Origin of the sequence: Pedobacter ghigonis (assembly GCF_903166585.1) — a bacterium.
Classification (GTDB): domain Bacteria; phylum Bacteroidota; class Bacteroidia; order Sphingobacteriales; family Sphingobacteriaceae; genus Pedobacter; species Pedobacter ghigonis.
Window position 1 is genome coordinate 173,015 of sequence record NZ_CAESCM010000010.1, and the last position, 81,681, is coordinate 254,695.

Here is an 81,681-nt window from a genome sequence, read left to right on the forward strand (position 1 = left end):
CTATTGTTGTATCCGGGAACCATTAAAACGGTATTTGGCGAAGCTGTTGAAGTGAAAGGTTTGGGAACAGAAGATCTGGAAGAATTGAAGCAAAAAACGTTTAATGCGATTTTAAACTTGCTGGAAAAGTAGCACAGTACTTCTTTTGATCAGAAAATGCGTGCTCCGGTACTTTTGGCCAAATCAGTCCTGTTGTCCGTTTTATCCCGATGAAAAATCGGGGATGTCACTCCCATCACGTTTAAGAACCGATGTTCTGCAATTGTATGGAACAGGCCCGGCCAAAAGCTACAGAACCCTGTAAATAAACCCTATTGAAATGAAAAATCCACAGCGCAGCCCGGACTTGTAATGAAAAGCGGGACTGTAATTCCAATGAAATGCTTAGCGCTCGTTTTCCAAATGTAAAAGTATTTCAGCCGATCAGCTATAACTCTGGCTCCTTGCCCATTATTATTTCTCCTTTCGGCTTAAAACCCTATCTTTGCGCATGATAAAATCCATGACAGGATACGGCTTAGCAACAGCCGATTATGCAAATGCAAAGTATAGTGTCGAAATCAAATCGCTCAACAGTAAATTCCTGGAGCTCAATTTAAAATACCCTAAAGCTTTTTCTGATAAAGAGTTGATTCTGCGTAACATGTGCAGTAAAGATATCGAAAGAGGAAAAGTAAGTTTAAGCATCAATGTAGAACGCACCAATGGTGAAGTTACAGGTGCTACAATTAATACCGCACTATTAAGCCACTACTACCAACAACTTGTTGCGGTTAACAATGAATTAGGAGCCGATAGCAGTAATTTATTGCAAACTGCCTTAACTTTTCCGGATGTGATTAGTTATAAAGAAGAAAGTGTAAGCGAAGATGAGTGGAACCACTTATACCAGATTTTCACTTCTGCCTTAGCCAACTTTAATAAATTTAGAGAAGACGAAGGTGCGGTATTAAAGGCCGATTTAGAATTGAGGATCAAAAACATTCTTTCTTACTTTAAATCTGTTGAAGAACTGGAGCCAAAAAGGATTGCAGCTATCCGCGATAAGTTTAGCCAGTTTTTAGAGGATGCAGTGGGTAAGGTAAACATAGACCAGAACCGTTTTGAGCAGGAATTAATCTATTACATTGATAAGATTGATATTACCGAAGAAAAAACACGTTTGAAAAGTCACTGCGATTATTTCTTGCAAACCCTGGCAAGTAAGGAAGCAAACGGCAAAAAAATGGGCTTTATCTCGCAGGAAATAGGACGGGAAATTAACACCATGGGTGCTAAGGCAAACGATGCCCAGATGCAACAATTTGTGGTGGGAATGAAAGAAGAATTAGAAAAGATAAAAGAACAATTATTAAACGTACTATAAAAAGGTTTAAAGCATAAAGACTGAAGCATTAAGCTTTGGCCTTTCTGCTTCAAGCTTTAGGCTTATAACAATGACACAAGGTAAATTAATCATATTTTCGGCACCATCAGGAGCAGGTAAAACCACCATCGTACATCATTTATTACAGAAATTTCCTGAGCTGAGCTTTTCTATTTCTGCAACTACCCGCGAGTTAAGGGGAACAGAAAAACACGAAAACGATTACTATTTCATCAGTAAGGAAGAGTTTTTACATAAAGTGGCCCATCAGGAGTTTGTTGAGTTTGAAGAGGTTTATAACGGAACTTTTTATGGCACCTTACGTTCAGAAATAGAACGCATCTGGAATGAGGGCAAACACGTTATTTTCGATATTGATGTAGAGGGCGGTATTCGTTTGAAAAGAAAGTACGAAGAAGATGCATTGGCCATTTTTGTTCAGCCGCCATCGTTAGAGGTATTAAAAGAACGTTTAAGCGGTCGCGGAACAGATAGTCCTGAAAAACTACAGGAGCGTTTCGTTAAAGCCGAGAAAGAACTGCTTTATGCTGATAAGTTTGATGTAATTTTAAAAAACTTTGACCTGGCAACCGCCTGCGCAGAAGCAGAGCAGTTGGTTGGTGATTTCCTGAAGAAATAATCCATCATTGCATACATATGCAATAGACTTTGCAGCGTGCGAAGCAATCTTTTAATTCTGATGAGATTGCTTCGGCTCGCTCAATCCAGCCTCGCAATGACGGGTACAAACACTGAAAAACATGAAAACAGGCCTCTTCTTCGGTTCTTATAACCCCATTCATACCGGCCATTTAATTATTGCCAACTATATGGCCAATCATACTGAGCTGGATGAAGTATGGCTGGTGGTTTCTCCGCATAACCCATTAAAAGATAAAAATGGTTTAACCAACATGTACGACCGGTTGGAGATGGCCAAACTTGCCACCGAAAATGCCGAGCACATTCGGGTGAGTGATATTGAGTTTGCCCTACCACAACCTTCTTACACCATCGATACCTTAACTTATTTGCACGAAAAATATCCGGAAAAGGAATTTGTGTTAATTATGGGGGCCGATAACCTGGTTTCGTTTAAGAAATGGAAAAACTACGAGGTATTGTTAAAAAACTATCAGATTTACGTTTACCCAAGACCGGGGACTAATGTTACAGATTGGGAGAACCACCCGGCAATTACTTTTACCCAAACACCTTTAATGGAAATTTCTTCAACCTTTATCCGCAAGGCTATTAAAGCACAAAAGAATGTCCAGTTTTTCTTACCCGATAAAGTAATCGATTTTATTGAGGGCAAAGGAATGTATAAATCATAACCCCAGCACTTTTCTTAAAACCTACTGTATTAAATCGATTACTTGGACGAGTTTTTGTTTAATACGGCTTTGGTTTATTAATTTAGCTGAACTGATACAACAAAACAAGTGAAAAAAAATCTTTTTATACTCATTGCACTCTGTGGAACTGCATTTTCGGGCAGCGCACAACAAAAAACCTATTTAGAAATGTTAGCGAATCAACCTAAATGGGTCGATTCGGTTTTTAATAAGCTTAACCGCAGGGAGCGCATTGCGCAGATGTTCTTTGTACGTGCGCATACAAACCTGGGGCAAAAATATACCGATTCGGTTGGTCAGGTAATTAAGCGGGAGCAATTGGGTGGGGTTATATTTTTTCAGGGCGGTCCGGGTAGGCAGGCCATTGCCACCAATGCTTACCAGAAATTAAGCCATGTACCTTTAATTGTTGCCAATGATGGCGAATGGGGATTGGGTATGCGTTTAGACAGTACCATATCTTATCCTTACCAAATGGCCCTGGGAGCAATCCAGAATAAGGAACTTTTGTACAAAATGGGCTTAGAGGTAGCCAAAGATTATAAGCGCATGGGCATGCAGATGAATTTGGCCCCTGATGCCGACATCAACAACAACCCAAAAAACCCGGTGATTAATTACCGCTCTTTTGGCGAAAATAAATATAACGTAGCCACCAAAGTTGCAGCTTACATGAAAGGTATGCAGGATGGCGGCCTTTTAACTACGTTAAAACACTTTCCCGGTCACGGTGATACTGATGTGGATTCGCACTACGATTTACCTCAGCTTACCTTTTCGGCCACCCGGTTAGATACTTTAGAAATGTACCCTTTCAAAGAACTGATTAAGCAGGGAGCTTCGGGCGTGATGATTGCCCACATGAATATTCCCTCGTTGGATAATACACCGAATTTACCTTCTACACTTTCTAAACCTATAGTTACCGGTATTTTAAAGCAAAAACTAGGTTTTAAAGGCCTGATTATCTCCGATGCAATGGATATGAAAGGTGTGGTTAAATATTTTAAAAACGGAGAAGCTGATTTAATGGGGATTATTGCCGGAAACGATATCCTGGAACTTTCGGAAAATAGCGACAGGGCCATTAAACTGGTGCGTAAAGCCGTTAGGCAAGATCGCGTAAGTATGGCAGAAATAGACCAGAGTGTGCGCAAAATATTAACAGCAAAATACTGGGCAGGTTTATCCAGAAAAGATACCGTGGTAACACAAGGAATAGTTGCTGCAGTTAACCGAAACGCCAGCAACGCACTGGTGCAGGAACTGGCCAATGCTTCGGTTACTTTGTTAAAAGGCAAAGATTATATTAAACGGTTAATTCCGATCAGAAGAACAGCTATCATCAGTATTGGCGTACCTGCTGTTACTACTTTCCAGAAAGAAATTGCCAAAGGCTACTATAATTCGGTTTATTACGTTTTGGATAAAGATGCAAATCCTACACAAATCTCAAACATTGCCCGCGAAGTAGCTGCTTTTGATCAGGTTATCGTAGGTATTCACGATAGCCGCTCCCGTCCGGCCAACAACATGCCGCTAAATGCCGGAGTAAAAAACTTTATTAAAGAGCTATCAGCAAAAAATGCTGTTTTTGCCCTATTTGCCAATCCATATAACCTCGCAAGCCTGCCAGGCTTAGAAAATAGTAAGGGGCTTGTTGTGGCTTATCAGAAAGAAGATTATATGCAGATTTCGGCCGCAGCGGTAATTAATAACAGACTTGTGCCAACAGGTAAATTGCCGGTAAGTGTAGCGCCATTTTATAAATTTGGAGAGGGATTTTAATTTTAACCACAAAGGCACCAAGCGCACAAGGGATTGAGTTTTGAATGATTGAATGTTTTGGACATCCCCCATTCGCTCATTCAAAATTCATTCATTCGATTTTAGCCTTTCTATCTTTTCCCAAAACAATTTCTGGCTTTAAGCGATTATCTAATTATAAATCTTAATGTTATGATAGATCCAGAAAACGACAATTATTCCAGCGATCCAAACGATGCACTGCGCAGGGAGGATGAGGTAGAAAATATCAATGAAATTACCGGTGATGATACCAGTATTGAGCACGATAAAGATTTGCTGGAGCAGGCTGATGAAGCGTCAAGAGCTTCTTATGAGCTAAATCTTGATGACGAAACTAATGATTTAGAAGACTAAAAAAGCGGCAGGTCATATTGTTAAATCTGATCTGCCGTTTTTTAAGGGAAAGCTTTTGATTAAAGAAGGGATTATTTAGCGCTATTATTTAACTTAATAGAAATTTCATTCTCAATTCGAGCTATTTCAAACTCGCAAACAGTTATTTCATAATTTTTCAACCTTAAGTATTCAACAAAGTCATGATCTAAATGCATGCCTGGGTACTTCGATAAATAGTAGGGAAGATATGCAGGCCAAACCCATAAACCATCTGTAAAATAACTATCAGGTGCAATAAGCGCTTTAGTTTCAATATCAACAAAGTACCCCATCCAGGCAAAAGCTAGGATGCCATCTTTTAGGTAATTTATAATATCTAGATAATCTGGTTTCACATCATGATATTTTATTACATCCTGTAGAGGCTTAGCACTATCTATGATATTATATTCTTTAATAAAGCCGACATATTTCATTCTTAAGTTTCTTATTAAAATAAATATCGACCAGCTTTAAACTACTTTGCTTTTGGCTTATACGTTTCCGGATTAACGGCAGTAGTGGTCCATCCCTTTAAAAACGAGGTGATTTTCTTTACGTCATGACCAACTTTCTTTTTGCCATTAGCACCTACCTCTTCTGTTTCCAGGTACGACGAATTTTCGATGTGCAATACCTTTCCTTTTCCGTCCAAAACTAAAAACACCGGAAAACCGAAACGTTGCGGATAACCTAAACTAGCCAAAACACTTTCGTTTTTATTCTCAGGGCTATAATTAACCAAAACGGTTTCGAAATTATCGTTGATGTATTTTTTTAAGGTAGCTGTGCTATCAACCAAATTGTGGAAAGCAATACACCAGGTGCACCAGTTACCCCCAACCTGTAATAAAACATGTTTATTTTCTTTAGCTGCCTTGGTTACAGCTGCTGCAATATCAGCTTTGGCATCGGCCTGAGGGTTATAAATGTGAACTCCTTCCTTTTTCGCCTGGCTAAAAGCTCCTGTTGATACAAACACAGCCACCAATAGAATGATTATCTTTTTCATGATTTTTTAGAATAATAAAGTAAAAATAAGAAAGCCTACTAATGTAATAGATTATTCGCAAATTCTTTACAGAGCGGAAACATTCATTGGTCATTAACAGATTTGTTTTTACCAAAAGCTTTAATCGATCCCACACTTTCCACCATCCATCTTACATTTCCCATCTTCCATTTCTATATTATCTTTGTAGTTCAATGGATTTTTTAGACATACATAGCCACAAAACTGCTGCACAGCCAGGGGCTATCAGTATTCAAAGCTTATCGTTAACCAGCGATATCTTTCTCGCGATGCCTAAAAAAAAGCCAATTTCAGTTGGTTTACATCCCTGGTATGCCCAACTCGATGCTTTAGAAATGCAAATGCGTTATTTAGATGTTTTGGCGAGACAACCCAATGTAAAACTCATCGGCGAGTGTGGTTTAGATAAACTCAGGGGCGAAAATGTAAACAACCAGCTGGTTATTTTAACCGAACAAATCAAATTGGCTGAAGAGCTTAACAAGCCATTAATATTACACTGTGTAAAATGCTTTTCCGAGCTGATTTCACTTAAAGACAAGCTACAGGTTAAAGTTCCGATGATTATCCATGGTTTCAATAAAAACGAAGTACTGGGCAAGCAGCTGTTGGATAAAGGCTTCCTCCTTTCATTTGGAACCGCAATATTAAAAGCCGGCACAGGCGCAGCAAAACTGATAACGGAAACAGATAAGTTCTTTCTCGAAACAGATGATGCCGATATTCCAATCGCTGAAATTTATCAGGCTGCTGCCAATTTAAAAAAATGTACGGTTGATGAGCTTAAAGCTCGTATTTTTGCCAACTGGAAAAATTTGAATTTATTGTAAAATAGCCACGGAGACATTGAAACCACAGAAAAATATCAATTCTGTATTAATCGACTCTTCTTTGGTAAAATAGAAAAATTATAATGTCTGATGTAACCTGGCTTTCGCGCTCTGCCCTGCTTGTAGGAAATGATGGGATAGAAAAACTTCAAGCCAAACATGTTTTAGTAATTGGTTTAGGTGGTGTTGGCTCCTTCGCTGCAGAATTTATCTGCCGGTCGGGAGTTGGCGAAATGACTATTGTGGATGGTGATGTGGTAGATCCTACCAACAGGAACAGACAGCTGCCGGCTTTAGCTACCAACCATGGTGTATCCAAGGCCGAAATCATGCGCGAGCGTTTACAAGCTATAAATCCTGAATTAAAACTGCATGTAGTTGATACCTTTCTTACCCCTGAGAAGTGCAGGGAAATTTTAGAAAGCAAATTCGATTACATTATGGATTGCATCGATAGTGTAATGCCTAAAATTACCTTACTATCTACAGCGTTGGAGAAAAATATTCCAATTGTAAGCTCAATGGGTGCCGGTGGCAAAATGGATCCTACAAAATTAAGGATTACCATGCTTCCCGATACTTATCAATGTGTTTTTGCAAGTTACGTACGCAAACGACTAAACAAACTTGAAAACGCCGCAAAAATCAAGGCTGTTTTCTCGACCGAAGAAGTGGATAAAAACTCGATGATCATGACCGATGGCAGCAATTTTAAACGCTCGGCTTACGGAACTGTTTCTTACCTGCCTGCTGCATTTGGCGGAGCCTGTGCTTCGGTTGTAATCCGCGATTTACTTGGCTTAAAAATCGAAATGGCTGAAAGACCAGCCAGAATCAGTCATAAAACACTTAATAAAAGAAAGAAGAAAAAGGCTTAACGGAATATAATTGTTGATATCATGATTTCGCGAAGATTTTAAATTGTTGTAAGTTTAAAATCCGAGAGCAATCATATTATGCCCAAACCACTTAAAATTCTTCAGGCTTCTGCCGGTTCTGGTAAAACGTTCAGTTTAACAGCACATTACCTCACGCTACTATTTTCCGGCGAGAATAAATACCGCGAAATTTTAGCTGTTACCTTCACCAACAAGGCTACAGAGGAAATGAAAACCCGGATTCTGGAAGTGCTGCTGGGATTGGCAAAGGGTAATCCATCAAAGAAAACAGACGATTACCGGCAGCTCATTTTACAGGCTTATCCCGAAATGAGCGGTCAGGAGCTGCAATTTAAAGCAGATAAAATCTACCGTAAAATCCTGCACGATTATAGCCGCTTTTCGGTTAGTACCATTGATGGTTTCGTGCAAAAAGTAATCCGTGGTTTCGCTTTCGAGCTAGGCCTTAATGCGGATTATAATTTAGAGATGAATTATGATAAAGTTAAAGATGACCTGGTTGCCAAACTGGATGAAGCTTTAGACCATAATAAACAGCTCTTACAATGGATTATCGATCTGGCTATCGAGCGTATCAGCGACAATAAAAGCTGGAATTATAAATTCGAACTCTACAACCTGATCGGGGAAATTTTTTCTGAACGTTTCCAGATTTTTGAAGATGCGGTAACTGCTTTGGGCTTAGAGAATATCGATGAGCTTTTCAAGAAATATATCAGCATCACTAAAGCCGAGATCAAAAATTTCGAAGATGAAATTATCCGCATTGCTACCGATGCACACGAAGCCCTAGGTGTTACCGGTGTCGAGAATGAGCACCTTAAAGGGAAATCGCGTAGTGCACTGGCCAAAATCATACTCATTGCCCGTGGCGATTTCTCTAAAATAGAGCCACTCTTCAACCTGATTGATGAGCCGGATGAGTGGTTTCAAAAAAATGCGAACTTCCCAGAGGCCTACGAAATTGTAAATCCGCTGCTCAAACACCTTAAAACCCATTATTTAGCGCATTTACCCAATTACAGCCTGGCCATTGCCTTTAACAAAAACCTGTATTATTTAAGGTTAATGCAGGAAATTGCCGTGCTTTTAAAAGAATATCGCGCAGAAAACGATAACCTCCTTATTAGTGATGCACAGAAATTAATTTCGGGCATAACCGAAGATGCGGGCGATAATCCTTCGTTCATCTGGGAAAAGGTGGGCAACAGGTACCGCAATTTCCTGTTCGATGAATTTCAGGATACTTCAACCAGCCAGTGGGGAAGTTTTAAATCGCTACTCACCAATGCCATGGCCACGCCAAGCGAAACCCTGATCGATCACCTCATCGTGGGCGATACCAAACAATCTATTTACCGCTGGCGCAATGGCGATTGGAATATCCTTCATCAACATGCCAGGCGCGATGTTGGTGCAGAAAATGTAATGGAAGACAGCCTGGCTGAAAATTACAGGAGTACAGAAAACATCATCACTTTCAACAATTTTCTTTACCGGTCTGTTCCGCTTGTGCTGCAAAATGAATTAAATCAAAACCTGCTTACCAAACCCGAAAGCATTTCATCGTGGTGGGAAGCAGCACACTATACGCAGATTATAACTGATATTTACAGCACTTCGACCCAAAACTTTGCTACAAATACCCCGAAAGGCGGGACTATAAAAATTAAAAAATTTGGGAAAGAACATGCGCCTAACGAGGTCCGTTTCACCGAAACTACTTTCAGAGATATTGCTCTGGATGATATTATCAGCGAAATCAAAATACTCCGGGAGCATAACTATGCTTTAAAGGATATCGCCATTTTGGTCCGTTCCAATAGCGAAGCTATGCTCACGGTTAGAAAATTAATGGAGCATAAATTACCCGTATTATCCGGCGATGCACTATTGATATCGAACAACTCGGCCATACAACTGATTATTAATACACTAAAGGTACTTATTGGCCTCGAATCGCAAACGGCTCTGTACAAAGCCAATTGCATCGCACTTTATCGCGCTTTACAGGAAAAAGAAGTAAACGCCAACGATTACCTTAACCTTACTAACCGGCCACTAAACAGCCTTAACGAAGTTTTACCTCCTGCCCTTTGCGAAAACTGGCAGAGCTGGTTACAGCTACCATTGCCAGAACTGGTAGAAATTTTAATTGAAAGCTATGGTTTAAAAAACCTGCCTGCTAACTTACCCTATTTACTCGCTTTTAGAGATTTAACCGCTTCGGCAGGCAAACTGGGCGAAAAGGGAATTATTGCCTTTTTAACTTGGTGGGAAGAAGATGGTATTAAAAAGTCTTTACCATCTCCCGAAGGTGCAGATGCGATCCAGATCATTACCATCCACAAATCGAAAGGGCTTGCTTTTAGGGCCGTTTTTGTTCCATATTGCAACTGGGAAATCAAAGGTAAGGCAAACGGCACTTTCTGGGTTTCATCAGATGAAACTGTTTATAAAGAGTTACGTGGCATTCCGTTAAAATACAACGAAGCCCTGGCCGATTCGGCAATTGCCAAAGCTTATTACGAAGAATTGCTGTACAATAACATGGATGCGCTGAACATGCTTTATGTGGCAACTACACGCTCAAAAGATTACCTTTATATCGCTACCATGGCTAAAAAGGAACTTAAACTCTCCAATATGGGCGATGTAATCAACCTCACTTTCGAAAATGAATTTGATGAAAACGGGGTGTACGAAATTGTAGATTTTGTTTCGGCAGAGAGCAAAAATGAAGAAGCAAACTTTATCGATCTGAAAAGCTATCCAACCACTACACGCTTATCAGAATTATATATCCCCTCCGAAGATAAACACCTTAGACATTTGGTCAATATCGAAAAATCGGGGAGAAAAGGATCCCTGCTCCACGATATTTTAGCCAATGCCAGTACCCAAAAGGAAGTTGAGGCTTATATTACCAATTTGATTTTAGATGGCATTGTACAGGAAGATGAAAAGCCAAACCTGATTTCGAAAGCTTTGGAAGTGCTAGAAAATGCTGATTTAAAAGCAGTTTTAAGCAAAGCTACCGGTAGCATTACAGAAAAAAATATTATCGATGCAAAAGGCAAACTTCACCGCCCCGACCGTATTTTGTTCAATAATGATGAGGTAATTATCCTCGACTACAAGTTTACACTTACCGAAAGCGATAAACACCTGGAGCAGGTAGAAAACTATAAAAATCTGCTTTTAGAAATGGGGCATACGCAGGTTTCGGCCTATTTGTTTTACGCCATCAGTGGCAAATTAAAGTTAGTATAAATGATTAAGCCGTTTTTACAGGAAGTTGCCGAAGATCTGATTGAAAAATTTGGAGCCGATATCCAGCATTGCGCTATTGTTTTTAACAATAAACGCCCAGCTGCCTATATGCAGAAATACCTGGCCGATATAATTAAAAAGCCGTTTTTTAGTCCATCATTTTATACCATACAAGAGTTTTTTGCAGCAGCCACCAATTATAAAATTGCCGATTTTTACCTGCAGTTTTTCACCCTGCATAAAATTTACAATCAGCTTTTAGCCGAAGAGAAATTAGAACCGATTTCGAGCCATAAGTTTTTTCCGCTGGCTAAGATTATCCTGAGCGATTTTACCCAGATTGATAACGACCTTGTCGATGCCGAAAAACTTTATCGCGACCTGGAAGATATTTCAGTAATCAATAAAGATTTCGATTATTTAAGTCCCGAACAATATGAGTTTTTAGCACAATTCTGGACTTCCTACTCTGAAGGAAAACATAAAAAGCAGCAGGAACTTTTCATTAAAATGTGGCGCAGGATGCCAAAACTTTACCATAAGTTTCACGCCGCCCTTAAAGCACAGGATTATTTAACCAATGGCTATGTGTACCGCCATTTAGCGGAAGAAATAGGCCAACGAGAAAATTTGCCGGTAGATTTTGAAAAAGGAAAGATCATTTTGGTAGGTTTTAACGCGTTAACCAGGGCCGAAGCCAAAATATTTACGCAGCTACAGGAAGCAGATAAAGCGCTTTTCTATTTTGATGCAGACGAATACTACCTAAACGATCCATTGCAGGAAGCAGGCCTGTTTTTACGTAAAAACCTCAATCAGCTGGGTTTAAAAAATGTGTTCGAACACAGTACCAGTCTGATGAAAACCGAATCCCATCAGGTTAACGTTTTTAAAGTTCAGGGGCAATCGGCGCAGGCAAAAATATTAAACAACATACTGAAGGATGATTATTCAGACCTCCATGAAGTTGGCTCAACTGTTGTTGTACTGGCCGATGAAAGCCTGTTGATGCCTGCCTTGCAAACCATCCCAACCAGTTACAACCAAAAAAATATTGATTTAAACGTAACCATGGGTTTTGCCCTGGCTACCTCGAGCATATTCGGATTGGCAGATTTGTGGTTTTCCAGTCAACTGGAAATTATACACAATGGCAAAGTGAGCTACAAAAATGTAGAGGCATTTTTAACCCATCCGCTAACCGGCCTGAGTCAGAAAATGCGTGATAAAATCCTTACAGCGCTATTAACCGAAAATGAAGTAGAAATTCAGCACGAACGGCTGTTGCGCCAAAGTGGTTTGTTTGAAGTTTTCTACAAAAAAATTGATAGTCCCAAAAATGTAGTGCCGTATTTGCTGGCGGTATTAGATTTTATTTTAACCCGCTTATCGAACGCCAAAACGTTAAAGAAAATAGATGCCGAACTGTTTGTTAAAACCATACAGGAGCTTAACCGCCTCCACGATACCTTTGGCAAGCATATTGACCAAGAGGATGTAACCTTTGTAATCTATCTGGTGCAAAAATCGTTGCAGGCTATTGCCGTTCCACTTTCCGGCGACCCTTTAAACGGCATCCAGCTAATGGGTTTACTGGAAACCCGGAACCTAAATTTCGATAAAGTGGTAATTTTAGGTTTTAACGAAGGGATTATACCAAAATCATCAATTGGAAACAGTTTTATACCCGATAGCATCCGTAGAGTGTATGGCTTGCCTGTGCTCGAAAACCTTGATGCCATTTCATCCTACATGGTTTACCGGTTAATGCAACGCGCAAAGAACATCAACTTTGTGTATAACAGCCTTACCGACGAATCCACATCAGGCGAAGCCAGCAGGATTTTAAAGCAACTGGAATATGAAAGTGGTTTCAGTTTTGCTTATCATGAGCTTAATTTAGAGGTAAAAACCGAAGCCTTTAAAGAAGTAAAAATCGAAAAAACCAATAATGTTTTTATCCAGCAAACGCTGCAAAAATACCTCAATAAACAAAAAGTCCTTTCTCCATCTGCACTAACGCAATATATTTCGAATCCGATCGATTTTTTTTTCAACTACATAGCAGGCATTAAAGAACCCAAAGAAGTTAGCGCTGTGGTTGAAGCCAACGAAATTGGTTCTATTTTGCACAAGGTGATGGAATATTTCTACGAAGACTTAAGGAAAGCAGAAATCACAGCAGAAAAGATTAAGGGAAAAAGGAAGCAGATACCCGCTTTAACCCAAAAAGCTTTTAATGCGGTTATGTTCAACCATCCCGATAAGGTGATGGGGTATAAAGGCATGCAAAAGGTTATTTTATCTATTGTGGAAGCCTATGTACACATCATTTTAAATCAGGATGAAAACCAGGCTCCCTTTAACATAATTAGTTTGGAACAAAAGGTCGCGGCAGAAATTAGCTTCCCTTTAAAAAACCAGGAAGCGAGTATTAAAATTTTTGGTTTTATAGACCGTGTTGATGTGAAAGATGGCATAACCCGAATTGTAGATTATAAAACCGGAAGCGATAAACTTACTTTTAAAGATGTTGCTGAACTTTTCAACTCAGATGGAAAAAATATCAATAAAGCCTTGGTACAAACCTTACTTTACACCTACGCTTACGAACAATTTTCGGGTAAAATCGGTGTAGAACCGAATCTTTATGTGGTTAAAACCATGGCCGTAGATGGGGTTTGGTTTAAATCGGGCAGGCAAACACTTTCTGGTGAATACCTCGAAGAAATAAAACCAGAATTTCTTGCAGAGCTCAGAAAAAAACTGACTGAACTTTTTGAGGCGCCATATTTTGTAGCCAGCGCCATTGAGGATAATTACAAATACTCTATCTATAAAACTTTGTTTGGGAAATAGTTTTTAACCGCAAAGCAGGAAAAGACAAATCGCAAAGAACGCTAAGTCTTGTACTTTGCGAAAAAACTTTGCGCACTTTGCGGTTAATCCTTTAAATTTAAAAATGCTAACCTTAAACTTCACCAAATTTCCCGTATTAGAAACCGACAGGTTAATCCTTCGTGAGCATCAGTTATCAGATGCAGATAACTTATTTGCCATGCGAACCAATGAAACGGTGATGAAATACATCGATCGGGAAAGACCTAAAGATTTGTTAGAGATTAAGACCTTTATTACCACATTTAACGAAGGTTTCGAAAATGGCGATAATCTGGCCTGGGTAATCGCATTGAAAGAAAATCCAGAGCAAATGATTGGCTCTATAGGTTATTGGCGTACCGATTTCGCCAACCACAGGGCAGAGATTGGCTATATGCTGCATCCTGATTATTGGCGGAAAGGAATTATATCCGAAGCCCTGAAAAGAACCATTGATTTTGGTTTTGCGAACATGAACCTGCATACCATCAAAGCAAACATCAATATCGAAAACGATGCTTCGAGGCAAATACTGCTAAAACACGGTTTCGTAAAAGAAGCGCATTTCAGGCAGGATTATTATTTCAGGGGACAGTTTTTAGATAGTGAAATTTATGGTTTGTTGAATCCAAATCATTAAAAATCAATATTTCTAATTTTTCAGCCCTATATTTCAAAAAAAATATTTCGGGAAATAAGCAAACCAGAATGCAATCGCTGCTTTTATCAACATAAAAGCACAATAATATTTCCCTTATTCCCAATAAGTAAAAATCGCTGGCAAAAAACCTCGCAATCAACCACAATTATTACAAAACACACAGATTATTGCCTTTGGTTTCAACGCGATTAATAATTATATTTGCCACCGTTATTAAAATTTACAATGAGAGAAATCCAATTTAGAGAAGCACTACGCGAAGCCATGAGCGAAGAAATGCGTAAAGATGACCGCGTTTTTTTATTAGGTGAAGAAGTAGCAGAATATAACGGTGCATACAAAGTAAGTCAGGGTATGCTTGATGAGTTTGGTGCTAAACGTATTATCGATACACCGATTGCCGAATTAGGTTTCGCTGGTATTGCAACTGGTGCAGCAACTGCAGGCCTTATTCCAATTGTAGAGTTCATGACATTTAACTTCTCTTTAGTTGCAATCGATCAGATTATCAACGGAGCAGCTAAAATCTTATCAATGAGCGGTGGTCAGTTTTCATGCCCTATGGTTTTCCGTGGCCCAACAGGTAATGCTGGCCAATTAGGTGCACAACACTCACAAAACTTCGAAAACTGGTTTGCCAACACTCCAGGTTTAAAAGTAGTTGTTCCATCTACGCCTTATGATGCAAAAGGTTTATTAAAACAAGCTATCATTGATCCAGATCCGGTAATTTTCATGGAATCTGAGGTAATGTACGGCGATAAAGGCGATGTTCCTGCTGAAGAATATTATATCGAGTTCGGTAAAGCAAACGTAACCAAACAAGGTACTGATGTAACCATCGTAACTTTCGGTAAAATGTTAACACGTGTGGTAAACCCAGCTGTAGAAGAATTAACCAAAGAAGGAATCAATGTAGAAGTAATCGATTTACGTACTGTTCGTCCTATCGATTATGCAACCATCATCGAATCTGTTAAGAAAACAAATCGTTTAGTGGTAGTAGAAGAAGCATGGCCATTGGCTTCAATTTCTTCTGAAATTGCTTTCAACGTACAAAGAAATGCATTTGATTATTTAGATGCACCAGTTTTACGTATCACTTGTGCCGATGTTCCACTTCCATACTCACCAACTTTAATCGCAGCAAGCTTACCAAATGCTGAGCGCGTAATTAAAGCGGTAAAAGAAGTAATGTACGCAACAAAATAAATTGTCATTCTGAGCATAGCGAAGAATCTCATTAAATATACAGAATCCTCCAAAGCAATTTGGGGGATTTTTTTTACTGGTTTTTTTACACCTCTCAGATATTGAAAATCATATTTAAAATTGCATTTAAGGATAATTTTGAATAATATAGTATCCAAATGCGTGAAAAAATTAATGATTTTTTAACAATTGTAATTATCATTCCAATTGTTATGCTTTTCCTTTTGTTTTTCTTGCCCTTTATTGTGATTCATAAAATCAATTACTATTTCGAAAAAAAGAAAACTGATAAATTATATATTGATTACCTTCTAAAAATTGATGGACATAAATTCTTTTGTTACAATAACAGAAAACATACACAGGAATTTATCGAAGAACAGATTATACCAACCTTACCTAAAGATGTAAAATTGATTTTTCTCGACGGAAGGACTCCAAAATCAGAATATACTGAAAGATTTGCTTCTACAATTTTGTATCGTATCCAAAATCAGGTAGGTTTTCCTTATCTTCTAAAGATTCAAGAAGGTATTGTTCACGAAAAATCGATCAACAATGAACTTTACAATAGCTTAAACCAAGGCCACAGCACCAAGCCATTGCATGAGGCAATAAATAAATTTTATCAATAACTTCGCTCCATATCAAAATACTATGCCTGAATATATTGCCGACCAAACCTTCGAAAAAGCCGATTTCACTTTACGTGCATTGCCAAAAGCAGAATACGAAAACTGCAAATTCATCAACTGCGATTTTTCCAATTCAGATTTAAGTGGTGTCAAATTTCTGGATTGTCAGTTCACTTTTTGCAACCTAAGCCTGACAAGCATTACCAAAACAGTATTTAACGAAGTAAATTTCAGCGATTGCAAAATGTTGGGATTGAGGTTCGAAAACTGTAACGATTTCGGGCTGGCATTTAGCTTTAACAATGCAAAACTAGATCATTGCTCTTTCTACAAACTCAAATTGAAAAAAACGGCTTTTAAAAATTCACAGCTGCACGAAGTCGATTTTTCAGAAAGCGATCTTGCAGGTGCTACTTTCGAAAACTGCGATTTATTGAATGCCACGTTCGACAAAACCATGCTGGAAAAAGCAGATTTTAGAACGGCTTACAATTATTCTATAGATCCGGACAACAACAGGATCAAAAAAGCTAAATTCTCACAATCTGGTTTAGCTGGCTTGCTGCACAAATATGATATCGTAATCAGTCAGTAATTTATCTGAGATTCTTTGTAATTTCATAACAAGATAAAGTTATGGAACAACCAAAACCAGAAAACATCGATCAGTATATCGCCAATTTCCCTGCAGCAACCCAGAAACTGCTGCAACAAGTGCGCGAAACCATACAACGTGCAGTACCTGAGGCTAAAGAAGTAATTAGTTATGGCATGCCAGCCTTCAAGCAAAAGGGAATTTTAGTTTACTTTGCCGGCTATGCCAAACACATTGGCTTTTATCCTACCGGTTCTGGGATCGAAGCCTTTAAAAATGAATTTGGCAATTATAAATGGAGCAAAGGAGCTGTTCAGTTCCCGATAGATCAACCCATGCCTTTAGAGCTGATTACAAGAATTACCAAATTTAAAGCGGAAATAGATTTAGGGAAAGTAGTAAAGAAAAAAAGCTAAGCGATCCACACCTGATCTCCTCTATCAAAAACCCATTTGTCATTTATTTTTTTTGCATATATATAAGTGCCCATTCCCCATCCGCGGTATTTAGAAAACATAATTGATTGTTCGAAATAGTATTTTGCCCTATTCCCCTCCTTGTTAAAAATAACCCGGCTAAAAGTTAGATTTCCATTATAATTAAGATCTAACTTTATCGTATCTATATCTGCACTTATAATTTCAAATCCATCGCTCTTCATGCTTTTAAACGACTTGAATTGAAAAGCTACTGTACTTTTAACGTATTTTCCATGCTTTTGGTAATAGAGAGATTTAAATTTGTTCATCGAAAATAAAGAATCTGTAACCGAATATTTTCGTATTCTCTTTACTTCTTTGTGTGGAAGATTTTTCGTAAGAGCATACATATCTTTAAAATCGTTTTTTGAAACCCATACAATCCCTTTTTCAAATGTATTCAGGATCACTGTAACCTCTTCGTTTACGTTCTCTTCCTTCTTGAGCTTCCCGTTTTGGCAACCAAAGCAGAATATTAAAGTTATAATGATAAAAGCGTTCTTCATTTCTTAAAGATGACAGGTTTACTGTTTTTCCATAGAAACCCGTATAGCCAAAAACTTACTCACAAATTTCGGTGGAAAACTTGATTTTAAAAAGCCTTAATTTCTAAAAATCCTAACTAGCTTTGATCTTTTAATTTTAGATATGTTAACCCACCATAAAATAATTGCAGCCGAATTAAAAGTTGCAGAAAAGCAGGTAACTGCTACTATAAATTTGTTAGATGAAGGTGCAACTGTACCTTTTATTTCCCGTTACCGTAAAGAATTAACAGGCAGTTTGGATGAAGTTGAAGTTGCCGCAATCCGCGACCGTGTTTTGCAGTTACGCGATCTGGATAAGCGCCGCGAAGCCATCCTAAAATCCATGACCGATTTAGGAAAACTTACTCCTGAGCTCGAAAAACAGATTAACGAAGCAGAAACCATTTCGCTTTTAGAAGACATTTACCTGCCGTACAAACCTAAACGTAAAACGCGTGCATCGGTGGCTAAAGAAAAAGGACTTGAGCCATTAGCTTTACAGATTTTTGATCAAAACAGTTTCGACCTAGATACTGAAGCAGATAAATTTATAGATACCGAAAAAGGCGTAAATTCTTTGGAAGAGGCTTTGGCCGGAGCAAGGGATATTATTGCAGAGATGATTTCGGAAAATGCCGAAGCCCGTACTAAAATGCGTACTTACTTCCAAGAAAAGGCTGAATTTAAAGCTGAAGTAATTAAAGGTAAAGAAGAAGAAGGCATTAAATATAAAGATTACTTTGAGTGGAATGAGCCCGTTAAAACCGCAGCCTCGCACCGTGTACTCGCGATGCGCCGTGGTGAAAAGGAATTGATTTTACGCTTAGATGCCCTTCCTCCTGCAGAAGGTGCCATTGCATTATTGGAAAACCAGTTTGTTTTAGGTAATAATGCAGCTTCAAAACAAGTTCAGCAAGCTTTAGAAGATGGCTACAAACGCTTACTTGAACCAGCAATGGAAACGGAGTTGCGTGTTTTCACCAAACAAAAAGCCGACGAGGAAGCTATCCGTGTTTTTGCCGAAAATGCACGTCAGTTGTTACTTGCAGCACCTATGGGCCAAAAAAATGTATTGGCTATCGATCCGGGTTTCCGCACCGGTTGTAAAGTGGTTTGCCTGGATAAACAAGGTCAGTTATTGGAAAATACAGCCATTTACCCGCACACCGGACAAGGGAATGCAAAAAATGCTGAATTTACCATTCAACAGCTTTGCGAAAAATATGATATTGAAGCCATTGCCATTGGTAATGGAACAGCTGGACGGGAGACTGAAGCTTTCGTTCGGGGTTTAAATTTACCGCATATCACCATCGTTATGGTGAATGAAAGTGGTGCTTCTATTTATTCTGCATCAGAAGTTGCCCGCGAGGAGTTTCCTACACAGGATATTACCGTTCGTGGTGCGGTATCAATCGGTCGCCGCCTAATGGATCCACTGGCCGAACTGGTGAAAATCGATCCAAAATCTATTGGTGTTGGCCAGTACCAGCACGATGTGGATCAGAATAAATTACAAGCCAGTTTGGACGATACCGTAATCAGCGCGGTAAATGCCGTTGGGGTAGAACTAAATACCGCTTCGAAGCAGATCTTAGCCTATGTTTCGGGCTTAGGACCTGCTTTGGCACAAAACATTGTAGATTACAGAAATACTAATGGCGCGTTTAAAAACCGCGAAAGCCTTAAAAAAGTACCTCGCCTGGGCGATAAGGCCTACGAGCAGGCTGCAGGCTTCCTGCGCATCCGCAATGCCGAGAATGTATTGGACACCAGTGGTGTACACCCTGAACGTTACGCAGTGGTAGATAAAATGGCTAAAGACCTGGGCACAACGGTTTCTGCATTGATGAAAGATACGCAGCTGCAAAAACAGATTAAGCCACAGCAATATGTAACCGACGAAATTGGTCTGCCAACCCTTAACGATATCTTAAAAGAACTGGCAAAACCTGGCCGCGATCCACGTGAGCAATTTGAGGCATTTAGCTTCACCGATGGCGTTAACGAAATTGCCGATTTAAGAACAGGTATGAAATTGCCAGGTATTGTAACCAATATTACCAATTTTGGTGCCTTTGTTGATATTGGCGTTCACCAGGATGGATTGGTGCACACCAGCCAATTGGCAAACCGCTTCGTAGCCAACCCGAACGATGTGGTAAAAGTGCATCAGAAGGTTGAAGTTACGGTAATGGAAGTGGATGTGGCCCGTAAAAGGATTTCGCTATCGATGAAAACCGAAGCAAGTCCGAAGTCGGAAGTCCGTAGTCAGAAGCCTAGAGAGCAGAAACCAAAGCAAGATTACAAGCCGAATAATAATAAGCAAAACTTCAAACCGCGCAATGAGCCAAAAGACGCTGATGGTGATTTGCAAGAGAAACTGGCAAAACTGAAAGGTATGTTTAAATAAATTTCAAGCCGTCATTTCGATCCGTTAGCCATCGGATCGAAATGACGATAGCTTTTATATATTTTCAAATTTATCCCTAAACTCCAACCTTTTCTTCGGTAAACTCTCCGGATAATTATTTTGAATAAAAGCAATCATCGCTTCGCGGATGTTGCACCGCAAATCAAATGCTCTGGAAGAATTAGAAGCACTCATTAAGAAACGTACCTCAATTGATCCATCTTTTGTGCTATCCGTAACCTGAACAACATTTACCCGTTTATCCCAAAGTGGATTCGCAGCAAGGAGTCTGGTCATCTCTTCACGTAATGGCTCAATGGGAATAGTATAATCCAGGTAAAGAAAAACAGTACCCAGCAAATCGGCCGATACCCTCGTCCAGTTCTGAAATGGCTTTTCAATAAAATAGGTAATCGGAAGGATTAACCTCCGTTGGTCCCAAATATTAACCACTACATAAGTTAAGGTAATCTCTTCTACTTTTCCCCATTCTCCTTCAACAATCAAAACATCATCAATACGAATAGGTTGTGTAAAAGCGATCTGAAAACCTGCCAATAAATTCCCTAAAGACTTTTGGGCAGCGAAACCAATAATAATTCCACCAATCCCAACACCTGTTAGCAAGCCTGCCCCTATTTTACGCATGCTTTCGAAACTTAACAGAATAATGGCCGCTGTAATAAGAATGATTAAAGAAACGATGAACTTGCGCACAAACTGCAACTGTGTTCTGATTTTACGCTCTTTCAGGTTATTTTCCTTGTTCAAATCATATTTAAAATAAAAATAATCTTCCAGTACATTAATTGTCCGCACCAGAATTAAAGCAAAGGTGATAGTAAGTGCAATTTCTAAAGCTTTATCCACAGGAGTACGATAAACAGGTGGCATCTGCATCAGCGTTAATGAAAAATTGAGGAGCAATAATGGAATAAAAACTCCTACCGGATGGCGCAGATGCTTGATAATCGATTTGATTAGGATAAAATCCCACCAGCGCGACAACAATATAAACACTTTATGGATAACAAATTTGATGAATATGCCGAGCAAAACCGCCAGCAGGCCAATAATGATATTCTTTAAAAACAAGGGAATGGGCGAACTGAAAAAATGACCGAGGTACTGCATAGAAAATGGGATTGGTTAACAAACACAACCTGAAGGCATCAACGATTAATTAACACCTATCATTTACTTTTGTTTATAAACAGATCAGCCCAGCACATTAATAAATTATATACTTTAGGGTTTTATATTCCATAAATAAATGAGCACATGGATTTTTTCGATGCCCAAAGCATATTTTTTACCGTTCTTGGCTATAAAATGAGTTATCTCGAGTTCTTTGCGGTCGTAACCGGAATTATCTCTGTAATCCTTTCAGCAAAAGCCAGTATCTGGAGCTGGCCCGCAGGTATTGTGAATGTTTTCCTATCAGCATTCTTGTATTATCAAACCCAGCTTTACCCCGATATGTTCCTGATGGTTTTCTTTTTTATTACCAATATTATGGGTTGGTGGCGGTGGAAAAATCCAAAACCTGAAGAAGAAGACAAAAACAAAGAACTCAAAATCAGCTTTATGCCGCTAAAACAGTTTTTAATGTTACTTGTTGCAGGTAGCGTTGGCACAATATTAATGGGTACGCTGGCCAGTCAGCTCCACAATTGGCTCCCACTGTTGTTTAACCTGCCAAGTGCTTATCCGTTTGTTGATTCATTTATTTTTGTAATGAGTGTAATTACCACTTTTTTAATGATACAGAAAAGGGTTGAGTGCTGGATTATCTGGCTCATGATCGATATCGTGGCTACCTATCTTTATTTTCTAAAAGGGATCAAATTTATGGGAATCGAATATTTCGTTTTCACCATTATTGCCGGCTTTGCACTTTGGAACTGGATAAAGGAATACAGGAGTTATTCGAAAACAGCATGAAAAGGGGATTAGTTATTGGCAAGTTTATGCCGATCCATGAAGGGCATATTGCATTGATCAATTTTGCTGCTACACATTGCGATGAACTGATCGTATCGATGAGTTTTACGCCTAATGATAAAATTGATCCGTTATTGCGTTTCGATTGGATCAGAACGATTTTTAAGGATCGGCCAAACATTAAACCGGCAATCATTGCAGATGATTTTGACGATGAAAGCCTGCCTATAACCGAACGCACAAATATCTGGGCCATCAGAATGCGTGAAGTTTATCCAAAGATAGACGTCCTGTTCAGTTCCGAATTTTATGGAGCACCTTTTGCCCTTAATTTACAGGCCGAACATTTTCTATTTGATGAGCCCAGGAAATTTAAGCCTGTATCTGCTACCCTGATCAGAAATAACCCTTTTAAATATTGGGAATTTATTCCGGAGCCGGTAAGACCATATTTTGTGAAGAAAATTTGTTTCTACGGACCAGAAAGTACTGGAAAATCGACTATGGCCGAAAAAATGGCTTTGCATTACAACACGGCTTTCGTTCCCGAAGTTGCACGCGAATTCATTACATCTAATGATATTACAGTTAACGACATTATCAATATTGGGATCGCGCAAACCGCGAGGGTAAAGGAAAAGACAAGCATTGCCAATAAAGTTGTTTTTTGTGATACCGATTTAATTACCACAAAAATATATTCTCAATACTATTTAAATGTAGTCCCGGATATTTTAAACGATCTCGAAAACGAAATCAGTTACGATTTATATTTCCTGCTGGATATTGATGTAGAATGGGTGGCAGATCACCTTCGCGATTTTGGCGATCGCCGTTTAGAAATGTTCAATTTATTTAAAGCAGAACTCGAAAAGCGTAGCATTAATTATATCCTGATCAATGGAAATTACCAAGAACGTGAAGAAAAGATCAAAAAAATTATAGACTCAATATTGGTGTAAATAAATCCATTTTTGTATCTTCTATTCAAATCCAAAATGATATGACAGCTAAACATATGCTTCCTATCATCCCTGACAATATTCTGGTTAACAAAATTGATGAGCTAAGAGGCCTCAAAGTGATGCTCGATAGCGACCTGACAGAGCTATATGGTGTAGAGACTAAAGTTTTAAATCAAAGTATCCGTAGAATATGGAGCGTTTCCCAAACGATTTTATGTTCGAACTAACTGCTGAAGAGTGGGAATCTTTGAGGTCACAAATTGTGACCTCAAAAAAAGGTAGAGGAGGAAGAACCTATTTGTCTCATGTTTTTACCGAACATCGCATACTGATGCTCTCGAGTGTTTTAAACAGCAGGCAAGCCACCCAGGTGAATATCCAGATTGTTAGAATCTTCTCGCGCATACGCCAGTTTATTATTGATAGTGGCGGCCTTAAACTCGAAATCGAGGAAATCAAACAAAAAATATTCAATCAGGACAAAAACATCGAACTGTTTTTTAGCTATTTGGATAAACTGATCGATAAGAAAATCGGGCCAAGGAAAAGAATTGGCTATATGCCCGATGATCTGTGACCTTCACTGCGAATAGCACCAACTGCTTAATTTCGTAAACGGGATTGCAGCGATATCCTTTTTTGCCATTACTTCTACATATTCAGTATAACAATGGCGAAAAAGATTTAGCGTAAAGCCCGGCCGAAACAACCGAAGAACCACTGCTTATGCTTTCCACAAACCCTAAAATACTTCCATTTTAAATGCTGGTGTGAAGTGTCTGTAAGCCCCTTGTAAACATCGGAATAACTTTAGTAAGAGGAATGCTATATATAAACCAAACTTTTTTCAATCAACTATTTGATAATAAAAGTATTCTATCTATCTTTGCAGTCCCAATTTTAATGGGAATAATAAATTGTTTAATAAATTAAATACAAGCAAGTGAATACGTTAAGTTACAAAACTGTCTCGGCCAATGCTAAAACTGTAAACAAACAGTGGATTGTTGTTGATGCGGAAGGCGAGATTTTGGGGCGCTTGTCATCGAAGATCGCTATGATCATCCGTGGTAAAAACAAGCCTGAGTACACCCCACACGTAGATTGCGGAGATAACGTAATTGTTATCAATGCAGACAAGGTTAAATTGACAGGAAACAAATTCAGCGAAAAGCAATATGTTTCTTATACTGGTTATCCAGGTGGTCAACGTTTTATCTCTCCAAAAGAGTTAATGGCGAAACACCCTCAACGTGTAATCGAGAAAGCGGTACGTGGTATGTTACCGAAAACTAAATTGGGTAAAAAATTATACACCAATCTTTTTGTGTATGCTGGTGCAACTCACCCTCATGCAGCTCAATCTCCAAAAACCATTAAACTTTAAGAAATGTCAGTTACTAACACTTCAGGCAGAAGAAAAACAGCTGTTGCACGTATCTACTTAAAAGATGGTGCTGGCACAATTACCGTTAACGGTAAAGATCACAAAGAATATTTCCCAACTTTACCTTTGCAATATATCGTTAACCAAAGTTTAGAAGTTTCTGAACTTACTGGCCGTTATGATATCACTGTAAACGTTCAAGGTGGTGGAGTAAAAGGACAAGCAGAAGCTGTTCGTTTAGCTATTGCTAAAGCGATTGTTGAACTAGATGCGGAGAAAAAACCTGCATTACGTGCTAAAGGCCTAATGACGCGTGATATGCGTATGGTTGAGCGTAAGAAACCAGGACGTGCTAAAGCTCGTAAGAAATTCCAATTCAGTAAACGTTAATCACAGGAGGCAAAGACAATGGCAAGAACAACTTATCAAGACTTATTGGATGCAGGTGTACACTTTGGTCACCTTACCCGTAAATGGAATCCAAAAATGGCTCCTTACATTTTCATGGAGCGTAATGGAATTCACATTATAGATTTAAATAAAACTTTAACTAAAACTGAAGAAGCTGCGGCAGCGATTAAACAAATCGTAAAATCAGGACGTAAAGTATTATTTGTATCAACAAAAAAACAAGCTAAAGGAATCGTAGCTGAACAAGCTAAAAAAGTAAACATGCCTTTCGTAACTGAACGTTGGTTAGGTGGTATGTTAACTAACTTCGCTACTGTTCGTAAGTCAATCAAAAAGATGTCTAACATCGATAAAATGACTAAAGACGGTACTTATGCTATCCTTTCGAAAAAAGAGCGTTTAATGATCCAACGTGAGCGTATTAAATTAGAATCACTTTTAGGTGGTATTGCTGATTTAAACCGTTTACCTGCAGCTTTATTCTTAATTGATGTTAAGAAAGAGCACATCGCGGTAACTGAAGCGTTAAAATTAAACATCCCTACTTTTGCGATGGTTGATACTAACTCTGATCCTTCTAACATCGATTTCCCAATCCCTGCGAATGATGATGCTACAAAATCTATCTCTTTAATTACTGATGTAATTATCAAAGCGATTGAAGAAGGTTTAGAAGAGCGTAAACGCGAAAAAGATGATGAAGCAGAAAAAGAAGCAGTAGCTGCTAAAGCTGCAGCTGATGCGCCTGAAGCTAAAGAGCCAAGACGTAAAAAAGCTGCTGAAGCTGAGGTTGAAGCCTCTTCATCAGAAGAAACTAAAACAGAAGAATAGTAATATTTTTTAATTGCAGGTTACTGGTTTCAGGTTTTAAGTTGGCTTAACACGAGTTTAACTTAGCGCTTGTAACTTGTAACCTGTAATTGTTATAACAAGATTGTAAATTTTAAAAAAGGAAATAAAATGTCTACAGTACAAATTTCTGCAGCAGATGTAAACAAATTGCGTCAACAAACTGGCGCTGGTATGATGGATTGCAAAAAGGCTTTAGTTGAAGCTAACGGTGATTTCGAAGCAGCTGTTGATTTATTACGCAAAAAAGGTCAAAAAGTATCTGCCGCACGTTCTGGCAATGCTACTTCTGAAGGTCTGGTATCAATCGCTCTTTCAGCAGACGGTACAAATGGTAAATTAGTTGCTTTAGCTTGCGAAACTGAGCCAGTTTCTAAAGTTGAAGATTTCCGTAACCTTGCTCAGGCTGTTTTAGCTGCAGCAGTTGCCAACAATCCTGCTACTGCTGAAGAATTATCAGCAATTACTTTGGAAGACGGACGTACAGTTGCTGAAACCATCACTGAACTAACCGGTAAAATCGGCGAGAAAATCGTTATTCAGGAGTATGCAAATATCTCTGGCGAAAAAATCGTTTCTTATATCCACTCTAATGGTAAAATGGGTGTTTTAGTAGTATTTGAAGGCGCTAATGGCACTGATATTACTGAAGCTGGTAAAGATGTTGCAATGCAAATTGCTGCAATGAACCCGGTTGCTGTTGATAAAGATGGTGTTGATCCAGCTACTATTGAGCGTGAAATCGAGATTGCTAAAGATGTTATCCGTCAGGAAGGCAAACCAGAAGAAATGGTTGAAAAAATCGCTGCTGGTAAATTAAACAAATTCTACAAAGACAGTACTTTATTAAACCAGGAGTTTGTTAAAGACAGTTCAGTAGATGTTCGTAAATTCTTAGACAACACTGTTAAAGGATTAACTGTATCTGCTTTCAAACGTGTACAATTAGGTGCATAAGCACTCATAAAACATTAAAAAGCCGGTTAGCTAAACAGTTAACCGGCTTTTTTTATTTCCTTGAAGCGGTATAGGCTCCTACCTCCTTGCCCGAATCATCGAGCATACTTACCACAACCTTATTTTTATCTGCTGTTATTTTGGTAATGGTTCTGTTGCCTTTTTGTGGCCCGCCACCAATAATTAAAGGGTAATGATTTAATGCTTTATCAGGCTGGTGTACCATATATTTGTGCGTATGACCACTCAACACCAAATCTACCTTTCCCTCGTTCAATAATGGTTCAAACAATTCAGTACAATGCTTTGGGCCATGGGCATCGCCCGAATAACGTGGTGGAATGTGCATCAATACAATACGGAAAGGTGCTTTTTTAAATGCTTTCGAATTGATTTCCGTTTTAAGCCATTCTGCCTGTTGAACACGGTACTCATCGAAATTCACAATCCCTGCATAAACCGGATGTGCATCTTCCTTATCTTCTCCGGTATCGATAACTACAAAGCGAACAGGGCCTAAAGTAAAAGCGGTATGGCCAACATGCATGTAATATTGTGCAAACTCGCGTGCAAATTTACCTCGGGTTTCATGATTTCCACGCACATATATAAAAGGTGTATTTTTAGCAAAGTTATCTACACAGGGTTGCAACATGTGGTCGATAATCTGTTTTTCGTCTGTCTGATAGTCGAAAATATCACCGTTAAAGAAAACAAAATCCTGCTGCGCTGCTGGCACAAGCCCTAATAAATGCGGAATAGACTCAGGACGATCATGAATATCGTTCATCATTACAAACGATACCGCTTCTTTAGCCTGGTTGGCATTCAAAAACGACTCTACATTGCTGCTTACTGTTTCGCCGTAAGTTAATTTATAGGGTTGAAAATCTTTGATCTCCTTGGATACAATCTTATAATAATACTTAACTCCAGGTTTCAGATTATTAAGCGTTACTGCATTTAGCTTGCTGTTGGCCTGCATTAAACCCAACTCAGCCTTCCCATAAGCTTTCTGGCTTAACTGATCGGCTTGTTCACCAAATTCTACCCAACCAGCGGCATTTTTGTTGGTTAACCACAAAATGGTCATCGAGTTGTTGAAATTGGTTTGAAGGTAAGGTCCTACTGCGATTTTGAAGGCATCTTCTCTTTCTGTTACATCTGCAATAGCTGATGCAGGCGCAACCAGAGTTGCAGCACTTAAAGTGAGTCCGGCTTTTAGAAAGCTCCTTCTATTGGGCTGATTTTCATTCATTTGATTAGTTTATCTTATTAATCAAATATATCGTTACAATATTTAACTTTGATTGTGTAAGCTTAAATTTACTCAAACGTTTGATATGCCTAAGATAATTCCCAATACCTCCTACTACAATAACAATACACTTATAACCAATCAGGAAATCGAAATCAGCGGTACAGAAATTGCAGCCATCAGGCCGGCTGCTGTTACCAATAATCAGTTGGTTACTGTGCCTGGTTTTATAGATTTACAGATTTATGGATCCGGGGGCCGCCTTTTCTCCGCCGACCCAACTATCGAATCGCTAACCATTATGGAAGACGATTTGCTAAAAAAAGGGACTACTGGTTTCCTGGCTTGCCTGGCTACCAATACCCCGGAAGTGTTTAATGCCTGTATCGAAACAGTTAAAGCACATCGCCCCTCAGCAAAAAACTGCCTGGGACTTCATTTAGAAGGGCCGTTTTTAAACCCAAAACGTTTAGGAGCACATGTTCCGGCATTCGTACGCAAGGCATCTCTTGATGAAATCAAAGAGTTGCTCGATTTTGGCGATGGTGTAATTAAAATGATAACCATTGCACCCGAGCTTCAGGATGATGAGGTAATTCAGTACTTGCTCGATAATGGCGTAGTAGTTTCTTTAGGCCACAGTAACGCCACCTTTGATGAGGCCACTGCTGCCTACAATAAGGGTGTACAAACCACCACGCACCTCTTTAATGCCATGAGCCCTATCCACCACCGCGAGCCAGGCATACCAACTGCAGTTTTTAATCATAATAAAGCTATGGCCAGCATCATTGCCGATGGTCAGCACGTAGATTTCGAAGTGGTTAAATTTGCGCAAAAACTGTTGAAAGATCGTTTGTTTCTCATTACCGATGCTGTTACAGCCTGCGCTACAGGCCCATACCAGCATGTACAAAAAGGAAATAAATATGTTATGCCAGATGGAACGCTTTCAGGCTCATCGTTAACCATGTTAGAAGCGGTTAAAAACTGTGTAAGCCATTGCGATATCGATTTAAACGATGCTTTGAAAATGGCTGCACTTTATCCTGCCAAATTAATCGGTATTGAGCATTTAAAGGGAACAATAGAAACTGGAAAGACAGCCGATTTGCTGGTTCTTGATAGTGCCCTGGAGTTAAAAGAGGTAATATTTAAAGGCGAAAAAATTTCTATTTAAATATTTACATCAATTGTGAAAAAGCATAGCGAGGTATTAAAAAATTGTTAATATTTTTGGGGTCATGAAATACAAACGCATCCTACTAAAGCTTAGCGGAGAATCGCTAATGGGCGACAAACAATATGGCATTGATAATGAACGCGTTAAGCAATACGCAGAAGATATTAAAGCTGTACACGATAAAGGTTTAGAAATCGCAATCGTGATTGGTGGAGGAAACATTTTTAGAGGTTTAAGCGCCGAAAAAAGCGGGATGGACAGAGCACAGGCCGATTACATGGGCATGTTGGCTACCGTAATCAACTCTATGGCCTTGCAGGATGCCTTAGAAAAAGTGGGCATTAAAACGCGCTTACTTACAGCGATTAAAATGGAACAGATTTGCGAACCTTTTATCCGCAGAAGAGCCGTTCGTCACCTGGAAAAAGGACGCGTAGTTATTTTTGGTGCCGGTACTGGTAACCCTTATTTCACTACCGATTCTGCTGCTGCCTTACGCGCCATAGAAATTAAAGCCGATGTAGTATTAAAAGGAACCCGTGTAGATGGTATTTATACTGCAGATCCGGAGAAAGATGCCACTGCAACAAAATTTGAACAGATTTCTTTCAGAGAAGTGTACGATAAAGGGCTTAATGTTATGGACATGACTGCTTTTACACTTTGCGAGGAAAACCAGTTGCCTATTATTGTGTTTGATATGAACAAACATGGTAACTTCATGAAAATTGCCAGTGGCGAACCAATTGGTACCCTGGTTAAATAAGCATATTAAAAAAATTAATTCGTAGAAATACCCACAATTATGAACGAACTCATACAATTACAATTAATGGATGCCCAATCTTCAATGGATAAAGCCATCGATCATTGTGAAGCAGAATTAACTAAAATTAGGGCTGGTAAGGCATCGGCAGGAATGCTTGATGGCATTTTCGTTGATTATTATGGTGCTTCAACTGCTTTGGCACAGGTGGCAAGCATCAACACGCCTGATGCAAGAACTATTGTGATCCAGCCATGGGAAAAATCGCTTTTAACGGTAATCGAAAAAGCCATCCAGGTTGCAAATATCGGTATCAACCCACAAAATGATGGTATTGTAATCCGTTTGGTTGTACCACCACTAACCGAAGAACGCAGAAAGGAACTGGTTAAAAAAGTGAAAGAAGAAGCCGAAAGAGGCCGTATCACTGTACGTAACATCCGCAAAGATGCCAACGAGAAAATTAAAAAACTAAAAGGCGATGGTGTTTCTGATGACGAGATCAAAACCGGTGAAGGTGAGGTTCAGAAACTAACTGATGCGTACATCATCAAAGTAGATAAACACGCGGAGGCTAAAGAAAAAGATGTAATGACAGTTTAATCTGTTTAAACGATAATAAAAAAAGGGAACTGATTGGTTCCCTTTTTTATTGAAATTACTTTTTTGCGCTCGATGGCCTTACATTTAACGTGGTAGGCAGCGAAATTTGCGTATTTCCGACGTTCTGCCCGGCTTTTTTAAGCTTATTGAGTAAAACCTTCATGATATTCTCTGCAATGGCTTCTAAAGGCTGTGCTATCGCCGTAACAGCTGGTTCGCAGAATTCCAAAATCTCAAAGTCATCAAAAGATACCACTGCCAGATCTTTATGAATCCGGATGCCCGATTTTCTAAAAGTCCTTAAGCCATCCAGGCAAATGTAGTTGGCAGCAAAAATTACCGCATCAAGCTGTTTTTCGGCTTTAAAAAAGCTAACCATCTCCCGAATCGAATCTTCAGAGCTTGTGTATTTAATTTTCTTTACAACAGCTGGTAGTTTATGTTTTTCAATTGCGGTTTCGTAACCCGCCAGGCGGTCTACCATTTGCAACTGTTGCGTATCAATGGTAACAAAGCCAATATTTTGGTAACCATTGTTAATCAGGTGCTCTGTTGCTTCGAATGTGCTTTTCTTATTATCAATAATTACATAATCGGTTTTTACATCCTGTACATAACGGTCAAACAAAACTACAGGCGCATCCGTTTGGATCAGCTTCTTCACCTCATCTTCCAACCCTTCCGGCAAGGCCATTATGTAACCATCAACATGGCGGTCTTCAAAAATCTGCAACAGTTCTATTGCCTTTTCTGTATCGTTACGGGTACTGCTAAAAAGGATTTTATAGCCGAGGTTCGATGCAATTTCATCGATATGACGGGCTATCCCCGAAAAAAAAGGTTCTGAAATATCATCAACCAAAAAGCCGATAATTTTAGTTTTACCCGTTCTTAAACTGGTTGCCAGTGCATTTGGCTGATAGTTTAATTCTGCAACCAGATCAAGTACCTTTTTGGTAAGGGCTTCACTAATATTTTTTTCGCGCGCCTTTCCATTAATTACAAATGATACGGTGGTAATGGAAATATTTAATTGTTTGGCTATATCTTTTATTGAAACGCGTTTCTTCATCACAGTACTTAAGTCGTTTTGAATAATTTAAGCTGGTAATATAACAATAATCTGCAAAGATTGTCATCTAAACTGATTCTCTTAAACAAAAAAAGAGCAACCTATCCAGGATTGCTCGATTAACTAACTTATTATTCATAAAAAATGCTGTTGGGGAAGGAGTCGAACCTTCAAGGGGTAGTTAGCTACAGTTCAAAAAATTAATTTGTGGTCAACCCAATAAACTGCGTTTGTCCCATTATTCCCCACCACCGAGACAAGGAGGCGTGTCTGCCAATTTCACCACCCAACATTTTAAAAGTTAACAGTTTTAATTTGTAGCTTTCAGTTTTAAACTGCAAACCGTAAATTGATAACTGCAACCAGCTGTAGGGGAAGGAATCGAACCTTCAAGGAGTGGTTAGTACCGAAACCGGTATATTCCCATTATTCTCCGCCACCGAGACAAGGAGGTGTGTCTGCCTGTTTCACCACCCTACAGTATGTTTAGCAATCTTGAAAGAACGTTTCCTTTTTGTTAATTGCTTGATACAAATGTAAAGGAACAACCAATACCTTGCAAATATTTTAAACATTTAATTTTATTTTTATAATATTGATAAATATTCGTAAATTCGCTTATCATAATTCAAAAATATGCTTAAAAAAGACAATTCCAATTTAGAAATTGACAACCTCGATATCGATATATTGAAACAATTGATGCAGGATGCCACTAAACCGTATACAGAAATAGCTAAAGATCTGATCGTTTCAGGCGGTACTATACACGTGCGGATGAAGAAATTACAGGAAATGGGGATTATTAAAGGTTCTCATTTAATTATCGATCCGCAAAAAGCAGGCTATGATATTTGTGCTTTTTTGGGTATTTATCTCGAAAAGGGAATACAGTATAAAGATGCGGTTGCGCAGCTGAGTAAAATTAAGGAGGTGGTAGAGCTACACTATACTACAGGAGCCTATAGTATGTTTGCAAAAATAATCTGCAGAGACACCAACCACCTGCGTCATGTTTTAAATGAAGAAATTCAGGCAGTGAATGGCATTCAACGTACCGAAACTTTAATTTCATTAGAAGAGAGCATTAAAAGGCAAATTGAGTTGGGCTAAGTAAAGACTAAAGGGGAAAGACCAAAGTTAAAAGACGATAATCTGTGTGATCCTAAAATCTGTGAAATCATACCGCAGGCTAAAAAATTACGTATCCTGTTTGAAAATGAATGTTCATTAGGGCTTCGGGAACAGCAGTTCCGTTATTCGCTATAGCCCCGAATTGCAATCGGGCGCTGCCGCTTCTACCGGGTTTATTAACAAAGGTAAACGCAATAATAGCGATCGCTCCATAAACGATTGCACAGATTAGCCTCCCAACCATTAATAGTAGCATAATATTGGCCACATAGACCCGATAGGAGTAAGCATCCCGATTTTTCATCGGGATAAAACGGAAAGCGGGAGGAAATTTAGATAGTGATGCAGGTATTGCTCTTCAAAGAACAATAATCAACAATAGCATGCGCTTAAAATAGAAATAATAACTATTTCAATAACTGATAAGCTACCAACGCTGCAACATAAGCCATGGCCGTCATATAAGCCAATTGAATAACCGGCCATTTCCAGCCTTTGGTTTCGCGGTAAACAATGGCTACTGTACTCATGCATTGCATAGCAAAAGCATAAAAAAGCATTAATGAAATACCGGCAGCAAAAGAGTAAACCGGTAAACCGGTACGGCTGTTAACCGAAGCTGCCATACGCTCTCTAATGGTCGAGGTATCCTCATCGCCGCCGTCAACACTGTAAATGGTTGCCATAGTGCCTACAAAGGCTTCACGGGCAGCAAAAGAGGTGATTAAGCCAATACCAATCTTCCAGTCGTAACCCAGCGGACGGATTACAGGCTCAATCCAGTGGCCAAGTACACCTACATAAGAATTTTCAAGCTTTTCGGTTGCTTCCAAAACCTTAATGTGATCGGTATTTTGGGTGGTATCGGCCAGTGCCGCAGCATATTTCTTTTCTATATTTTCGAAACGGTCTCCGGGTCCGTAAGCAGCCATTACCCATAGAATAACCGAAATGGCAATAATTACTTTACCAGCTTCGAAAACAAAGGTTTTCGATTTCTCGTACATGGTAAAAAGTACATTCTTCCACCTCGGCATACGGTAAACAGGCAGCTCCATTATAAAGTATGATCTTTCTTTGGTTTTGATGATGAGTTTCATCACCCAGGCTACCAATACCGCAGCCACAATTCCTACCAGGTACATCACCATTAGCGCCAGGCCCTGCAGGTTAAAAATACCCAGCACATGTTTTTGCGGAATAATTAAGGATATGATCAGGATATATACCGGGAGCCTCGCCGAACAACTCACCAAAGGGGTTACCAAAATGGTAATCATCCGGTCTTTCCAGTTTTCGATATTCCTTGCCGCCATAATTGAAGGAACGGCGCAGGCCAAACCACCAATCATTGGCACCACCGATTTACCGTTGAGCCCAACCTTACTCATAATTTTATCCATCATAAAGGTAACACGGGCCATGTAGCCGGTATCTTCTAAGATGGAAATGAAGGCAAAAAGAATGGCAATTTGAGGGATAAATACAAAAATACCGCCCAAACCGGCAATCACGCCATCCAATAATAAATCGGTAAACATACCGGCCGGCAAATATTCGTGTCCAAGTTCGGTAATAAATCCAAAACCACTTTCAATCCAGTCCATCGGGTAAGACGACCAGGCGAATATGGCATTAAAAATTATAAACAGAATCAGCAAAAATATAGTAAAGCCCCAAATTTTATGGGTAAGTATTGCATCAAGTTTATCGCTGAAAGAGAATTTCTTTTCTGTTCCTTTATCCACCACCACATCAGCAAGAATAGTACTTAAATGCTTGTAACGTGCTATGGTTTCAGCGGCCTGTATTTTAGCCGATTCGAAATGGTTCGATTGCTCTATTTCTTCAATTTCTTCCTGCTCTTCTTTGGTGAAGAAAGTTAAATGCTCGTGCTGATGCAAAACCTGCAGGGCATAATAATCGTTGTCTGAATTTAGTTTTGCCTTAATTGCATTAATTGCTTCAGGGGCCAGAAAATTTAAATTAACTTCCTGAAACTGCGTGGCTATTTTAGTGGTATTGGCTATGGCATTTTTAAGTTTATCGATGCCAATGTTATTTCTTGCCGAGATAGAAACTACCTGAATACCTAATTTTTCGGCCAGCTTATCCAGATTAATCTCAATGCCTTGCTTGGTAGAAAGATCGATCATGTTTAAAGCCAAAATCATCGGGATGCCCAGATCGGCCACCTGCGAATACAAAAGCATATTACGCTTAAGATTGGAGGCATCGGTAACCAATACGATTACATCAGGATGGCTATTGTTCTTTTTATCGGCCAGCACCTGAAAAACAATGCTTTCATCGGCGCTTTTGGGGTAGAGACTATAAGTTCCGGGCAAATCGATAATTTCAGCATCTTTATCGCCTGCAAGTTTGGTAAAACCTGTTTTCTTATCAACTGTTATACCCGGGAAGTTACCAATTTTCTGATTTAAACCGGTTAAGCGGTTAAATAACGTAGATTTACCTGTATTGGGATTACCAACTAATGCAACTTTAATATCCAAACCCAAATATTTATTGAATGATTACCACATCAGCTTCGCTTTTACGCAAACAAAGCTGATAACCAGCAACACGAATGGCCATTGGATCGCCAAGAGGGGCAAAACGTTCAACCTCTACAACCTCGCCCGGCAAGCAGCCCATCTCCATTAACTTTACAGACATATCTAAATCTGTAAAAGCTACAATTGTTCCTTTTTCTCCAACTTTTAGGTGCGACAGTTTCATCTGTGTTTATTTATATTTTATTAGCCAGATGGAGCCTAACGGGTTCATGTGCTAAATTTGGCGCAAGTTAGCCTTTCTTTAGATTTATTCCAAATAACATGGCTTTTACATTCGGGAAATAATGCAGGGTTTTACGGTATCGTGATTAATTTCTTTGACGACCGCCGCCAAAACCACCACCGCCTCCGCGGTTTCTTCCGCCACCACCTTCTTCATTACCGCGGATCCGGTTTCTACCTCCCATCCGGTTTAGGGAATAGGTAAACGAAAACATAAAATAACGTTGCAATACATTATAGCTTTCATCGCGAATGGTATTGTTATTGGCTGTACGGCTTACACCCTGGTTTTCGTTTAGCAAATCGTTTACTGAGGCTTTAAAAGTACCACGGTTTTTGAAAAACTGCTTGCTTAAATACGAATTTACCAGCGTAAAATGGGTATCGAAAGCCTCTCCCCTCCCAGTGTTCTGGTTATAATCGGCATCGATAGACCAGCGGATATCGCCAGGGAACATATAACTTACACTAATATTTGGACTAAAGGTATAATACCGGGTGTTCGAATTGGGCTGAACGGAATAGGTTGCCCGGTTAATTGAACCACTAACCCCTGCAGTTAAATCGAGCTTCTCTAAATTGGAAACCAAGCGGTAGCCATTGGTGACAGACCAGCTGTTGGTTATATTTTTTAAGCTGTTGGTAAAGTTTACATCGCGATTATAGCTCCCACTAACATTGATGTGAAAATTAAGCTTATTATCGGCCATTACAGGCAAACTTAAAGATGAAGACAACGAACCAGAATAAACACCATTAACATTCACCGGAGTTACAGCCAGTTTGCCCTGATCTTTTCCGCTTTGAATTAAACTGGTACTGTTTGCAATCTGGTTAGCAGTTTGGGCAAGATTCAGGTTAACAAATAACGACCTGTTTTTGCCTACAGTAAATGTATTATAGGCAATACGCAGGGTATTGTTAAACTCGGGCTTTAAATCGGGGTTACCCACCGGAATACTTTGTGTATTGGTATTATTCTGGATAGGCTGCAACTGTTGTATGGTAGGTTGAGTGGTACTACCGCGGTAATTGAACACCAAACGCTTACTGTTGCTAAAATTATACCTGAAGATAGCCGAAGGCGTATAATTAAAAACATTTTGTTTTAGTGTAAAACCCTGCGTAATGTTATTGTTTTTCCGGTCGGTATTTTGAACTGCCATACCCACATTCCAGTTATATTTTTTGGCCATTTTATTAAAGCTGAATCCAGCCGCATTGGTTAAAATGGTATTCTCGTATGAGTTACTGAATGTCTGATCCAATAAATCGTATTCGAGCGTAGCCGGATTAAAATTATAGGTAAAACGGTCGGAAGTGTTGTGGTTATATCCGTTCTGATAGTGAAATTCCAAGCTTAGGGTCTTATCTAAGGGTTCTGTATACACCAAACGGGTATTCTGATTAAGCGATTCGCTTTCCTGATCGTTAAACTGGTTAATTACCTTTTGTGTGATTATCCCACCTTCATCTCTTGTTTCGGGGTTATTGTTGTAGTTATCAGCATCGTTGTTGTTAATGCTGGTGTTGAAATTCAAGGATAAGGTTCGTCCGCGGCGCATAAATTTTTTACGCAGCAAAATATTGTTACTAATTGATGGGGCGGTGTTGTGGTTGGTTAATATCTGCGATCCATTTGTTTTATAGGTACTGTAATCGCGGTTGTAAAAACTACTGTTCAGGCTCTCGTTATCTGTATAGCTTAAATTTGGCTCTATCTTTAGTGAGGTTAACGAATCGAGTTTAGTATCGACCATAAAATTTAAACGATGGTTTAAGCGGTCGGAAGTATTGGTTTGGTTATTATTAAAAACCGTGGTAACATTGCCCAAAAGATTTTGTGTAACGCTATTGCGCAGAATGAGATTGTCAGATTTATTCACAAAATAACTCAGGCTGATTTCGGTTTGATCGGCATATTCGTCAGAGAAGTTAAATCCACCGGCCTTAGTATCTGTAATCCCGCTACGGCCACCATTTCCGCCGCTGTTACCGCCACCTAAACCACCACCAAAGTTTTGCTTGTTTACATTGTTGAACTGCCCAATTACACTTAGCCGTCTGTCCTGGTTAAAATGGTTGATATTTGTGTTTATATCGTAACGGTCGTTAGATCCATAACCTCCCGAAGTGTTGCCAAAGTAACCATTCTTCCGGTCTTTTTTGGTTGTAATATTAATGATCTTAGTCCTCGAACCATCATCTATACCGGTAAACTGGGCCTGATCTGAAAGTTCGTCGATGATCTGGATTTTATCTACCATATCTGCCGGTAGGTTTTTGGTTGCCAGTAAAGGGTCGTTCCCAAAAAACAGCTTTCCATCCACCTTAACTTTTGTAATGGTTTCGCCCTGGGCTTTTACCGCACCCGATTTATCGACTTCTACTCCGGGTAGTTTTTTTAACAGATCTTCTACTACTGCGTTTTCTACCACTTTAAACGAGCCTGCATTAAATTCAAGCGTATCTTTCTTCACCACAATCGGAGGCACTTCTGCCTTGATATCAACGGTTTGAAGCTCAATTGCACCTCCTTCTAAAACAATATCGCCTAAGCTTACATCCGGTTTATCGGCTGTAATGGTAAAATCTTTCGTGATATTTTTTAATCCCAAAAATGCAGCATATACTCGGTAAGGGCCAGGTTTCAGATCTTTGAAAACAAACTTTCCGTCTTCGGTAGTACTCATTGCACCAACCATACTCGAATCGGTTAGGTTCCTTACTGCCAAAGAAGCATAATCAATTGGTTTTTTATCTTTCGATTGAAGCACCCTCCCACTCACCGAGCCGGCTTTTTGGGCATAAACAAAATAAGAACATAGTACAAGAAGCAGCGTAAAGATTGGTTTCATTCGGTTAGTTTGGTTTTTATAACATAGAGACTATCAGCATATTTAAAGGTTTATTTTAACTTAAGTAACAAATGAAATACACAATTGTCAGCTTTACATTTAATAAGCTGTTACGGCTGTAAAACAAAAAAGGCCCGAGAAACGGGCCTTTCAATTCTGGTATTGATATTTTTTACATTCTCATGCGTCGGCCTTCACCACCCTGACCCGGCATTTGCATATCGCCGCTCATGGTACGACCACCAATACGGGTTAACGAATACGTGAACGAGAACATGTAGTAACGTTTTAGCACGTTATAGTTTAAATCGGTAATTGAAGTACCTGATGTAGTTCTCGAAATACCTGTATTCTGATTCAATGCATCATTTACAGAGAATTTAAAAGTAGCTCTGTTTTTAAAGAACTGACGACTGATGTAAGGGTTAAGAATGGTATATTCCTGGTTATACAAATCGCCACCACCAAAATTTCTGAAATAATCGATGTCCATAGCCAGCCTGATATTTGCCGGGAATACATAGCTTACATTAAAGCTTGGGTTAATGGTGTAATACTGCGTATTTGCCGATTGCTGTGCCGAAAACGTAGAGTTGGTATAGCTACCGGTAATGCCACCAGTTAAATCAAACTTATCTACGTTGGTAACCAGTTTATAGCCATTAGATATGGTATAACTATTGGTCACGTTTTTAACCAGTTGAGTACTCGCGTTAGGGGCAATAAAGTTTACGTTTCTGCTATACGAACCGTTACCCGAAATATTTAAGGTAAGCTTACGCTCAGGCATTAAAGGTAAAGACCAGGTTGCATTGGCATTACCAGCATAAACGCCATTAACGTTAATATAACTAACCTGCTGAAGGCCGCCAGATATTGGAACAACGGTATTTCCAATACTGTTAAAGGTCTGTGTAAGGTTTAATCCGGCAAAGAAGAAACGACCACTTTCGATATTGAAATTATTGAAGTTAATCCTCAACTGGTTATTAAACGAAGGTTTCAACTCCGGGTTACCTACGTAACGGGTTTGCGAATTTGTATTATCTGGGATAGGCTGAATCTGATCGATGCTTGGTTGCGTAGTAGAACCACGATAATTGATAAATAATCGTTTACGGTTACTGAAATTATATCTAAACTGTGCAGATGGCGTAATGTTAATGAAGTTCTGTGTACGTTTTAAACCTGTAGTTAAATTGGTATTTACCCTATTGGTCTGCTGTGCGGCTACACCAATGTTCCAGTTGTATTTTTTCTCTGTTGTAGTAAAACTAAAACCAGCCGCATTGGTTAAAGTACGGTTATTATAAATATTCGAAAATGTATTATCTACTAAATCGAATTGCAACGTAAGGGGATTATAGTTATATACGTCTCTCTGCGAATCGCTGTTAGAATAACCGTTCTGATAATTAAATTCTACACTTAAGGTTTTATTTAAAGGCTCAGTATATACCAACCTTGTAGTGTTGTTTATAGCATGGCTACTGGTGTTGTTTAACTGGTTGGTTAACGAATCTCTTTTTACTCCACTTTCAGTAATATGATCTAAACGGTAATTCTGATTGGTACCGTTGTTGTCGTTAATACTGGTGTTTACATTAAGCGAAAGGGTACGGCCCCTACGTTTAAAACTTTTACGGACTAATAAATTATTGGTAACAGCAGGAGTAGCAGCAGTAGTTGTATTTTCCTGACTTCCATCTGTAATACTCGTTACATAATTCCTGTAATACTTGGTTATGCTACTGCCATCACTTTCTGTGTAAGTTACGTTCGGCTGGATCTTGATAGACAATGAAGGATCGATCTTCGTATCCACCATAAAATTAAAACGGTGATTGGTACGGTCGGTTGTATTGTTTAAATTCTGCGTAACATCGGTTGTAATCCCTCCAAAAAGATTTTGGATGTGTGAGTCCTGAATGATATCGGCAGTCGATTTATTGAAGAAATAACTGGCCTGAAACTGTGTACCATCTTTGTAAGTATCGGCAAAGTTTAAACCCGCAGCATTCGTTGTAGTGATACCACCGCCGCCACTGCCGGAGTTACCCCCACCGCCGCCGCCAAAACCGCCACGGCCTCCACCTCCGCCAAATCCGTTTCCTACGCCACCACCCTGACCAAAGTTTTGTTTATTTACGTTGTTAAACTGACCAATGAAACTGATCTGACGGTCATCGTCAAACTTGTTTACATTTAAACTGGCATCGTAACGGTCGTTAGAACCATAACCTACAGTACTATTACCAAAGTAGCCATGTTTCATGCCATTTTTAGTAGTAATATTCAGGATTTTATTTCTGGTTCCATCATCAATACCGGTAAACTGTGCCTGTTCAGAAAGCTCATCAATTACCTGTATTTTATCAACCATATCGGCTGGTAAGTTTTTGGTTGCCAATAAAGGATCATTACCAAAAAATTCTTTTCCATCTACCTTTACTTTGGTTACCGTTTCGCCTTGGGCTTTGATACTTCCATCTTTAGCTACCTCAACTCCGGGTACTTTCTGCAATAAGTCTTCAACTACAGCGTTTTCGCGCACTTTGATTGATTTGGCATCAAATTCTAGGGTATCCTTTTTTACTACAATCGGAATGGTAGCGGTAACATTTACGGTTTTTAAATCAACACCATCATCGCTCATGGCAATTTCGCCAGCATTTACTGCCGCTTTAGCCACTTCTACGTCTTTAGTTGCTGTTTTTAAACCCAAAAAGGCTGCATAAATCCGGTACTTGCCTGCTGCTATAGCTTTAAAGCTAAATGATCCATCCGGATTGGTTTGACCTGAGGCCACCACACTCGAATCTTTCAAACTTTTAATTGCTATGGTAGCAAAATCAACCGGTTTTTTATCTTTTGCGTTAATTACTTTACCGCTGATAGCGCCGGTATTTTGCGCCTGGGCAAGATATCCACAAAATAGGAGAACTATAAAAATTGCCCTCTGAACGTTCTTTTTCATCAAAAAAATTTAGGTATTACATACAAAACTAAGCTATCAGACTCGGCAAAAGCTTAAAGGTTTGTTAAGGTGTGTTAAAAGCTTGGTAACATTTTAAATACAGCAAGCGAGCTGCAAATCAAATCGAAAAGGGAGGGAGGGATTTGACTATGTTATTTTTGTGGTGAAGGATAACTCTTGTAATATACTTTCGGGCAGTTACAGTTTTTTTTAAAAATACTGCAGCTGCTTAAACATATGGTTACCATAACGCAGATAATACTAACTTTCGTTTTCATTGAAATTTAATTTATGGAGCAATACATAACTGAAAACAGCCATTAACGCACCTAACATATCACAGGCAAAATCCCACCATTCGGCAGAGCGGTAGGTAAAAACTTTCCACTGTAATATTTCGATTGTACCTCCAATAATGGCATTGATCAGGAGGATTTTAAAAATTGTTAATGTTCTGAAAGCGAAAGTATGCTGATACCTTATTTTACCATAAAAGAGCAGCACTGATAAAACAAAGAAAAACCCCAGATGAGTCATTTTATCAAAACCTTCGAAGAAAAAACCCGGACCAGAAGACTCAGGCATCCTCATATTACAAAGCACTAAAATAACAAGGGTCCAGATAATGGCCCAGATTTGTCTTTTTAGTGCTTTGTACAAAATATGATAAATTAAGCGCCTACCAATTCCTGGTATGCAGCAGCTGTAAGCAAACCTTCTACTTCAGTTAAATCAGCTAAAGATACTTTAACCATCCAGCCTTCTCCATAAGGATCAGAGTTAACCAATTCAGGGTTGTCGTTTAGGTCAGCATTAACTTCTAATACGGTTCCGGTAACAGGCATATATAAATCAGATACGGTTTTAACGGCCTCTACTGTACCGAAAACTTCTTCTTTAGCTACTTCGCTACCTACGGTGTTGATGTCAACATAAACGATATCACCTAACTCGCGTTGTGCAAAATCAGTTACGCCAATATAAGCTTCGTTACCTTCAACTCTAACCCACTCGTGGTCTTTAGTGTACTTTAATTCTGATGGAAAATTCATTATTTTATATGTTTTGAAAATAAGTTATTTATTTTTTACTCTCCTTAGCCAACATACCAGCTGCAAAATATTTATGCAATTGGTAGTGTTTGCGCTTCAAAAATACAATTTAGTTTATCCATTCGCAATGGCTTAAAAATTAACTTATCAGAAAAGTTGAATGTTGCGATTACCATGGCTGGTCAAGGTCAAACTCAGAAATAATATCTATATTGAAAATACAAATTAACACTCAATATGAAACCTTCCTTTGTTTATACCTTAAAAGTATGCCTGGCAACCTTAATCGCTTCTGTTCCCCTTACTATGGCGATTGGATTTGTCTATATCGGTTTAATTATGCTGATTAAACCAGCGAATTATAACTTCACTTTTAACATTCCGTTTAACCATATGTTTATTTTTGTCGGCATCGTTGCTGTATTTATTACATTTAATATATACCTGATTGAAAAAATGGGGTATAAAAGATTTATAAATGACAGGCCCATCGCGCACTCAATTGTAATCTTTCTTTTTTATCTAATTGCCAGCGGAAGCACCTATTTAATGCATTTCGACCATCTTGTATTCAGTTATGTCCCCATGTTCATCACGGCCTATTTATTTAGCAGGATATTCTCTATCGGGCGGAACAATGTTCTTTCGAACCAACCGAATGAAAGAGATAATAGTAACCTAGAGCCGTTAAGTGATCAATAACTTTTCAATATCTGTGACATTGATTTGTTCAACATTTTTTCTTCTGCATGAAAAAGCCCCATTAAAAATGAGGCTTTTCTATGATTGAAGATTCATTAATTCAACGTAAACCTTAAACTAAAGCCAAAATTACTAAATGAAGTATTAAAGGTTTGCGAGGTATAAGGCTTGGTAATGTTCGAATCGTAAAATAACTTAATATTAAACTTTTGGTTTAACACATAATCAACGCTAGGCCTTAGGGTAATGTTTTTTGCCCCTGAAGAAACCTCTGCTTCAGTAATATCAGCCCGGTAAATAACGGTTTTATTATCGCGAATGGCCACATCGAGTTTAAAGTCCATGTTGTTATCCATTTTTAAGCTTTTAAACCAGCCAAACGGGAAACGGAATTTATTGGTACGGTAACCCAGGCCTAAAACCATATTGTTTTCTGATAGTTGTGCCAGCTGGCTGTTCGATAAACTTAAGCCCAATAAACGTGATCGGTTTAACTCGAAAGAAGCCGTCAGGTTATTTTTAAACCTGGTATCTACCCCAACCAGTGGTGCAAAATATTCTGAAATCGTAACTTGTGCAAACTGGTATTCGGGTAAAAAGTTATTGTTAACATCCCTGCTACTCACTGCTCCATTGGTTTCCTGATAACGCAAAAGCGAATTAAATCCATTGATGTTATAAGCAGAACGGTAACCGTGCCTGATATCGACCGACGAAAATTTATCGGCAATAAAAGGAATGCGAGTTAAGCCACTGTAGGTTAAGTTCCAGTTTGGAAGTGGAATTTTAGGGAAAGAATTCATTTTAACCTTTCCGGCATCCTTGCCCGCATAGGCAGCCATAAAAGCTGAGATAATTACATCCTGACTTTCTTTGCTATACCCGTCGGCAAAACCTCCGGTAGCGCCCGATGAATTTGGATTTTGCGCACCCAACCTTCTCGAAATCACACTGCGGTTATTCATAAACTGCTGGAACAAGCCCGAAACCCGGGTTGCATTATTTTCTTTAAACGCAGTACCTAAAGCGATGTAAGAAATGCTGTAATCGCCCGTGGTAATGGCGCTTAGATTTTCAAATGATGATACACTGGCCACATACCTGAAATTGGTTGAGAAATTTCGTGTTTGTGCCTTGTTTGCTTTTAAAGTAATCCGCAAATCTTTAAATGGTTCTACCTGGCCAGTCAATTGTAAATCTTCGCGAAGCGTGTTTACATACAACTGGGTTTGTAAGGTATCGGTGGTTAACCAACCGTTGTTTAAAGCCATTTCGCGTATGTCGCGCTGACTACCAAAAGCAAAGCCTAAACCTGGTGCGCCTGTGGCGTTATCGATACCAAAATATTTGGTTGTTGGCAGATAACCCGGCAAGAAAATACCCTTGGTTTGTACAAAGCTGGCGTTTACATTTTTTAAACTGGTTAATATGTTGATGAAAAAGTTTTTCGCCTTATTTCCATTATCATCGTTACCGGCATTGCGTATAAAACCAAACTTATTGTATAGTGTGGTTAGATTTAAAGTCGGGTTAACCTGTACCGTCCGGCTGTTTTGTACCGTGTTACCTAAATTGATATTTGGATCGCGCAGGGTAGCCAGCGGCTCGGTTTGCCAGTTAAAGTTGGTTCCGTAACGGGTTTTAATGGTAATCCAGTTTAAACCTGGTATCTTATCAATCGGCAGATTATAGGTAACGTTTAAGTTGTGGTTATAATCGGTTGTACGGCCTAAACGTTTTAAGTTTTCCCAAACGGTATCTCGTTTCAGTCCTTCAATTCTGCCATCTGGTTCATCAATAATAGAATAGTTGGTGGCGTTAAAATCTAACTGTAACGAACGGGTAAGGTTCCAGGCTATGCCGTAAACCCTGCTCATGGTAAAGTTTTTATTAAAAGTGGTTCCGTAACCAGTTTGATAAACACCCAAAGTATTGTTCGGGTCGTTATTTCTCAAAGTATTTTCCGAGTATAAACGATCTACATCAATCCTGAAATTAATGGCACTTGGAAAAATACTGAAATTAAAATCTTTCAGCAATGCCAGCATATTCGATTTAATGATCTTTTCGAACGGTGCTATTGTTTTAGCCTCTCTAGAATAACTATATTGTAGTGATGCCCTATAAGTATTCTGGATGCTACTCTGGTTAATAAAATCACGGTGGTTATACTGGGTATAGGCATAACTTGCAGAGAAGTTTTCGATATCCCACAGCCTTACAGGTTTGCTATTATTGGTGCGCTCTTTCCGAACATTGGTAAAGTTAATGCCTCTCCTAACGGTATAATCCTGCGCGAAATTTAAAATCGAATCTTTTTGTTCTTTGGTTGATCGCTCCAACGCATTTTTCAACTCAATATCCGGCGTTCTCGGGTTATACTGCGGTGTAGAAACCTGCTTAGAATAACTTACAAACATCGGTATTTTAACCCCCGATTTTTGTGGCAGGAATTTTCCGAGCTCCATGGCCGACGAGACATCCAATAACACATTATCGGCACGGGTACGCTCGCTAACCTTCGAATCAATTGAACCAAAACCAACGGTCGATTTACTCCCCGAAATATTTACATCGGCAAAATCGGCCAGTTTTAAATTCAACCTTCCCGTTGCTGCCCATCCACCTTTTTCATCAAATTCGGTTAGCCTTAATTCGTTAAACCAAACCAGGGCATTTTTATCCTGGCCATCATCACTACCAACCTCGTTAGCCTGACGAAGCGGGTTTTTGATACCTACCATGTAAACCCTTACTTTACTCATATCGGGCTGCCCTTTAACCACAATGGTTCTGGTGCCATCGGTATAAGTAAAAGGTACATTTATTGGCCACGGTTGTCCGTTAGCCTGTTTAGCCACATTACGGGCAAGTTTGGCATTTTGGAAAAGCGTCAAATCAATATCCATCCTGTTGGCTTCCGGCCAAATGGCATCCGGATCGCTGGTGCCCGGCGCGGTTACCTTTAACGGCATTACATATTCGTAATAGTTATCCTGGTTATCAGTTCCGATCCTTAAAAAGGCAGAAACATCACCATCATTTAACAATTGGTTATTAACAGCTTCGGCGTGAACAAACATTTCCAAATGTTTATAAGACCTGAAATCGCTATAGGCAGTTTTAAAGGCTGCACGCCCATAACCATCTCTTAACGATTTTACTATTACTGATAACGATTGTTCGTTTAGGCGGGTATCGCCACGGTAGTTGCTGTAATCGCGCTCGCGCAGAATACCCGGAGGGGTAACATAAGGAATAGGTGAGCGCTTGCCGTTTTCTTCGATATTTACGGTTGACACTTCAACAGTAGAATTATCAGGGGTTAAAGCAGGCAAAGCCGGATCGACGATAACCTGCGCAGCCTGATTGGATGCATTGTATTCGCGCCACTCGCCACGGATTAACTGTAGTTTTGCAAAACGCATTACCGCAGTATCGGCGAAGTTGGTCATGAACATCCTGAAAAAACGGATCGATTTAAAATCCTGAATACCGCCAACTTTTTGCTGGTACTGCCCGATTGGAATCCTGAACTGGTACCAGGTTACTGCCTGGGTATTTCCATTTGCCAGTTTAACCTGCGAGGTTACTTTATCTGTAATGAAATTCTGTCCTACATTTAAATCCCCTGGACGAATAGAAACTTTGTACTGGAAATACTCGTCGCTTTGGGTCATGTTGTTATCGCGGTTGATATCCTCACCATCTGGTAAGGAGGTTGAGGCCGAATTCTCCAGCCCAAGTTCTGCCTGCGATTGTTGTGAGGTTTTTGAGTTACCCTCAGTTCCGTTATATCTTTCGTAGCGTTTTAAAATACCGGCATTAATCTGATCTAAAGCCGGACCTCTGAAATATGCATAGTTATCTGATGCCGGATCGGCATCTAAAGTAGCAGCTGCGTTGGCATTCAATTGCGATTTAATCTGATTGATTTCGGCTGCGAATTTGGTCTTTTCATCTGCATCTGATAAACCATCTAAACCAACATCCTGCGCCTTACGTGAATCGGCATTGTTATCGAAAGCCTGTACCACTGGTTGCAATTTAGGAACACGACCCCAGGCGGTTTCGTCATATTTAGTCGGATCGTTTGCAGCCGGTAAACCATTCTCTAACGATTTTCTGCCATCCTTAAGGATATCTTCCGAAATGTTTCCGAGATTGAAATACAAATCCCCTCCGCTCGAGTTTGGTTTGTAGATAAACGGATCCATTACCCAAAGTTCAATAAAGCCAACGTTTAAGGCTTCAAAGTCGTTGGTTTCAATCTTCCGCTGAAAGCCTGCCCAGCTATTTTGTGGTTGCAGTAATGATCCGTCAGGTTTGAAACCTGTAGTACGGAAGTTATAAGGTCCCCTAACAGTCGGGTAGTAAGCCACGTCAAAAGTGGTAATGTTTAGTGCCTGTCCGGTTGCCGTTTCTTTGAAAGGGAAAACCTCTTGCTCTATTACCTCTCTAACATAGTGGTTAGAAAGTTCGGCCCTGTTGTTTCTGATATTGGCCGGCGTGGTTGATGCTGCCGAATTGTAAAAAGTAGGATCGATATTATAAAAGGCTACCCTTGCCCTGTTGTATCCGTACGAAAGATCGTTAGACCGGTCGAACTCCTGAAACAGTTGCGGTGTACCGGATAACTGCCATGAAATAGCACTTTTTAAATCGATAACCGAACGCGAAGCTTCAAAATCGTCGAGATAGCTTACGCCGTTTTTACTGCCTGCAAAATTCAAAGCCCTCGGGTGACCTGGAATTAATTGCGCAAACTCTCCGTAAAAAGTAACGCTCGATGGTGCTTTAGTAGAAATAAGTGGAATTTTATCAACCAGTTTGGTTAAAAATCTTGAAGGCGAACTGTAGTTGATATCGGCTCCCCAAATGGTATTTGAAATGGGCTCTTCGCCAATATTCACTTTCTGGGTCAGCGGTTTTTCCGTCAGGTTCATTATCGTACCACCCAAATTCAGTTTGTTGTTTACTCGGTAATCTAAGCGGGTACCAAAAAGCGACCGCTGTTGTAAACCAAAGAGTTCGTTATTTTCGGTTGTAATGCGAATAGGCTGACCAGAAATTAAAAGTGCCTGGTTAATTACGCTTACCCTTCCACCCTGGTAATCAACCGTAAAATCTACCCCCTCTGTTAAAGGCATTGTACCTGCAAACACCTTTACCGAACCTTCCGGAACATTAATGGCATTTAAACTAAATTCAGAAGAAATATCAGACTGGTAGTTTACTTTAATTACGTAACGGTTCTGGTTTTGGAACAATTGTTTGGCAATGGTTTGGGTCGAATCGTATAATGCAGTAAAAGTATATTTATCAATTAAGGCCTGCTCACCCGGTAAAAATCTGGCTGCCAAATCCTTTCCGAAAGGCTCTATTACCGGAAAAATAATTCGTCCGTTTGCCGGGTCGATGGTAATATAACCCGTGTTGGTATTGGTTACTAAAGAGGTTTGCCCATTGCTGCCTGTTCCGAATAAACTTGGGGTATTGGCATTGTTTGCTGTAGAGTATGCGCCAAATGCATTGTTAGCCGCCACAAAATCGAAAACCCCATCTGGTTTACGCTCATTTTGCTGGTTTAAACGGTCAAACTCGGTTAATGCAATCCACTGTTTGTTAGCTGTATTCTGTCCTTCGGTCATTACCGGATTATCAACACCGGTTTGGTTGTCGATACGGAAGATGTCTAATTTAAAATTCTGGCTGCTGATCTGATATCCACCTATTGAGTAGATGTTTTTCATCATCAAATCCCATGTAGGAAGCGAAATTTTGGTGGTTTCGTTCTTTAGTAATTTGGTATAAAGTACTTTTGGATTCGCCGCATCGAAAGGCACATCGGTAGAAAATTCACCCACCTGGTACTCTACTCCATTGTAGGTATAACGGTAGGCAACTGTTAAAACTTCATCGGCATTGAGCGGATTATTTAGCGATAAATAACCCAATTGCGGTTGAAAAGTAAACTCTCTTTCCGTCAATCTCCTGGCATAAGTTAATTTGGCAAAGTTATCTGTACCAGCCATGTATGGCGGACTGGATTGGAAGAAAGAAATAACAGCATTAGAATTGGTCTGCCTGATAGCACCACCCTGATAAGCATTTAATTGCGAAATCAGGTTATTGGATTGTTGAGCGAAGCCGGCAGCAGTAGTTCCGGCGGGTAAGCCTGAAGTACCACCCGTAATTAAATTGTTGTATGGTGCATTCTCACCTAAATCCAGTAAGCCCAAAACATCTCTCGAATCCGAAGTATTACCAGCTTTATTGGTAATCCAGACCTCAATTTTAGTAATCTGAATTGGTGAAGTAATAATTGGCGCATTAGCCAGGTTCTTATTGTAGTTATTTCTGAAATACTGCGAAAGGAAATAGTGCTTGTTGGCCTCGTAGCTATCGATGTTTACCGTGGTGGTATTTTGTTGTGCACCATTGGTAATTTTAATTTCGCGCGATTCGGATTTCTGCTGCGTGTAAACACTCGTTACATTTAAGCGGCCGAATTTTAACTGTGTTTTAATACCAAAAAGAGCCTGTGTACCGGTAATTAAAGAGGTATTTAAAGGCAAACTTACGTTACCCGCCTCAATTTTCTGGATAATATCATCTTTACCTCCGGTATAGTCGAGTTTAATCTGGTTTTCGAAATCAAACTGGGCTTCGGTATTGTAATTACTTTTTATTTTCAGTTTTGTTCCGATATTCCCAACCAGATCCATCTGAATCCTTTGGTTAAAATCGAAATTGGTTTGCACCCTTTGCCTTTCGTTAAAAAGTGGGTTTTCATTTTTATTTACGCGGCCTAAAAAAGTAAGTTCGGCTTCACCCCGTGGTTGAATATCGATGGTGGTACCGCCAAATAATTTTTCGAAGGCTTTGCTGTTTACCTGTATTTGTGGAATAATGCCTGTACTCCGGTAATCGCTTACCTCGGCATTGGAAATGCTGCGCCAGTTGCCGCGTTTAATTTCGCTGTTTACCAGGCGTTGGTATTCATCGATGGTTAAATATTGGGTATTGAGCACAAACTGTTCACCAATTAATTCCTTAACGATATAACGTTTGTTTTTGGCATCGTATTCTACCACACGCTTTAAATTACTGGGCGCAGGATAGAACGGATTAACAGATGGCCCCAGGCCTAAACGTTCCTTTTCTCGTAAACTGAAGTTATTTTTTTTTGTAACAGTATCCGTCTTGCTTGGAACAACTTGAGAGAAGGCGTTTTGAGTAGCAATTAATAAGATGGGGATGAGAAACAGAAAGGTAGATATTCTCTTCAAAGGCGTTAAGATCTATAAGGTTTTCAAAGCATACTTAATTAGTTGTTCAACCGAAAGGGTTCCCTCATTCACTTTTAATATCTGATCTATAGTTTTTTCGGCTGTTTGTTTGGCAAATCCGAGCATTACCAATGCTGATAACGCTTCATCTTTAACAGTATTGTGTAAAGGCATAGAAATTAATGAATCTGCGCCTTCTTTTTTTAGTTTGTCCTGTAATTCTAAAACCAGGCGCTGAGCTGTTTTTGCTCCTAAACCTTTAATGCGTTGAATAAGTGGCAAATCGGCCTTGATTATTGCCGTTTGGATTTCCACTGGTGTGATGGACGATAAAATCATCCGTCCGGTGTTGGGTCCTATCCCTGATACCGAAATCAGGTGTAAAAATAAACGGCGTTCGCCTTCATCAGCGAAGCCGTATAATGTGTGTGCATCTTCTTTAACGTGCAGCCAGGTATAAATTTTACACCTTTCTGCATCGCCCAAAGCGCTGTAAGTATTTAATGATATATTAATATGATAGCCTATACCTCCGGCTTCCACCACAACATAAGCTGGGTTTTTAAATGTCAATTTACCATCGATATAGGCGTACATGTAATTCTACTTCTTGGTTGATTTTGTAAATATACCTTTTCGTTTCGAAGTTCCAGCAATTTCTTCTTTGGCTTGAACATCTACTACTGCAATAGTAACCATATTTACGATCTCCCGCACCGAACTTCCTAACTGAACAATATGAACAGGCTTGTTTAATCCCAATAAAATTGGTCCAACCGCCTCTGCTCCACCCAGCTCTTGTAACAATTTGTATGCAATGTTACCCGACTCTAAATTCGGGAACACCAAAGTGTTTGCAGGAGCATCGGCCAGGGTGCTGAAAGGGAAGTTATCTTTCAATAATTCGTTGTTAATGGCAAAGTTCCCTTGCATTTCTCCATCAACCACTACATCCGGGTGATTTTTATGCAAAAGATTTACGGTTTCTCTTACTTTGTTTGGTGTTACCCCATCGTTTGAGCCAAAGTTCGAATACGATAATAAAGCAATACGCGGCTTAATATTGAACTGTTTAACCGATTTATCCAGCAGTAAGGTAATATCTACCAGTTCTTCAGCTGTTGGATCAACATTCACTGTGGTATCGCCAAAGAAAACCGGACCTTTTTTGGTCATCATCATGTACATACCAGCTACGCGTTTTACACTTGGATCAACACCAATTACATGTAGCGCAGGCTTAATGGTGGATCCGTAATTTTTGGTTAAACCAGAAATCATGGCATCTGCTTCGCCGAACTCTACCATCGATGCACCGTAATAGTTACGATCTCTCAATAATTTAGTCGCATCGGTTAATGAAACACCTTTACGCTGACGTTTTTTGTAAAGCGCCTCAGCATATTGTTTAGTTTTATCAGGGTTTTGCATCTGATCGATGATTTCTACACCCTCCAGTTCTAAACCATGCTCATCAATAATGGCTTGTATTTTATCTTTATTTCCTAAAAGGATCGGAATTGCAATATTTTCGTCGTTTACGATCTGTGCTGCCTTTAAGATTTTATAGTTATCTGCTTCAGCAAAAACCACACGTTTTGGATCCGTTTTGGCTTTGGTGGTAATGGCACGCATAATGGCATCATCCAAACCTAAACGTTTTCTCAGTTCCTCGGTATAAGCATCCCAATCGGTAATGATTTTACGGGCAACACCGCTTTCGATAGCCGCTTTAGCCACAGCAGTAGAAACCTCGGTAATTAACCTGAAATCTACCGGTTTAGGAATGATATAATCTTTACCAAATTTAAGGTTACGGGCATTATAGGCTAGGTTTACCGATTCCGGAACTGATTTTTTGGCCAGTTCGGCAATCGCTTTAACCGCAGCAATTTTCATCGGCTCGTTAATGCTGGTTGCACGTACATCAAGCGCACCACGGAAAATGTAAGGAAAACCTAAAACGTTATTAACCTGGTTAGGATAATCAGAACGGCCAGTTGCCATAATGATATCTTTACGGGTTTTGATCGCCAATTCGTAAGCAATTTCAGGATTTGGGTTCGACATGGCAAAAACAATCGGGTTTTTGGCCATCGAATTCAACATATCTACGCTAACGCAATCAGCAGAAGAAAGACCGATGAAAACATCCGAATCTTTCATCGCTTCTTCCAAAGTGTTGATCTTTCTGTCGGTAGCAAATTCAGCTTTAATCGCATCAAGCGATTCGCGGTCTTTGCGGATTACGCCCGAACGGTCGCACATCACGATGTTCTCTTTTTTAGCACCTAAAGAAACATATAATTTGGTACAAGAAATTGCAGCGGCACCAGCACCATTAACTACAATTTTGATCTTATCCATTTTTTTCTTGATGATTTCGCATGCATTTAATAAAGCTGCTGCCGAAATAATCGCGGTACCATGCTGGTCATCGTGCATTACCGGAATGTTCATCTCTTCCTTTAAACGGCGTTCGATTTCGAAACATTCTGGTGCTTTAATATCCTCCAGGTTTACACCTCCAAAAGTTGGCTCCAGAGCTTTAACGATTTTTACAAAATCATCTACGTTTTTGGTATCCAGCTCTAAATCGAATACATCGATATCGGCAAAGATTTTGAAAAGTAAACCTTTACCTTCCATTACCGGCTTTCCGGCTTCAGGGCCAATATCGCCCAAACCTAAAACGGCTGTACCATTACTGATTACCGCAACAAGGTTTCCTTTTGCGGTGTACTTATAAACATCTTCTTTATTTTCTGCTATTTGCAAGCAAGGCTCGGCTACTCCCGGTGAATAAGCGAGGGTTAAATCTCTCTGCGAATTTGTAGGTTTTGTTGGAATTACCTGTATCTTTCCCGGACGGCCTTGTGCGTGATAATCAAGCGCATCTTGCTTTCTAGTGGTTTTACTCATTACGTAACTTATTAGTGACGGCGCAAAGGTACAATTCTTTTTATGAGGCATAAAATAAAAAGCCCCCCAAAAAAGTTTAATCTGGTCTTAGTAAAAAATTGAGTTAAAATAACAAGAAGAACTCATTATTTCAACCTTGCAAATGTGATAGCAAAACCTACCTCTATCTTTTACATGGTTGGAAATTCATCTCAAAATTATTAGTGAGGCTTCTTTTTTGATCAATCTCTGATTGCATGCGTGCTATGCTCAATTCTGCAAAATAGTTTGTCAAAACACTAGTATCTCCATGCTTTTCTGAAAGTTTGAGTGTATTAATGTAAGCTGGTTTATCTGCCGCTGTTACAATCACATGGGGCTGTGACAATCTAGCTAAAATATAATTGGATATTAACCTACCCACTCGACCATTGCCATCTGGAAATGGGTGAAGATAGATGAAAAACTTGTGGAAACGCGTACTGATTTCCAATGGATGCAAACTTGATTTGAGGATTGCATCCTCCGTTGACTGCATTAATTGAGGCATTCTTTTAATACTGGTTTCGAAATCCTCAAAAACTGTATCTCCAGCTGCCATCTGCCTCGTTGTGTATTCCCCAGGCTCATATCCTTTTGCGAATTTAATTGTATTTCTGGTAAGCAATTCCTGAGTTTGTTTGACAAAGGGTTCTGACAAAGGCCTGTCCAGGTTATCAAAAACAAATTCATATGCCTTAAAATGGTCTAAGATTTCGAAAGCTTCAAAAAGCGAATGATTTTGGAGTTTAAAGCTCATCCCCTTCTCTCTTAACTCTCTTGCCTCGTCTACAGTAAAAGAATTACCCTCAACGGCGCAGCTATGCGCAGAGAAAAGAATCTCGTTGTATTCCCGAAAGTCATCAACATTAAAACTATCTGAAATAGTTTTTTTATACTCGGTTACCGTCTTGTCGTAAGTTTGGAGAAGTTGATCCATTTGTGTACACTTATAAAAGACATTTCACAAATAAGATTCGATTAATGAACCACACCAATTTAGTTAGAAATTCCACTAACTCAATGCGAATAGAAATTGTGAAATGCTTTTTAGGCTCACTTAGCCCTTACTGATTTTCAGGATCATACCAGCCTGTAGACCAGCTTTGCTTAGCTTATTATCTCTTCTGATGCTCTGTACGGTCGCGCCATCAAATTTCTCGGCAATCTCTGACAAGGTATCGCCAGTTTTTACTTTATAGCTTAAAAACGATGCAGGTGCTTTAAGGGCTACACGGTTTTTGGCATAAATTTTAAGTCTTTGTCCGGGCACTATACTTTTACTTTTTAAGCCGTTCCAAACGCGCAAATCCTGCACCTCAACCCCATACTTATCGGCTAGGGAAGTTAAATTTTGTCCGCTGGTAACTTTATGGTAAACTACTGCAGAAGCAGTAGTACTCTTGGCTTTTTTCTTTCGTAAATCGCGTACATCGTCGGTGCTCGCCTCAATTACGCGCATGTTCACATCAACATCCACATTGTTGAGCACTTCGTAAACACCGGCAAAATCGATATCTTTCAATTTCGGCATCACAATACGCTTGGGCTCATCGTCGGTACCGTTAACAATCTTCTTCTTATATGAGGGGTTTAAGGCAAATATAGCCGATTCTTCTACGTTTAGGGCCTTCGCGAGTGTGGCAAGCGATACAAACCTGGTGGTTTGAACAGTATCAGTCTTCAGGAACATATTGCAGGCCTGACTGGTAATCTGATGTTTGTTCGAATAATTCATTACGTAAACCGCAGCAATAAATGCAGGTACATAATTCCTGGTTTCTTTCGGCAAAAATTGTCTGATTACCCAAAAATCCCGTGATCCGGCTTTATCAATCGCACGGGTTACATTGCCCTTACCACAGTTATAGGCTGCAATGGCCAAAAGCCAGTCACCCAGTTCTTCGAATGCATCTCTAAAATAAGCTGCAGCTGCATAACTGGCCTGAATGGGATCTTTACGTTCATCAACAAAGTTATCCATCTTTAAACCGTAAGCTTTTCCGGTACCAAACATAAACTGCCAGATACCCGTTGCCCCAACACGCGAAATGGCATGCGGGTTCATTTGGGATTCGACAATAGTAAGGTATTTTATCTCTTGCGGAATGTTGTAATCTTTTAAAGCCTTATCAAAAATCGGGAAGTAATAACTCGATAAGCCGATCATCTTGCCGAACATATCTTTACGCTTGGCATAAATATCGATGTACTGTTGTACATACTCGTTGTAAGGAAGCGGAACAGTTTTGGCAATCGAATCGAGCCTGAGTTTATAGATGAAATTCTGGCTCATCATTAACGGATTCTCGGTAACCAGCGGAACGGCTACGGTATCGGTATTGATGAAAATGTTGTTTTGCGCTTTACGAAGGCTATCTAACTGGAGAAGTTGTTGTGCCGAAACGGAAGAAACAAATCCGAAGCAAGCACAAACTGAAGCAAGAAGTAATTTTTTAATCATGGGCTATTGGTTTTATTCAGTGCCGTCATTCTGATCCGATAGCTATCGGATTTGTTTCAGAACCTCTAATTGAAATGCTTATCCCGAAAACCGGGACAGCATGACGATCACTGTACACAGCTCCATATAGAAGCTAATGCCTATTTTAAAAATGCCTGAGAAAAAGCCAGAAGCTTATCTTCCTCAAAATGTTTGGCTGTAAATTGTATACTTAACGGTAAATTTGCTTCGTTATTGCCCAAAGGCAGTGCAATAGCCGGGTTACCACTTAAAGATGGCAGTACCGTAAAAATATCGGCCATGTACATTACCAGCGCATCCTGCACATTATCGCCTATTTTAAAGGCTGCTGTAGGTGCTACCGGCGATAAAACAAAATCATATTCTTCGAAAAGCTGATCCATTTTTTCGCGGATTAAACGGCGAACCTGCTGGGCTTTTTGGTAATAAGCATCGTAGTATCCGGCGCTTAAAACAAAAGTCCCTAAAAGGATACGGCGTTTTACTTCTTCGCCAAAGCCTTCTGCACGCGATAGTTTATACAGTTCGTTTAACGATTTCGCTTCCATGTTGCGGTGACCATAATGTACACCATCGTAGCGCGAAAGATTAGATGAAGCTTCGGCTGTGGTTAAAATATAATAAGCCGGAACGAGGTAATCTAACAGATCAAAAGATACATACTCAACGGTATGGCCTTGCGCCTGTAAATCTGCTATTGATTTTAAAATGGCCGTTTTAATTTCAGGATCAAGCGCCTCGCTCTCAATCGTTTCTTTTAAAACCGCTATTTTTTGTTTTTTAGTTTCGTTTAAATGTGCCGGATAATCCGGAACGGTTAAAGCCGAAGCCGTAGAATCATGATCATCGGAACCAGCCAAAACCTGAAGTAGAATTGCGGCGTCTTCTACCGATGAAGTAATCGGGCCAACCTGATCAAAAGAAGAGGCATAGGCAATTACACCATAACGGGAAATACGTCCGTAGGTTGGTTTAAGGCCAATCTGACCGCAAAAAGCGGCCGGCTGCCTTACCGAACCACCGGTATCAGTACCTAAAGCAGATAAACACATATCAGCCTGAACCGCCACAGCCGAACCACCTGAGGAACCGCCGGGAACAAGTTCGTGGTTGGCAGCATTTCTTACCGCACCATAAAAAGAAGTTTCGTTTGAGCCGCCCATGGCAAATTCATCACAGTTTAAGCGGCCAATAATAACGGCATCTTCCTGCAATAAACGCTCAACAACGGTAGCTGAATAAGGAGAGATAAAACCTTCGAGCATTTTCGACGAGGCAGTTACCTCATGGTCCTTGTAACAGATATTGTCTTTAATCCCAATAACCATCCCGGCAAGCTTACCTGCAGTACCTGCTTCTATTTTCTGCTGTACCGCTTTTGCCTGAACTTCGGCCGTATAAAAAAACACCTCATTAAATGCATTGAGGTGTTCATTATCTTTAATCTGCTTAAAATAATAAGCCAATAAATCGGGTAAAGTTAACTGCTTTTGCGAAATGAGCGATTGAATCTCTTTAAGAGAACTGTATTTCTTCAAAACAAAAAATTATTGCAATTAAACAGTCTTATCGCGGTTAGATGGATCTACCTGATCGCCATCAACGCCATCTTTACCATCTTTAAATTCTTTAACACCTTTACCTAAACCTCTCATTAGTTCAGGAATTTTTTTTCCACCAAATAATAACAATACCACTACCGCAATAATGATAATTTCTGGTGTTCCAAGCATTGCTGCTATTGTTGTATTTAACATAATTTTTTTTGATTAAACTTTTTGATTGTCACTAACATTTTTTTCGTCAACAGGTGTGCTTTCAGGTGTATGCGCTGCTTGTGCTTCTACCTTTTCATCAACCGGTGCTTCTTCAGTTGGGTGATGACGTTGACTATGGTTTACAGTTGTTTCTTCCGCTTCTTCCTTATCAAGATCCATGGCATTAATATTTCTATGGATTTCGCGCTTCACACCATCTGAGGCATCTTTGAATTCTCTGATCCCTTTCCCTAATCCTCTTGCCAGTTCGGGTAATTTTTTACCTCCAAATAACAAAAGAACTACCACTAAAATGAGTACGATCTCCGACCCCCCCATGTTTAAAAACTCTAATAACGTGCCTTGATACATCACTAATATAATTTATACAAATATAGACATTTTAACTTGTCTTCAGTTTATTTACTAATCCAGGCCTCTGGGTTTAATTTTGTCTGGCCCCTCATAATTTCAAAATGGAGTTCTGCAATATCTCCGGTATTGGCCAGCACCCCAATGGTTTGGCGGGTATTTACTTTATCGCCTTTGCTCACACTGGCCGATCTCAGATTTTGATAAATGGTAAAATAGTTACCGTGCATTAATATAACCACATATTTACCATAAATAAGGCTTACTCCTAGAACTTCGCCGTCAAATACTGCTCTAACTGCAGCACCTTCCGAAGCAGTTATATTTACCCCCTCATTGTTCATGGTGGCCTGATCTACCTTATGCACACCGAAATGTTCGGTAATGGTACCCGAAACCGGATAAGGCAACCTTCCTCTGTTATTTTCAAATCCTGCTGCCAGTTTTGCCGATCCGGCATCGTTGGTAAGCAGTTCATTGGTATTTTTCTCTTTTGCTGCTGCCGGAGCTGCTGGTACAGGTTTATTTTCTGCCTTTGCTTTAGCCGCGGCAGCTCTTGCCTCTGCTGCTGCCTTAGCTGCTGCTATACGCGCCTCTTCTGCGGCCTTTCTTCTCGCTTCCTCAATAGCACGTTGAATTGCCAAACGAATGGCTTTATCAATCTGCGCTTGTTGTTTCACACGGGTGTTAATGTCTTGCTTAAACTGTTTTTCCTGTTTGCTCAGTTTATTTAACACTACCGATTGTTCGCTCTTATCTTTTCCCAAACGCTCACGCTCTCTTTCCTGCTCTTTCAACAGGTCACTTTTTTCCCTGAGGGTTTTATCCAGTACTTTAATCTTGCCATTCAGATCTTGCTGTGTATTTTCGATATAGCCTGCCTGTTTTTTACGGTACTGGCTAAACTGCTGCAAGTATTTTATCCGTTTATACGCCTGGTTAAAATCTTTGGCAGCAAAAATAAACATCATCTTGTCGTAAGCATTTCTGTTACGCTGGGCAAAACGGATCATTCCGGCATATTCTTTTTTAAGATCGCCTAACTGACCTTGTAATGTATGTACGGTATTGGTGTTCTGAGAGATTTGGTTATCCAGATTTTTTATTTCAGAGTTGATGGTACCGATCTTATCCTGGCGCAACCGAATCTGGGCATTAATGGTATTAATCTGCTGGATGGTAAGTTTTTTACCACTGGCAGCCTTATTTAAATTTTTCTGAAGTTGTTCAATTTCGCGCTGAATGGCTTCTTTTTTCCTTCTAAGTTGGCTTTCAGTTTGCGCTACTGCCGAAAGGGTGAGCGCGCTTAAAAAAAGGATAAATAGATATTTGTGTAGCTTCATTAAGCCAAAAGTATAAAAATTTTGTAGTAAAAAATATTAAAATTGAGATACTCAGGTCATAATTACTTATAACAGAACCGTCTTCACTTAATCTTCATGCTCCGGATAGGTTTGAGCACCACACCTGGTTAATTTGTTTGGTAATTACTTTACTACAGTAAATCTCTTTGGTACACTAAACGGAAAATCGACCGGAACATTGCCATCAATTTTAACAAACTGCATGTCGATATTTATTCGCTTTGCTTTAGATAAGGTTTTGATTTGCAAAGCACTTGGAAATAAATATTCGTTTAATTTCTGATAATCGGTATAAGTTACTTTTAAGGCCTGACCGTTTTGCGAATCATTTAAATTGGTTTCCGCCACTTTAAAAAGCGTATTGAATAGCAATTTATAATCGAGCGTTTGCTTACTGCCCGAAACTACCCAAACGCCGTTTTCCTGTTTAACATCCGATTGGTCGGTTAAAAACTCGCCCATGGCATTACCGGTTAAAATGGCTTGCAGGGTATTAAAATTAACCTGTTTATTGGTGAAATTATAAACGTAACTGAAAGGCTTTTTCAGATATTCACTTTTCATGCGGTTCATAATTTTAATACTATCTGGTGTAATTAAAGCTCTCGCCACTTCGGCCATGCCACCCAAAGCGGTAATACTTACCCAAATGGTTTCCTTGTCTTTCATTTTGAAATTCATGGTTACATCGTTGGCATCGCCGGCAATATCGAGCGTTGCTTTCGCTTTGAGTGAAAGGGTATTAAATTTAAGTTGCTTACCGTTTAGTAAAGTTAAGGCTTCGGCTTTAGTATTATCGGTTTTGGTTTCTGATTTGGCCTGCGGAGCCACTACAATTTCTTTTTTAGGCTTACATGCGGAAACAAAAACTACAGTACCTACCAGGAACAGGCTATTTAAAATATTTCTTTTCATTTATTTTTTTATTTAATACTTCCGAGCTGTTTCCAGCTTCTTTTGCTTTTTGCCATTGAATTAGTGCGGCATCTTTTTCACCCTTCATGTACAGGATATCGCCATATCGCTCCAGATAAACACCATTTTTACTACTATTGTTTTGCAAGGCCTTTTCAATCCAGGTTTTGGCCAGATCGTATTTTTGCTGTTTAAAGAGTATAAAGGCATAGGTATCGGTAATCGACGAATTGTTAGGCACGGCATTGGCCGCAGTTTCGGCATATTTAGCTGCTTTATTTAAATCGTCATTCCTCAGCGCCAGATAGTAAGCATAATTATTCATGATGAGGTAATTATCTGGCTCAACTGTAATGGCCTTTTCGAAGGCTGTTTTGGCCAGTGCAAAATTATTCTGGTTGATATAAATATCGCCTTGCAAGGCGTAAACCTGTGCCTGCAAACTTTTATTCTCTACATCGAGTTGCAGCGCAGTTTTGAGATTACTTAAAGCCGTATCAAATTTACCGGTTTTAAACAGGGCATAAGCCATGTAATAATACAAGCTCGCCTGGTTTGGGTAAATGGTTAGCGCTTCATCTCCAACTTTCACAGCTTCATCATAATGCCCAAGTAGGGTGTGAATATTAATCACCTGCTCCCAAACTACATAAACCTGTTCGTTAAGTTTTAAGGCAGCCTGATATTGTGTTAAAGCTTCTTTTAAATTGTTTTGCTGATAAAGTACATCACCATAAAGCGCCAGTGCTTTCGCATCTGAAGGATTTTTTTCTGCAACCAGTTTAGTTAGTTCGGTTACGTTTTTAGCCACCACAGGCTGGTTGAGTTTTGGGAAAAGGGCTGCAATAATTTTTATTTTCTCATTTATTGGCATCTCTGCACTTTCGAAAGCCATTTTCAGGGAAGCAAAGGCTGCTTCGTCATTTTTCTGCTTGCGGTAAATATCGGCCAAGCCTAAGTTTACCTCAAAATTATTGGGTTCTAATTGATGTGCTTTTACCAGCACTTTTAAGGCTTCGGGATCGTTGCCTTTTTGCAACAGCAAACCCGCGGCATATAAATAGTTTTTTACATCGGCCTGGTTGCCCTCTAATAATTTAACAATATCGCTTTCTGAGGTACTCCCATTCTGATCCATTCTTCTTTTGGCCACAAGCAACTCCTTCGACTCTCCAAATTTGGCTTCTATTTCACCGTAGGTTTTCTTCGCGCCATCGAGCTGATTGGCTAAAAACTGTGCATTGGCCTTATCAAAGTAGTAGGCATCATTTTGGGGATCGAGGCGGATTAACTGATTAAAAACCTCAACCAGTTCGGGCATTTTATTGTTCCGTTTGTACACCTCGCCCAATAAACGCCAGTACCAGAGGTTATCCTGATTGATTTTAAGTGCCTGCTTTATATTTTGCTCTGCTTCGGCAAGCTTATCTAAGCGTAAATTGGCATTGGCCAGCTCAAAATAGGCCGCATGGTTATTGGGATCTAAGCTTACAATCTTATTAAAATTTGTTGATGCGACTACATAATTTTCAGACATTTTCTCGCGTAAACCGGCAAAGAACAACTGTTTTACCATATTGCTATCGCGGTTGGTCGCCGGCGTAACCGTCCCCTGACCAAAAGCCTGGAAACCAGCCATGCTAAGTGCAATAAGAAAATGAATTTTGTACTTCATATCATCCAAAAATTAACTTCAAACTGAAAACCACGAGTGCCAAAATTACTTTCCGGTATGGCCATAACCGCCTTCGCCGCGATCGGTTTCTCCAAGCGCATCAACCGCCTGCCAGCTCACCGTTTCGTGCTTAGCCACTACCATTTGCGCAATCCTGTCGCCATTAACAATTTTAAAATCTGTATCCGATAAATTTACCAATAAAACTTTGATCTCACCACGGTAATCGGCATCAATTGTACCCGGAGCATTAACAATACTAATGCCATGCTTATACGCCAGTCCGCTTCTTGGCCTGATCTGCGCTTCGTAACCTATAGGCAGCTCGATAAACAAGCCCGTAGGCACCAACAATCTCTGCAAAGGTTTAAGTGTAATTTCTTCGGTTATTGCTGCCCTCAAATCCATGCCAGCTGCATGCGCAGTTTCGTATTGCGGCAGCGGGTGGCCTGATTTATTGATGATTTTTATTTCCATTTTATTAGATGTGAGATTGGAGTGGTGGGATTTTAGATTACTTTTTCAGAAGCTTTAACAAGTTATTCTTTTCAAAATAAAACATGCCTAATAAAAAGATAATCAGCAGCCCGTTTCCAAAGTAAATATTTTGTTTAAATACCCAAAAAGAAAGGTAAACTAAAATTACAGAAACCACAAGATAGGCAACCATACGCTTTAAATTATATGGAATAGGATAATGCTTTTGACCTAACACGTAAGAAATAACCATAATAATCAGGTAAGCAAACATAGATACCCAGGCCGACCCCATATAACTGTACTTTGGTATCAGAATAATGTTCATTACAATGGTAAACACTGCCCCCACCAGCGAAATGTATAAACCAAACCGTGTCTGGTCTGACAAACGGTACCAAACAGATAAATTCATATAAATACCCAGGCAGACGTAACCAAATAACAGGTATGGAACAGCTGTAAGTCCAACCCAATATTTATCTGAGATAAAATGTTTAATAATTTCAATGTTTGCCGTTAAGCCAACAAACAGAATGGACAGAGCAAGCACAAAATAATACAATATGGTGGCATAAGTTTGCTTTGCATTGGCATTTTTAGCATGGCTAAAAAAGAAAGGCTCGGCTCCCAACCTGAATGCCGTATTGAAAATACTGATAAAAATGGCCAGTTTACATACTGCCCCATAAATACCAATGTCGTGATCGGCGATATTGGTGGGCAGGTATTTACTCAATAAAATTTTATCCAGGTTTTCATTAATAATAAACGACAGGTTGGCAACCAGCACAGGCCAGCTGTATCCAAACATATTACCGAATAAAGCTTTGTTAAACTTAAACTCTATTTCTAAGAACTGAGGCAAAAGCATTACGAATGTAACAACACTTGCAATCAAATTGGAAATAAATACATATCCAACCCACCGGCCTTTATACCAGGAGGCCAGCCATCCGCTCCCAACATCGTTTTTAATTAACCAAGGAATAACAAAGATGAATATCAGGTTGAACCCCACAAATACACCAATATTTAAAAATTTAATCAGGCTGTAACGAAATGGTTTCCCATCGGCCCTGAGTTTGGCAAACGGAATTACGCTAATGGCATCTACGAATAAGATCCATACAAAATACTGCACATATAACTTTTGGTTAGCAAGTTCCGAAATGCTTCCATTTAATGTAAAACGGGCAAGATAATCTGAAAAAACTAACCCGGTTATTAAGAAAAGGACAGAAATAAAAGCAATAACCAGAAAGCTATTGTTGTAAACTTCCTGTTTTTTATCTTCATGCTTATTCAGATACCTGAAATAAGTAGTTTCCATTCCAAATGCCAAAATTGGATTGATAATGGAAACATAGCTGAACATTTTGGTAAATATCCCATACACACTTGTCGGGTAAACACGGGTGTAAATCGGCGTTAAAATGAAATTGAACAAACGTGAAAAGATGGTGCTTAAACCGTAGATCAGTGTTTGTCCGGCAAACTTTTTATATACAGACATTTAATATTGAGATTTGAGTATTGCGTATTGAGATAAGCTCCTTACCGAAGCAATATAGCAATCCAACAATTCAACAATTTATTTCCTTAAAATTTCAAAATTACGATAGTTTTTCACTTCGGCTTCGCTTACCGCAACATTTTCTACACGTGAGCGGTCAGGCCCTTCGTGGCACCAGTTTACAAATTCCTCCAGAAAAATATCCTCACCCTCTGCTTCGATATATACAGAGCCGTCTTTTTCGTTCCGCACAAAACCATTCACCATCATCTGGTTGGCGATAATTTTAGTGGTTTCCCTAAAACCAACGCCCTGTACTTTACCTGTTACTATTATATTGAGGTGTTTCATTTATTGTTATAAAGTTGAAAGGTTTTAAAGATGCAAAGGTAAATGAATTCTCACAACTCTTTAATACATGTCAATAAGGAGTGTAAATCGAATTAACAAAGCTATTAACCTTTATTCCGTTAAATTATTCCTAGAATTGTGACTTTTTAAATTAAGATTACCAAGCGTGAGAATAACTATTTAAACAATTTCAGGAAAAAAGCCTGTAACTAAAATCACCGTTTATCAGAATTTACAATGACAAGATAGCCAATCCTTACTTTCGCTTAATAAAATCTACATACCTTTTAAGAGTTATTCGAATTGATGAGATTAACAATAACTTTAACCATTATTTCTTTTTCGTCTGACTTACTTTCTGCAATCATTAATGTTTAAGCGACAAGGGCATTGTCGGCAATACGCTTAGAACCATCATTTCGATAAAGAATTTTATTCTTATCCATGAACCACACAAACAGATAGGCAGCTATGCGCTTATTTCCATCTGAGAAAGAATGGTTTTTAACCACAAAATATAGCAGATTAGCAGCCTTCTCTTCTACGCTCGGATATACATCATCGCCGCCGAATGTTTGGTAGATTGCTCCGATTGAACTTTTAAATGATTCGTCTTTTTCGTTTCCGAATAAAGAACGCCCCCAAACTTATTTTTAAGATCATAAATGGCTTTCATGGCTTCTTTATAATCTATAATGAATATTGATTCTGGAGTTATTCTTTCTATTGTTAATTGCTGATGATCATATTTATCAAGAATATCTAACGCGTAAGCATAATCGGTAATTACTCTGAGTAAGCCTGTCGCTTCATCAGAATTCAGTTCTTTGCTTTGTAATACATTACTTAATAGGTTAACAGTATTTTTAAGGCTTGAGAATTGTTCTGTCTGCTCTTTTAGTCGCTTCTCATTAAGGGCATATCCTTTTATCAGATAATCTTTTAATATTTTATTAGCCCAAATACGAAATTGAGTACCTTTCTTTGAATTTACCCGGTAGCCTACTGACAAAATCATATCCAAGTTGTAAAACTTCAGTTTCCTTTTTACACTTCTTTTCCCCTCTTGTTGAACTACCGAGAAAAGCTCGGTAGTTGAGCCTTCATCTAACTCCCCTTCGGATAAAATATTTTTGATATGTAGCCCAATTGTATCGGAATCCTTATCAAATAGTTCTGCCATTAATTTCTGGCTCAACCAAATCGTTTCATGCTGAATTTTTACATCAATTGTTGTTTCACCGCTAGGTGACTGATAAATAATAATCTGATTCTGCTCCATAACAGCTTAAAGATACGAACTATACCCAGTCTAGCCAAGTGGATTACTATTTTTTTTAGCAAAAAAAACAAGTGTCAATATTTGTAATACAATTCGTTTTGTAATTGTTTAATACGTTCTATTTCTGCTTTAAATTCGTACCATATTTCTTCGAGAATAACACTTGCAGGCCTGATTTCTTTCAGCATGGCCGAAACCTGGCCAATTTCAAGTTCACCTTCTTCCATATTACCTTCAAACATACCCAGTTTTGCTCTCGCCCGGCCTAGAAGCTCCATTAACTCAGTCCGGTTAGCGCCTTCAGCTTCGGCTAGGGCAATGGCATCGGCAAATTCATTTTTTAATAACCGCACCGGAACCAGCTTTTTCATGGCCAGTTTAGTATCGCCTTCCACTGCTGCAATAATTTTATGCTTAAATGCCGGGTGTGCCGACGATTCTTCGGCCACAGCAAAAGCCGATCCTACCTGAACGGCATCAGCGCCTAAAGCAAAGGCTGCCAGCATGGCTTTTCCACTACTAATGCCACCAGCAGCAATAACCGGGATCTGCACAACCGCTTTAATCATCGGAATTAAGCACAAGGTAGTGGTTTCTTCCCTTCCGTTATGCCCACCTGCTTCAAAACCCTCGGCAACAATAGCATCTACGCCAACCTCTTCTGCTTTTAATGCAAATTTGGTGTTCGCTATAACATGAACAACAATAATCCCCTTCTCTTTTAAAATTTTAGTCCAGGTAGCTGGATTGCCTGCCGATGAAAAAACAATTTTCACGCCTTCATCAATTACGATATCAATAATCTCCTGAATGTTGGGATACAGCAACGGAATATTAACGCCAAAAGGTTTATCGGTAGCTTTTTTACATTTTTGAATGTGTTCTCTTAAAACCTCAGGATACATAGAGCCTGCTCCGATAATACCCAAGCCGCCAGCATTAGAAACCGCCGAAGCCAGTTTCCACCCGCTGCACCAAACCATACCAGCCTGAATAATGGGATATTGAATATTAAAAAGTTTACAGATTGGGTTCATAAATTAAATTAATCTTGTTACATGATCACTTTCAATAATAAAACCTTCTGAAAGCTGAATGAGATTTAATCCCGGTGTTTTACCAATTTCCATTGTACCTAGTTGACCATCCAATCCAAAAAATTCGGCGCCATTAATAGTTGCCCATTGCAAAAGTTTTTCGAAATCTACGTGTTTATGTTGCTGAAGGGTTTTCATTTCAGCTAATATATTAAGCTGATGGTTACTGGCCAGACTATCGGTTCCCAAAGTAATTTTCACTTCCTCCTCCACAAGCAGATCAACATCAGGTAATGCGTTTTCTATATATAAGTTGGCCTGTGGACAAAGGCACCAGTATAAATTTGCATTGTTTTGTTTGGCAAACTCAACATCGGTCCGGTTCGAAACCGTATTGTGCACCAGTAAGGTTTTTTGTTGCCCTACATAAGGCAGCCAGCTTTGCAACGATGTTTTTTTAGTGGGTTCGAAAAACGAAATGTCCAATCCCAAAAATTGGTACAAAGCTAAAAACCCTCCTCTTTTATCTTCAAAAAAAGCATTTTCTTCAACAGTTTCCTGATTGTGCACACTGATTAAACTCCCTTCATTTTGTGCTTCTGTATTAATTAACCTGAACAATTCGGGAGAAACTGAATATGGCGCATGGGGAACCACGGCAGCCGGGAGCGGACTAAAGTCATTTCTAATTCCTTTGGTATAATCCATTATGGCCGCTGCACGCTCGGGATTAAAGCCCATTGCCTCAACAAAAGTATGATAGTATATTTTACTATTTTGCTTTATTGTTTTTGAAACGATCTGGTTAGCAATATCACCAACGGCAACAATCCCGTTTTCTAGCATTTGCTGATCGGCCTTTTGCATCGCCAATTCAATCTGTAAGGTTTCGCTCTGCCTGCTTTTAATAATAGATTGTACAAACTCTACCAAACCAGTCTTTTCAGGTATCAACCCCAACATGTGCGAAAGCTCTAAATGGCAATGGGTATTGATAAAGCCGGGAACAATTGCACCTTTATGATAAACTACATCCAGATTTTTTGCCGCTGCAGCAGTTAAAACCTGTTGTATTTCGCCAGTAGCATTTACCGTAACCACACCATTTTTAATGGGCGAACTACTTACAGGAAAAATCCAATCGGCAGAAAAGTATTTAAGCATACCTGCAAATTAAGTGGATTAAACCAAGGCATCAAAATATATTGATGGCTAAATAAATAAAATGATTTTGTAGTAATAAGGTAGTAAGGGAAGAAAGAAAAAGAGCCTCCTATCGGAATCGAACCAATGACCTACTGATTACAAGTCAGTTGCTCTACCAGCTGAGCTAAGGAGGCTTTTTAATCGGGCTGCAATGATAGAAAAAATTTCTCTTTTTTAAAAATTAAATCAAAAATGTTTAAAAGCAAGCTGTCTTAACCAGCGCAATCTGGTGTTTAACCTCAAAAGTTGACCATACCTGTAGTTATTCTCCCCAATGTGTGGAGAAATTCCACAAGTGTCAAAACCACGCGAAATATTAAACAACTAATAACCAGTAAGTTAATTATCTATGCCAGTTTTGGCACCATTATGAAACCTTAGCAAGTATTGTTACATAAATTAAAATTTAAAAATCATACTATGAAAAAGTTCGTTTTAGCAGCAACAGTATTAGCATTAGCAGGATTCTCGACCGTAAAGGCAAGTGAAATTAAAGATTTAAAAACTACTGCAATTGTAGCAGTTCAAGATAGCGCAGTGAAAACTCCGGTTAAATTAGAAGAATTACCTGAGCCAGTAACTAAAGCATTAAAATCTGATGCATATAAAGGATGGACCGCTACTGAAGCATGGTCGGTTAAAGAAGGAACAAAAGAATACTACTTAATCAATGTTAAAAAAGAAGCAGAAACAGGTTCTGTGAAAATTGACAAAGACGGTAAACCAGTTCAATAATTTAAATTGTATAAGCGCCGTTCAGGCATAATTAATATAAGCGTAGCCTCTGTGCTACGCATCACCTCAAATTAAAAAAAAATGAAAAGATTAATTTTATCAGCTGCGTTCTTAGCTTTTGCAGGATTCTCAGCAGTACAGGCAAGTGAAGTAAATACAATTAAAAATGCAGCAATTGTTGCAGTTCAGGATAGCGCAGTAAAAACTCCGGTTAAATTAGAAGAACTACCTGAGCCAGTTAAAACTGCATTAAAATCTGATGCATATAAAGGATGGACCGCTACTGAAGCATGGTCGGTTAAAGAAGGAACCAAGGAGTATTACTTAATCAATGTTAAAAAAGAAGCAGAAACTGGTTCTGTGAAAATTGACAAAGACGGTAAACCCGTACAATAAAAACCCAAATATTACATCTACCTAGTATAAGAAAGCCGGATTATGTCCGGCTTTTCTTATTTTTGTTACATGGCGAGAATCCTGATTTTAGAAGACGATACTACTTTTGCTCAATTACTTGAAGGTTTTTTAACAAAAAACGATCATGCGATTACCCTCGTAACCCATGTAAAACAGTCCTTTAAACAGATTGAAAATAACGAATTTGAACTGCTCTTAATCGATTACCGCCTGCCAGATGGAACTGGTTTTGATGTGCTTAACCACCTTCGTGATCAGGGGTTATCCATTCCAGTAATTATTATGACCAGCTTTAATGATGTGCGTACCGCTGTAAAATCTATGCAGCTAGGTGCATTCGATTATATCACCAAGCCGGTTAATCCTGATGAGCTTTTAATGGTAATTAAGAACTCTTTAGCTAAAAAGGATTTAAAAAGCACCGAACCAGAAGAGATAAACAGCGATTTTATAAAAGGCAAAAGTGCCATTGCCGATAAACTATACGGCCACATTAACCTGGTAGCACCTACCGATATGTCGGTAATTATTCAGGGTGAAAGTGGTACAGGAAAAGAATTTGCAGCCAGAACCTTGCACCAACAGAGTAAACGTGCCGATAAACCCTTTGTGGCAATAGATTGTGGTGCATTATCGAAAGATTTAGCAGCCAGCGAATTATTCGGTCATATTAAAGGTGCTTTTACTGGTGCTTTAAACGATAAAAAAGGACAGTTTGAAGCGGCAAACGGCGGAACGCTATTCTTAGATGAAGTTGGAAACCTGAGTTACGAAGTGCAGATTAAACTGCTTAGAGCTTTACAAGAAAGAGTAATACAGCCGCTAGGGAGTACGAAACAAATTCCGGTTAATGTTCGCATTGTTACCGCTACCAACGACGATTTGGCTGGTAGCATACAGCAGGGCGAGTTTCGCGAAGATTTATACCACCGTTTAAACGAATTTAAAATCCAGCTTCCGCCTTTACGCGAGCGGGGGGGTGATCTTGAATTATTCATCAATCATTTTGTACAACTGGCTAACCGTGACCTTGAACGTAATGTTAAAAGCATATCAGCCGAAGCAAAATCACTTTTACTTCAGTATGATTGGCCGGGTAACCTGCGCGAGCTAAGCAATGTAATTAAACGAATGGTTTTGTTAAGTCCGGGTGAAGTGGCGCAGATAGAAGCCTTACCAGATGAAATGATGATTGCTGTTCACCAGCAAACACAGCCAGGAAGTTCTTCCGATTTAAAAGCAGCTAATGAACAGAACGAAAAAACCCTGATTGCCGAAACCCTGATTAAAGTAAAACATAACAAATCAAAGGCGGCAAAAATGTTAAATATCGACCGCAAAACATTGTATGCCAAGATGGAACGTTATGGTATTGAGTAAAAAATTTTAATTAACTGTAATATATTGTACTGTAGATTAAGCCCTACCAAGTAGGTTTCCGACATAACATTCCTAGCTCCAAACATACCTCAAACTGTTTTAGTCTTTAAAAGAATAAAGAAGATACAGCATCCTTCTCATATTGCCTAATAAGACCTTAAAAGTCAAAAGAAAACCAGCTTTACGACTTTACAAACAATCCTTATGTTCTTAAATAGAAAGTCAACAAACAACAGCATCTATATCGGCTTATCAGATACTACGGATATAGATACGATCCCCTCCATACTTTCAGATAGCCTGTAAATCTGATTCTTTCAAATATTAGCTGACCGCTAAATCCCTTATTCGGTTTATAACAAATGTTGCATCTTACTTCAAAGAAATAGAAATATACAATGCGAAAAACCATAGTAGTTGTATCTTAATTCTAAACGGGGGATACTGCGCTTAACCACCAGGGCTAGCTCCCTATTTAAGAAATAGTCAGTGAGTAAAAAATCCTCACCCTACGGCTGTACAAGCAGCCTCAAATATTGTATAGCGGTCTCATCCCCAAAGAGATCATCCACAGTAACACAAATTCCACCATTGGGATTCCCTGTTTGCTGGATTACGAGGCACATTTAGCTCCCATGACATAAAGCTTAGTTTTTCTATTCAACAATTACCTGAATACCTGCCAACTTAGCTTTATAACTGATCTTATCCTTTAAACTGTAATAACTCCAGTTTTGTAGCAAGAAGTGGTCGTCTTTTGCTATCTCCTCCTTTTCCTGCTGGTTGATCAACAGCAATGTTGCTGCCCGGTGTTTTATGCAGAAATCGATTAGCATCCTGCTGTAAACATGCAGTTTTTGATCCACATACTGCTTTTCCTTATGCCGATAATCTTCAAGACTTTTCATTTTGCGATTTTTACCATGCCCACCGCGGTTAAAAACTATACCTTTTTTAACCCGGTTTACCGCTGCCTGTATCGCCAGCCTACGGTGGAGAAACTCTTCCCTATCCCCAATCGAATGTTCGTGGCTACCGATCTTTACCGTTACCGGATGTTCGATTGACAACGAGGCTTCGGCAATGATCGTCGGGTCAAGTACGTGCTGTTCCTTTTCGACCTGTATTGCGGCCAATAGGAATATCTTCCCTTGGTCTAACTGGATATGGCTGGTAAGCAGTTTCAAGCTTCCTTCCATAATCTTTTCAAGCATCATTCTCTTATCCGACCTGTCCTTTCCAAAATAGGTTTTAAAAGGAATCTGAAAAAGCCTGAAGGTAAAGTTCCTTTGGTCGGCGGTTTTGGCTAGCTTGGAAATAACCCTGGCTCCAAATGGCAAAGGGATATTCCTTTTGTAATTCCTGAGCGATTTTTCACCTTTCCAGTAGGCCTCCTTTTCTTTATTGAAATAGCTGATCAGCGTATGGTTTAGATGGCTTAGGATATTTGTGGGGATCTGCCCCTTAAAATGATTCGACAGCAACGTGTATGTTGTACCCTCCCGTGAGGATTTCAACATACCCCTCTCTTCCTTTTTTACATCAGCTATCTTAAGCTTAACTTCCTCGGTCAGGTAAAAAAAGTCCTTTACCCGCTCCTGAATAAAATGATGGCTCATGATCATATTCGCTGAGCGGAAACAGATCCTCTGCCAGTTGTATAACTGATCCCAGGCATCTTTGATGAACTCTTTATCTTCCGAGTTAACCACCAACTGTATTTTGCGTGTAATAACCATTGTATTGCTCTCCATATCAACTGATTTTAGTTTTTTTGATCTTTAGCGAAGCTGCAGCAAATGCCTGCTGGATATATCCCTGATCCAGACCTAAGGCTTCAGCAATCTCAGTGAAGCTGTATTGTAGCTCATAGCGCATCTGCAGGATCTGGGACTGCTCTTCGCTCACATCACCTTCGAAACTGAACCTGTTTGTTTTTTCAATTTTGCTGAGCTTTTGTGTATTACTGATGACAGCCTTTAGGCATTCAAGTGTCCGCTCTACTTTTCTTGCTACCTGATAATCGGAAATACCGCCGATATGCCAGGCCATCTGTCCATAATCAAAGGAGTATTTAATGCAGAGCCTTATAAAAAGCTGCTGGTCCAGACTGAGCTTAGGGATAACTTCCTTCACCCTTTCCCATTGTCTTTTCTCCTCCTCCCCTGCTTCAGGCTGATATAGAACCTCCATACTATCTTCGTAAATAGGATTGCCACCTCCGATAAATTCATGATAGTTGTCAATTTCATCCAATCGCAGCATATTGCGCTGGAACTTGCTGCTTGGGGTTTTATAATAAGTCCTGCATCCCTCTGCAGTCAGCTTTTTTACAAAGATTTCAATATCCTCTGGACAGGTTATATTTTTTCTACACAACCAAAGTCTCAGGAAAGCTTCATTTACGATACAGTTTGCATTTACATCGTCTTTTATATACTTAAAACCATAGTAATATATAGACCGATATAACAATTTGTAGAAAAATTCAAGCCCTTTCTCGTTCCCTTCCTTAAACTTGGTGAAGTTTATATCGCGATGGGGATGTGTCCGTATGTATTTCATTAGTAAGTATGTTAAATAGGGTATGAAATGCTTTCCATCTTAGCAATACTAGGCATGAACACAATGCTACTTTAGGCTTGCAATCTTAAATATGAGCTTCTCCAATATTTATATGGATTTGGCTTAAGATTGAGCCCTTAAGCTTTTCCTGCCCGTCTTTGCCAAAAAGCATGGCATGGCCATTACGATTGTTTTTATCGTTATTTTTATATGAACTTGATTAGTTGGTTGACGAAGAGATACTCTCAAACAAGGTAAACAAACTAATGTAGAAGAATTATTAAAAGGTGATTTATCCTCATCCATTAGAATCCCCCGCTTAATCTTAAAACTATTCTGGTGCACAGATCACTAGCGAAATGAGGTGATCGAAAAGATGGAGACTTTTTTTTTCCATTACTCGTATTGCTTACACGAGTCTTGTGGCTTCGAGAAATAACTGTGGGCTCTCTACCTAAACCACGATCACTTAAAAGTTTCTGAAGCCTTACGTTAACATGGAATGGCAGCAGAGCCCACAACTATCTGGATGTACAAATATAATACATCTATATATAGCTGTGGGTATTAAACTGCTGACTTGCTCTAACGGCTTCAGATATGTGATTGCAAGACTCTTATTAATACCTATTTAATATTATCAAATATAAAATAAAATATCCGAAAAGTCAATATAAATATTGACTTATTATTTTTTTTATATTAACAGCTTGCCAAATGAAAAATTTAACCATCAAAGATTTTAAAATTTCTTTGGCAAAGCGGATTAAACAAAGAAGAACGCAATTAGGTTTAACACAAGCAGCATTAGCTTTACAGATAGGATTTAAGGATAAACAAATTGTTAATAATTATGAAATACAGGGAGCAAATCCTACGGCTTATAACCTTGTATTAATCGCAAAAGCGCTAGATCTAACAGTGGATGATCTACTTGATTTTAGTAAACTTGAAAACTCGCCCAGATAGGCTTTAAAGATGTTTAATTATAGAAGTATTCTGATCTAATTATATAATAAATCAGAAAATGACGTGCTTGAATCTCACACTGAATTAGAGTAATTCATTTCTTCCATCAAAGCAATTAATCCTTCAAGTTTTTTAATCTGCACAGCAACTTCAGTTTTAATAGATTCTGTTAGACCCTTTCTCTCAATTTCAATTTCCAAAAGTCTAAAGGCATTAGCTAGGGTTTTAGCACCCAACTGCCCGGTTCTGCCTGCAAGCCTGTGCACAATCAATCTGCTGTTATCCTTATCATTTCTTTTTAGATATTGCTTTAATTCGATTGCGTCATCAATAGAATCTTGCTTAAACCTGTTTAATATTTTTTCCAACATCTGTTGATCTCCAAAAGTCATTTTTTCTATCGTTGAAAAATCGAACTCTGGCTGTTCGGTTAAAATAGCTGCTTTCTCGAAAATGGATAAAATATCTATCGCTCTGAATGGTTTCATAATCAATCCATCAAAGCCATCACTTAAAACCATTTCACGCTCTTCAGGTAAAACTTGAGCTGTTATGGCATAAAATTTAACTGAAGTAGGAAGTTTTTTCCTCAGTAGATGACAAAGCTCAAAGCCTGTCATTTCAGGCATTCGCATATCTATCAGTACATATTTCAAATCATCTTCAGGCTTCGCATGTAAAATATCAGCCACTTGGGTGAAACTTCTAAAAGGGATTTCATTTTTCTGAAAGATTATACCACAAAGCTCCAAAATTAGCCTATCATCGTCAATTACCCATACTGTACCTGGGTTTACAATGGTATAATTTTCTAAATCGAGTTCATTATAAACGCGCTCAGTTGTATGTTCATATTTGAGGTAAATATTAAAGGTGGTACCGATACCCGGCTTGCTTTTAACATAAATTCTTCCTCCTTGTGTTTCAATTAATGACTTTACAATGGGTAATCCCAAACCCGTACCGGCCTGATTGATAATATATTTTTCGGGCGATTCAATCTGCTCGAATTCATTAAAAATTTTAGCCTGGTCTTTTTCTTCAAAACCAATTCCTGTATCCTGTATGGTAAAATGAAAATGCAAGTCATTACCTTGCTTCTTATAGGAGACTGTCAGTTTAATTTCGCCCTTTAAGGTAAATTTTACCGCATTGCCCAAAAGGTTAAATAAAATCTGTTTCAGCCTGAAAGCATCACCTTTTACCGATTCAAGCTGACCGAGATCTAAATCAACATTCAACTGCAGCGATTTCTGTTCGGCCAGCGGACGCATTACTGAAATCACTTCGTCTAAAACATTTTTAATATCGAACACCTGATGATTAAAACGGAACTCGCCAGAAATGATCCTGTTGTAATCCAATACTTCATTTACGATCTGCAACAAATGGATAGATGACTGATAAATGGCATCGATATCTTTTTTCTGAGGTACATCCTGCTGAGTAATTAATTCGGCATAACCCAGTATCGATTGCAGCGGCGTTCTGATCTCGTGACTCATGTTGGAAAGAAAACGCTGTTTGGCTTTACCATGGTATTCGGCCTCATCCTTGGCCTGTTCCAATGCCTTTCTGTATTTATTGCTCCGGGTAATATCGGCCAGAATTAAATAAAGCAGAATAACGGTAAGCAGAAAAAATGCGAGGATGATGATGGTAATTTGCGTAATCCCGTCGTTTACTACTTCCTTGGCCTGAATACCGTTTAAATCAACCTGCGCTACAGCCTGTCCTTCAACCTCGCGCAAAATTTGTAGCATTTGTGCCGTTAATGCATTACTGGCATTGGATAGGTCAGCTTCCCGTTTTAAAAATTTCTGACTTTTCTGGCGTTGTTCCAGTTCGATATTTTTTAACGAACCGGTCATGCTTTTCATAATGCTATCTTCGGCCTTCGCATTTAAAGTATCGCGTTTAACTTTAAACTCTTCATTAATAATCTTGTAGGCTTCTGATTTCTTTTTTCCAAAAATCTTGGCAAAAATACTCCGCGATTTTTTCTCTTCCTCCGGAGCAACAGTAGTGGTAGATGTAGTTGTTTCGGTAGTCAATATCGCACTATCTGTTTGCCTTGCACGGGTAGCAACCAATTCATTCAATTTCTGAACTTCATCAGAGAACGATTTGGTATTGACCAACGTTTCTCTCACTTTTAGATAGTTTACAAATTGTTTATCGCGATCAGAAAGCAGGTTTTTGATCGATTTTATACGCACTAGCTGTGCCGAATCGCCCCGATATAAGCTCCTGAGCGTATCTAAACTAGACCGTAATTTGCGCGATTCTTTCAGAAAACTGTAATTACCCTGCTTATTAAATGCTTCATCGCGCTGCAACTGGTCGAGCCTTGCAATTTTATGCGAAAGATCATTTACAATCCTTAAACGGTCATTTGGTGCAGAAATTTCCTCAACCGTATCCAACATGCGGGTAAAGGCAAACTTACTGATCCCCCATGCCATCAGCAAGGCAAAACAGGCCAATAAGAAACCTATAATTACTTTACTTTTTACTGCCCGGAAAAAACGCTTTTGAATTACAGCCGCCATATTTCAGATTGTTTACCCCCACCACCATTATAAACGGCCCAACAGGTAAAATTGATATCTTTTTATTGTTTACAAATAACGTACCACAAGAAATCTGCACAAAAAACTTTAATTTTATACATCGCCTAATAAAAACCAAACATGAACCGTATCGACCGCCTTTTCGGCATATTAACCCTCCTCCAATCTAAAAAATACATTACTGCCGAAAAAATTGCAGAACGGTTTGATATGAGTATCCGTACGGTTTACCGCGATATTAAAGCCCTGGGCGAACAGGGTATTCCGGTAAGTTTCGAGCAGCACAAAGGTTACTACCTGGTGCAGGGTTATTTTTTACCTCCTGTTTCTTTTAATATGGAAGAGGCCAATGCCCTCCTTTTGGTAGAAAGCCTAGTAAATGGTTTTGCCGATCATTCTATCCGAGCGCATTATTCTACGGCACTTACCAAAGTAAAATCGGTTCTTAAAAGCAACCAGAAAGAAAAGCTGGAAACCATGAACCAGCACATTAAACTGCAGATACCCGAAAGGCTTAATTTTAATTTCGAATATTTATCACTCATTCAGCAGGCCATTGCCGAAAAACATATTATTGAACTCGATTATAAGAACAACAAAGAACAAGTAAGCAAACGGGAAGTAGAACCAATCGGATTAATTTTTTATGCTTTTAGCTGGCATTTAATAGCCTGGTGCCACTACCGCAATGAGTACCGCGATTTTAATCTCACGCGGATTATCTGCATCAAAAATCTGGCTATTTCCTTCAGAAAATCAACACACATGCCTTTAAACGATTACATGCACCTGCTGCCCGTAAATTATTAAAATATTTTTTTTACACTGCCATAGGGTTGTCAGTCGGCCATGTTTTCTTTGTTTAAACAAACATCAAAATCATGAGCATTGCCGATTTATTACTGATGGACTTACACACAGCAGAAAAAACAAAACAAAAAAATATGGACATTATTAAAGCATTATTGAAAGAGTTGACGGCAGAATTTAATACGACAAAAAAATTTATGGCCCTGGTACCCGTTGATAAATTTGATTGGGCTCCGCACGAGAAAAGTATGAAAATGAAATCGCTGGCCAGCCATATTGCCGAATTACCGGGTTGGGTAGCGATGGCAATTACAACCGACGGACTTGATTTCGCTGCAGTGCCTTACGAGGAAAAGCCAATAGAATCAGCTGCCGATTTAACCAAACTTCTGGAAGAAAGTTATGCCAGCGCTAAAGCAGAACTTGAAAAAACAAATGATGGGGTACTATCAGAAAAATGGACTTTGAGAAATGGCGAACAAATTTTGGCTGATTATACCAAATACGAGACTATTCGCCATTCATTGAGTCAAACCGCTCACCACCGTGCGCAACTGGGAGTTTATTTAAGGTTATTAAACATTCCTTTACCGGGTAGCTATGGTCCGAGTGCCGACGACCAGAGTTTTTAAGTAATACCTACTATAACCGTCATTTCATGAGAAACAGATTTGGTGCATTTCTCTGGTCCGTTGAAATGACGGTTGTATTACCTCCCTGTCTTTGTATTGCATCTTCACTTTGCTAATTTTAGCCATGAAGAAAATACTTGCAATTTGCGGTAGTACGAAAACAGCATCTACCAACCTCCTATTTATTGCAGCCATTGCCCAACTTCTGGGCACTGAATACGAAGTAACTACCCTCAATACTATTGCAGATCTTCCACATTTTAACCCAGATTCAGATACCGGGCAGACGCCGCAACAGGTCGAACAGCTGAGGAAAAATATCAGTCGGGCAGATGGAGTTGTAATTTCCACGCCCGAATACGCAATGGGTCTTCCCGGTAGCTTAAAAAATGTACTCGATTGGACCGTGAGCTCCTCTTCCTTTTCTAAAAAACCTGTTTTAGCTGTCGTTGCTTCCTCGCAGGGCGAAAAAGCGTACCAATCTTTAATTGATGTTTTAACGGTTATTGAGGCAGAAGTATATCCACTGTTAGTTCCTTATGCTAAAACTAAAATTAACCAGGAAGCCACCATTACTGATGCAGAAACGTTATCGGCGCTTAAAAGTACACTCGATCAATTTGTTGCCAGCCTATCCAATGGATAACACAATTTATTTCCGTAAAATTGCAGCATGAACAACAACTCTGCCACCCGTTTAAATAAATTCATCAGCGAAAGTGGACTATGTTCGCGCCGTGAAGCAGACCGTTACATTGAAAAAGGAACGGTTTTCATTAATGGAAAAAGGGCTAAAGTTGGCGATCAGGTTTTTGCCGGCGATAAAGTGATGGTTAACGGGCATAATATCGAACCTAAAGAAGAAAGCAGTTTCGTTTTGCTAGCCTTTAATAAGCCGGTTGGCATTACCAGTACAACCGAAAGTGGTGTACGCGATAATATTGTAGATTATGTAAACTATAGCGAAAGGATTTTTCCCATTGGCCGTTTAGATAAAGATTCGTCGGGTTTAATTTTCTTGACCAACAACGGCGATATCGTGAACAAAATTTTAAGGGCAGGGAATAAGCACGAGAAAGAATATATCGTTACGGTTAACAAACCCATTACCGAAGATTTTATTTTCGAAATGAGTAATGGTGTACCCATTTTAGGTGTAAATACCCGTAAATGCAAGGTTAGGCAAATCAGTACCTTTGTTTTCAATATTATCTTAATTCAGGGCTTAAACAGGCAAATCCGCAGAATGTGCGAGCATTTCGGATATGAAGTTACCCGGTTAGAACGCACGCGGATCATGAACATTAACCTAAAGGGCATTCCAACGGGCGAATTCAGGGAGCTTACCGAAGACGAGATGAACAGCATTACCAAAAGCATCGAAAATTCTTCTTCAGAAGCTAAACCAAAATCAAAAAGTACCGCAAAGAAAAAACCAAACGCCTGGGAAGAAATTCCAGAACTCAGGGAGGAACAACCGAAGAAACAGTTCAAGCCAAAAGCAGCTGGTAAAAAATATCCGGCTCAGGGAGGACCAAAAAAAAGTACAGCTAAAAGCAATTCGGCTAACCGTAATGCTAAATCTTCCAGGCCGAAATCAACAGATAAACAACATTCACGCAAACGCGGGCGCTAATGAATAGCATCATTTACCTCAATACAACTATTTTTCTTTTTCTGGCAGGTGTTCATTTTTACTGGATGGCTGGCGGGAAATGGGGTATGAATGCTGCCTTACCCACTACGGCGCAACATCAGCTAATTTTCAATCCCGGAAAAATCGGTACGCTGGTTGTAGCCCTGGGCTTACTTGCTTTTGCAGCCATTACCTTTGCACATAACTTTCATTTCGAAATCGATGTACCGCACTACCTACGTTATGGTATTGCAATTATTTTTTTGATCAGAACCATTGGCGACTTTCAGTATGTGGGTATTTTCAGAAAGATAAAGCATACTGTATTTGCCCGGTACGACCGGAAATATTATGTTCCCTTATGTGCTTATCTCGCGGTATCAGAATTCTTCCTCGCTGCGTATTAATGTAAAATTTATTCATTTGTAAGAGGTTAAAACTTCATTTTTTCTGCCTTCCAGCTTTTTTAAGTACCTTTGCAGCAAATGGTAACAGCAAAAAAAACCGATATCCGTGCGTTAGATCTGCCACAATTGCAACAACATCTTACTGCAATGCAGCAACCTACATTCAGGGCTAAACAGATTTATCAATGGCTTTGGGAAAAATCGGCAACGACTTTCGAACAAATGAGCAATCTTTCTAAAGACTTAAGAAAAGCTTTAGACGAAACTTTTACCATTAATGCTGTTCAGGTTAACAACTCGCAGTTCAGTAACGACCATACCATTAAAAATACCTTTAAACTGGCCGATGGAAACATCGTTGAAGGGGTTCTGATTCCTTTAGAAGACCGCATGACTGCCTGTGTAAGCTCTCAGGTAGGTTGCAGTTTAACCTGCAAGTTTTGTGCAACAGGTTATATGGATCGTAAGCGTAATTTAAATGCTGATGAGATTTATGATCAGGTTGTATTAATTGATAAGCAGGCTAAAGAAAACTATAACAATCCGCTTACCAATATTGTGTATATGGGTATGGGCGAACCATTGTTAAATTATGCCAATGTATTAAAGTCTATCGAACGCATAACCGCACCAGATGGCTTAAACATGAGTTATAAGCGCATTACTGTGTCTACGGCTGGTATCGCTAAAATGATCAAGAAACTGGGAGATGATGGCGCTAAATTCAACCTGGCCTTATCATTACATGCTGCCAATGATGAGAAGCGTAACGAAATTATGCCGATTAATGAGGCGAACTCATTGAAAGCGCTGGCCGAAGCCTTAAAATACTATTTTGCCAAAACCAAAAACCCGGTTACTTACGAATACATCGTTTTCAATCATTTTAACGATGAAATTTCTGATGCGATGGATTTGGCCAAGTTCTGTAAACATATTCCATGCAAGGTAAATCTGATTGAGTATAACCCAATTTCATTTGCTGATTTTACTAACGCAGAAGGTGATAAAATAGATGCTTTTTCAAATTATTTGAAGAGCCAGGGTATTAATACCAATATTCGCCGTAGCAGAGGTAAAGATATCGATGCCGCCTGTGGTCAGCTTGCTGTTAAAGAAGAAGCCAAAGCTTAATCAATCATTACTTTTTTTATTTATTCAGTACCGCAAAAGCAATGCTTATAGGGTAGGTACTGTCCTACTGTTCGTTGTAATCCTTTTGGGGGGTTAACGCGCGCTTAGGTATGTTCCATTTGAGTCAAAAGGGATTTCCACTGTCATCAAGGGCTATTTTACTGCGGTTTGTAGCCTATATGAAAAGTTTATTTATCATTAAGATCGTATGTATGAAAGCGTTAATTATCTAAATACGATAGCGTTCGTGCTAAAAGGTAAGAGAGCAAAACCTAAAGTAGTGTCTCCCGCTTTATGCTTTAGTCTTAATGCTTTTCGCTTTTCCGCACAAATGCCCTAAAACAAGAAAACCCTTTAACAAATTGTTAAAGGGTTTCTTTTAAGATTTGGCACCGACCTACTCTCCCACGTGTTACCGCAGTACCATCGGCTCTGGTGGGCTTAACTTCTCTGTTCGGAATGGGAAGAGGTGGACACCACCGATATAGGC

At 39.3% G+C, this 81,681-nt stretch carries 70 protein-coding genes, 2 tRNA genes, 1 rRNA gene and 1 pseudogene (1 of these 74 running past the window's edge); 38 read left to right on the forward strand and 36 right to left on the reverse strand.

The annotated features are described in order from the left end of the window. The 6 genes from HWV58_RS15580 to HWV58_RS15605 form a co-directional block, all read left to right on the forward strand. On the forward strand, nt 1–132 hold the 3' portion of the coding sequence (locus HWV58_RS15580) for a lysophospholipid acyltransferase family protein (protein WP_175634977.1). It extends 597 nt beyond the left edge of the window; the window shows 132 of its 729 coding nt (coding positions 598–729); the start codon falls outside the window, past its left edge; the stop codon is at nt 130–132. 370 nt (nt 133–502) lie between these two features. Then, on the forward strand, nt 503–1,366 hold the full coding sequence (locus HWV58_RS15585; protein WP_175634978.1) for a YicC/YloC family endoribonuclease: 864 nt from the start codon (nt 503–505) through the stop codon (nt 1,364–1,366). Nucleotides 1,367–1,436: 70 nt separating this feature from the next. Next, nucleotides 1,437–2,006 (forward strand): guanylate kinase, encoded by a 570-nt coding sequence (gene gmk, locus HWV58_RS15590; protein WP_175634979.1) that lies wholly within the window; start codon nt 1,437–1,439, stop codon nt 2,004–2,006. A gap of 121 nt (nt 2,007–2,127) precedes the next feature. Next, nucleotides 2,128–2,703, forward strand: a complete 576-nt coding sequence (nadD, locus tag HWV58_RS15595) for a nicotinate (nicotinamide) nucleotide adenylyltransferase (RefSeq protein ID WP_175634980.1) — start codon at nt 2,128–2,130, stop codon at nt 2,701–2,703. 189 nt (nt 2,704–2,892) lie between these two features. Further along, a complete protein-coding gene (locus HWV58_RS15600) occupies nt 2,893–4,512 on the forward strand; it encodes a glycoside hydrolase family 3 protein (protein ID WP_394354246.1) in 1,620 nt (539 codons plus the stop codon). A 171-nt stretch (nt 4,513–4,683) separates the two neighbouring features. Further along, a complete protein-coding gene (locus tag HWV58_RS15605) occupies nt 4,684–4,887 on the forward strand; it encodes a hypothetical protein (protein ID WP_175634982.1) in 204 nt (67 codons plus the stop codon). A gap of 71 nt (nt 4,888–4,958) precedes the next feature. Here HWV58_RS15605 and HWV58_RS15610 read toward each other — a convergent pair whose 3' ends face one another. Together HWV58_RS15610 and HWV58_RS15615 are read right to left on the reverse strand one after the other, a co-directional pair. After that, nucleotides 4,959–5,345, reverse strand: coding sequence for a hypothetical protein (locus HWV58_RS15610; RefSeq protein ID WP_175634983.1), 387 nt, complete (start codon nt 5,343–5,345; stop codon nt 4,959–4,961). Nucleotides 5,346–5,386: 41 nt separating this feature from the next. Next, on the reverse strand, nt 5,387–5,920 hold the full coding sequence (locus HWV58_RS15615) for a thioredoxin family protein (RefSeq protein ID WP_175634984.1): 534 nt from the start codon (nt 5,918–5,920) through the stop codon (nt 5,387–5,389). 194 nt (nt 5,921–6,114) lie between these two features. On the opposite strand from HWV58_RS15615, the gene HWV58_RS15620 reads away from it, so the two are divergent. The 9 genes from HWV58_RS15620 (at nt 6,115) to HWV58_RS15660 (ending at nt 17,342) form a co-directional block, all read left to right on the forward strand. Further along, nucleotides 6,115–6,771 carry a TatD family hydrolase gene (locus HWV58_RS15620; protein WP_175634985.1) on the forward strand — a complete coding sequence of 219 codons (657 nt, stop codon included), beginning with the start codon at nt 6,115–6,117 and terminating at the stop codon, nt 6,769–6,771. Between the two features lie 83 nt (nt 6,772–6,854). Continuing rightward, nucleotides 6,855–7,649: a tRNA threonylcarbamoyladenosine dehydratase gene (locus HWV58_RS15625; protein WP_175634986.1), complete on the forward strand. Its 795-nt coding sequence runs from the start codon at nt 6,855–6,857 to the stop codon at nt 7,647–7,649. A 78-nt stretch (nt 7,650–7,727) separates the two neighbouring features. After that, nucleotides 7,728–10,943: a UvrD-helicase domain-containing protein gene (locus HWV58_RS15630; RefSeq protein WP_175634987.1), complete on the forward strand. Its 3,216-nt coding sequence runs from the start codon at nt 7,728–7,730 to the stop codon at nt 10,941–10,943. Beyond that, nucleotides 10,944–13,802: a PD-(D/E)XK nuclease family protein gene (locus HWV58_RS15635; RefSeq protein WP_235972743.1), complete on the forward strand. Its 2,859-nt coding sequence runs from the start codon at nt 10,944–10,946 to the stop codon at nt 13,800–13,802. Between the two features lie 103 nt (nt 13,803–13,905). Continuing rightward, nucleotides 13,906–14,463 (forward strand): GNAT family N-acetyltransferase, encoded by a 558-nt coding sequence (locus tag HWV58_RS15640; RefSeq protein WP_175634988.1) that lies wholly within the window; start codon nt 13,906–13,908, stop codon nt 14,461–14,463. A 246-nt stretch (nt 14,464–14,709) separates the two neighbouring features. After that, on the forward strand, nt 14,710–15,696 hold the full coding sequence (locus tag HWV58_RS15645; protein WP_124562700.1) for a pyruvate dehydrogenase complex E1 component subunit beta: 987 nt from the start codon (nt 14,710–14,712) through the stop codon (nt 15,694–15,696). A 158-nt stretch (nt 15,697–15,854) separates the two neighbouring features. Next, nucleotides 15,855–16,331 (forward strand): hypothetical protein, encoded by a 477-nt coding sequence (locus HWV58_RS15650; RefSeq protein ID WP_175634989.1) that lies wholly within the window; start codon nt 15,855–15,857, stop codon nt 16,329–16,331. Between the two features lie 22 nt (nt 16,332–16,353). After that, nucleotides 16,354–16,926: a pentapeptide repeat-containing protein gene (locus HWV58_RS15655; RefSeq protein ID WP_175634990.1), complete on the forward strand. Its 573-nt coding sequence runs from the start codon at nt 16,354–16,356 to the stop codon at nt 16,924–16,926. Between the two features lie 41 nt (nt 16,927–16,967). Beyond that, complete coding sequence (locus HWV58_RS15660) at nt 16,968–17,342, forward strand: iron chaperone (RefSeq protein WP_175634991.1); 375 nt, start codon at nt 16,968–16,970, stop codon at nt 17,340–17,342. On the opposite strand, the gene HWV58_RS15665 is transcribed toward HWV58_RS15660, so the two are convergent. Further along, nucleotides 17,339–17,911, reverse strand: a complete 573-nt coding sequence (locus HWV58_RS15665) for a hypothetical protein (RefSeq protein ID WP_175634992.1) — start codon at nt 17,909–17,911, stop codon at nt 17,339–17,341. The two genes, HWV58_RS15660 and HWV58_RS15665, sit on opposite strands and share 4 nt — an antisense overlap. 142 nt (nt 17,912–18,053) lie before the next feature. Here HWV58_RS15665 and HWV58_RS15670 point away from each other — a divergent pair, with 142 nt between their 5' ends. Next, nucleotides 18,054–20,345: a Tex family protein gene (locus tag HWV58_RS15670; protein ID WP_175634993.1), complete on the forward strand. Its 2,292-nt coding sequence runs from the start codon at nt 18,054–18,056 to the stop codon at nt 20,343–20,345. Between the two features lie 54 nt (nt 20,346–20,399). Here the strand turns inward: HWV58_RS15670 and HWV58_RS15675 are convergent, their stop codons facing one another. Beyond that, the gene (locus HWV58_RS15675; RefSeq protein WP_175634994.1) at nt 20,400–21,479 is read right to left on the reverse strand and encodes a mechanosensitive ion channel family protein; all 1,080 of its coding nucleotides are present in this window, start codon (nt 21,477–21,479) and stop codon (nt 20,400–20,402) included. Between the two features lie 147 nt (nt 21,480–21,626). Between HWV58_RS15675 and pnuC the strand changes: the two genes are divergently transcribed. The 7 genes and pseudogenes from pnuC to tsf all read left to right on the forward strand — a co-directional run bounded on the left by pnuC (nt 21,627) and on the right by tsf (nt 26,858). After that, the gene (pnuC, locus tag HWV58_RS15680; RefSeq protein WP_175634995.1) at nt 21,627–22,289 is read left to right on the forward strand and encodes a nicotinamide riboside transporter PnuC; all 663 of its coding nucleotides are present in this window, start codon (nt 21,627–21,629) and stop codon (nt 22,287–22,289) included. Then, nucleotides 22,286–23,251 (forward strand): AAA family ATPase, encoded by a 966-nt coding sequence (locus tag HWV58_RS15685; RefSeq protein WP_175634996.1) that lies wholly within the window; start codon nt 22,286–22,288, stop codon nt 23,249–23,251. Before pnuC ends, HWV58_RS15685 begins: the two co-directional genes overlap by 4 nt. Before the next feature lie 122 nt (nt 23,252–23,373). Further along, nucleotides 23,374–23,831 (forward strand): annotated as a pseudogene (locus tag HWV58_RS15690) (ORF6N domain-containing protein). A gap of 366 nt (nt 23,832–24,197) precedes the next feature. Next, a complete protein-coding gene (rplM, locus tag HWV58_RS15695) occupies nt 24,198–24,641 on the forward strand; it encodes a 50S ribosomal protein L13 (RefSeq protein WP_175634997.1) in 444 nt (147 codons plus the stop codon). Nucleotides 24,642–24,644: 3 nt separating this feature from the next. Then, on the forward strand, nt 24,645–25,031 hold the full coding sequence (rpsI, locus tag HWV58_RS15700) for a 30S ribosomal protein S9 (protein ID WP_124562708.1): 387 nt from the start codon (nt 24,645–24,647) through the stop codon (nt 25,029–25,031). A gap of 18 nt (nt 25,032–25,049) precedes the next feature. Beyond that, nucleotides 25,050–25,883: a 30S ribosomal protein S2 gene (gene rpsB, locus HWV58_RS15705; protein ID WP_039481189.1), complete on the forward strand. Its 834-nt coding sequence runs from the start codon at nt 25,050–25,052 to the stop codon at nt 25,881–25,883. A 129-nt stretch (nt 25,884–26,012) separates the two neighbouring features. Next, entirely contained in the window at nt 26,013–26,858 is an 846-nt protein-coding gene (tsf, locus tag HWV58_RS15710) for a translation elongation factor Ts (protein ID WP_175634998.1), read from the forward strand. A gap of 52 nt (nt 26,859–26,910) precedes the next feature. On the opposite strand, the gene HWV58_RS15715 is transcribed toward tsf, so the two are convergent. Further along, complete coding sequence (locus HWV58_RS15715) at nt 26,911–28,116, reverse strand: metallophosphoesterase (RefSeq protein WP_175634999.1); 1,206 nt, start codon at nt 28,114–28,116, stop codon at nt 26,911–26,913. A gap of 85 nt (nt 28,117–28,201) precedes the next feature. Here HWV58_RS15715 and nagA point away from each other — a divergent pair, with 85 nt between their 5' ends. The 3 genes from nagA to frr all read left to right on the forward strand — a co-directional run bounded on the left by nagA (nt 28,202) and on the right by frr (nt 30,668). Beyond that, nucleotides 28,202–29,296, forward strand: coding sequence for an N-acetylglucosamine-6-phosphate deacetylase (nagA, locus tag HWV58_RS15720; protein WP_175635000.1), 1,095 nt, complete (start codon nt 28,202–28,204; stop codon nt 29,294–29,296). A 64-nt stretch (nt 29,297–29,360) separates the two neighbouring features. Then, nucleotides 29,361–30,065: a UMP kinase gene (gene pyrH, locus HWV58_RS15725; RefSeq protein WP_124561090.1), complete on the forward strand. Its 705-nt coding sequence runs from the start codon at nt 29,361–29,363 to the stop codon at nt 30,063–30,065. 39 nt (nt 30,066–30,104) lie between these two features. Beyond that, nucleotides 30,105–30,668, forward strand: coding sequence for a ribosome recycling factor (frr, locus tag HWV58_RS15730; protein ID WP_124561091.1), 564 nt, complete (start codon nt 30,105–30,107; stop codon nt 30,666–30,668). A gap of 55 nt (nt 30,669–30,723) precedes the next feature. Here frr and HWV58_RS15735 read toward each other — a convergent pair whose 3' ends face one another. Next, nucleotides 30,724–31,740: a LacI family DNA-binding transcriptional regulator gene (locus tag HWV58_RS15735; protein ID WP_175635001.1), complete on the reverse strand. Its 1,017-nt coding sequence runs from the start codon at nt 31,738–31,740 to the stop codon at nt 30,724–30,726. A gap of 147 nt (nt 31,741–31,887) precedes the next feature. Then, a tRNA-Asp gene (locus HWV58_RS15740) sits at nt 31,888–32,032 on the reverse strand. 344 nt (nt 32,033–32,376) lie between these two features. Here HWV58_RS15740 and HWV58_RS15745 point away from each other — a divergent pair. Beyond that, nucleotides 32,377–32,853, forward strand: a complete 477-nt coding sequence (locus tag HWV58_RS15745) for an Lrp/AsnC ligand binding domain-containing protein (protein ID WP_025145395.1) — start codon at nt 32,377–32,379, stop codon at nt 32,851–32,853. Nucleotides 32,854–33,281: 428 nt separating this feature from the next. Here the strand turns inward: HWV58_RS15745 and feoB are convergent, their stop codons facing one another. From feoB to gcvH, 6 genes are all read right to left on the reverse strand, one after another. Beyond that, on the reverse strand, nt 33,282–35,390 hold the full coding sequence (gene feoB, locus HWV58_RS15750; RefSeq protein ID WP_394354245.1) for a ferrous iron transport protein B: 2,109 nt from the start codon (nt 35,388–35,390) through the stop codon (nt 33,282–33,284). 10 nt (nt 35,391–35,400) lie between these two features. Then, nucleotides 35,401–35,616: a FeoA family protein gene (locus tag HWV58_RS15755; RefSeq protein ID WP_039481214.1), complete on the reverse strand. Its 216-nt coding sequence runs from the start codon at nt 35,614–35,616 to the stop codon at nt 35,401–35,403. A gap of 145 nt (nt 35,617–35,761) precedes the next feature. Further along, on the reverse strand, nt 35,762–38,533 hold the full coding sequence (locus HWV58_RS15760; RefSeq protein WP_175635003.1) for an outer membrane beta-barrel family protein: 2,772 nt from the start codon (nt 38,531–38,533) through the stop codon (nt 35,762–35,764). A 172-nt stretch (nt 38,534–38,705) separates the two neighbouring features. After that, nucleotides 38,706–41,510, reverse strand: a complete 2,805-nt coding sequence (locus HWV58_RS15765; RefSeq protein WP_175635004.1) for an outer membrane beta-barrel protein — start codon at nt 41,508–41,510, stop codon at nt 38,706–38,708. Between the two features lie 261 nt (nt 41,511–41,771). Further along, nucleotides 41,772–42,170 carry a VanZ family protein gene (locus HWV58_RS15770; RefSeq protein ID WP_235972744.1) on the reverse strand — a complete coding sequence of 133 codons (399 nt, stop codon included), beginning with the start codon at nt 42,168–42,170 and terminating at the stop codon, nt 41,772–41,774. Nucleotides 42,171–42,181: 11 nt separating this feature from the next. Continuing rightward, nucleotides 42,182–42,562, reverse strand: a complete 381-nt coding sequence (gcvH, locus tag HWV58_RS15775; RefSeq protein ID WP_124561096.1) for a glycine cleavage system protein GcvH — start codon at nt 42,560–42,562, stop codon at nt 42,182–42,184. A 237-nt stretch (nt 42,563–42,799) separates the two neighbouring features. On the opposite strand from gcvH, the gene HWV58_RS15780 reads away from it, so the two are divergent. Continuing rightward, complete coding sequence (locus HWV58_RS15780) at nt 42,800–43,264, forward strand: hypothetical protein (RefSeq protein ID WP_175635005.1); 465 nt, start codon at nt 42,800–42,802, stop codon at nt 43,262–43,264. A gap of 95 nt (nt 43,265–43,359) precedes the next feature. Here HWV58_RS15780 and sov read toward each other — a convergent pair whose 3' ends face one another. The 19 genes from sov to HWV58_RS15870 form a co-directional block, all read right to left on the reverse strand. After that, nucleotides 43,360–50,556 carry a T9SS outer membrane translocon Sov/SprA gene (sov, locus tag HWV58_RS15785; protein ID WP_175635006.1) on the reverse strand — a complete coding sequence of 2,399 codons (7,197 nt, stop codon included), beginning with the start codon at nt 50,554–50,556 and terminating at the stop codon, nt 43,360–43,362. 12 nt (nt 50,557–50,568) lie between these two features. After that, complete coding sequence (gene ruvA, locus HWV58_RS15790; protein ID WP_124561099.1) at nt 50,569–51,153, reverse strand: Holliday junction branch migration protein RuvA; 585 nt, start codon at nt 51,151–51,153, stop codon at nt 50,569–50,571. A 6-nt stretch (nt 51,154–51,159) separates the two neighbouring features. Then, nucleotides 51,160–53,478 (reverse strand): NADP-dependent malic enzyme, encoded by a 2,319-nt coding sequence (locus HWV58_RS15795; RefSeq protein ID WP_175635007.1) that lies wholly within the window; start codon nt 53,476–53,478, stop codon nt 51,160–51,162. Nucleotides 53,479–53,641: 163 nt separating this feature from the next. Then, nucleotides 53,642–54,436, reverse strand: a complete 795-nt coding sequence (locus tag HWV58_RS15800) for a Fic family protein (protein WP_175635008.1) — start codon at nt 54,434–54,436, stop codon at nt 53,642–53,644. Nucleotides 54,437–54,556: 120 nt separating this feature from the next. Further along, on the reverse strand, nt 54,557–55,960 hold the full coding sequence (locus tag HWV58_RS15805; protein WP_175635009.1) for a lytic transglycosylase domain-containing protein: 1,404 nt from the start codon (nt 55,958–55,960) through the stop codon (nt 54,557–54,559). A gap of 140 nt (nt 55,961–56,100) precedes the next feature. After that, nucleotides 56,101–57,519 carry an Asp-tRNA(Asn)/Glu-tRNA(Gln) amidotransferase subunit GatA gene (gene gatA, locus HWV58_RS15810; RefSeq protein ID WP_175635010.1) on the reverse strand — a complete coding sequence of 473 codons (1,419 nt, stop codon included), beginning with the start codon at nt 57,517–57,519 and terminating at the stop codon, nt 56,101–56,103. An 18-nt stretch (nt 57,520–57,537) separates the two neighbouring features. Then, nucleotides 57,538–57,738 (reverse strand): Sec-independent protein translocase subunit TatA/TatB, encoded by a 201-nt coding sequence (locus HWV58_RS15815; RefSeq protein ID WP_029986031.1) that lies wholly within the window; start codon nt 57,736–57,738, stop codon nt 57,538–57,540. 12 nt (nt 57,739–57,750) lie between these two features. Continuing rightward, on the reverse strand, nt 57,751–58,110 hold the full coding sequence (locus HWV58_RS15820; protein WP_175635011.1) for a Sec-independent protein translocase subunit TatA/TatB: 360 nt from the start codon (nt 58,108–58,110) through the stop codon (nt 57,751–57,753). A 47-nt stretch (nt 58,111–58,157) separates the two neighbouring features. Next, complete coding sequence (locus tag HWV58_RS15825) at nt 58,158–59,453, reverse strand: murein hydrolase activator EnvC family protein (RefSeq protein ID WP_175635012.1); 1,296 nt, start codon at nt 59,451–59,453, stop codon at nt 58,158–58,160. A gap of 144 nt (nt 59,454–59,597) precedes the next feature. Next, the gene (locus tag HWV58_RS15830) at nt 59,598–60,389 is read right to left on the reverse strand and encodes a DUF4292 domain-containing protein (protein ID WP_175635013.1); all 792 of its coding nucleotides are present in this window, start codon (nt 60,387–60,389) and stop codon (nt 59,598–59,600) included. Further along, nucleotides 60,367–62,064 carry a tetratricopeptide repeat protein gene (locus HWV58_RS15835; protein WP_175635014.1) on the reverse strand — a complete coding sequence of 566 codons (1,698 nt, stop codon included), beginning with the start codon at nt 62,062–62,064 and terminating at the stop codon, nt 60,367–60,369. The genes HWV58_RS15830 and HWV58_RS15835 overlap by 23 nt, the downstream gene beginning before the upstream one ends. 45 nt (nt 62,065–62,109) lie before the next feature. After that, nucleotides 62,110–62,541, reverse strand: coding sequence for a dUTP diphosphatase (gene dut / locus HWV58_RS15840; protein WP_175635015.1), 432 nt, complete (start codon nt 62,539–62,541; stop codon nt 62,110–62,112). 37 nt (nt 62,542–62,578) lie between these two features. After that, on the reverse strand, nt 62,579–64,057 hold the full coding sequence (locus HWV58_RS15845; protein WP_175635016.1) for a lipopolysaccharide biosynthesis protein: 1,479 nt from the start codon (nt 64,055–64,057) through the stop codon (nt 62,579–62,581). A 78-nt stretch (nt 64,058–64,135) separates the two neighbouring features. After that, on the reverse strand, nt 64,136–64,408 hold the full coding sequence (locus HWV58_RS15850) for an acylphosphatase (RefSeq protein WP_175635017.1): 273 nt from the start codon (nt 64,406–64,408) through the stop codon (nt 64,136–64,138). A 374-nt stretch (nt 64,409–64,782) separates the two neighbouring features. Beyond that, entirely contained in the window at nt 64,783–65,001 is a 219-nt protein-coding gene (locus tag HWV58_RS24620; RefSeq protein ID WP_394354247.1) for a type II toxin-antitoxin system death-on-curing family toxin, read from the reverse strand. Beyond that, nucleotides 64,950–65,690, reverse strand: a complete 741-nt coding sequence (locus tag HWV58_RS15855) for a virulence RhuM family protein (protein ID WP_217707014.1) — start codon at nt 65,688–65,690, stop codon at nt 64,950–64,952. Before HWV58_RS15855 ends, HWV58_RS24620 begins: the two co-directional genes overlap by 52 nt. Before the next feature lie 74 nt (nt 65,691–65,764). Further along, a complete protein-coding gene (locus tag HWV58_RS15860; RefSeq protein WP_175635018.1) occupies nt 65,765–66,727 on the reverse strand; it encodes an NAD(P)H-dependent flavin oxidoreductase in 963 nt (320 codons plus the stop codon). Between the two features lie 3 nt (nt 66,728–66,730). Beyond that, nucleotides 66,731–67,891, reverse strand: coding sequence for an amidohydrolase family protein (locus HWV58_RS15865; protein ID WP_175635019.1), 1,161 nt, complete (start codon nt 67,889–67,891; stop codon nt 66,731–66,733). A gap of 103 nt (nt 67,892–67,994) precedes the next feature. Continuing rightward, nucleotides 67,995–68,067: transfer RNA gene (locus tag HWV58_RS15870), tRNA-Thr, on the reverse strand. Nucleotides 68,068–68,353: 286 nt separating this feature from the next. On the opposite strand from HWV58_RS15870, the gene HWV58_RS15875 reads away from it, so the two are divergent. The 3 genes from HWV58_RS15875 (at nt 68,354) to HWV58_RS15885 (ending at nt 70,465) form a co-directional block, all read left to right on the forward strand. Continuing rightward, a complete protein-coding gene (locus HWV58_RS15875) occupies nt 68,354–68,668 on the forward strand; it encodes a hypothetical protein (protein WP_175635020.1) in 315 nt (104 codons plus the stop codon). Between the two features lie 81 nt (nt 68,669–68,749). Beyond that, nucleotides 68,750–69,064, forward strand: a complete 315-nt coding sequence (locus tag HWV58_RS15880) for a hypothetical protein (protein WP_175635021.1) — start codon at nt 68,750–68,752, stop codon at nt 69,062–69,064. Nucleotides 69,065–69,133: 69 nt separating this feature from the next. Continuing rightward, complete coding sequence (locus tag HWV58_RS15885; RefSeq protein WP_175635022.1) at nt 69,134–70,465, forward strand: sigma-54-dependent transcriptional regulator; 1,332 nt, start codon at nt 69,134–69,136, stop codon at nt 70,463–70,465. Nucleotides 70,466–71,121: 656 nt separating this feature from the next. On the opposite strand, the gene HWV58_RS15890 is transcribed toward HWV58_RS15885, so the two are convergent. Next, on the reverse strand, nt 71,122–72,219 hold the full coding sequence (locus HWV58_RS15890; RefSeq protein ID WP_175635023.1) for a hypothetical protein: 1,098 nt from the start codon (nt 72,217–72,219) through the stop codon (nt 71,122–71,124). A gap of 1 nt (nt 72,220) precedes the next feature. Next, a complete protein-coding gene (locus HWV58_RS15895; protein ID WP_175635024.1) occupies nt 72,221–73,030 on the reverse strand; it encodes a sigma factor-like helix-turn-helix DNA-binding protein in 810 nt (269 codons plus the stop codon). Nucleotides 73,031–73,747: 717 nt separating this feature from the next. On the opposite strand from HWV58_RS15895, the gene HWV58_RS15900 reads away from it, so the two are divergent. Next, nucleotides 73,748–73,999, forward strand: coding sequence for a helix-turn-helix domain-containing protein (locus HWV58_RS15900; protein WP_175635025.1), 252 nt, complete (start codon nt 73,748–73,750; stop codon nt 73,997–73,999). A gap of 74 nt (nt 74,000–74,073) precedes the next feature. Here the strand turns inward: HWV58_RS15900 and HWV58_RS15905 are convergent, their stop codons facing one another. Then, nucleotides 74,074–76,551 (reverse strand): hybrid sensor histidine kinase/response regulator, encoded by a 2,478-nt coding sequence (locus HWV58_RS15905; protein WP_175635026.1) that lies wholly within the window; start codon nt 76,549–76,551, stop codon nt 74,074–74,076. A 141-nt stretch (nt 76,552–76,692) separates the two neighbouring features. Here HWV58_RS15905 and HWV58_RS15910 point away from each other — a divergent pair, with 141 nt between their 5' ends. The 6 genes from HWV58_RS15910 to rlmN all read left to right on the forward strand — a co-directional run bounded on the left by HWV58_RS15910 (nt 76,693) and on the right by rlmN (nt 81,191). Continuing rightward, on the forward strand, nt 76,693–77,382 hold the full coding sequence (locus HWV58_RS15910; RefSeq protein WP_175635027.1) for a helix-turn-helix transcriptional regulator: 690 nt from the start codon (nt 76,693–76,695) through the stop codon (nt 77,380–77,382). Nucleotides 77,383–77,453: 71 nt separating this feature from the next. Continuing rightward, complete coding sequence (locus HWV58_RS15915; RefSeq protein ID WP_235972745.1) at nt 77,454–78,014, forward strand: DinB family protein; 561 nt, start codon at nt 77,454–77,456, stop codon at nt 78,012–78,014. A gap of 124 nt (nt 78,015–78,138) precedes the next feature. Beyond that, the gene (locus tag HWV58_RS15920) at nt 78,139–78,660 is read left to right on the forward strand and encodes an NADPH-dependent FMN reductase (protein ID WP_175635028.1); all 522 of its coding nucleotides are present in this window, start codon (nt 78,139–78,141) and stop codon (nt 78,658–78,660) included. Between the two features lie 27 nt (nt 78,661–78,687). Beyond that, nucleotides 78,688–79,650, forward strand: a complete 963-nt coding sequence (gene rluF / locus HWV58_RS15925) for a 23S rRNA pseudouridine(2604) synthase RluF (protein ID WP_175635029.1) — start codon at nt 78,688–78,690, stop codon at nt 79,648–79,650. Continuing rightward, entirely contained in the window at nt 79,650–80,057 is a 408-nt protein-coding gene (locus HWV58_RS15930; protein WP_175635030.1) for a DUF3995 domain-containing protein, read from the forward strand. Before rluF ends, HWV58_RS15930 begins: the two co-directional genes overlap by 1 nt. A gap of 78 nt (nt 80,058–80,135) precedes the next feature. After that, entirely contained in the window at nt 80,136–81,191 is a 1,056-nt protein-coding gene (rlmN, locus tag HWV58_RS15935) for a 23S rRNA (adenine(2503)-C(2))-methyltransferase RlmN (protein WP_175635031.1), read from the forward strand. Nucleotides 81,192–81,575: 384 nt separating this feature from the next. Here rlmN and rrf read toward each other — a convergent pair. After that, nucleotides 81,576–81,681, reverse strand: a 5S ribosomal RNA gene (gene rrf / locus HWV58_RS15940); the annotation flags it as partial.

Coding starts and splice junctions, on each gene's coding strand:
- HWV58_RS15915 (WP_235972745.1), top strand. CDS start 77,454: ATGAGCATTGCCGATTTATTACTGATGGACTTACACACAGCAGAAAAA.
- HWV58_RS15745 (WP_025145395.1), top strand. CDS start 32,377: ATGCTTAAAAAAGACAATTCCAATTTAGAAATTGACAACCTCGATATC.
- HWV58_RS15930 (WP_175635030.1), top strand. CDS start 79,650: ATGAATAGCATCATTTACCTCAATACAACTATTTTTCTTTTTCTGGCA.
- HWV58_RS15825 (WP_175635012.1), bottom strand. CDS start 59,453: ATGAAGCTACACAAATATCTATTTATCCTTTTTTTAAGCGCGCTCACC.
- HWV58_RS15735 (WP_175635001.1), bottom strand. CDS start 31,740: ATGAAGAAACGCGTTTCAATAAAAGATATAGCCAAACAATTAAATATT.
- dut (WP_175635015.1), bottom strand. CDS start 62,541: ATGGAAATAAAAATCATCAATAAATCAGGCCACCCGCTGCCGCAATAC.
- HWV58_RS15880 (WP_175635021.1), top strand. CDS start 68,750: ATGAAAAGATTAATTTTATCAGCTGCGTTCTTAGCTTTTGCAGGATTC.
- rlmN (WP_175635031.1), top strand. CDS start 80,136: ATGGTAACAGCAAAAAAAACCGATATCCGTGCGTTAGATCTGCCACAA.
- HWV58_RS15605 (WP_175634982.1), top strand. CDS start 4,684: ATGATAGATCCAGAAAACGACAATTATTCCAGCGATCCAAACGATGCA.
- HWV58_RS15620 (WP_175634985.1), top strand. CDS start 6,115: ATGGATTTTTTAGACATACATAGCCACAAAACTGCTGCACAGCCAGGG.
- HWV58_RS15655 (WP_175634990.1), top strand. CDS start 16,354: ATGCCTGAATATATTGCCGACCAAACCTTCGAAAAAGCCGATTTCACT.
- HWV58_RS15795 (WP_175635007.1), bottom strand. CDS start 53,478: ATGAGTAAAACCACTAGAAAGCAAGATGCGCTTGATTATCACGCACAA.
- HWV58_RS15685 (WP_175634996.1), top strand. CDS start 22,286: ATGAAAAGGGGATTAGTTATTGGCAAGTTTATGCCGATCCATGAAGGG.
- HWV58_RS15650 (WP_175634989.1), top strand. CDS start 15,855: ATGCGTGAAAAAATTAATGATTTTTTAACAATTGTAATTATCATTCCA.
- HWV58_RS15845 (WP_175635016.1), bottom strand. CDS start 64,057: ATGTCTGTATATAAAAAGTTTGCCGGACAAACACTGATCTACGGTTTA.
- HWV58_RS15625 (WP_175634986.1), top strand. CDS start 6,855: ATGTCTGATGTAACCTGGCTTTCGCGCTCTGCCCTGCTTGTAGGAAAT.
- HWV58_RS15760 (WP_175635003.1), bottom strand. CDS start 38,533: ATGAAACCAATCTTTACGCTGCTTCTTGTACTATGTTCTTATTTTGTT.
- HWV58_RS15815 (WP_029986031.1), bottom strand. CDS start 57,738: ATGTTAAATACAACAATAGCAGCAATGCTTGGAACACCAGAAATTATC.
- rluF (WP_175635029.1), top strand. CDS start 78,688: ATGAACAACAACTCTGCCACCCGTTTAAATAAATTCATCAGCGAAAGT.
- HWV58_RS15585 (WP_175634978.1), top strand. CDS start 503: ATGACAGGATACGGCTTAGCAACAGCCGATTATGCAAATGCAAAGTAT.
- HWV58_RS15780 (WP_175635005.1), top strand. CDS start 42,800: ATGAAACCTTCCTTTGTTTATACCTTAAAAGTATGCCTGGCAACCTTA.
- gcvH (WP_124561096.1), bottom strand. CDS start 42,562: ATGAATTTTCCATCAGAATTAAAGTACACTAAAGACCACGAGTGGGTT.
- HWV58_RS15885 (WP_175635022.1), top strand. CDS start 69,134: ATGGCGAGAATCCTGATTTTAGAAGACGATACTACTTTTGCTCAATTA.
- tsf (WP_175634998.1), top strand. CDS start 26,013: ATGTCTACAGTACAAATTTCTGCAGCAGATGTAAACAAATTGCGTCAA.
- HWV58_RS15675 (WP_175634994.1), bottom strand. CDS start 21,479: ATGCAGTACCTCGGTCATTTTTTCAGTTCGCCCATTCCCTTGTTTTTA.
- pyrH (WP_124561090.1), top strand. CDS start 29,361: ATGAAATACAAACGCATCCTACTAAAGCTTAGCGGAGAATCGCTAATG.
- HWV58_RS15615 (WP_175634984.1), bottom strand. CDS start 5,920: ATGAAAAAGATAATCATTCTATTGGTGGCTGTGTTTGTATCAACAGGA.
- HWV58_RS15920 (WP_175635028.1), top strand. CDS start 78,139: ATGAAGAAAATACTTGCAATTTGCGGTAGTACGAAAACAGCATCTACC.
- rpsI (WP_124562708.1), top strand. CDS start 24,645: ATGTCAGTTACTAACACTTCAGGCAGAAGAAAAACAGCTGTTGCACGT.
- HWV58_RS15850 (WP_175635017.1), bottom strand. CDS start 64,408: ATGAAACACCTCAATATAATAGTAACAGGTAAAGTACAGGGCGTTGGT.
- HWV58_RS15895 (WP_175635024.1), bottom strand. CDS start 73,030: ATGAAATACATACGGACACATCCCCATCGCGATATAAACTTCACCAAG.
- HWV58_RS15715 (WP_175634999.1), bottom strand. CDS start 28,116: ATGAATGAAAATCAGCCCAATAGAAGGAGCTTTCTAAAAGCCGGACTC.
- HWV58_RS15860 (WP_175635018.1), bottom strand. CDS start 66,727: ATGAACCCAATCTGTAAACTTTTTAATATTCAATATCCCATTATTCAG.
- nadD (WP_175634980.1), top strand. CDS start 2,128: ATGAAAACAGGCCTCTTCTTCGGTTCTTATAACCCCATTCATACCGGC.
- HWV58_RS15755 (WP_039481214.1), bottom strand. CDS start 35,616: ATGAAACTGTCGCACCTAAAAGTTGGAGAAAAAGGAACAATTGTAGCT.
- HWV58_RS15855 (WP_217707014.1), bottom strand. CDS start 65,690: ATGGAGCAGAATCAGATTATTATTTATCAGTCACCTAGCGGTGAAACA.
- HWV58_RS15665 (WP_175634992.1), bottom strand. CDS start 17,911: ATGAAGAACGCTTTTATCATTATAACTTTAATATTCTGCTTTGGTTGC.
- HWV58_RS15805 (WP_175635009.1), bottom strand. CDS start 55,960: ATGATTAAAAAATTACTTCTTGCTTCAGTTTGTGCTTGCTTCGGATTT.
- HWV58_RS15875 (WP_175635020.1), top strand. CDS start 68,354: ATGAAAAAGTTCGTTTTAGCAGCAACAGTATTAGCATTAGCAGGATTC.
- ruvA (WP_124561099.1), bottom strand. CDS start 51,153: ATGTACGCCTATATCGATGGTAAATTGACATTTAAAAACCCAGCTTAT.
- rpsB (WP_039481189.1), top strand. CDS start 25,050: ATGGCAAGAACAACTTATCAAGACTTATTGGATGCAGGTGTACACTTT.
- HWV58_RS15635 (WP_235972743.1), top strand. CDS start 10,944: ATGATTAAGCCGTTTTTACAGGAAGTTGCCGAAGATCTGATTGAAAAA.
- HWV58_RS15610 (WP_175634983.1), bottom strand. CDS start 5,345: ATGAAATATGTCGGCTTTATTAAAGAATATAATATCATAGATAGTGCT.
- HWV58_RS15640 (WP_175634988.1), top strand. CDS start 13,906: ATGCTAACCTTAAACTTCACCAAATTTCCCGTATTAGAAACCGACAGG.
- HWV58_RS15630 (WP_175634987.1), top strand. CDS start 7,728: ATGCCCAAACCACTTAAAATTCTTCAGGCTTCTGCCGGTTCTGGTAAA.
- HWV58_RS15820 (WP_175635011.1), bottom strand. CDS start 58,110: ATGTATCAAGGCACGTTATTAGAGTTTTTAAACATGGGGGGGTCGGAG.
- nagA (WP_175635000.1), top strand. CDS start 28,202: ATGCCTAAGATAATTCCCAATACCTCCTACTACAATAACAATACACTT.
- HWV58_RS15835 (WP_175635014.1), bottom strand. CDS start 62,064: ATGAAGTACAAAATTCATTTTCTTATTGCACTTAGCATGGCTGGTTTC.
- HWV58_RS15765 (WP_175635004.1), bottom strand. CDS start 41,510: ATGAAAAAGAACGTTCAGAGGGCAATTTTTATAGTTCTCCTATTTTGT.
- HWV58_RS15660 (WP_175634991.1), top strand. CDS start 16,968: ATGGAACAACCAAAACCAGAAAACATCGATCAGTATATCGCCAATTTC.
- HWV58_RS15600 (WP_394354246.1), top strand. CDS start 2,893: ATGTTAGCGAATCAACCTAAATGGGTCGATTCGGTTTTTAATAAGCTT.
- HWV58_RS15670 (WP_175634993.1), top strand. CDS start 18,054: ATGTTAACCCACCATAAAATAATTGCAGCCGAATTAAAAGTTGCAGAA.
- HWV58_RS15890 (WP_175635023.1), bottom strand. CDS start 72,219: ATGGAGAGCAATACAATGGTTATTACACGCAAAATACAGTTGGTGGTT.
- HWV58_RS15865 (WP_175635019.1), bottom strand. CDS start 67,891: ATGCTTAAATACTTTTCTGCCGATTGGATTTTTCCTGTAAGTAGTTCG.
- HWV58_RS15830 (WP_175635013.1), bottom strand. CDS start 60,389: ATGAAAAGAAATATTTTAAATAGCCTGTTCCTGGTAGGTACTGTAGTT.
- HWV58_RS15905 (WP_175635026.1), bottom strand. CDS start 76,551: ATGGCGGCTGTAATTCAAAAGCGTTTTTTCCGGGCAGTAAAAAGTAAA.
- HWV58_RS15900 (WP_175635025.1), top strand. CDS start 73,748: ATGAAAAATTTAACCATCAAAGATTTTAAAATTTCTTTGGCAAAGCGG.
- HWV58_RS15910 (WP_175635027.1), top strand. CDS start 76,693: ATGAACCGTATCGACCGCCTTTTCGGCATATTAACCCTCCTCCAATCT.
- frr (WP_124561091.1), top strand. CDS start 30,105: ATGAACGAACTCATACAATTACAATTAATGGATGCCCAATCTTCAATG.
- HWV58_RS15800 (WP_175635008.1), bottom strand. CDS start 54,436: ATGGATCAACTTCTCCAAACTTACGACAAGACGGTAACCGAGTATAAA.
- pnuC (WP_175634995.1), top strand. CDS start 21,627: ATGGATTTTTTCGATGCCCAAAGCATATTTTTTACCGTTCTTGGCTAT.
- gmk (WP_175634979.1), top strand. CDS start 1,437: ATGACACAAGGTAAATTAATCATATTTTCGGCACCATCAGGAGCAGGT.
- HWV58_RS15645 (WP_124562700.1), top strand. CDS start 14,710: ATGAGAGAAATCCAATTTAGAGAAGCACTACGCGAAGCCATGAGCGAA.